Annotated in this window: 110 protein-coding genes and 2 tRNA genes (1 of these 112 running past the window's edge); 58 read left to right on the top strand and 54 right to left on the bottom strand. The window is 68.4% G+C overall.

Annotation, left to right across the window (positions count from 1 at the left end):
• Together GGR04_RS13865 and GGR04_RS13860 are read left to right on the top strand one after the other, a co-directional pair.
• A protein-coding gene (locus GGR04_RS13865) for a zinc-dependent alcohol dehydrogenase (protein WP_183200505.1) crosses the window boundary here: on the top strand, positions 1 to 873 show its 3' portion. The gene continues 306 nt to the left of window position 1, outside the view; only the last 873 of its 1179 coding nucleotides appear in the window; its start codon lies beyond the left edge, outside the window; its stop codon occupies positions 871 to 873.
• Positions 874 to 974: 101 nt separating this feature from the next.
• Positions 975 to 1265, top strand: a complete 291-nt coding sequence (locus GGR04_RS13860; RefSeq protein ID WP_183200504.1) for a hypothetical protein — start codon at positions 975 to 977, stop codon at positions 1263 to 1265.
• 81 nt (positions 1266 to 1346) lie between these two features.
• On the opposite strand, the gene GGR04_RS13855 is transcribed toward GGR04_RS13860, so the two are convergent.
• A tRNA-Met gene (locus tag GGR04_RS13855) sits at positions 1347 to 1423 on the bottom strand.
• Positions 1424 to 1613: 190 nt separating this feature from the next.
• Here GGR04_RS13855 and GGR04_RS13850 point away from each other — a divergent pair.
• The 4 genes from GGR04_RS13850 to GGR04_RS13835 all read left to right on the top strand — a co-directional run bounded on the left by GGR04_RS13850 (position 1614) and on the right by GGR04_RS13835 (position 7581).
• The gene (locus GGR04_RS13850) at positions 1614 to 2246 is read left to right on the top strand and encodes a DNA-3-methyladenine glycosylase (RefSeq protein ID WP_312857458.1); all 633 of its coding nucleotides are present in this window, start codon (positions 1614 to 1616) and stop codon (positions 2244 to 2246) included.
• A 115-nt stretch (positions 2247 to 2361) separates the two neighbouring features.
• Positions 2362 to 3333: a DMT family transporter gene (locus tag GGR04_RS13845; protein ID WP_183200503.1), complete on the top strand. Its 972-nt coding sequence runs from the start codon at positions 2362 to 2364 to the stop codon at positions 3331 to 3333.
• 99 nt (positions 3334 to 3432) lie between these two features.
• The gene (locus GGR04_RS13840) at positions 3433 to 3888 is read left to right on the top strand and encodes an Lrp/AsnC family transcriptional regulator (protein WP_183200502.1); all 456 of its coding nucleotides are present in this window, start codon (positions 3433 to 3435) and stop codon (positions 3886 to 3888) included.
• A 210-nt stretch (positions 3889 to 4098) separates the two neighbouring features.
• Entirely contained in the window at positions 4099 to 7581 is a 3483-nt protein-coding gene (locus GGR04_RS13835; RefSeq protein ID WP_183200501.1) for an indolepyruvate ferredoxin oxidoreductase family protein, read from the top strand.
• A gap of 138 nt (positions 7582 to 7719) precedes the next feature.
• Here the strand turns inward: GGR04_RS13835 and GGR04_RS23975 are convergent, their stop codons facing one another.
• The 4 genes from GGR04_RS23975 to GGR04_RS13805 form a co-directional block, all read right to left on the bottom strand.
• Complete coding sequence (locus GGR04_RS23975) at positions 7720 to 8961, bottom strand: outer membrane protein (RefSeq protein WP_312857457.1); 1242 nt, start codon at positions 8959 to 8961, stop codon at positions 7720 to 7722.
• A gap of 193 nt (positions 8962 to 9154) precedes the next feature.
• Positions 9155 to 10024 (bottom strand): hypothetical protein, encoded by an 870-nt coding sequence (locus tag GGR04_RS13815; RefSeq protein WP_183200495.1) that lies wholly within the window; start codon positions 10022 to 10024, stop codon positions 9155 to 9157.
• Positions 10025 to 10148: 124 nt separating this feature from the next.
• Entirely contained in the window at positions 10149 to 11216 is a 1068-nt protein-coding gene (locus tag GGR04_RS13810) for a CsgG/HfaB family protein (protein WP_210291792.1), read from the bottom strand.
• Between the two features lie 8 nt (positions 11217 to 11224).
• Positions 11225 to 11662, bottom strand: a complete 438-nt coding sequence (locus GGR04_RS13805) for a hypothetical protein (RefSeq protein ID WP_210291791.1) — start codon at positions 11660 to 11662, stop codon at positions 11225 to 11227.
• A gap of 339 nt (positions 11663 to 12001) precedes the next feature.
• Here GGR04_RS13805 and GGR04_RS13800 point away from each other — a divergent pair, with 339 nt between their 5' ends.
• The 5 genes from GGR04_RS13800 to GGR04_RS13780 all read left to right on the top strand — a co-directional run bounded on the left by GGR04_RS13800 (position 12002) and on the right by GGR04_RS13780 (position 17902).
• The gene (locus tag GGR04_RS13800) at positions 12002 to 12850 is read left to right on the top strand and encodes a DUF2793 domain-containing protein (RefSeq protein ID WP_183200491.1); all 849 of its coding nucleotides are present in this window, start codon (positions 12002 to 12004) and stop codon (positions 12848 to 12850) included.
• Between the two features lie 95 nt (positions 12851 to 12945).
• On the top strand, positions 12946 to 14079 hold the full coding sequence (locus GGR04_RS13795) for an anhydro-N-acetylmuramic acid kinase (protein ID WP_183200489.1): 1134 nt from the start codon (positions 12946 to 12948) through the stop codon (positions 14077 to 14079).
• A 99-nt stretch (positions 14080 to 14178) separates the two neighbouring features.
• Entirely contained in the window at positions 14179 to 14682 is a 504-nt protein-coding gene (locus GGR04_RS13790; RefSeq protein ID WP_183200486.1) for a 2Fe-2S iron-sulfur cluster-binding protein, read from the top strand.
• Positions 14679 to 15662, top strand: a complete 984-nt coding sequence (locus GGR04_RS13785; protein WP_183200485.1) for an FAD binding domain-containing protein — start codon at positions 14679 to 14681, stop codon at positions 15660 to 15662. The genes GGR04_RS13790 and GGR04_RS13785 overlap by 4 nt, the downstream gene beginning before the upstream one ends.
• On the top strand, positions 15662 to 17902 hold the full coding sequence (locus tag GGR04_RS13780) for a xanthine dehydrogenase family protein molybdopterin-binding subunit (protein ID WP_312857456.1): 2241 nt from the start codon (positions 15662 to 15664) through the stop codon (positions 17900 to 17902). Before GGR04_RS13785 ends, GGR04_RS13780 begins: the two co-directional genes overlap by 1 nt.
• Positions 17903 to 18041: 139 nt before the next feature.
• Here the strand turns inward: GGR04_RS13780 and fdhA are convergent, their stop codons facing one another.
• From fdhA to GGR04_RS13765, 3 genes are all read right to left on the bottom strand, one after another.
• Positions 18042 to 19232: a formaldehyde dehydrogenase, glutathione-independent gene (gene fdhA / locus GGR04_RS13775; RefSeq protein WP_183200481.1), complete on the bottom strand. Its 1191-nt coding sequence runs from the start codon at positions 19230 to 19232 to the stop codon at positions 18042 to 18044.
• Positions 19233 to 19366: 134 nt separating this feature from the next.
• Positions 19367 to 20332, bottom strand: coding sequence for a sugar kinase (locus tag GGR04_RS13770; RefSeq protein ID WP_183200479.1), 966 nt, complete (start codon positions 20330 to 20332; stop codon positions 19367 to 19369).
• Entirely contained in the window at positions 20329 to 21252 is a 924-nt protein-coding gene (locus tag GGR04_RS13765) for a PfkB family carbohydrate kinase (RefSeq protein ID WP_183200478.1), read from the bottom strand. The genes GGR04_RS13770 and GGR04_RS13765 overlap by 4 nt, the downstream gene beginning before the upstream one ends.
• Positions 21253 to 21437: 185 nt before the next feature.
• On the opposite strand from GGR04_RS13765, the gene GGR04_RS13760 reads away from it, so the two are divergent.
• The 3 genes from GGR04_RS13760 to GGR04_RS13750 all read left to right on the top strand — a co-directional run bounded on the left by GGR04_RS13760 (position 21438) and on the right by GGR04_RS13750 (position 23849).
• Positions 21438 to 22505 (top strand): NAD(P)-dependent alcohol dehydrogenase, encoded by a 1068-nt coding sequence (locus tag GGR04_RS13760; protein ID WP_183200476.1) that lies wholly within the window; start codon positions 21438 to 21440, stop codon positions 22503 to 22505.
• A 98-nt stretch (positions 22506 to 22603) separates the two neighbouring features.
• A complete protein-coding gene (locus GGR04_RS13755) occupies positions 22604 to 23296 on the top strand; it encodes a RibD family protein (RefSeq protein ID WP_183200474.1) in 693 nt (230 codons plus the stop codon).
• A gap of 112 nt (positions 23297 to 23408) precedes the next feature.
• Entirely contained in the window at positions 23409 to 23849 is a 441-nt protein-coding gene (locus tag GGR04_RS13750; RefSeq protein ID WP_312857455.1) for a winged helix-turn-helix domain-containing protein, read from the top strand.
• Positions 23850 to 23856: 7 nt separating this feature from the next.
• Here GGR04_RS13750 and GGR04_RS13745 read toward each other — a convergent pair whose 3' ends face one another.
• Complete coding sequence (locus GGR04_RS13745) at positions 23857 to 26061, bottom strand: lytic transglycosylase domain-containing protein (protein ID WP_183200473.1); 2205 nt, start codon at positions 26059 to 26061, stop codon at positions 23857 to 23859.
• Between the two features lie 296 nt (positions 26062 to 26357).
• Here GGR04_RS13745 and dapA point away from each other — a divergent pair, with 296 nt between their 5' ends.
• The 3 genes from dapA to GGR04_RS13730 all read left to right on the top strand — a co-directional run bounded on the left by dapA (position 26358) and on the right by GGR04_RS13730 (position 28638).
• A complete protein-coding gene (dapA, locus tag GGR04_RS13740; RefSeq protein ID WP_183200471.1) occupies positions 26358 to 27242 on the top strand; it encodes a 4-hydroxy-tetrahydrodipicolinate synthase in 885 nt (294 codons plus the stop codon).
• 101 nt (positions 27243 to 27343) lie between these two features.
• On the top strand, positions 27344 to 27823 hold the full coding sequence (smpB, locus tag GGR04_RS13735) for an SsrA-binding protein SmpB (RefSeq protein WP_183200470.1): 480 nt from the start codon (positions 27344 to 27346) through the stop codon (positions 27821 to 27823).
• A 233-nt stretch (positions 27824 to 28056) separates the two neighbouring features.
• Positions 28057 to 28638: a peroxiredoxin gene (locus GGR04_RS13730; protein WP_183200466.1), complete on the top strand. Its 582-nt coding sequence runs from the start codon at positions 28057 to 28059 to the stop codon at positions 28636 to 28638.
• A gap of 58 nt (positions 28639 to 28696) precedes the next feature.
• On the opposite strand, the gene GGR04_RS13725 is transcribed toward GGR04_RS13730, so the two are convergent.
• The 3 genes from GGR04_RS13725 to GGR04_RS13715 all read right to left on the bottom strand — a co-directional run bounded on the left by GGR04_RS13725 (position 28697) and on the right by GGR04_RS13715 (position 30530).
• On the bottom strand, positions 28697 to 29032 hold the full coding sequence (locus GGR04_RS13725; protein ID WP_183200465.1) for a hypothetical protein: 336 nt from the start codon (positions 29030 to 29032) through the stop codon (positions 28697 to 28699).
• 201 nt (positions 29033 to 29233) lie between these two features.
• Entirely contained in the window at positions 29234 to 29923 is a 690-nt protein-coding gene (locus tag GGR04_RS13720; protein ID WP_183200464.1) for a uracil-DNA glycosylase, read from the bottom strand.
• Positions 29924 to 29936: 13 nt separating this feature from the next.
• Positions 29937 to 30530: a LabA-like NYN domain-containing protein gene (locus GGR04_RS13715; protein WP_183200463.1), complete on the bottom strand. Its 594-nt coding sequence runs from the start codon at positions 30528 to 30530 to the stop codon at positions 29937 to 29939.
• A 237-nt stretch (positions 30531 to 30767) separates the two neighbouring features.
• Here GGR04_RS13715 and rpoZ point away from each other — a divergent pair, with 237 nt between their 5' ends.
• From rpoZ to recO, 9 genes are all read left to right on the top strand, one after another.
• A complete protein-coding gene (gene rpoZ, locus GGR04_RS13710; RefSeq protein ID WP_183200462.1) occupies positions 30768 to 31172 on the top strand; it encodes a DNA-directed RNA polymerase subunit omega in 405 nt (134 codons plus the stop codon).
• A gap of 123 nt (positions 31173 to 31295) precedes the next feature.
• Complete coding sequence (locus tag GGR04_RS13705) at positions 31296 to 33497, top strand: RelA/SpoT family protein (protein WP_183200461.1); 2202 nt, start codon at positions 31296 to 31298, stop codon at positions 33495 to 33497.
• A 41-nt stretch (positions 33498 to 33538) separates the two neighbouring features.
• Positions 33539 to 34117, top strand: coding sequence for an orotate phosphoribosyltransferase (pyrE, locus tag GGR04_RS13700; protein WP_183200459.1), 579 nt, complete (start codon positions 33539 to 33541; stop codon positions 34115 to 34117).
• A 30-nt stretch (positions 34118 to 34147) separates the two neighbouring features.
• Positions 34148 to 34735 (top strand): DUF2062 domain-containing protein, encoded by a 588-nt coding sequence (locus GGR04_RS13695; protein WP_183200458.1) that lies wholly within the window; start codon positions 34148 to 34150, stop codon positions 34733 to 34735.
• Positions 34732 to 35151, top strand: a complete 420-nt coding sequence (gene acpS, locus GGR04_RS13690) for a holo-ACP synthase (protein ID WP_183200456.1) — start codon at positions 34732 to 34734, stop codon at positions 35149 to 35151. Before GGR04_RS13695 ends, acpS begins: the two co-directional genes overlap by 4 nt.
• Positions 35152 to 35253: 102 nt before the next feature.
• On the top strand, positions 35254 to 35988 hold the full coding sequence (lepB, locus tag GGR04_RS13685) for a signal peptidase I (protein ID WP_183200454.1): 735 nt from the start codon (positions 35254 to 35256) through the stop codon (positions 35986 to 35988).
• 4 nt (positions 35989 to 35992) lie between these two features.
• Positions 35993 to 36709 carry a ribonuclease III gene (gene rnc / locus GGR04_RS13680; protein WP_183200452.1) on the top strand — a complete coding sequence of 239 codons (717 nt, stop codon included), beginning with the start codon at positions 35993 to 35995 and terminating at the stop codon, positions 36707 to 36709.
• Between the two features lie 157 nt (positions 36710 to 36866).
• Positions 36867 to 37793 carry a GTPase Era gene (era, locus tag GGR04_RS13675; RefSeq protein WP_183200637.1) on the top strand — a complete coding sequence of 309 codons (927 nt, stop codon included), beginning with the start codon at positions 36867 to 36869 and terminating at the stop codon, positions 37791 to 37793.
• A 110-nt stretch (positions 37794 to 37903) separates the two neighbouring features.
• Positions 37904 to 38632, top strand: coding sequence for a DNA repair protein RecO (recO, locus tag GGR04_RS13670; protein ID WP_183200450.1), 729 nt, complete (start codon positions 37904 to 37906; stop codon positions 38630 to 38632).
• A 4-nt stretch (positions 38633 to 38636) separates the two neighbouring features.
• Here the strand turns inward: recO and GGR04_RS13665 are convergent, their stop codons facing one another.
• The 3 genes from GGR04_RS13665 to ygfZ are packed head-to-tail and all read right to left on the bottom strand — an operon-like array spanning position 38637 to position 40650.
• Positions 38637 to 39152, bottom strand: coding sequence for a tyrosine phosphatase family protein (locus GGR04_RS13665; RefSeq protein WP_183200449.1), 516 nt, complete (start codon positions 39150 to 39152; stop codon positions 38637 to 38639).
• The gene (locus GGR04_RS13660; RefSeq protein ID WP_183200636.1) at positions 39149 to 39742 is read right to left on the bottom strand and encodes a YfbR-like 5'-deoxynucleotidase; all 594 of its coding nucleotides are present in this window, start codon (positions 39740 to 39742) and stop codon (positions 39149 to 39151) included. Before GGR04_RS13660 ends, GGR04_RS13665 begins: the two co-directional genes overlap by 4 nt.
• 59 nt (positions 39743 to 39801) lie before the next feature.
• Positions 39802 to 40650: a CAF17-like 4Fe-4S cluster assembly/insertion protein YgfZ gene (ygfZ, locus tag GGR04_RS13655; RefSeq protein ID WP_183200448.1), complete on the bottom strand. Its 849-nt coding sequence runs from the start codon at positions 40648 to 40650 to the stop codon at positions 39802 to 39804.
• A gap of 145 nt (positions 40651 to 40795) precedes the next feature.
• On the opposite strand from ygfZ, the gene GGR04_RS13650 reads away from it, so the two are divergent.
• Positions 40796 to 42133, top strand: coding sequence for a dihydroorotase (locus GGR04_RS13650; RefSeq protein ID WP_183200447.1), 1338 nt, complete (start codon positions 40796 to 40798; stop codon positions 42131 to 42133).
• Between the two features lie 169 nt (positions 42134 to 42302).
• Here the strand turns inward: GGR04_RS13650 and GGR04_RS13645 are convergent, their stop codons facing one another.
• The 4 genes from GGR04_RS13645 to GGR04_RS13630 all read right to left on the bottom strand — a co-directional run bounded on the left by GGR04_RS13645 (position 42303) and on the right by GGR04_RS13630 (position 44556).
• A complete protein-coding gene (locus GGR04_RS13645) occupies positions 42303 to 43166 on the bottom strand; it encodes a hypothetical protein (protein ID WP_183200446.1) in 864 nt (287 codons plus the stop codon).
• A 37-nt stretch (positions 43167 to 43203) separates the two neighbouring features.
• Positions 43204 to 43464: a hypothetical protein gene (locus GGR04_RS13640; protein WP_183200445.1), complete on the bottom strand. Its 261-nt coding sequence runs from the start codon at positions 43462 to 43464 to the stop codon at positions 43204 to 43206.
• A 98-nt stretch (positions 43465 to 43562) separates the two neighbouring features.
• A complete protein-coding gene (locus GGR04_RS13635) occupies positions 43563 to 44012 on the bottom strand; it encodes a TIGR02301 family protein (protein WP_183200444.1) in 450 nt (149 codons plus the stop codon).
• 109 nt (positions 44013 to 44121) lie between these two features.
• Positions 44122 to 44556 (bottom strand): NUDIX hydrolase, encoded by a 435-nt coding sequence (locus tag GGR04_RS13630; protein ID WP_183200443.1) that lies wholly within the window; start codon positions 44554 to 44556, stop codon positions 44122 to 44124.
• A gap of 95 nt (positions 44557 to 44651) precedes the next feature.
• Here GGR04_RS13630 and GGR04_RS13625 point away from each other — a divergent pair, with 95 nt between their 5' ends.
• Positions 44652 to 45395 carry an SOS response-associated peptidase gene (locus GGR04_RS13625; protein WP_183200442.1) on the top strand — a complete coding sequence of 248 codons (744 nt, stop codon included), beginning with the start codon at positions 44652 to 44654 and terminating at the stop codon, positions 45393 to 45395.
• 21 nt (positions 45396 to 45416) lie between these two features.
• Positions 45417 to 46457 (top strand): M42 family metallopeptidase, encoded by a 1041-nt coding sequence (locus GGR04_RS13620; protein ID WP_183200441.1) that lies wholly within the window; start codon positions 45417 to 45419, stop codon positions 46455 to 46457.
• Positions 46458 to 46687: 230 nt separating this feature from the next.
• Here GGR04_RS13620 and GGR04_RS13615 read toward each other — a convergent pair whose 3' ends face one another.
• The gene (locus GGR04_RS13615) at positions 46688 to 46885 is read right to left on the bottom strand and encodes a hypothetical protein (protein WP_183200440.1); all 198 of its coding nucleotides are present in this window, start codon (positions 46883 to 46885) and stop codon (positions 46688 to 46690) included.
• Between the two features lie 307 nt (positions 46886 to 47192).
• On the opposite strand from GGR04_RS13615, the gene cysS reads away from it, so the two are divergent.
• From cysS to rarD, 5 genes are all read left to right on the top strand, one after another.
• A complete protein-coding gene (gene cysS, locus GGR04_RS13610) occupies positions 47193 to 48626 on the top strand; it encodes a cysteine--tRNA ligase (protein WP_183200439.1) in 1434 nt (477 codons plus the stop codon).
• Complete coding sequence (gene pip / locus GGR04_RS13605; protein ID WP_183200438.1) at positions 48623 to 49576, top strand: prolyl aminopeptidase; 954 nt, start codon at positions 48623 to 48625, stop codon at positions 49574 to 49576. The genes cysS and pip (GGR04_RS13605) overlap by 4 nt, the downstream gene beginning before the upstream one ends.
• A gap of 33 nt (positions 49577 to 49609) precedes the next feature.
• On the top strand, positions 49610 to 50095 hold the full coding sequence (locus GGR04_RS13600; protein WP_183200437.1) for a GFA family protein: 486 nt from the start codon (positions 49610 to 49612) through the stop codon (positions 50093 to 50095).
• Between the two features lie 2 nt (positions 50096 to 50097).
• On the top strand, positions 50098 to 51042 hold the full coding sequence (gene pip, locus GGR04_RS13595; RefSeq protein WP_183200635.1) for a prolyl aminopeptidase: 945 nt from the start codon (positions 50098 to 50100) through the stop codon (positions 51040 to 51042).
• Positions 51043 to 51185: 143 nt separating this feature from the next.
• Positions 51186 to 52082 carry an EamA family transporter RarD gene (rarD, locus tag GGR04_RS13590; protein ID WP_183200436.1) on the top strand — a complete coding sequence of 299 codons (897 nt, stop codon included), beginning with the start codon at positions 51186 to 51188 and terminating at the stop codon, positions 52080 to 52082.
• Position 52083: 1 nt separating this feature from the next.
• On the opposite strand, the gene GGR04_RS13585 is transcribed toward rarD, so the two are convergent.
• The 5 genes from GGR04_RS13585 to GGR04_RS13565 form a co-directional block, all read right to left on the bottom strand.
• Entirely contained in the window at positions 52084 to 52689 is a 606-nt protein-coding gene (locus GGR04_RS13585; protein WP_183200435.1) for an LOG family protein, read from the bottom strand.
• Between the two features lie 66 nt (positions 52690 to 52755).
• On the bottom strand, positions 52756 to 53346 hold the full coding sequence (locus GGR04_RS13580) for an energy-coupling factor transporter transmembrane component T family protein (protein WP_183200434.1): 591 nt from the start codon (positions 53344 to 53346) through the stop codon (positions 52756 to 52758).
• Positions 53343 to 54017, bottom strand: a complete 675-nt coding sequence (locus GGR04_RS13575; RefSeq protein ID WP_183200433.1) for an energy-coupling factor ABC transporter ATP-binding protein — start codon at positions 54015 to 54017, stop codon at positions 53343 to 53345. Before GGR04_RS13575 ends, GGR04_RS13580 begins: the two co-directional genes overlap by 4 nt.
• Before the next feature lie 16 nt (positions 54018 to 54033).
• Positions 54034 to 54603, bottom strand: coding sequence for a biotin transporter BioY (locus tag GGR04_RS13570; RefSeq protein ID WP_183200432.1), 570 nt, complete (start codon positions 54601 to 54603; stop codon positions 54034 to 54036).
• 89 nt (positions 54604 to 54692) lie between these two features.
• Positions 54693 to 55550, bottom strand: a complete 858-nt coding sequence (locus tag GGR04_RS13565; protein ID WP_183200431.1) for a D-amino-acid transaminase — start codon at positions 55548 to 55550, stop codon at positions 54693 to 54695.
• Positions 55551 to 55758: 208 nt separating this feature from the next.
• Between GGR04_RS13565 and xylB the strand changes: the two genes are divergently transcribed.
• Positions 55759 to 57219 (top strand): xylulokinase, encoded by a 1461-nt coding sequence (gene xylB / locus GGR04_RS13560; RefSeq protein ID WP_183200430.1) that lies wholly within the window; start codon positions 55759 to 55761, stop codon positions 57217 to 57219.
• A gap of 116 nt (positions 57220 to 57335) precedes the next feature.
• On the opposite strand, the gene GGR04_RS13555 is transcribed toward xylB, so the two are convergent.
• The 6 genes from GGR04_RS13555 to GGR04_RS13530 form a co-directional block, all read right to left on the bottom strand.
• Positions 57336 to 58442: a branched-chain amino acid ABC transporter substrate-binding protein gene (locus GGR04_RS13555; protein WP_183200429.1), complete on the bottom strand. Its 1107-nt coding sequence runs from the start codon at positions 58440 to 58442 to the stop codon at positions 57336 to 57338.
• 159 nt (positions 58443 to 58601) lie between these two features.
• On the bottom strand, positions 58602 to 58964 hold the full coding sequence (locus GGR04_RS13550; RefSeq protein ID WP_183200428.1) for a DUF6867 family protein: 363 nt from the start codon (positions 58962 to 58964) through the stop codon (positions 58602 to 58604).
• Positions 58964 to 59737, bottom strand: a complete 774-nt coding sequence (locus tag GGR04_RS13545) for an ABC transporter ATP-binding protein (protein WP_183200427.1) — start codon at positions 59735 to 59737, stop codon at positions 58964 to 58966. Before GGR04_RS13545 ends, GGR04_RS13550 begins: the two co-directional genes overlap by 1 nt.
• On the bottom strand, positions 59734 to 60753 hold the full coding sequence (locus tag GGR04_RS13540; RefSeq protein ID WP_183200634.1) for an ABC transporter ATP-binding protein: 1020 nt from the start codon (positions 60751 to 60753) through the stop codon (positions 59734 to 59736). Before GGR04_RS13540 ends, GGR04_RS13545 begins: the two co-directional genes overlap by 4 nt.
• A gap of 11 nt (positions 60754 to 60764) precedes the next feature.
• The gene (gene livM, locus GGR04_RS13535) at positions 60765 to 62222 is read right to left on the bottom strand and encodes a high-affinity branched-chain amino acid ABC transporter permease LivM (RefSeq protein ID WP_183200426.1); all 1458 of its coding nucleotides are present in this window, start codon (positions 62220 to 62222) and stop codon (positions 60765 to 60767) included.
• Positions 62223 to 62227: 5 nt separating this feature from the next.
• A complete protein-coding gene (locus tag GGR04_RS13530; RefSeq protein WP_183200425.1) occupies positions 62228 to 63130 on the bottom strand; it encodes an ABC transporter permease subunit in 903 nt (300 codons plus the stop codon).
• Between the two features lie 285 nt (positions 63131 to 63415).
• Between GGR04_RS13530 and rirA the strand changes: the two genes are divergently transcribed.
• Positions 63416 to 63883, top strand: coding sequence for an iron-responsive transcriptional regulator RirA (rirA, locus tag GGR04_RS13525; protein ID WP_183200424.1), 468 nt, complete (start codon positions 63416 to 63418; stop codon positions 63881 to 63883).
• A gap of 28 nt (positions 63884 to 63911) precedes the next feature.
• Here the strand turns inward: rirA and GGR04_RS13520 are convergent, their stop codons facing one another.
• From GGR04_RS13520 to GGR04_RS13500, 5 genes are all read right to left on the bottom strand, one after another.
• Positions 63912 to 65132 (bottom strand): glycosyltransferase family 4 protein, encoded by a 1221-nt coding sequence (locus GGR04_RS13520; RefSeq protein ID WP_183200423.1) that lies wholly within the window; start codon positions 65130 to 65132, stop codon positions 63912 to 63914.
• Between the two features lie 115 nt (positions 65133 to 65247).
• Positions 65248 to 66642 carry an HlyD family type I secretion periplasmic adaptor subunit gene (locus tag GGR04_RS13515; RefSeq protein ID WP_183200422.1) on the bottom strand — a complete coding sequence of 465 codons (1395 nt, stop codon included), beginning with the start codon at positions 66640 to 66642 and terminating at the stop codon, positions 65248 to 65250.
• A 25-nt stretch (positions 66643 to 66667) separates the two neighbouring features.
• A complete protein-coding gene (locus tag GGR04_RS13510) occupies positions 66668 to 68425 on the bottom strand; it encodes a type I secretion system permease/ATPase (protein ID WP_246393155.1) in 1758 nt (585 codons plus the stop codon).
• Between the two features lie 195 nt (positions 68426 to 68620).
• Positions 68621 to 68923 carry a hypothetical protein gene (locus tag GGR04_RS13505; RefSeq protein ID WP_183200421.1) on the bottom strand — a complete coding sequence of 101 codons (303 nt, stop codon included), beginning with the start codon at positions 68921 to 68923 and terminating at the stop codon, positions 68621 to 68623.
• A gap of 246 nt (positions 68924 to 69169) precedes the next feature.
• Entirely contained in the window at positions 69170 to 71392 is a 2223-nt protein-coding gene (locus tag GGR04_RS13500; RefSeq protein WP_183200420.1) for a beta strand repeat-containing protein, read from the bottom strand.
• Between the two features lie 256 nt (positions 71393 to 71648).
• Between GGR04_RS13500 and GGR04_RS13495 the strand changes: the two genes are divergently transcribed.
• From GGR04_RS13495 to GGR04_RS13440, 12 genes are all read left to right on the top strand, one after another.
• A complete protein-coding gene (locus tag GGR04_RS13495; RefSeq protein WP_183200419.1) occupies positions 71649 to 72329 on the top strand; it encodes a class I SAM-dependent methyltransferase in 681 nt (226 codons plus the stop codon).
• Between the two features lie 241 nt (positions 72330 to 72570).
• The gene (locus GGR04_RS13490; RefSeq protein WP_183200418.1) at positions 72571 to 75219 is read left to right on the top strand and encodes a sulfotransferase family protein; all 2649 of its coding nucleotides are present in this window, start codon (positions 72571 to 72573) and stop codon (positions 75217 to 75219) included.
• A complete protein-coding gene (locus tag GGR04_RS13485) occupies positions 75209 to 76378 on the top strand; it encodes a glycosyltransferase (RefSeq protein ID WP_183200417.1) in 1170 nt (389 codons plus the stop codon). The genes GGR04_RS13490 and GGR04_RS13485 overlap by 11 nt, the downstream gene beginning before the upstream one ends.
• Before the next feature lie 132 nt (positions 76379 to 76510).
• A complete protein-coding gene (locus tag GGR04_RS13480; protein ID WP_183200416.1) occupies positions 76511 to 77449 on the top strand; it encodes a ring-cleaving dioxygenase in 939 nt (312 codons plus the stop codon).
• 189 nt (positions 77450 to 77638) lie between these two features.
• The gene (locus GGR04_RS13475) at positions 77639 to 78757 is read left to right on the top strand and encodes a transporter substrate-binding protein (protein ID WP_210291790.1); all 1119 of its coding nucleotides are present in this window, start codon (positions 77639 to 77641) and stop codon (positions 78755 to 78757) included.
• Positions 78754 to 79359: an ANTAR domain-containing response regulator gene (locus GGR04_RS13470; protein ID WP_183200415.1), complete on the top strand. Its 606-nt coding sequence runs from the start codon at positions 78754 to 78756 to the stop codon at positions 79357 to 79359. Before GGR04_RS13475 ends, GGR04_RS13470 begins: the two co-directional genes overlap by 4 nt.
• Positions 79360 to 79366: 7 nt before the next feature.
• The gene (locus tag GGR04_RS13465; protein WP_183200631.1) at positions 79367 to 80245 is read left to right on the top strand and encodes an ABC transporter permease; all 879 of its coding nucleotides are present in this window, start codon (positions 79367 to 79369) and stop codon (positions 80243 to 80245) included.
• A complete protein-coding gene (locus GGR04_RS13460) occupies positions 80245 to 81165 on the top strand; it encodes an ABC transporter permease (protein ID WP_183200414.1) in 921 nt (306 codons plus the stop codon). Before GGR04_RS13465 ends, GGR04_RS13460 begins: the two co-directional genes overlap by 1 nt.
• 44 nt (positions 81166 to 81209) lie before the next feature.
• Positions 81210 to 82835, top strand: a complete 1626-nt coding sequence (locus GGR04_RS13455; RefSeq protein ID WP_183200413.1) for an ABC transporter substrate-binding protein — start codon at positions 81210 to 81212, stop codon at positions 82833 to 82835.
• The gene (locus tag GGR04_RS13450) at positions 82825 to 83769 is read left to right on the top strand and encodes an acetamidase/formamidase family protein (protein ID WP_183200412.1); all 945 of its coding nucleotides are present in this window, start codon (positions 82825 to 82827) and stop codon (positions 83767 to 83769) included. Before GGR04_RS13455 ends, GGR04_RS13450 begins: the two co-directional genes overlap by 11 nt.
• Positions 83766 to 85559: an ABC transporter ATP-binding protein gene (locus GGR04_RS13445; RefSeq protein ID WP_183200411.1), complete on the top strand. Its 1794-nt coding sequence runs from the start codon at positions 83766 to 83768 to the stop codon at positions 85557 to 85559. The genes GGR04_RS13450 and GGR04_RS13445 overlap by 4 nt, the downstream gene beginning before the upstream one ends.
• Before the next feature lie 58 nt (positions 85560 to 85617).
• Positions 85618 to 86442, top strand: a complete 825-nt coding sequence (locus tag GGR04_RS13440) for a FadR/GntR family transcriptional regulator (protein ID WP_312857454.1) — start codon at positions 85618 to 85620, stop codon at positions 86440 to 86442.
• A gap of 28 nt (positions 86443 to 86470) precedes the next feature.
• On the opposite strand, the gene corA is transcribed toward GGR04_RS13440, so the two are convergent.
• Positions 86471 to 87439, bottom strand: coding sequence for a magnesium/cobalt transporter CorA (gene corA, locus GGR04_RS13435; protein ID WP_183200409.1), 969 nt, complete (start codon positions 87437 to 87439; stop codon positions 86471 to 86473).
• A 266-nt stretch (positions 87440 to 87705) separates the two neighbouring features.
• Between corA and GGR04_RS13430 the strand changes: the two genes are divergently transcribed.
• Together GGR04_RS13430 and GGR04_RS13425 are read left to right on the top strand one after the other, a co-directional pair.
• Positions 87706 to 87795: transfer RNA gene (locus GGR04_RS13430), tRNA-Ser, on the top strand.
• A gap of 134 nt (positions 87796 to 87929) precedes the next feature.
• On the top strand, positions 87930 to 89222 hold the full coding sequence (locus tag GGR04_RS13425; RefSeq protein WP_312857453.1) for a DUF6538 domain-containing protein: 1293 nt from the start codon (positions 87930 to 87932) through the stop codon (positions 89220 to 89222).
• Here the strand turns inward: GGR04_RS13425 and GGR04_RS23710 are convergent.
• From GGR04_RS23710 to GGR04_RS13395, 7 genes are all read right to left on the bottom strand, one after another.
• Complete coding sequence (locus GGR04_RS23710; protein WP_210291789.1) at positions 89204 to 89440, bottom strand: hypothetical protein; 237 nt, start codon at positions 89438 to 89440, stop codon at positions 89204 to 89206. The genes GGR04_RS13425 and GGR04_RS23710 overlap by 19 nt on opposite strands.
• 57 nt (positions 89441 to 89497) lie before the next feature.
• On the bottom strand, positions 89498 to 89830 hold the full coding sequence (locus GGR04_RS13420) for a DUF2190 family protein (protein ID WP_183200408.1): 333 nt from the start codon (positions 89828 to 89830) through the stop codon (positions 89498 to 89500).
• 3 nt (positions 89831 to 89833) lie between these two features.
• Entirely contained in the window at positions 89834 to 90007 is a 174-nt protein-coding gene (locus tag GGR04_RS13415; protein ID WP_183200407.1) for a hypothetical protein, read from the bottom strand.
• Between the two features lies 1 nt (position 90008).
• On the bottom strand, positions 90009 to 90224 hold the full coding sequence (locus tag GGR04_RS13410) for a phage head-tail joining protein (protein WP_183200406.1): 216 nt from the start codon (positions 90222 to 90224) through the stop codon (positions 90009 to 90011).
• A gap of 2 nt (positions 90225 to 90226) precedes the next feature.
• The gene (locus GGR04_RS13405; RefSeq protein WP_183200405.1) at positions 90227 to 92041 is read right to left on the bottom strand and encodes a prohead protease/major capsid protein fusion protein; all 1815 of its coding nucleotides are present in this window, start codon (positions 92039 to 92041) and stop codon (positions 90227 to 90229) included.
• Between the two features lie 71 nt (positions 92042 to 92112).
• Positions 92113 to 93528, bottom strand: coding sequence for a phage portal protein (locus tag GGR04_RS13400; RefSeq protein ID WP_183200404.1), 1416 nt, complete (start codon positions 93526 to 93528; stop codon positions 92113 to 92115).
• A 4-nt stretch (positions 93529 to 93532) separates the two neighbouring features.
• On the bottom strand, positions 93533 to 94126 hold the full coding sequence (locus tag GGR04_RS13395) for a hypothetical protein (RefSeq protein ID WP_183200403.1): 594 nt from the start codon (positions 94124 to 94126) through the stop codon (positions 93533 to 93535).
• Between the two features lie 224 nt (positions 94127 to 94350).
• Between GGR04_RS13395 and GGR04_RS13390 the strand changes: the two genes are divergently transcribed.
• Both GGR04_RS13390 and GGR04_RS13385 read left to right on the top strand, forming a co-directional pair.
• A complete protein-coding gene (locus tag GGR04_RS13390) occupies positions 94351 to 94581 on the top strand; it encodes a hypothetical protein (RefSeq protein WP_183200402.1) in 231 nt (76 codons plus the stop codon).
• A gap of 116 nt (positions 94582 to 94697) precedes the next feature.
• The gene (locus GGR04_RS13385; protein WP_183200401.1) at positions 94698 to 94904 is read left to right on the top strand and encodes a hypothetical protein; all 207 of its coding nucleotides are present in this window, start codon (positions 94698 to 94700) and stop codon (positions 94902 to 94904) included.
• Positions 94905 to 94952: 48 nt separating this feature from the next.
• Here GGR04_RS13385 and GGR04_RS13380 read toward each other — a convergent pair whose 3' ends face one another.
• From GGR04_RS13380 to GGR04_RS13370, 3 genes are all read right to left on the bottom strand, one after another.
• Complete coding sequence (locus GGR04_RS13380) at positions 94953 to 96728, bottom strand: phage terminase large subunit family protein (RefSeq protein WP_183200400.1); 1776 nt, start codon at positions 96726 to 96728, stop codon at positions 94953 to 94955.
• Positions 96721 to 97071, bottom strand: a complete 351-nt coding sequence (locus GGR04_RS13375) for a hypothetical protein (RefSeq protein ID WP_183200399.1) — start codon at positions 97069 to 97071, stop codon at positions 96721 to 96723. Before GGR04_RS13375 ends, GGR04_RS13380 begins: the two co-directional genes overlap by 8 nt.
• A gap of 228 nt (positions 97072 to 97299) precedes the next feature.
• Positions 97300 to 99735, bottom strand: coding sequence for a phage/plasmid primase, P4 family (locus GGR04_RS13370; RefSeq protein WP_183200398.1), 2436 nt, complete (start codon positions 99733 to 99735; stop codon positions 97300 to 97302).
• A gap of 504 nt (positions 99736 to 100239) precedes the next feature.
• Here GGR04_RS13370 and GGR04_RS13365 point away from each other — a divergent pair.
• The gene (locus GGR04_RS13365) at positions 100240 to 101757 is read left to right on the top strand and encodes an EAL domain-containing protein (RefSeq protein ID WP_183200397.1); all 1518 of its coding nucleotides are present in this window, start codon (positions 100240 to 100242) and stop codon (positions 101755 to 101757) included.
• 91 nt (positions 101758 to 101848) lie between these two features.
• Positions 101849 to 102631, top strand: coding sequence for a GGDEF domain-containing protein (locus GGR04_RS13360; protein ID WP_183200396.1), 783 nt, complete (start codon positions 101849 to 101851; stop codon positions 102629 to 102631).
• 619 nt (positions 102632 to 103250) lie between these two features.
• Here GGR04_RS13360 and GGR04_RS13355 read toward each other — a convergent pair.
• Positions 103251 to 103523, bottom strand: a complete 273-nt coding sequence (locus GGR04_RS13355; RefSeq protein ID WP_183200395.1) for a hypothetical protein — start codon at positions 103521 to 103523, stop codon at positions 103251 to 103253.
• 276 nt (positions 103524 to 103799) lie between these two features.
• On the opposite strand from GGR04_RS13355, the gene GGR04_RS13350 reads away from it, so the two are divergent.
• Positions 103800 to 104018: a hypothetical protein gene (locus GGR04_RS13350; protein ID WP_183200394.1), complete on the top strand. Its 219-nt coding sequence runs from the start codon at positions 103800 to 103802 to the stop codon at positions 104016 to 104018.
• 3 nt (positions 104019 to 104021) lie between these two features.
• On the opposite strand, the gene GGR04_RS13345 is transcribed toward GGR04_RS13350, so the two are convergent.
• The 5 genes from GGR04_RS13345 to GGR04_RS13325 all read right to left on the bottom strand — a co-directional run bounded on the left by GGR04_RS13345 (position 104022) and on the right by GGR04_RS13325 (position 106467).
• A complete protein-coding gene (locus GGR04_RS13345) occupies positions 104022 to 104231 on the bottom strand; it encodes a hypothetical protein (protein ID WP_183200393.1) in 210 nt (69 codons plus the stop codon).
• Between the two features lie 387 nt (positions 104232 to 104618).
• Complete coding sequence (locus GGR04_RS13340; protein WP_183200392.1) at positions 104619 to 105122, bottom strand: hypothetical protein; 504 nt, start codon at positions 105120 to 105122, stop codon at positions 104619 to 104621.
• Positions 105123 to 105125: 3 nt separating this feature from the next.
• Positions 105126 to 105596 carry a hypothetical protein gene (locus GGR04_RS13335; RefSeq protein WP_246393153.1) on the bottom strand — a complete coding sequence of 157 codons (471 nt, stop codon included), beginning with the start codon at positions 105594 to 105596 and terminating at the stop codon, positions 105126 to 105128.
• Complete coding sequence (locus GGR04_RS13330; RefSeq protein WP_210291788.1) at positions 105593 to 105997, bottom strand: hypothetical protein; 405 nt, start codon at positions 105995 to 105997, stop codon at positions 105593 to 105595. The genes GGR04_RS13335 and GGR04_RS13330 overlap by 4 nt, the downstream gene beginning before the upstream one ends.
• Positions 105988 to 106467, bottom strand: coding sequence for a hypothetical protein (locus tag GGR04_RS13325; protein ID WP_246393152.1), 480 nt, complete (start codon positions 106465 to 106467; stop codon positions 105988 to 105990). Before GGR04_RS13325 ends, GGR04_RS13330 begins: the two co-directional genes overlap by 10 nt.
• Positions 106468 to 106874: 407 nt before the next feature.
• Here GGR04_RS13325 and GGR04_RS13320 point away from each other — a divergent pair, with 407 nt between their 5' ends.
• A complete protein-coding gene (locus GGR04_RS13320) occupies positions 106875 to 108953 on the top strand; it encodes a HAMP domain-containing methyl-accepting chemotaxis protein (RefSeq protein WP_183200391.1) in 2079 nt (692 codons plus the stop codon).
• Between the two features lie 198 nt (positions 108954 to 109151).
• Here GGR04_RS13320 and GGR04_RS13315 read toward each other — a convergent pair whose 3' ends face one another.
• Positions 109152 to 109340, bottom strand: a complete 189-nt coding sequence (locus GGR04_RS13315) for a hypothetical protein (protein ID WP_183200390.1) — start codon at positions 109338 to 109340, stop codon at positions 109152 to 109154.
• Between the two features lie 259 nt (positions 109341 to 109599).
• Between GGR04_RS13315 and ppk2 the strand changes: the two genes are divergently transcribed.
• Positions 109600 to 110511, top strand: coding sequence for a polyphosphate kinase 2 (gene ppk2, locus GGR04_RS13310; RefSeq protein ID WP_183200626.1), 912 nt, complete (start codon positions 109600 to 109602; stop codon positions 110509 to 110511).
• A 107-nt stretch (positions 110512 to 110618) separates the two neighbouring features.
• Positions 110619 to 111626, top strand: a complete 1008-nt coding sequence (locus tag GGR04_RS13305; protein ID WP_183200389.1) for a CorA family divalent cation transporter — start codon at positions 110619 to 110621, stop codon at positions 111624 to 111626.
• Positions 111627 to 111860 lie beyond the last annotated feature (234 nt).

The following is a 111860-nucleotide window of genomic DNA, read 5'->3' as shown; positions in this document are numbered from 1 at the left end:
TGCTGCGAGCGCACGAACCCGAACGGCAAGATGCAGGCCGAGCAGTTCGGCTATCCGCTTGCCGGCCTTTTCGGCTTCTCGCACATCACAGGTGGCTATGCCGGCGGGCAGGCCGAGTATCTGCGCGTGCCCTACGCCGATGTGGGTCCGCTCGTCGTGCCGCAGGGGATCGACGACGAGAAGGTGCTCTTCCTCTCCGACATCTTCCCGACGGCCTACATGGCGGCCGAGAACTGCGGCCTGAAGGGCGGCGAGACCGTCGCGATCTGGGGCTGCGGCCCGGTCGGCGTCCTCGCGATCAAGTCCGCCTTCATGCTCGGCGCCGAGCGCGTGATCGCGATCGACACCGTTCCCGAGCGCCTGGCGCTGGCCCGGCAGGCGGGCGCCGAGACGATCGACTTCGGCGACGAGACCGTCCAGGACCGGCTGATGGAGATGACGGGCGGGCAGGGCCCCGACGCGGTGATCGAGGCCGTCGGCATGGAGGCGCACGGCGCCGACACGGTGGCGCAGAAGGTGTCGTCGGCGATCATGGCGGCGACCGTCTCGATGGAGCGCCCCTTCGCTCTCAACCAAGCGATCCTCGCCTGCCGCCCCGGCGGCACCGTCTCGATGCCGGGCGTCTATGCCGGACCCGCCGGGCCGGTGATGCTCGGCGTCCTCATGAACAAGGGCCTGACGCTGAAGACCGGACAGACCCACATGCTGCGCTACATGAAGCCGTTGCTCGAGCGCATCGAGAAGGGCGAGATCGATCCGTCCTTCATCATCAGCCACCGCTCGACCAATCTGGAAGACGGGCCGGAGCTCTACAAGACCTTCCGCGACAAGAAGGACGCCTGCACCAAGGTGGTGTTCAAGCCGCACGGCTAAGCATGCCGCGGGCATGAATTGAAACGAGGGTCGAGCCGGAATGGAACGGAGTGCGTCCCATCCGGCTTGGCCCTTCAGGAAACCGACACGGGGAGTCCATCATGGCCAAGACCACCACCATCGGCGAGGATCCGAACCAGGCAATGCCGCAGGGCCAGCCTCTGGCCGCGGACCGGATCGTCTCGGAAGACGACGCAGGCTCCGCCGCGATGGCCGACGAGGCCGCCGCCGAACGCGGCGAGGGATCGCTCGTGGCGGCCAACCCATCGCCCGAAGCGGCACCGGCCGGCGCCCATCCATCCGCCGGCGACGCCGCCGAGGCGGACACGACGCCCGACGAGGACCCGTCCGCCCAGCGCCAGGGCCATGTCGAGGCCGGCATGCGCTCCTGAGATGACGGGCCGGCACGCGATCACGATCGTGCCGGCCGCACTCGCCAAGTCCAGTTCGATATTGATCGTCAGGGAGAAGAATGGTGGCGGTGGGTGGACTTGAACCACCGACCTTCGGGTTATGAATCCGACGCTCTAACCAGCTGAGCTACACTGCCATGCCAACCATGGGGCCTTGGGCCCCCGAGCCGTTCGAAGCCTTGCGGCGGGCGAACGGCCATCCATCCCGCCGGCCTCTGGACAGCGGAACTGGCGCGGATATACGGATCGGCGCACGGGCCTGTCAAGCCGTTTCCGGCCGGGCGCAACCCACTGGTCGGACAGACCGCGTTGCGGGGAAGGGGTGTCGTGACCGCTGAGACTGCCGCTGCCGGGGACGGCGATCGCCTGCCGAACACCGTCTTCGCGCTCGACGCGGTGACGCTGGCGCGCCGGCTGATCGGCTCGACGCTCACCGTCGATGGCGTCGGCGGACGAATCGTCGAGACCGAGGCCTACCGGCGCGACGACGCGGCCTCGCATTCGTTTCGCGGCGAGACGCTCCGCAACCGCGCGATGTTCGGGCCGGTCGGCCATGCCTATGTCTACCGGTCCTATGGCATCCATTGGTGCCTCAATTTCGTGTGCGATGGCGCCGAGCCCGGCAGCGCCGTGCTGATCCGGGCGCTGGAGCCGCTCTTCGGGCTGGATCGCATGGTGGAGCGACGAGGCTTGGCCGACCCCCGCCGGCTCTGCGCCGGGCCGGGCCGACTCGCGCAGGCGCTCGGCCTCGATCGCTCGCATGACGGGCTCGACCTGTCGCAGCCGCCCTTTCGTCTGACGGAGGGCGACGAAGTACCGGTGCCGATCCTCGTCGGTGCGCGAATCGGCATCAGCAAGGCGGCGGAGCAACCCTGGCGGTTCGGCCTCGCGGGGTCGCGCCATCTCAGCCGCCCCTTCGCCAAAGGGGAGATCGCATCGTCAGGGACGGAAACCGTTTGAAGCGGGCAGGCGGGGCGTTGTAACGCCTTACGGGCGACGGGCTGGTGCCAGTCTCCGTCGCCGGCGGCCGATGCGGGCGTCCGGCTCGAACTCCCAACCCTTGCGATCCCCCATCATGTCGTCCGCGTCCCGCACTTCTCCCGTTCGTTCCGGCAACGCGCTCGTCGGTGTCGGCTTCATGCTCGTCGGCGTGTTCCTGTTCTCGGTCAACGACGCGATGGGCAAGTGGCTGGTGGATCGCTACGCCGTGGGGCAGGTGCTGCTGGTGCGCTCGATCGCGGCGCTTCTCGTGCTCGCGCCCTTCGTCTGGCGAGATGGCTGGGCGCGGATCGCCCGGCCGCGCAACCGGCGCCTGCATGCGCTCCGGGCGTTCGGATCGACGCTGGAGGTCGCGCTCTTCTATTGGGCGCTCAGCCATCTCTCGCTCGCTAGCGTGATGACCTTCTATCTGGCCGGACCGATCTACGTCACTGCGCTTTCGGCGCTCGTCCTGAAGGAGCAGGTCGGCTGGATCCGGTGGACGGCGGTGCTCGTCGGCTTCGGCGGCGTGCTCGTGGCGCTCGGGCCCGACCTCATGAGCGCGGGATGGCCGGTGCTCATCGCGGTCGCGGGATCGATGGCCTATGCCGTGATGATGATCACCACGCGTTTTCTCGCGGCCGACGGCGAGACGACGCTGATCGTCTGGCAGACGGGCGCGGCGCTCCTCGCCGGCCTCGTGCTCAGCCCGCTGCAATGGGTAACGCCGCCGGCCTTCGACCTCGCCTTCCTGCTGCTCCTCGGCATCCTGTCGATGGGCGGCCATGTCTGCGTCAACCGCTCGCTCTTGATCGCGCCGGCCTCCGTCGTGGTGCCCTATCAGTACACGCTCATCGTCTGGGCCATCGTCTTCGGCGTCTTCCTCTTCGGCGAGACGCCGAGCGTACCGCTGCTCGTGGGCGCGGCGATCATCACGGGGTCGGGCGTCTTCATCTTCCTGCGCGAGCAGCGGTTGAAGGTGCAGACGACGGCACGCGGCGCCGCCGCGACGGGGGCAGCCCCCGACGGCGTGCAGACGATCGATCGCGGGAGCGCGCCCGGGGCTTGAGCCGGCCGCTCTGCGGCTGGCGAGGGGCGGCGGGGAATGCGACAGTCGCGGCCGGGGAACCGGTCCGGCCTGCGGATCGGGCGTTGGGAGGCGCGGGACATGCTGGATGCCACGGACCTTCGGATCCTCAGGGCCCTGCAGGATCTGCCCGAGGCCTCGATCGAGGAGGTCGGCCGGGCGGCGGGCATCAGCCACACGCCGTGCTGGCGGCGCATCCGGCGCATGCAGGAGGAGGGCGTGATCCGCGGTCGCGCCTACCAGTTCGACCCCAAGGCGATCGGTCTCGGCATTACCGTCATCACCATGACCAAGCTCGACCGCCACGACGAGGCGGCGCTCGGGGCCTTCGAGCGCGAGGCCGGCAAGCTCGCCGAGATCGTCGAATGCTATCTCGTGACCGGCGCCTACGACTACGCGCTGAAGATCGTGACGCGCGACATGGAGGCCTTCGAGACCTTCCTCAAGACGCGCCTGTCGAACCTGCCCCATGTCGGCGACATGCACTCCACCGTGGTGATGCGCCGGGTGAAGGACGACGGCCGCCTGCCGATCTGAGCGCAGCGCAAGATGGAGCGCTCGTCTCTTCGGCGACGCCGCAAACGAAACGAGCCTCCGCATATTCTGCTGTTTCGAGGATGCCCATCCTCCTATCGGCGTCGTCTCGGCCACCTTGAGGGAGGCTGCTCCCCATCGCCGGGTCTAGCTTGAAAGGGTTGCAAGAGCGGAGCCCACCCGCCGCAGCGGAGATCCACGGGAGGAACGGCGATGGCCTATCACGGCGAGCTCGAGCGCAAGTACCGCGCCGAGACCGGGCGCGTGTTCATGAGCGGCATCCAGGCGCTCGTGCGCCTGCCGATCGTCCAGATGCGCCGCGACCGGGCCGCGGGGCTGAACACCGGCGCCTTCATCTCCGGTTATCGCGGCTCGCCGCTCGGCGGTTACGACCAGCAGCTGATGAAGGAGAAGGCGATTCTCGACGCCGAGGGCGTGGTCTTCCAGCCCGGCGTCAACGAGGATCTCGCGGCCACCGCCGTCTGGGGCTCGCAGCAGCTCCACCTCTCGCCGGGCGCCCGAAAAGACGGCGTCGTCGGCCTCTGGTACGGCAAGGGGCCGGGCGTCGATCGCTCCGGCGATGTGTTCAAGCACGGCAATGCGGCGGGCTCGGCGGCGCTGGGCGGCGTCCTCTGCATCGCCGGCGACGACCATGGCGCCAAGTCCTCCACCGTGCCACACCAGTCCGACCACGCCTTCGGCGCGGCGCTCATGCCGGTGCTCTACCCCTCGTCGGTCCACGAGTTCGTGGAGATGGGGCTGCTTGGCATCGCCATGTCGCGCTATTCCGGCTGCTGGGTCGGCATGAAGGTGATCGCCGACACGGTGGAGACCACCGCTTCGGTGGATCTGGCGGGCGAGCGGCGCGAGATCCTGCTGCCCGGCGACTTCGACATGCCCGAGGGCGGGCTGAACCTGCGCTGGCCCGACGACCGCTGGTCGCAGGACGCGCGCATGCAGAGCCTCAAGCCCTATGCCGCCATCGCGTTCGCCCGCGCCAACGGCATCGACCGCGTGACGCTCGACAGCCCCGAAGCCCGCCTCGGCATCATCGCCTCCGGTAAGGCCTACGAGGACGTGCGCCAGGCGTTCCGGGAGCTCGGCATCGACGAGGACGGGGCGCATGCGATCGGCCTCCGGCTCTACAAGGTGGGCATGCCCTGGCCGCTGGAGCCCGAGGGCGTGCGGCGCTTCTCGGTGGGACTGGACGAGATCCTCGTGGTGGAGGAGCGCCGCGAGATCATCGAGAACCAGATCAAGCAGCAGCTGTTCAACTGGCGGGCGGACGTGCGGCCGCGCATCGTCGGCAAGTTCGACCACGAGGATCATCCCGTCCTGTCGCTGCACGAGGAACTGAGCGTCGGCGTCGCCGCGAAGGTCATCGGGGAGCGCATCCTGCGTCTGCCTCGTCTGGACGACGGGCTCCGCCGACACATCGAGGAGCGCCTCGCGTTCTTCGCGCGGCGGCGCGAGGAGAGCCGGGTTCTGGTGCCGCCGGTGAACCGCACGCCCTTCTTCTGCTCGGGCTGCCCGCACAATTCTTCCACCGTGGTGCCCGAGGGCAGCCGCGGCATGGCCGGCATCGGCTGCCACTACATGGTGACGTGGATGGACCGCTCGACGCGGCTCTTCAGCCATATGGGCGGCGAGGGCGTCGCCTGGGTCGGCACCGCGCCCTTCACCGACGAGGCGCATGTCTTCGTCAATCTCGGCGACGGCACCTACTTCCATTCCGGCCAGCTCGCGATTCGCCAGTCGGTCGCGGCCGGCGTCAACGCCACCTACAAGATCCTTTACAACGACGCCGTGGCGATGACCGGCGGCCAGCACGTGGACGGGCAGCAGGACCCCGCCAAGATCAGTCACCAGCTTCATCGCGAGGGCGTCTCGCCCATCGTCCTCCTGTCGGAGGAGCCTGAGCGCTACCACGCCGCCGATCTCGCGCCCGGCGTCACGATCCATCACCGCGACGCGGTGGACGAGGTGATGACGGACCTGAAGACCAGGCCCGGCGTCTCCGCGATGATCTACGACCAGACCTGCGCCGCCGAGAAGCGGCGTCGGCGCAAGCGCGGGCTGATGGAGGACCCCGACCGGCGCGTCGTCATCAACCCCGCGGTCTGCGAGGGCTGCGGTGACTGCTCGGTGCAGTCCAACTGCATCTCGGTGGAGCCGCTGGAGACGGAATGGGGCCGCAAGCGGCAGATCAACCAGTCCTCCTGCAACAAGGACTTCTCCTGCGTGAAGGGCTTCTGCCCCTCCTTCGTGACCGTGGAGGGCGGCCGCCCCCGCAAGCGCGCGGCGCTGGCGCGGCCCGATCTCGCCCATCTGCCGGAGCCCGCGATCCCCGCCGAGATCGAGCGGCCCTACAACATCGCGATCGCCGGCGTCGGCGGAACCGGCGTGCTGACGATCGGCGCGCTGATCGGCATGGCCGCCCATCTCGACGGGCGCGGCGCGCTGATCCTCGACATGGCGGGCCTTGCGCAGAAGGGCGGCGCGGTGCTCAGCCACGTGCGCCTCGGCGCGCGACCGGAGGACGTGACCTCGGCGCGGATCGCCGCGGGCGGCGCCGATCTCCTGATCGCCGCCGACGACGTGGTGGCGGCCTCGAAGGACGCCGCCGCGCTCGTCTCGAACGAGCGCACGCGCGCCGTCGTCAACACGCATCTGACGCCGGTGGCCGAGTTCGTGCGCAATCCCGACTTCGACTTCCGCCGCACGCTGGTCGGCTCGGCGCTGCGCCGCAGCGTCCGCGACGAAAGCGACTTCGTCAACATGACCGCCATCGCCGAGGCGCTGACGGGCGACGCCATCGCCACCAACGTGATGCTGCTGGGCTTTGCCTGGCAGCGCAGCCTCGTGCCGCTGCGGCTCGCCTCGATCCGCGAGGCCATCGCGCTGAACGGCGTCGCGGTGGCGGAGAACGAGACCGCTTTCGACTGGGGGCGCCTCGCCGCCGAGGACCCGGACGCGGTGGCGCGGGCGGTCCATGACGACGCCCCGGCGCGCAGGACTCTCGCCGACATGGGGCTGGACGAGTTGATCGAGCACCGCGCCGCGTTCCTCGCAGCCTATGGCGACGCCCGCCTGCGGAACCGCTATCTCGCGCTGGTGGCGCGCGTGCGCATGGCCACCGGCGATCTCGCGCTGACGCGCGCGGCCGCCGAGAGCTACGCCAGGCTGCTGGCGATCAAGGACGAGTACGAGGTGGCGCGGCTCTACACGGACGGGCGCTTCGCGGCGATGCTGGAGGCCGAGTTCGAGGGGGTGAAGGGCCTGCGCTTCCATCTGGCGCCGCCGCTCCTTGCCGGCGGCCTGGATGGCAAGGGCCGGCCGAAGAAACGCGTCTTCGGTGGCTGGATGCTGCGGGTCTTCGGATGGCTGAAGCACGGCAAGGTGCTACGCGGAACGCCCTTCGACCCGTTCGGCCACACGGTTGAGCGGCGCGCGGAACGGGCCGACGTCGCGGCGTTCGAGGGCGACGTGGAGCGGGTGCTGGCCGGCTGGAGGCGGGGCGACCGCGAGGCCGCGATCGAGCTGCTGCGGCTGCCCCTCTCGGTGCGCGGCTTCGGGCCGGTGAAGGCGGAGAACCGCGAGAAGGCAAGGGGCGCGACCGCCGATCTCTGGCGCCGCTTCGAGGCGGGCGACGTGCCTGCCAAGAGGGTCGCGCCGCTCCCGGCGGCGGCGGAATAGGGCTGCGAAGGCGGACCGGGAAGGCCGGTCCGCCTTCGCGATCGAACCCCGGCTGCAGGACAGGATGCCGGGGCCCGAACGGGTCGATCCCCATTGGGGATCGGGCGCCGCGACCCGGGCAAGGCCGCGGCGCTCGCATCAGTTGAAGCGGTAGGAGGCCTTGGCCCAGACCGTGTGGAAGTCGAAATCCTCGTCCGGCCGTGTCGTCAGCGTCGCGCCGTTGGTGAGCGGGATGACCTGCTCGGCGTCCGACGATCCGAGGTTCGTGTAGAGATACTCGACGCCGAGGAGGACATTGTCGGTGAGGGCGTAGTCGGTGCCCGCGCCCACGGCGTAGCCGACGCGCGTCTCCTCGTCCTGCAGACTTGAGCCTAAGACGGAATTGACGAAGCTCGTCTCGATCTTTCCGAAGGCGACGCCGCCCGTGCCGTAGACGAGGAACCGGTCGAGCCCGACGCCGGCCTTGAGACGAACGGTGGCGAGAGTGTCGAGCTCCTGCGTCACGCCGATCGTCCGGATGCCGTCTGTGATGCCCGCGCCCCGCGTGATGTCGACATAGGAGAGATCGCCGACGACGCCGAGCACGAACGTGTTTCCGGCGAGCGGCGTGAAGGCGTAGTTGTAGCCGACATGCGCGCCGCCGGCGAAGCTGTCGTCGTCCTGCGAGTAGGCGCGGGTGCCCGCGCCGAAATCATAGGCGTAGGTGGCGTCCGGCGTGCCCGGCGTTCCCGGCACCGCGGGCGTGCCGGGCGTTCCCGGCGTCGCGGGGATCTCCGGCGTGCCGGGCGTGGCAGGAACGGCAGGGGTGCCGGGTGTCGCGGGTACGGCCGGCGTGCCCGGCGTCGCCGCGGCGACGAGCACCTGGAACTCGCCGGCGACGCCGACCGCCCCGGCATTGCCGGCGCTCGCATAGGCGGCGGACAACTGCTCCAGCGTCAGGAGGCCGGTGCTGCCGTCGGGATACTGAACCGCGCAGGCACCGGCGCCCGCCGCGCCCGCGCCGGCGGCGGCGCAGGAATATTCGAGCGTGCCGAACACGGCGGGCGTGCCGGGGGTGCCCGGCGATCCCGGCGTGCCGGGAACCGCAGGCGATCCGGGATTGCCGGGAGTGGCGGGAACGGCAGGCGTGCCCGGCGTGCCGGGAACGGCAGGCCGGCCGGGCGTCGCGGCGATGCCGGGAATGAAGACGAAGGACGAGGGGATGTTGCTCGATCCGTCGTTGAACGATCCGCCCGCCTGCGCGCCGACATAGGCGCCGGTCCAGGAGAAGACGGGCACGAGGGCGACGGGCGGCTCGGGCGGGGGATCGTCGACGATGTCGGCGGCGAGCGCGGAGCCGGCGATGGTGGAGGCGGCGAGGGCGAGGAAGAGTTTGGTCACGACATCAGCTCCGAGCGGTCTCGTTCGTGTCCGACAGCGTGGAGACGCGCCGGCTGTTGTGGGTGGGGTCCCGCCGCGCCAAGCCAATGCCGCGACCGGGACGACCGGCGGCGATGGGGCGAGTAGAGGGCGGAGAGGGGGCAGGCGGGGACGGAGCGGAGCGAGCCGCCCCATCCCTCGCGGTCCTTGTGCCTTACTGGCCGGTGACCTGGTTGGTGACGGCGTTCGTGGCGGCCTGCGCGGCGTTGAAGGCAGCGCCGCTGTAGCCCATCGAGATCGTGCCGGTGTTGACGGCGCCGAGGACCGTGGTCGAGATGCCCGCGAGATCCATGTTGTTGGCGATGCCGGTGACAGCGCCGTTGATGGCGCCGACGTTGAAGGCGCGGTTGTTGGCGTACACGTCCTGCAGCGGGCCGTTGTAGAGGGTCTCCACCGAGTTGGTGACGGTGGCGGTCGGGCCGGTCACCGCGGCGACGAGTTCCTGCGAGGCCGCGGCCGAGGAGGCAGTGTTCGACGTTCTCGCCGCCGCTTCCGAGGCCGCCGTCACGCTGGTGAAGGTGCTGCCGGTGGCGATGGTGGTCTGGTTCGTCGCGCGCACGGCGGTGGCGGAGCCGACGGACGCGATGTCGCCGGTGTTGACCGCGCCGAGAACCGTGGTCGAGATCTCGTCCGAGCTGGCGATCCCGCCGATCGTGCGGACCGTCTGGTCGATCTGGCCGAGGTTCACTGCCAGATCGACTTCGCCGGCGCCGGCGATGGCGGCCGTCGGCGGGATGACCGTCAGACCGGCGCCGAGCGCCGCCTGAACGTTGAGGTCCACCGTCGGCAGGTCGATGTTGGTGATCGACTCGGCGCCGGCCTGGCCCAGCGTCACCGCGCCGTTGATGGCGCCGATGTTGACGGCCTCGTTGACCCAGTTGCCGTTGCCGAACTGCGACTGCAGCGTGAGCAGGTTGGCGCCGAGCGTGTCCTGCAGGGCGGGAAGCGCCTGCGCCTGCGCGCCGCCGACCGAGGCGAGACCCATGACCAGCGCCGACGCGCCGATTGCGAAGAGAGTTTTCATTCGTTAGCTCCAGCTTTGTTTCCCGAGACGTGCCGGCTCCCTGTCGGCGATCTCGATGGTTGGACAGGTCGTTCGAGAGAGCCCTGTCGGTCGGCGGAGCGGTTCCAGCGCTCCGCCGAATTCGTCATTGGGTCAGGATGGCCTGAGCCTTCGCCTGCTCCGTGGTCTCGGTTTCCGCCTTGCCGCCGCCGCTTCCCGGGAAGCTGCCGCTGGCGCCGGAATAGGGTTTCTCCGCTCGCGCCGCGGCGGGCGCCGCACTCGGCATCGAGGCGGGGCCGGCGGGCGTGCGCGATCCCGGCGGGATCGGCGCGGCGACGCCGGGCGGCGGGGCGCCGACGGCCTTGGCCGCGGCCTTCGCCTTGGCGAGCGCTGCCACCGCCTCGGCGGTACGGGTGTGGTCGACATAGCCATGGCCGCGATCGACGAAGGTGCGGCAGTCTGCGAAATTGTTGGCGGCCATGACCTGCGTCAGCAGTTCGAAGGTCGCGAGATTGAGCATCTGGCGCAGCGCGAAATGGATCGCCTCGCGCTCCCGCCCGCCAAAATCGATGTTGGTCAGCTGGTCGCCGATGAAGCGTCCGACGCCGATCCCCGCTTCCGAGGCGAAGATCTGCTTCTGCAACGGCACGTTGGCGACGATCAGCCCAGAATTGGCGTCGGTCATCGCGAGATCGAGCCCGACGAGAATGCGGTTCTGCCGGTATTTCGCCCCGACGCCGGCCACCTCCACCTCGGCGCCGCTGCCGGGGATGAAGTCGAGCGAGTTGATCGAGCCGGTAATGTAGAAGTTCGAGGGGATCTGACGCGTCGTGTCGCGGATCCGCCATTCGGCCTCGGTGGTCATCACGCGCGGGTCGCGCCGGTTGACCACGGTCGCCCCGGCCTTGAACAGCGCCGACTGGATCATGTCGCCGGCGCCCTGCGTCACGAACTTGCCGACGCCGCCGTCGGTGAAGCTCTCCTTGCCGGTCTGGTCGAGCACCGCGCCCACCGAGAAGACGAGCTTGCGCACGATGCGCCCGTTGAGGCAGGTGAGCGCCTTGTCGAACGGGGTCACGATGTCGCTGATCGGCGGCCCCTGGACCAGCTTGGCGTTGCTCGTCGATCCCGCGACGCCGGGCGCCCCGGCGCAGGCCGAGAGGCCGGCGAGCGCGGCGAAGAGGGAGACGAGACGGGGCGCAAGGGATCGCATTGCACGCCTCAGTTGCAGGTCGGCAGCGCGGCGGAGGCCGGGGAGGAGTCGATGGACACATGCCCGTCCTGGCAGCCGCGCGACGTCGCCTCGTTGCTCGTCGCCACGTTGATGTTGCCACGGCCGGAAATGTCGATGTTGTTCGTGGAGTTGTTCACCGCGCCGATGGCAGTGGTCTGCTGCTCGATGTCGTTGACGGTCTTGTTCGTCTGCGTGCCGATCTCGTCGCCGTAGTGGATGATGTTGTTGGAGGTGATCTGCGTCTTGCCCAGCGACTCGTAGTAGCCCTCCTCGTTCTTGCGCAGCACGTCGGTCTGCAGCAGTCGGAGGTTCTTGTCGGCGGTCGAAGAAAACCCGTAGTTTCCGTTCCAGTCGGAGGCTGGGCTGACGGTGTTCTGCGCCAGGGACGGCACCGACGCGCCGAGCATCGATGCGATCGACAGCAAAACCGTCCCCGTCCGTCGCACTCTGCCCATGTCGGCTCTCCCGGTTCCCTCGACGTCACGCCAGTTCGCGTCGCGAAACCTTCGCGGCGAGACGGCATGCTTCTAGGATGGATGATCTGCCGCTGCGGCAGGTTGCTGGAGGTGACAGGGCCATATTTCTCATCGCTCCTGCAACTAAAAATTGCATCTTTTGCGGGAACCAAATGCAACTGTGGCGAGCAGGTTACAGCGCTCCAGACGTCGGCCTCCTTGCGAGGCGAGGGCCGGTCTTCGCACCGATCTATCCCCGCATCTCCAGGCGCATCCTAGACTGCGGCCTCGTCCAACCGGAGTTCCCGCATGAATGCGTCCTCGCGTCTCGCTCTTCCCTATCTCCTGCCACAGCAGGCCCTGAAGCATCTGACCCACAACGAGGCGTTGCGCCGTCTCGACGTGCTCGTGCAGACCCGCGTGGTCTCGGCGACGACGGTGCAGGAACCGGTCTCCGCCGCGGAGGGCGATCTCTACATTCTGCCGGCCGGGCGCGCGGGGCCGCGCTGGAGCGCGATGGAGGAGGGAGCGCTCGCGCTCTTCGAGAACGGTGCCTTCGTCGAGGTCGAGCCGGTGGAGGGCCAGATCGTCCATGTCGGCGACCGCGGCGGCCTTGTCGTGCGCCACGAGGGGCACTGGTCGGCCGCGCCGCTGACGCGAGGGCTCGGCCGGCTCGGCATCAATGCCGACGCCAGCGACGGCAACCGCCTGACGGTCGCCGCCGACGCCGAGCTTCTGACGTACGATGCGCGCACGCCCGGCAGCGGCGACGCCCGCAAGGTCATCAACAAGGCGGCAACGTCGCGCACCGCCTCGGTGGTCTTCCAGACCGGCTTTTCGGGCCGCGCCGAGTTCGGGCTGGTGGGCAGCGACGACCTGGCGCTGCGCGTCTCGGCTGACGGCGCGGCCTTTCGCGACGCGCTGCGGGTGGAGGCCGCCACGGGGCATGTGGCGCTCGGCGGCGGCGGCACGCCGGTCTGCGCGCTGGACGTGGCGGGAACGCTGCGGCTGCGCGCCTTCGCCAAGGCCGACCTGCCGCCGGCAGGCACCGGTGCGGGGCAGATCGCCTTCGTGTCGGACGATGCGGGCGGCGCGGTGGTCGCCTTCTCGGACGGGGTGCTTTGGCGCCGGCTGACCGACCGCGCGCCTGTTGTCTGAAGCTTGTCCGGCCGAGTCACGTCGTCGTCAGCCTGGCTCCCGTTTTGTCGTGCGACAGGTTAGGAGCAGGCGAGCGGCAGAATCAGGAGCGCGCGATGTCGATCTGGGCGATCGGTCTGATGACCGGAACGGTGCTCGACGGAAACGTCGACATCGCGATGGTGCGAACGGATGGCGAGAGCATCGAGGAGATGGGGCCGGCGATGCTGGCGCCCTATCCGCGCGACCTGCGCCCGCTCCTGAAAGAGACGCTCGCGGCGGCGGCCAGCTGGGCCTTCGAGGGGCCCGAGCCGGCAATCTTCGCCGAGGCCGAGCGGGCCTTGACGATCGCCCAGTCCGACGCGGTCGCCTCGTTTCTCGAGGACGAGGGACTTCCGGCCGAAGACATCGGCGTCATCGGCTTTCACGGGCAGACCGTGCTGCACCGGGCCCGCACGCCCGAGCGGCCGGGCGCGACGCGCCAGCTCGGCGACGGCGCCCTGATGAGCGAGCGGCTCGGCATTCCCGTCGCCTTCGACTTCCGCTCGCGCGACGTGGCGGCGGGCGGGCAGGGCGCCCCGCTCGCCCCGCTCTATCACCGCGCGCTGCTGCGAAGGCTGGGCGCGGGCGAGAACACCGCCTTCCTCAATCTCGGCGGCGTCGCCAACGTCACCTGGGTCACCGCCGACGGCACGATGCAGGCCTTCGACACCGGCCCCGCCAACGCCCCGCTCAACGACTGGATGGGCCAGAAGGCCAAGGCCGAGATGGACCGCGACGGCGTGGCGGCCGCCAAGGGCCATGTCGACGAGGCGCGGCTGGCGACGCTGCTCGAGCATCCCTATTGCGGTCGTCCCTATCCGAAATCGCTCGACCGCAACGACTTCACCGCCCGCATGGCGGACGGCCTTTCGACCGAGGACGGCGCGGCGCTCCTCACGGCCTTCACCGCCGGCTCGGTGGGGCGGGCGCTCGATCTCCTGCCCAAGCGACCGACACGGCTGATCGTTTCGGGCGGCGGGCGGCGCAATCCCGTGCTGATGCGCGAGATCGCGGCGCGCGCCGGCGTCGAGGTGGTGGATGCCGACGCCTGCGGCCTGCATGGCGACGCGGTGGAGGCGGAATGCTTCGCCTTCCTCGCCGTTCGCGTGCTGGAGGGCCTGCCGATCAGCTATCCCACCACGACCGGCGTTCCCGCGCCGATGACGGGCGGGCGCGTGGCGCTGCCGCCAGCCCCTCGCGCGAGATGAAGTCGCGGACGATGACAATTCCCGCCCGCGGCGTTTGATTGCAGCCATGTCGCCCTAGCTGCGTTTCCAACTTGGAAACGTTTTAAGGAGCGGCACGAGATGCAACTCACGATCAATGGGATGTCGCACACGCTGGAGGTCGATCCGCGCACGACGCTTCTCGACGTGCTGCGCGACCATCTGGCGCTCACGGGATCGAAGAAGGGCTGCGACCACGGCCAGTGCGGCGCCTGCACGATCCTGGTCAACGGCCGGCGCATCAATTCCTGCCTGACGCTCGCCGTGATGCACGAGGGCGACGAGATCGTCACGATCGAGGGCCTCGGCGTGCCCGAGAACCTGCACCCGATGCAGGAGAGCTTCCTCCACCATGACGGCTACCAGTGCGGCTACTGCACGCCCGGCCAGATCATGTCGGCCGTCGGCATGCTCGGCGAGGCTCGCGACAACTGGCCGAGCAACGTGACGGCCGACCTCGAAGGCCGCACCGACCTGACCGACGCCGAGATCTCCGAGCGCATGAGCGGCAATCTCTGCCGCTGCTCGGCCTATCCCAACATCGTCGATGCGATCCGCACCGTGAAGGACAAGGCCGCGGCATGAAACAGTTCGAATATTCCCGCGCCACCAGCGCCGGTGAGGCGGCGGCCATCGCCGCCGGCGCCGCCACCAAGTTCATCGCCGGGGGCACCAACCTCCTCGACCTGATGAAGCTGCAGATCGAGACCCCGTCGAAGCTCGTCGACATCACCCGGCTGCCGCTGAACACGATCGAGGCCGAGGGTGAGGGCCTGCGCATCGGCGCGCTCGTGACCAACAGCGATCTGGCCGCCGACGAGCGCATCCGACGCGACTACGCGGTGCTGTCGCGCGCATTGCTGGCGGGCGCCTCGGGGCAGCTGCGCAACAAGGCGACCACCGGCGGCAATCTCCTGCAGCGCACGCGCTGCGGCTATTTCTACGAGACCAACGCCCGCTGCAACAAGCGCGAGCCCGGCACCGGCTGCGACGCGATGGACGGCTTCAACCGCATCCTCGCCATCCTCGGCACGTCCGACCAGTGCATCGCGACGCACCCCTCCGACATGGCGGTGGCGATGCGCGTGCTCGACGCCGAAGTGGAAACGGTGAAAGCGGACGGCTCGACCCGTCGCATCCCGGTCGCCGAGCTTCATCGCATGCCCGGCGCGACGCCCGAGCGCGAGACCAACCTCGAGGCCGGCGAACTCATCACCGCCATCGTGCTGCCCAAGCCCTTGGGTGGCACGCATCTCTACCGCAAGGTGCGCGATCGCGCGTCCTACGCCTTCGCGCTCGTCTCGGTGGCGGCCGTCGCTCGGATGGAAGGCGGCATCATCGCCGATATCCGCCTGGGCTTCGGCGGCATCGGCACCGTACCCTGGCGCGACGGGGCGGTGGAAGCCGCCCTGAAATGGCGGGCGCCCGGCGAGGCCCTGTTTGCCAAGGCCGCCGACATTCTGCTCACTGAGGCCAAGGGGCACGGTGACAACGACTTCAAGATCGAGCTGATGCGCCGGGTTCTGCCGGCCGTCCTCGACGAAGCGACACGCGGAGACGCATGATGGATACGCACAGCATCAAGATGGACGAGCCGATCGGCGAGACGCGTCTCGACCGCGGCGTGCAGAACGTCATCGGCAAGGGCATCGACCGGCTGGAAGGCCCGCTGAAGGTCTCGGGCAAGGCGCCCTACGCCTACGAGCACCAGCATGCCAGCAAGGTCGCATACGGCTATCTCGTCACGTCGAGCGTCGGGTCGGCCGACATCGTGTCAATCGACACCGACGCGGCGATGGCGATGCCGGGCGTCCTGCATGTCGTGATCGACAAGCACGGGGTTCGCGCCTCCGCCGATCCGAGCGACGCCAAGCCCGCGGCGATCGGGGGCAAGGTGACGCATTTCGGCCAGCCAATCTGCCTCGTCGTCGCCGAGAGCTTCGAGATCGCGCGCGACGCCTCGCGGCTCGTCCACGTCGAGTACAAGGAGACGGCGGGCAAGTACGATCTCCACGCCGAGAAGGGCAACGCGTTCGACCCCGGCGAGCAGACCATGCCCTCGATGACCGAGAAGGGCGACTTCGACACCGCCTTCGGCGCGGCCGAGGTGACGTTCGACGCGACCTACACGACGCCGAGCCACAGCCATTCGGCGATGGAGCCGCACACGTCCGTGGCGGTCTGGGACGGCGACGACCTGACGCTCTACGGCTCCTACCAGCTCGTCTGCACCAATGTCGGCCAGCTCGCGGCCGCGCTCGGCATCAACAAGAAGCACGTGCGCATCGTCAGCCCCTATGTGGGCGGCGGCTTCGGCGGCAAGCTCGGCATCTCGCCGGAGGCCGTGTTCGCGGCACTGGCGGCCAAGGAGATCGACCGGCCGGTGAAGCTCGCTCTGACCCGCCAGCAGGTCTATCAGGTCACGAGCCGCCGGCCCGACACGATCCAGCGGGTGCGCATCGGCACCACGAAGGAAGGCGTGATCACCGCGATCGGCCACGACACCACCACCGGCAACACGCCGGGCGACGACGGGTTCGAGCCCGCCGGCATCTCCACCGTCTTCCTCTATGGCGGCGACAATCGGCAGGTCCGGCACTGGAAGGCGGACGTCAACATTCTGCTCGGCGCCTCGATGCGCGCGCCCGGCGAAGCCGTCGGCATGCTCGCCACCGAGAACGCGATGGACGAGATGGCCGAGAAGCTCGGCCTCGATCCCATTCAGTTCCGCAAGCTGAACGAGCCGGCCGTCGATCCGCAGGAGGGTCTGCCTTGGTCCTCGCGCATGCTGGTCGAATGCATGGACGAGGGGGCCAAGCGCTTCGGTTGGGAGAAGCGTGCGTTGCGGCCGGGCACGCGCCGCGAAGGCGAATGGCTGATCGGTACCGGCATGGCCGCGGCCTCGCGCAAGAACATGCTGCAGCAATCCTCGGCGCGCGTGACGCTGGCCACCGACGGGTCGGCGCTCATCGAGACCGACATGACCGACATCGGCACGGGCACCTACACGATCCTGCGCCAGATCGCGGCGGAGATGCTGGGTCTCGATCCCGACAAGGTGGCGGTGAAGCTCGGCGACAGCGAGCTGCCGCAGTCGCCGGGATCGGGCGGCTCGTGGGGCGCCAACTCGGCGGGCTCGTCGGTCTACGCGGCCTGCGAAGGGATCATCGAGGCGCTGGCGAAGAAGCTGGACGTCGCGCCCTACGACCTGACGCTGAAGGACGGCACGGCGATTGCCGGCAACCGGCAGACGTCCTTCGCGCAGGTTCTGGCCGGCGAGGACCTCGTCGTCACCGGCCAGTTCGCGCCCGGAAAGCAGTACAAGGCGACCCATCAGGCGAGCTACGGCGCGCATTTCTGCGAAGTGGCCGTCAACGCCTTCACCGGCGAGACGCGGGTTCGCCGCCTGCTGACGGTGGCCGCCGCCGGCCGCATCCTCAACGAGAAGACCGCGACCTCGCAGTGCTACGGCGGGCAGATCTTCGGCATCGGCTCGGCGCTGCACGAGGAACTGGTGATCGACACGCGCACCGGCCTTCTGGTGAACCATGATCTCGCGGAATACCACGTGCCGGTGAATGCCGACGTGCCGCAGCTCGAAGTGGTGCTCCTGCCCGAGCGCGACCACGCGGCGAGCCCGCTGGCGGCCAAGGGCATCGGCGAGCTCGCGCTGTCGGGCGTCGGCGCGGCGGTGACGAACGCGATCTACAACGCCTGCGGCGTGCGGGTGCGCGACTATCCGATGACGCTCGACAAGGTGATCGCCGGCATGCCGCGCCCGAGCTTCCGCGAGGCGGCGGAGTAGGCACTACCGACGAAACGGATGCGGCGGCTTCCCTTCTTCCCGCCGGGGGAGAAGGTCGCAGCTTCGATGGCGGCGGATCGCCGGTTTGGTTGATGGACGCGGCGCGGGAGGCCTCTCCCGCGCCGCTTTCGTTTGCCCGTCAGGCGGCCTTGCCGAGGTCGCCGTGGGGGTCGAGCACGTATTTCGTCGCCGCACCCTTGTCGAAGCTCTCGTAGCCCTTCGCGGCGTCTTCCAGCGAGATGATCTCGGCGTTGACGATGTCGGCGATGGGCAGGCGGTCGTGCAGGATCGCGGTCATCAGCTGGCGATTGTAGCGAAGCACCGGGGTCTGGCCGGTGTGGAAGGACTGCGCCTTGGCCCAGCCGAGGCCGAAGCGCAGCGACAGGTTGCCCTGCTTGGCGGCGGTCTCCGAGGCGCCGGGATCCTCCGTCACGTAGAGGCCGGGAATGCCGATCGAGCCGGCGGCGCGGGTGATCTCCATCATCTGGTTGAGCACAACCGCCGGCTGCTCCTTGCCGCTATGGCCGACCGCCTCGAAGCCGACGGCGTCGATCGCCGCGTCCACCTCGGGCACGCCGACGATCTCGGCCACCATCTCGCCGAGCCGGTCGCTCTGCGAAAGGTCCACCGGCTCGAAGCCGACCTTTTTGGCGTGGGCCAGCCTCTCCTTGTTGAAGTCGCCGATCATCACCACCGCCGCGCCAAGAATGCGGGCGGAGGCGGCGGCGGCCAAGCCGACCGGTCCGGCCCCCGCGACATAGACGGTGGAGCCGACGCCGACGCCGGCCTTCACCGCGCCGTGGAAGCCGGTCGGCAGGATGTCGGAGAGCATGGTAAGATCGCGGATCTTCGCCATCGCCCGATCCTTGTCGGGGAAGCGCAGAAGGTTGAAGTCGGCATAGGGCACCATGACGTATTTGGCCTGCCCGCCGATCCAGCCGCCCATGTCGACATAGCCGAAGGCACCGCCGGCGCGTGCGGGATTGACCGTGAGGCAGACGCCGGTGTCGAGCGTGCGGCAGGTGCGGCAGCGCCCGCAGGCGACGTTGAACGGCACCGAGACGAGGTCGCCGACATTGAGCATCTCGACGTCGGCGCCCTTCTCGATGACCTCGCCGGTGATCTCGTGGCCGAGCACGAGGCCCTGCGGCGCCGTGGTGCGGCCGCGCACCATGTGCTGGTCGGAGCCGCAGATGTTGGTGGAGACGACGCGCAGGATCACCGCGTGCTCGATCTTGCGCCCGTCCGGCGCCGAAAATTTCGGATCGTCGATGGACTGGACCTCGACCTTGCCGGGTCCGAGATAGACGACGCCTCTGTTGCCGCTCATGCGCTGGCCTCCCATCCTGCTTGGGCGAAGCGGCGATGAGGCCGGTTCGCAACCAAGAAGGGTAGACACCAGACAGGGAAGCGGAAGACCCTCCGCCCGTCTTTCGATGCTGCAGCGCGAAGCGTGCGCTGCAGCTAGAGGCCGGTGCGAGGCCCTTCCGGCCAGACCGTCGCGCCGCGCGGGACGATCGCGCCATATTCGCCGATGACGAGGCTGGCCATGCGGTGCCCGGCGCGTGCCGCCTCGTCCAGCGTGCCGCCGGTGAGGAGCACCGCGAGCGCCGCGCCGTTGAAGCTGTCGCCGGCCGAGGTCGTATCGACGATGCGCGGGGCGGGGACGCCGGCGATCTCGCGCAGACCCGCGGCGTCGCTGACCATTGCCGGATCGCCCCCGGACTTCACGATCGCCGCGCTCGCGCCCATCGCCAGCAGGCGCGTCGTCGCGGAACGCGCGTCGACGTCGGCAAACAGCGCCTGCTCGTCGTCGAGACCGGGCAGCGACAGGCTGGCGCTCGCATGGGCTTCGGCGATCGCCGCCTTGGCCTCCTCCTTCGAGACCCAGAGGCGCGGGCGGTAGTTCCCGTCGAAGGCGACGATGCGGCCCGCCGCCTTCATCCGCCGGGCGAGGTCGAGCAGGCGGGTGCGGCCGATGGGCGACAGGATCGCCAGCGTGATGCCGGAGAAGCAGAGCGCGTCGAAGCCTTCGAGCGTCCGCTCGAGATCGGCGTCGAGCCCTTCGGCGAAGAGGCGGCGCGCGGCGGCTGCCGAGCGCCAGTATGCGAAGGAGCGCTCGCCGCTCGCGTCGCGGCTGATGGCGTAGAGGCCCGTGGTCTCGCCAGGCGCGACCGTCACGAGATCGGTCTCGACGCCCTCGGCTGCGATGAAGGCGGGGATCTCGGCGCCGAACGGGTCGTCGCCGATCCGCGTGACGTAATGCACGGCGACGCCCGCCGTTTCGCCCAGCGCCCGGCGGCAGTAGACGGCGGCGTTCAGCGTGTCGCCGCCCACCGTGCGGCGCAGCGTGCCCGCCTCGTCGCCGGGGCGATGGAAGAGCTCGATCATGCATTCGCCGACGAAGGCGATGCGCTGGCCCGCGCTCATGCGGCACCGCCGGGGAGGAACGCGTCGATCTCGGCGGCGCGCGGCATGGCGCGGGCGCCGAAGCCGAGGCAGGCGAGCGAGGCGGCGGCAACGGCGCGGCGAACGGCATCCGGGCGCGACAGCCCGGCATCGAGCCCGGCGGCGAGGACGCCGCAGAGCGTGTCGCCGGCCCCCGTCGTGTCCACCGGCCGGATGGGGGGCGCGGCGAAGCGCTGGATGCCGCCGTCCGCCTCCACCAGGATCGCCCCCTCGGCGCCGAGCGTCGCGAGCACACCGAGCTTCGTCTCGGCGGCCACCGCTAGGGCGAGGGCCGCCGGTTCGCCGGCAGCGAGGCCGAGGATCGTGGCGGTCTCGGCGAGTTCGTGCTCGTTGACGACGAGAAGGTCGGTGGCCGCGAGGAGCGCCCGCAGCGACCCCGAATCGACGCCGACCGGCACCGGCGCCAGGTTGAGGAGCACCGGCACCCCGTGGTCGCGCGCGGCGCGAGCGGCGGAGACCGTCTCCTCGAAGGGCAGTTCCATCTGCAGCACGAGCGCAGTCGGCTGGTGCGCCCAGACCGCGGACAGGCCGGAGGCGTCCGCCAGCCGGTTGGCCCCGCTCGCCACCGTGATGGCGTTCTCGCCGTCGCTCGCGACCGTGATGAAGGCGCAGCCGGTGGGCTCGTTCAGCCGTGCCAGCGCGGCGACGTCGATGCCCTCGGCTTCGAGCGTTCCGGCCTCGTCCTCGCCGAAGGCGTCGCGCCCCACGGCGCCGGCGAAATGCGTCTTCGCCCCCGCGCGCGCCGCGGCGACGGCCTGGTTGGCACCCTTGCCACCGGACAAGCGCTCGTAGCCGGGCGCGAGCACGGTCTCGCCGGGTTTCGGGATGGCCGCGACCCGGCACACGAGGTCGACATTCACCGATCCGAACACCACGATCACCGGCTTCTCCTCCCACGGTCCAAGCCTCGTTCCCTAGCGAAGAAGCGGGAGGCTCACAAGCGAAGCCGCGCCGCCGCGCGACCGATGCGGCGTCGCACAAAGAGAGGCGTGGCCTTCTCGCAGGGCCGCATTATCTGCTGCAACACCGGACCGCCTAGTCCGCGCCCATTTTCGAAGGACATACCATGACCCCGAGCTTCGGCTTTGCCTGCACCGACGCCAGCGCCCCGATGAAGCCCTGGAGCTTCGAGCGCCGGGATCTTCGCGACGACGACGTGCGCATCGAGATCACCCATTGCGGCGTCTGCCATTCCGACATCCATCAGGCCCGCAACGACTGGGGCTGGGCGACCTATCCGCTGGTGCCCGGCCACGAGATCGTCGGCCGCGTCGCCGAGGTCGGCTCCAAGGTTTCCAGCTTCAAGGTCGGCGACAAGGTCGGCGTCGGCTGCATGGTCGACAGCTGCCAGGACTGCCCGTCCTGCGCGGAAGGTCTGGAGCAGTATTGCGAGAAGGGCATGACGCAGACCTATGCCGACAAGGACAAGCGCGACGGCCTGCCGACCTATGGCGGCTACAGCGACCAGATCGTCGTGACCGAGAAGTTCGTGCTGCGCATGCCCGACAAGCTCGACCTCGCGGCGGCGGCGCCACTCCTTTGCGCAGGCATAACCACCTATTCGCCGCTGAAGCACGTCGGGCTCGCCAAGGGCCACAAGCTGGCGGTGGTCGGCCTCGGCGGTCTCGGCCACATGGCGATCAAGTTCGGCGTGGCGATGGGCGCGGAGGTGACGCTGTTTACGCGCTCCAAGTCCAAGGAGGCCGAGGCACGCGCGCTCGGCTGCACCGACGTGATCTACTCCACCGACGAGGCCGCAATGCAGGCCGCCGCCGGGCGCTTCGACTTCATCCTCGACACGGTACCCGTGCCGCACGACCTCAACCCCTACGTCGCCACCCTCAAGCGCGACGGCACGCACATCATCGTCGGCGTGATCGGCCCGCTCGACCCGCCGCTGAGCGGCGCCAACCTCATCATCGGCCGCAAGTCGGTGATCGGCTCGCTGATCGGCGGCATCGCCGAGACGCAGGAGATGCTCGACTTCTGCGCCGAGCACGGCATCACCTGCGACATCGAGATGATCAAGATGGCCGACATCAACGAGGCCTTCGATCGCACCGTGAAGGGTGACGTCCATTATCGCTTCGTGATCGACATGGCCTCCCTGGCGGAGACGAAGCAGGCCGCCTGACGCCACGCGCCTTTGCAGCGAACGACGGGAACGCCGGCTGAAGGGCCGGCGTTTTCATGTCCATGACCCAGCCGAACCCCACGACGGAACCGACCCGCATGACCAAGCCGCATGTCCTCTGCCTGATGATGACCTCGATCGACGGCCGAGTGCTGACGCAGGACTGGGCGATCGAAGCGCCATCGAAGATCTTCGAGGACGCGCACGACGCGCTGGACGGCGACGCCTGGCTCGTCGGCCGGGTGACGCTGGAGGAGGATTTCGACGCAGCCGGCGATTGGGAGCGGGGTCTCGCGACGGGCCCGATCGAGCGCACGGATTGGTTCGCCCAGCGCGATGCCAAGGGCTACGCCGTGGCGATCGACCGCTCGGGCAAGCTGAACTGGAAGAGCGACGCCATCGACGGCGAGCACTATGTCACCGTGATCTCGCGCGGTGTCTCCGACGACTATCTCGCCTTCCTGCAGAAGGTCGGCGTCTCCTACGTCTTCGGCGGCGACGAGGAGATCGACTTTCCCCACGTGCTCGACGTCCTCGGCCGCGAGCTCGGCATCAAGCGCCTGTTGCTGGAGGGCGGAGGCGGGGTCAACGGCTCGGTGCTCAACGCCGGACTCGTCGACGAGCTCCTGGTCTTCGTGCTGCCCTTGACGGACGGACGGCCGGACGCGCCCTCGCTCTTCGACATCCAGGGCGAGTGGCGGGGGTCGCGCCGGCTCGAACTCCTTTCGAACGAGACGGTGAAGGACGGCATCGTGAAACTGCACTACCGCGTCTCGAACGATCGGGCGTAGACAGGAAGGGTCATCCCTCCTCGCGCCCGGACCCGACGCCGATGTTTCGATGCTCCGTCTTGCCGCTTCGCGATCCGTCGCTCGACACCGCGTGGCGCTCCGGCGGTGACGCGTGACGGGAACGGGCGACGACGCCGCGGGCCCCGATCGGGACGATACGGTCGCGAGCCCGCCGGCTGCGCCCTCGCTCGTGCCGCGCCTGCGGCTCCTGTTCGACGACAGGCGGATCGTCGGGCCGGGGCGTGCCGATCTTCTTGAAGGCATTCGCGACACCGGCTCGATCGCGGCGGCCGGGCGCGCCATGGGCATGAGCTACAAGCGCGCCTGGACGCTGGTCGAGGATCTCAACGCCACGTTCGACGGGCCGCTGGTCGAGATGCACCGAGGCGGACGCGGCCATGGCGGCGCCTCGCTCACCGAACTCGGCCACGAGGTGCTGGAGCGCTACCGCCGCATGCAGGCCCTGAGCGACGCCGCCATCGCGGGCGACCTCGCCGCGCTGGCGGCGCGCCTCGGCCCCGCCCCGAAGGCGGCGGGGGAGGGCGAGCGGTGAGGCCTCGTCAGCCGCGGCGGCCGAGCGACAGGTCGCGCTCGATGTCGAAGCCGGCGCCGAGCCGCATCTTGTAGACCTGATAGTTCTCCATCACGCGCTGCACGTAATTGCGCGTCTCGGTGAAGGGGATCATCTCGATCCAGTCCACCACCTCGTCCACCGACTTGCCGCGCGGATCGCCGAAGCGGCCGATCCACTCGCGGGCGCGGCGCGGGCCGGCATTGTAGGCCGCGAAGGTGAGGACGTAGGAGCCGTTGAAGTTGGAGATCTGCTCGCCGAGATATTGCGACCCGAGAAGCGCGTTGTAGGACACGTCGTTCAGGAGCCGCGTCTCGGAATAGGCGAGGCCTGCGCTCTTGGCGAGGCCTTTGGCCGTGGCCGGCATCACCTGCAGCAGCCCGAGCGCGCCGACCGGCGACTTGGCCCGCGGGTTGAAGGCGCTCTCCTGCCGCGCGATGGCGTAGGCCAGCGCTTTGCCCGAGGCCGAGATGTTGGCGCTGGCGGGAATGACACCCACGGGGAAGGCCAGAGCCGGCGCGTCGACGCCGCGCGAATAGGCGGTCTTGCCCACCGTCAGCGCCAGGCTGTGGTCGCCGCGCTGCTCGGCCATCGAGGAGAGGATCGCGAGCTCGCCGGGGCTGTCGAGATCGTCGGCGAGCGCCTTGTAGAGAAGGTCGGCGCGGAAGTCCGAGCCGATCTCCTGCAGCCGGTGGATGGCACGCACCGCCTCGCGGTTGGAGAAGCGCTGGCGCTCGGCCGCCGAGGGCTTCGGGTAGGCGATTTCGGCCGGCGCGCGCCCGAGCTTGGCGGAGGCGAGCTGGCCGTAGAAGGTGGCGGCATGGCGGGCGGCGCGGGCGTAATAGTCCCGCGCGTTTCCGGGCCCGCCGGCCTCGGCGGCGCGGCCGAGCCAGTAATAGGCGCGCGACTGCGACAGCGGCCGGTTCGAGATCTCGGCGATGCGGGCGAAGTGCTTGGCCGCGGTCGCGGGATCGCGCAAGGCGCGCAGCGCATACCAGCCGGCGTGGAACTCGGCCTCGGCGGCCTCCGTCGTGCCCTCGGCCGAATGCTGGGCGACGAGCCGGTAGGCGCCCTTCTTGTCGCCCTGCTCGAGCAGCATGCGCGAGACGATGCGGCGCTCGTTCCACCAGGCGTCGGGATCGACGAGCGAGGCGCGGTCGCGCGGCACGCGCTCGATCAGCGCGGCGGCCTCGCGGAACCGGTCCTTCTTGCGCAGGTTCTCGGCCGCCGTGAAGACGTAGCTGGGGTCGGACTGGAAGGCGGCGGGAACCTGATTGAGGATCTTGTCGGCGTTGGCGTTGCCCTGGATCGAGGCGGCGCGCGCCTTAAAGAGCGATTCGGCGCCGGCGAGCTTGGCGACGCGCGAGGCGTCGTTCACCTTGTCGGCATAGAGCAGCATGTCCATGCGCGCCTTGTGGTCGGCGCGCGTCAGCAGGGTGCCGAAGGCGTCCATCATCTGCGCTTCGGTCGCCTTGTCGAACTTGTCGCTCCGCCAGGACTGGACGATCAGCGCCTTGGCCTTGCCGGCCTGGCCGAGTTCGAGAAGCGCACGGGCGAGCGCCATCTTGCCCTCCGGCGTCTTCGGCGCGTCCGCCGCGAAGGCGGCGACGACGTCGGGCGCGCGCATCCGCTCGCGGTTGAGCGCGCGCTCCAAGTTGGCCCGCACGTTGGTCATGCCCGGCCAGTCGCGCAGCTCGATCGCGGTGTGGGCGATCTCGGCGGCCGGCACGTCGCCGGTGCCGCGTAGCGCGATCGCCCAGGAGAGGATATGGCGGTCGAGCGAGCCCGGCGTCATGCCCTCGCGGATGGCGAGCGCGCGCGGCACGTCGCGATAGGTGGCGTCGAGCCCGGCCTTGAGGTCGCCGCGCATCGGCGCGACGCCGGAGACGCGCGCACCCATCGCCGCGATGGACGAGGTGAAGGCGGCGGCATCGGTCGCGGAGCGCTGCGGCTGGGCGGGCTGGCGCAGCAGCAGGTTGGCGGCGGGGGCCGCGCCGCCGAAGCGCGAGGTGTCTGGCGCGGCAGCAGGGGCCGGGACCGGCTCCGGCTTCGACGAGCCGAAGCCGATGCGCGGCATCTTGAAGCTCGGCATGGGAATGCGGTCGAGCAGCGATTCGGCGCCCGCCGTGCCGGCCAGGAAGACGGACAGGAGCGCCGGCAGGAGAAGGGCCTTGGCGCGGATCGACTGTCTCATGAAACCTCCTGGCACGTCGTCGTCGAGGGCGCCGCCGGAGCGCCGCCTCGCACCGAAAATCTCACGATCACGATGAAGAACCGGTAAAGCCTGGCCACGAGAGCGCCGCAACCCGGTTGCTTGTTTCGACACGTTCGCTTGACTATGGTGCGCCGTCCACGGAAGCGCCGTGCGGCCCGATGCCGCCGCGCCCCGTCGGACGACGAGGGAGATGTCACGTCAAGGCGCGTTTTTGATGACGCGCCGGGCGCTTCGGCTCATCTTCCCGAACCCATCCAGTCGCCGGGAGTGACGACATGCAGTTCAAGGGCTCGCTCACGGCTCTGATTACACCCTTCGCGGCCGATGGCAGCCTGGACGAGACGGCGTTCCGCGACTTCGTCGACTGGCAGATCCGCGAGGGCACGCAGGGGCTCGTGCCCGTCGGCACCACCGGCGAGAGCCCGACGCTGACCCACGCCGAGCACAAGCGCGCGGTGGAGATCTGCGTCGAGGTGGCGGCGGGCCGGGCGCCGGTGATGGCGGGCGCGGGCTCCAACAACACCGCCGAGGCGGTGGACCTCGCGCGCTTCGCAGAAAGCGCGGGCGCCGACGGCGCGCTCGTGGTGACGCCCTACTACAACAAGCCGACGCAGCGCGGCCTCTACGAGCACTACGCCGCCGTGGCGCGCGCCGTTTCGATCCCGATCTTCATCTACAACATCCCGCCGCGCTCGGTGATCGACATGAGCGTCGAGACCATGGCGCGCCTCCATGCCGACTTTCCCAACATCGTCGGCGTGAAGGACGCGACCGCCAAGCTCGACCGCGTTTCCGACCAGCGCCACTCCTGCGGACACGATTTCGTGCAGCTGTCGGGCGAGGACGCGACGGCGCTCGGCTTCAACGCGCAGGGTGGCCATGGCTGCATCTCGGTGACCGCGAACGTCGCGCCGCGCCTTTGCGCCGAGTTCCAGGCCGCCAGTCTCGCCCACGACATGCCGAAGGCGCTCGAACTGCAGGACCGGCTCTTTCCGCTGCACAAGGCGATCTTTCTCGAGCCGGGCCTCTGCGGCGTGAAATACGCCCTCCAGCGGCTCGGGCGCGGCAACAACCGCATGCGCTCGCCCCTCGTGCCGATCGAGGCCGCGACCGAGGGAGCGATCGACGCGGCGCTGCGCCACGCCGGTCTCCTGAATTGACGCTGGCCCCGGCTGGCTTCCGGGGGACGCGATCCCACATTGAGAGATGAGTTTCGCGAGGGGGCGCCGGGCGGCGTCCCTTCGCATGAAAGGCGACCCGCATGGCCAAGGCCCCCACCACCAAATCGAACGTCGTCGCCGACAATCGCAAGGCGCGGTTCCACTACGAGATCATCGACACGCTGGAAGCCGGAATGGTGCTGACGGGCACCGAGGTGAAGGCGCTGCGGCTCGGTCGCGCCACGATCGCCGAATCCTACGCCACCGAGGAGGACGGCGAGATCTGGCTGATCAATTCCTACGTGCCGGAATATCTCCAGGCCAACCGCTTCAACCACGAGCCCAAGCGCCGCCGCAAGTTGCTGGTGCACGCCGCCCAGCGCAACCGGCTGGCCGGCGCCGTGCAGCGCGACGGCATGACCCTCGTGCCGCTGAAGATCTATTTCAACGAGCAGGGCCGCGCGAAGCTCGAACTCGCCGTCGCCAAGGGCAAGAACGCGCCCGACAAGCGCGAAACGCTGAAGGAGCGCGACTGGAACCGCCAGAAGCAGCGCGTGATGAAGGAGGGCGGGCGGGACTGAGCCGGCAGGGCCGGGTCGTCACGAACCCGGTCGCGTGCATCGCTCGTTCGGAGTTCGCCGCTGCGGCGCTCGGTCGGCCCGATCCCTCCCGGATCGCGTCCGCCTCCCACGGATCGTGCGAACGCTGAAGCCGCCTGCGGACGACTTCCGCACCGCGGCATGACCGTCGGCGATCCACCCTTGCGCTTTGCCGGGGGCGGGCGGACGATGCCTCCAAAACCGGGAGGACAGCGATGACGGACCTGACCCAGTTGCCCGAGGGGCTGGAGCCCCCGATCGACGACGGCGCGAGCGCGCATCTCGTCGGACGCGACCTGCCGATGATCGCGCTGCCCTCGACCGCCGGCCCGCCGGTGGATCTCGGCCGGCTGAAGGGTACGGCGATCCTCTATTTCTATCCGATGACCGGTCGGCCCGGTGCGCCGTTGCCCGGCGGCTGGAACGAGATCCCGGGTGCGCGCGGCTGCACGCCGCAGGCCTGCGGCTTTCGCGATCATTTCGCGGAACTACGGGGCTTGGGCGTCTCCCACGTCTTCGGCATCTCGTCGCAGACCACTGCCTACCAGCGCGAGGCAGCGACGCGCCTGAACCTGCCCTTCGCGCTGCTCTCGGATGCCGGGCTGGAATTGCAGGAGATGTTGGACCTGCCGACCTTCGAGGTCGACGGCGAGCGTCTGTTCAAGCGTCTGACGATGGTGATGCAGGGCGGCGCGATCGCCGCCGTCTTCTATCCCGTCTTTCCGCCGGATCGGAGCGCTGCCGATCTCGCAGACTGGCTTCGTGCGCGTGCACCGGAGACCCGGCCTCGGCATTGACGAAGCCGTAGTCGCCAAAAGAGAGGAGCCTTCGTCCCGTTTGTGATGGGCTTCGGTATCAATAGTCGTCGTCGTCGTACCGACGATCGTCGCGGCGATTGTCGTATCGACGGCGGTCGTCGCGTCGATCATAGGAGCGGCGATCGTCGCGCCGGCTCTCGTAACCACGGCGATCGTCGCGTCGATCCACGTCGCGCCGGCGGTTGTCGCGGCGCGGCTGGTTCGAGACCTGCCCCCCATTGCGCTCGATCTGCTGGCAGGTGTTGTTGCGCGGATTTTGCAGGCAGAACTGCAGGATTTCGGCCGGGCTCTGCGCTCGTGCCGGGGCGGGGGCGAGGGCGGCGCCCGTGCCGAGGACGGCGAGTGCCATGACGAACTGCGAGATGCGACGCATGAGACGGGATCTTTCCTGGTGGATCGGCACGCGAGTCGAGCGAAGGAATGGGCGAGGGGCCGACACGTTCCCTCGACGAAATGCTGCGATGCGGATGGATGGAAGCTCGCCGCTCGCCGCCCTGAGACCTCCGCGGGCTTGTGAACGCCAATCTGCGCCAGGCACGCTGAACCAGGCATGAATGGCGCGTCGTCCTGGCGTTCAGCCGGGAGAAACGCCGAGAAAGCCGGCGACGCTGCGAAACACGTCGGCGAACATCGCTTCCGTCAGGCGGCCCGTGTTCGTGTTGTAGCGCGAGCAATGGTAGCTCGAGGCGATGCGAAGGCCGGCGACGTCGTGTTCGCCGCCATGCGAGAACGGTGCCGCGCTGAGCTTGGCGCCGAGCGCCCGCACGGTGGAGTCATGCGCGATGCGCCCGAGCGTCACGATCGCGGCGAGGTTCGGCAGTTCCGCGATGGTCGGCACGAGGAACTGGCGGCAGGCGTTGATCTCGGCGCCCACCGGCTTGTTCTCCGGCGGCACGCAGCGCACCGCGTTGGTGATGGCGGCGCCGACGAGTTCTAGACTGTCGTCCGGGCGCGCCTCGAACTCGCCCCGCGCAAAGCCGAAGCGCTTCAGCGTGGCGTAGAGGAGGTCGCCGGCATAGTCGCCCGTGAAGGGACGGCCGGTGCGGTTGGCGCCGCGAATGCCGGGCGCGAGGCCCACCACGAGGAGGCGCACCTCGCCGACGCCCAAGCGGGGCAGGAACGTGTCCACCGGCGCGTTGTGCCAGCTCGGCTCCTTCTCGCGCCAGAGATGGCGGAAGGCTGCGAGGCGCGGGCAGATCGGGCAGTCGCGCGGCGGTGCGGCGGGGTCGGGCGTGCGGGAAGGCAAGAGGGCGGGGGAGGCCATCGCGGCGGACCCTCTAGTCCTGCCCGTCCGCCTCGCTGGCTTCCATCTCGGCGCGGCGGGCGAGCCGCGCCTCGCGCTCGGCCGGGCTGCGACCGACTTCCGTCTGCAGCGTGCGCAGGTCGATGAAGTGGTCGGCCTGGCGGCGCAGGTCGTCGGCGATCATCGGCGGCTGGGTGGAGAGGGTGGAGACCACCGAGACCTTGCGGCCCTTGCGCTGCAGCGCCTCCACCAGCGAGCGGAAGTCGCCGTCGCCCGAGAAGAGCACAAAATGGTCCACCGTTTCGGCGAGCTCCATCGCGTCGATGGCGAGCTCGATGTCCATGTTGCCCTTGATCCGGCGCCGGCCGGCGGCGTCGGTGAACTCCTTGGCCGGCTTCGTCACCACGCTATAGCCGTTGTAGTCCAGCCAGTCGATCAACGGCCGGATGGAGGAGTATTCCTGATCCTCGACCATCGCGGTGTAGTAGTAGGCGCGCAGCAGATAGCCGCGCGCCTGGAAGGCGACCAGCAGCTTCTTGTAGTCGATGTCGAAGCCGAGCGCGCGCGAGGTCGCGTAGAGATTGGCGCCGTCGATGAAGAGGGCGATTTTTTCACGGGCGTCGAACATCGGGAGGCTTTCGGCTGCGTCGGTCGGGAAAGGGTCGAGCAATGGAGATCGGACGGGACCGGCCGGCCGGTCGTCGAAGGGCGCATCCTAGTAGTCGCCCCGCGTCCTGCCAACCGCGCAGGGCATGTGGATGCGGCTTCGATCCACACGAAAGCCGCCGCTGCCCCTTGTGCGGAAATTGTCAAGGGGCTATGCGGAGGGTTCAGCCTCAATGAACCATTTCCCGAGGAGACAGGCATGGCCCGCGTCACCGTAGAAGATTGCGTCGATAAGGTCGAGAACCGCTTCGAGCTGGTCTTGCTGGCCAGCCATCGCGCCCGGCAGATCGCGCAGGGCCAGCAGATCACCATCGACCGCGACAACGACAAGAACCCGGTGGTGGCGCTGCGCGAGATCGCCGACGAGACGCTCTCGCCCGACGACCTCAAGGAAGACCTGATCCACTCGCTGCAGAAGCATGTCGAGGTCGACGAGCCCGAGCCGCAGGCGCCCACCGCCGGATCGGTGGCCGACCCACAGACCGCCGGCGCGCTGACGGTTCCCGGCGACGACGACAACATCGCCTTCGACCGCATGAGCGAGGACGAGCTCCTCGCCGGCATCGACGGGCTGGTGGCGCCGGAAAAGAACGACGATTTCTGACGGCGAGGGGTTTTAGACCCTTTCTCGTCTGCCGCATCGCAACCTATATTGAAGGGCGTCCCGCCGGTCGGGGCGCCCTTTTTCTCCGGCCAGTTTCGGCATTCCGGGAGCGCGTAAACGGCGATGATGCGGCAGTACGAACTCGTCGAGCGCGTGGCGGCCTACAAGCCGAACCTCGACGAGGGGCTGCTCAACCGCGCCTATGTCTACGCCATGCAGAAGCATGGCGCGCAGATGCGCGTGAACGGCGACCCCTATTTCTCGCATCCGCTCGAAGTCGCGGCCATCCTCACCAACCTGCATCTCGACGAGGCGACCATCGCCGTCGCCCTGCTGCACGACACGATCGAGGACACGGACGCCACCCGCAAGGAGATCGACCAGATCTTCGGCCACAAGATCGGCACGCTGGTGGAGGGGCTGACCAAGCTCAAGCGCCTCGACCTCGTGTCGAAGAAGGCCGAGCAGGCCGAGAACCTGCGCAAGCTGCTGCTCGCGATCGCCGACGACATCCGCGTGCTGCTCGTCAAGCTCGCCGATCGCCTCCACAACATGCGCACGCTTCATCACATGAAGCCCGAGAAGCGCGCCCGCATCGCGCAGGAGACGATGGACATCTACGCCCCCTTGGCGGGGCGCATCGGCATGCAGGACATGCGCGAGGAACTCGAGAACCTCGCCTTCAAGCACATCAATCCGGAGATGCACGAGACGGTAACGACACGTCTCGCCGAGCTTCGCGCCAAGCATGCCGAGACGATCGCCAAGATCGAGGAGACGCTGGCCGAGCGGCTGAAGGAAAAGGGCATCGAGGCCGTGGTCTCGGGTCGGCAGAAGAAGCCGTATTCGGTCTTCTCCAAGATGCAGCGCAAGGCGCTGTCGCTGGAGCAGCTCTCCGACATCTTCGGCTTCCGCGTGCTCGTCGCCGACGAGGAGGACTGCTACCGAACGCTCGGCATCGTCCACCGAACCTGGCCGCTCGTGCCCGGCCGGTTCAAGGACTACATCTCGATCCCCAAGCAGAACGACTACCGCTCGATCCACACCACGATCGTCGGCCCTTCGCGCCAGCGCGTCGAACTGCAGATCCGCACCCATGCGATGCACCACATCGCCGAATACGGCATCGCCGCGCACGAGCTCTACAAGGACGGCGAGCACGCGCTCTCCACCGAAAGCTCGGCCTATGCCTGGCTGCGCCGCACCATCGAGATGTTGGCCGAGGGCGATCAGCCCGAGGAGTTCCTCGAGAACACCAAGCTCGAACTCTTCCAGGACCAGGTCTTCTGCTTCACGCCGAAGGGCCGCCTCATCGCGCTGCCGCGCGGCGCGACGCCCATCGACTTCGCTTATGCCGTCCACACCGACGTCGGCGACACCTGCGTCGGCTGCAAGATCGACGGACGCATCATGCCGGTCGTCACCGAACTCACCAACGGCGACGAGGTGGAGATCATCCGCTCCAAGGCCGCGGTGCCGCCGCCCGCCTGGGAGAGCGTCGCCGTCACCGGCAAGGCGCGCTCGGCGATCCGTCGCGCCGCGCGCCTCGCCATCCGCAAGCAATATTGCGGCCTCGGCCAGCAGATCTTGGAGCGCGCCTTCGCGCGCGCCGGCAAGACCTTCACCCGCGAGGGGCTGAAACCTTATCTCGGCAAGGTCGGCCACCGCGACGTCGAGGACGCGCTCGCCTCGGTCGGGCGGGGCGAACTGCCGTCGGCCGACGTCTTCAAGGCCGTGCACCCCGACTTCCAGGACACGCGCGCCTCCAAACCGAACGCCAAGCCGGAGGAGGAGGGCTGGTTCAACCTGCGCACCGCCACCGGCCTGATCTTCAAGATGCCCGGCCTCGGCAAGCTGCGCGGCAGCGAGCCGGCAGTGGCGATTCCGATCCGCGGCGCGGGCGACGACATGGCCGTGCAGTTCGGTCCGGACGGCGCGGTGCCGGGAGACCGGATCGTCGGCATCTTGGAGCCGGGCAAGGGCATCACCATCTACCCCATCCAATCGCCGGCCCTCACCGCCTTCGACGACGAGCCGGACCGCTGGATCGACGTGCGCTGGGATCTCGACGCCGAGCTGACGACGCGCTTTCCCGCGCGCATCCGCATCTCCGCGCTGAACGAGCCGGGGGCGCTCGCCGAGATCGCCGAGACGATCGCGCTGAACGACGCCAATATCCACAATCTTTCCATGGTCGCCACCGCCCCCGACGTGAGCGTGATGATGGTGGATCTGGAGGTCTGGGATCTCCAGCACCTCACCCGCACGCTCAATCAGTTGCGCGGCAAGGCTTGCGTCACCGACGTGGTTCGTGTGAACGGCTGATCCCGGCGAGGACACCGATCGAAGAAGGCGGCCGCGGACCCATGCAGACCCAAGACGTCATCGACATCTTCCGCGAGGCCGGGGCCTATCTCGAAGGCCACTTCATCCTGACCTCCGGTCGCCGCAGCCCGATCTTCCTGCAGAAGGCGCGCGTCTTCATGCATCCCGGCCACACCGAGACGCTCTGCCGGGCGCTGGCCGAGAAGCTGCGGGCCGCCGTCGACGGGCCGATCGACTACACGGTGGGCCCGGCCGTGGGCGGGCTCATTCCCGCCTACGAGACCTCGCGCCATCTCGGCGTGCCCTCGATCTACGTGGAGCGCGAGAACGGCGAGTTTCGCCTGCGCCGCTTCGAGATCGCGCCGGGCGCGCGCGTGGTGATCGTCGAGGACATCGTCACCACCGGCCTGTCGATCCGCGAGACGATCGCCTGCCTCACCGCGCTCGGGGCCGAGGTGCTGGCCGCCGGCTGCATCGTCGATCGCTCGGCCGGCAAGGTCGACGTCGGCGTGCCATTGGTCGCGCTCGCCGAGTACGAAGTGCCGAGCTACGCGCCCGAGGACCTGCCGCCCGAGCTTGCCGCAATTTCGCCGGTGAAGCCCGGTAGCCGGTCGCTCTAACCCGATTTCGCCAGAGGATACAGGACGTTCATGCTGTTCCGGCGCCGCCAGCCCGAGACCCGTCTCCAGCGTCTGCGCGCCGCCCTGTGGCCGCGCCGCTCCTGGCGTCGGTCGCTGCGCTACATGCAGAAGCGCGTGTTGCGCCTGCGCGCCACGCCCCATGCGATCGCCGCCGGCGTCGCGGCCGGCGTCTTCGCCACGTTCACGCCGTTTCTCGGCTTCCACTTCCTCCTGGCCTTCGCCATCGCCTGGATGCTGGCGGGCAATCTTCCGGCGGCCGCGCTCGGCTGCCTCCTCGGCAACCCCGCGACCTACCCGCTCATCTGGGCCTCCACCTACGAGACCGGGCGCTATCTGCTGGCTTCCGAGGTGCCGGACGGGCACGCGCCCGAGGGCCTCGGCGCCGCGCTGTCGCACATGGATCTCGCGGCGGTCTGGCAGCCCTATCTGAAGCCCATGCTGATCGGCTCGCTGCCGCTCGGCCTCGGCTTCGCCGGCCTCTCCTATGTCGCGGTTTTTCTCGCCGCGCGTTCGTTCCAGGCCGCCAAGCACCGGCGCACCGAGACGGGCCGGCGCCTGCGCAGCGAGCGTCTGGCGCTCGGGGACGGCACGCCGTGATCGTCGGCATCGGCAGCGACCTCATCGACATCCGGCGCATCGAGAAGACGTTGGCGTGCCACGGCACGCGCTTCACCGCCCGGGTCTTCACCGAGATCGAGCAGGCGAAGTCGGACCGGCGGGCGCAGCGCGCGGCCTCCTACGCCAAGCGCTTCGCCGCCAAGGAGGCCTGCGCCAAGGCGCTCGGCACCGGCCTGTCGCAGGGCGTGTTCTGGCGCGACATGGGCGTCGTCAATCTTCCCGGCGGCAAGCCCACCATGGCGCTGACCAACGGCGCGGCGGCGCGGTTGCATTCGCTCGTGCCCGCCGGCCATCGCCCGGTGGTGCATCTCACCATCACCGACGACTTCCCGCTGGCCCAAGCCTTCGTCATCATTGAGGCCTTGCCCGACGACGGGACGGCACCTCACTCTTAACCGCCGCGCCGACGATTGCCGAAGCGCACGCGAGCCATTACACAGCGCGCGACGGCCCTCGTGCGCCGGCAAGGGCCGTGTGCCGAGATGGAAGGACGAACCATGGTCGATCGGGCCGTTGCGAAGAAGAAGGAAGGCTGGGGCGAGACGATCAAGGTCGTGGTCCAGGCGCTGCTGCTCGCGCTCGTCATCCGCACCATTCTGTTCCAGCCCTTCTCGATCCCCTCGGGCTCGATGATGCCGACACTCCTGATCGGCGACTATCTCTTCGTCTCGAAATGGTCCTACGGCTTCTCGAAATACTCGCTGCCCTTCTCGCCCGACCTCTTCGAGGGTCGCGTCCTCGGCTCCGACCCCGAGCGCGGCGACGTCGTGGTGTTCCGCAAGCCCAACGAGACCGACACCGACTACATCAAGCGCCTGATCGGCCTCCCGGGAGACCGGGTGCAGATGCGCGAGGGCACGCTCTTCATCAACGGGCAGGCGGTGCCCAAGGTCGCCGACGGCACCTTCACCACCGAGGGCGGCGCCGAGATCCCGCAGTTCCGCGAGACGCTGCCGAACGGCGTCTCCTACGAGACGCTCGACGCCGATCCGCAATCGATCGGCGACAACACGCGCGAGTTCGTGGTGCCGCCCGGCCATTATTTCATGATGGGCGACAATCGCGACAACTCGCTCGATTCGCGCTTCGACGTCGGCTACGTGCCGTTCGAGAACTTCGTCGGCAAGGCGCAGGTGATCTTCTTCTCGATGGAGAACGACGCCTCGCCGCTCGAGATCTGGCAGTGGCCCTCGAGCCTTCGCCCGAGCCGCATCTTCAACTGGCTGGGGTGACGAATTGGCTCGCCCGAAGGGATCGGACGCCGCGCTCGACCGTCTGGAGGCTCGGATCGGCTTGCGCTTCGCGGACCGTGCCCGCCTGGAGCGGGCCGTCACCCATTCCAGCTTGAAGAAGGCCGGCTCGCGCTCTTCTTATGAGCGGCTCGAATTTCTCGGCGACCGCGTCCTCGGCCTCACGATCGCGCAGAAGCTCTTCGAGCTCTATCCCACCGCCGACGAGGGCGACCTGTCGCTGCGCCTCAACACGCTGGTGAGCGCCGAAGCCTGCGCCGAGATCGCCGACGAGGCGGGCCTCACCGAGTTCATTCGCCACGGCTCCGACCTGCAGCGCGCCGTCGCCGGGCGCAACCGCAACATCCGGGCCGACGTGGTGGAGGCGCTGATCGCCGCGATCTATCTCGAGCACGGGCTGGAGCCGGCGCGCGACTTTATCCTACGCCATTGGGGTGAGCGGCTGCAGGGCGCGGTGAACGCGCGCCGCGATCCGAAGACCGAGCTGCAGGAATGGGCGCACAAGCGCGCCGGTCTGGCACCGGTCTATGAGCTGGTGGAGCGTTCCGGCCCCGATCACGAGCCGGTCTTCACCGTCCGCGCCACGCTGGCGGACATCCTGCCGGCGGAGGGGCGGGGACGTTCCAAGCGCATCGCCGAGCAGAACGCCGCCGAGACGATCCTTCTGCGCGAGGGCGTCTGGGACGCACCCGCTGCCGGCTGACGCCGGACCCCAAGCACCCCCGCCACCCCGCCGCGATGGATTTTTGCGCGGTTTGGGCGCATCATGGCGCCCGATCCCCCATCCGGATGCCTGACGCCGGAGCCAGACGAGAGCCGATTTGACCGACGACACCCAACCCGAAACGCTGCCCGACGCCATGCCCGACAAGGGCGCCGACGAGACCGCCGCCGTCCCGACCCGCTCGGGCTTCGTGGCGATGCTCGGCGCGCCGAACGCCGGCAAGTCGACGCTCGTCAACCAGCTCGTCGGCACCAAGGTCTCGATCGTCACCCACAAGGTGCAGACGACGCGCGCGCTCGTGCGCGGCATCGCCATCAAGGATCGCACGCAGATCGTCTTCGTCGACACGCCCGGCGTCTTCAACCCTAAGCGCCGGCTCGACCGCGCCATGGTGAAGACCGCCTGGGGCGGCGCTAAGGACGCCGACATCGTGCTGCCGATCATCGACGCCGACCGCGGCATCAACGACGAGGTCCTGGCGATCATGGATCGCCTGAAGGACGTGAAGCAGCCCAAGGTCCTCCTTCTCAACAAGGTCGACCAGATGCGCCGCGACCGGCTGCTGGCGATGACGCAGGAGATCTCCACCAAAGGCGAGTTCGAGCGCATCTTCATGATCTCGGCGCTGAACGGCTCGGGCTGCGACGACCTGATGGAATTCCTCGCCGCGCGCCTGCCCGAGGGGCCCTGGTACTACCCGGAAGACCAGATTTCCGACCTGCCGCTTCGCCAGCTCGCCGCCGAGATCACCCGCGAGAAGCTGTTCCTGCGCCTTCACCAGGAAATCCCATACGCCTCGACGGTCGAGACCGAGCGCTGGGAAAACCGGCCGGACGGCTCGGTGCGCATCGAGCAGACGATTTATGTCGAGCGCGACAGCCAAAAGGCGATCGTCCTCGGCCACAAGGGCGAGACGGTGAAGGCCATCGGGCAGGCGGCGCGCCGCGAGATCACCGAGGCGGCCGAGCAGACGGTGCATCTCTTCCTCTTCGTGAAGGTGCGCGAGAACTGGGGCGACGACCCCGAGCGCTACCGCGAGATGGGCCTCGACTACACGGCCTGAGCGGATCGCCGCAGCGCGCTGAATCTGGCACGGTAGAGGCCCATCTCAGCGAAAGGCGATGCTTGCGGCGGATGCTCACCCGGCCGCCGGCCTTCGGAGAGCGAGACGTCATGGAATGGCGGGAGGAGGGAATCGTTCTCGGCGTGCGGCGCCAGGGCGAGACCAGCGCGGTGGTGGAGATCATGACGCGCGAGCGCGGCCGCCATCTCGGCCTCGTGCGCGGCGGGCGATCGCGCCGCCTTCAGCCCGTTCTCCAGCCGGGCAATCAGGTCGAGGCCAACTGGCGCGCGCGGCTCGACGAGCATCTCGGCTTCATGACCGTCGAGCCGCTGGCGCTGCGCGCCGCCAAGCTCATGGAAACGGCGATCGGCCTGCACGGCATCCAGCTGCTCGCCGCCCATGTGCGCTTGCTTCCCGAGCGCGACGCCCATCCCCGCCTCTACGACGCGCTGCAGACCATCGTCGAGCATCTGGAGGATCCGATCGCGGCGGGCGTGATGATCCTGCGCTTCGAGGTGGCGCTCTTGGAGGAACTAGGCTTCGGGCTCGATCTCGAAGCCTGCGCGGCGACGGGCGCGCGCGAGGATCTCGTCTACGTCTCGCCGAAATCGGGCCGTGCCGTCAGCCGCGCGGCGGGCGAGCCGTGGAAGGACCGGCTGCTGCCGCTGCCCGGCTTCCTGGCGCAGGGTGCGACGCGCCCGGATGCGGCGCATCTCGCTGCGGGCTTCCGCATGACCGGCTTCTTCCTCGCCCGCCATGTCTGGGAGCCGCGCGCGGTTGAGCCGCCGCCCTCGCGGGCCGGTGCGCTCAACGAGATCGCGCGGTCGACGCGGGATTGAGCCGTCAGAGCGTGAGCGGCACCACGAAGGGTGTGCCGGAAAAGGCGTCGGCGCCGCGCCCGATCGAGCGGATGGCCGCGACCATGCGGCCCCCGCGGCCGAGCTTCTCGTCGGCGAGCTGCACCAGCAGCGCGTTCGGGGTGGCGGACGGCGCGCGGCGGCGCAGCTCCTCGGCGAGCGCCTGCTCGTCCAGTTCGGGATTGATCGCCAGCGCCAGGATGTAGGCGGCGGCGGTGGAGCGGCTGATGCCGGCCCAGCAATGCACGGCGAGCGGCGCCGTGCGATCCCAGCGATGGCCGAATTCGAGCAGCCGGTCGAGATGGTCGGCGCCGGGATGCGTCAGCCCATCCGTGGGCGTGGTGATGTCGTTCATGCCGAGGAAGAGATGCCGCTTCGGCTCGATCGAGGCCGGGCGCTCCACGGGCGTGTCGGCGTTGATCAGCGTGACGACGCCGGCCGCGCCGTGTTCGAGCACGGTGGCGGGCATGTCGGCCAGCGAGGAGACGACGAGATAGCTCATGTCGACGACTTTCGAGGGGGAGGGGAGGCGGGATGGACGAGGCGGTCGAGCGCCTCGAAGCGGGCGAGATAGGCCGCGCCGACGCTCGCGGCGGGCTGGGGCAGGAAGCGCGCCTCCTCAAGCGCCGCCGCGCCGGGTCGCCCGAACAGGTTGGCCGCTTCCGCGGCGGTGAAGCCGGCGAGAAGCTGGGCCTCGTAATAGGCGGAGACGCGGTCGGCGGACTTGATGAGCCGGGCGACCGCCGACGGCAACTCGGCCGGCAGGCCGAATCGGCCGTGGATCGCAGCCTGGAGGCGCTTCTCGACGCTCTTGTAGTCGCCGCCGAGCACGCTCTTGAACGGCGAGATCATGTCGCCGATCACGTATTCCGGCCCGTCGTGCAGCAGGGCGGCAAGGCGCCAGCGCGGATCGGGCTCGGTCTCGGCCACGATCTCCTCGACGATCAGCGAGTGCTGCGCCACCGAGAAGGCGTGGTCGCCGAGCGTCTGCCCGTTCCAGCGGGCGACGCGCGCCAGCCCGTGGGCGATGTCGGCGATCTCCACGTCGAAGGGCGAGGGGTCGAGAAGATCGAGCCGCCGCCCCGAGAGCATGCGCTGCCAGACGCGCGGCGGCTTGGCGGGCTTCGGCGGCGGCGCGGAGGCGGCCCGGCTCACGGCTCGTCCACCGCCCCGGCAGCGGTCGCCTCCGGCAGCGTATAGCCGGCCCATTCGGGCACCTCGGCCTCCAGCGGCACCCCGTCGGCGGAGAGCGTGGCATCGGCCCGCAGCGCGTCGGCCATCTTGTCGATGCGAATCATCCCCATGCCGAGCGCGCCCGCGGCGGAGAGCACGGTGCCGATCGTGCGGCCTCCGGCCTCGACGTTGGCGCCGGGCGTCAGATGCCCCTCGGCGCGCAACACCATCAGGCGCCTACGCGCGGTGCCGCGATGCTGCATGCGCGACACCACCTCCTGCCCGACATAGCAGCCCTTGCGAAACGACACGCCGCCGTTCTGGTCGAGAAGAACATCGTGCGGAAAGACGTCGGAAGCGGGAAAGTCGCGCTCGGCCTCGGCGACGGCCTCCGCGAGGCGCAGCGTCTCGAAGCCGGCGACGTCGCTGCCCGCCGCCTCGGCGGCCGTGCCGTAGAGGCGGAAGACGGGCGCGGGGAAGCGCGTGTCGCGCAAGGCGTCCGCTGGCATCTCGCCCGTGTCCCAGACCGCGGCCACCGCGTCGCCCACCGGCGTGAGCGTCACCTTGGCGCGCAGCCGGTAGAGCGTCAGGCGCTTGGCGAGGTCGGCCCGCGCGCCCGCCGCGACGTCGAGGCGGAGCCCGTCGGCTGCGCGGCTGATCAGGAAGTCGAAGAGGATCTTGCCCTGCGGCGTCAGGAGCGCGGCCGGGCGCGCTTCGCCGGCGGGCAGCGCGTCGAGATCGGCGGTCACGAGATTCTGCAGGAAGGGTTCGGCCTCGGGACCGCCGACGAGGAGCACGGCGCGGTCGGGCAGGCGGGCGGAGGACATCGGCGATCATCCCATCCGGCCAGCCGCCTCGAAACGGGGTTCGAAAGCGGCGGCCACTCGTCTAAAGCTCGTGCGGACCCGGCAAAGTGTCGGAACGCAGAATCCGTATCTGCGGATTTCATCGGCGAGAAGCAAGGATGGGGCGATGACCGGCGGTTTCGAGACGGTGCTGCGCGGCGGCACGGTGGTGAACCACGAGGGCGAGGGGATCCGAGACATTGGCCTCCGCGACGGGCGCATCGCTGAGATCGGCGCCATCGCGCCGGGCGCAGGTGGGCGGGAGATCGACTGCCGCGGGCTGCATGTCCTGCCGGGCGTCATCGACAGCCAGGTGCACTTTCGCGAGCCCGGCCCGACGCACAAGGAAGACCTCGAATCGGGTTCGCGCGCGGCGGTGCTCGGCGGCGTCACCTGCGTCTTCGAGATGCCGAACACCGACCCGCTCACCACCGACGAGGCGGCGCTTGCCGATAAGATCCGCCGCGGCCACCACCGCATGCATTGCGACTTCGCCTTCTGGGTGGGCGGCACGCGCGAGAACGCCGCCGACGTCGGCGAACTCGAACGCCTGCCGGGCGCGGCGGGCATCAAGGTCTTCATGGGCTCCTCCACCGGCTCGCTGTTGGTGGAGGACGACGATGGCGTGCGCGAGATCCTGAAGCGCGCGCGCCGGCGGGCCGCCTTCCACTCGGAGGACGAGTTCCGGCTACGCGAGCGCCTCCCCCTTCGCGTCGAGGGCGATCCCGCCTCGCACCCGGTCTGGCGCGACGAGGTGGCGGCGCTGCAATGCACCGAGCGGCTGGTGGGGATCGCCGAGGAAACGGGCGCGCGCATCCACGTGCTGCATATCTCCACGGCCGAGGAGATCCTCTTTCTCGGCCGGCATAAGGCCAACGCCACCTGCGAAGCGACGCCGCATCATCTCACCCTTTCGGCCGAGGACTACGCCCGGCTCGGCACCAAGCTGCAGATGAACCCGCCGGTGCGCGACGTCCGGCACCGCGACGGGGTCTGGCTCGGCATCGCGCAGGGGATCGTCGACGTGCTCGGCTCCGACCACGCGCCCCATACGCTGGAGGAGAAGGCCAAGCCCTATCCGGCCTCGCCCTCCGGCATGACGGGCGTGCAGACGCTCGTGCCGGTCATGCTCGACCACGTGGCGAAGGGGCGGCTGTCCTTGCAGCGCTTCGTCGATCTCACCTCGGCCGGGCCGCAGCGCATCTTCGGTCTGTCGGGGAAGGGGCGGATCGCGGTGGGCTACGACGCCGACTTCACGATCGTCGACCTCAAGCGCCGCGAGACCATCACGGACGCCTGGATCGGCTCGAAGTCGCAATGGACGCCGCATGACGGGCGCGCCGTCACCGGCTGGCCGGTAGGCACGATGGTGCGCGGGCGCCGGGCGATGTGGGAGGGCGAGATCGCCGAGGCCGCCACCGGCGAGGCCGCGCGCTTCGTGGAGACGCTGGCACCGCGCGGATAGACGGCGGCACGGGGGAAGGGCTGTCGGCCGATCGGCGTCCGCCCTTCTCTATATGGGGACACGGCCGAGGAAGACCGGCGCGCCGGCATGAAAGACCGCGGTGCAGGAGACCCGCCGATGCGGGTCGAGCGATCGTCCGCATCGAGTTCGGATGCCGATTCGCGCCCGCTCAGTCGCCGGCGACGAAGAACTCGAACCGGCCTTCCGGCGAGATGCCGACGCGGAAGAAGTCGTAGGATCCGTTGGCGACCATGCGCTGGTAGTCGCCGGCGGTGACGAGTTCGAAGAGCTCGACGAGCTGGGGCTTCGTCAGCGTCTCGAGGTTCACCTGCGTGAAATAGGGCCAGACGAAGATCTCGTTGTCGCCGTCCTGCCCGAGCCGGACATGGCCGGCCTCCAGTGTTTCCAGGAGAATCGCCAGCATCTCGACGCCGTTGCCGTCGCCCGAGGCGCCTTTCAGGATCTCGATCGGATCCTCGTCGCCGGGGCTGGCGGAGAGCGCCGTCGGCTCGGCCCCGGTTTCGAGGAGCGGGCGCAGCTTCTCGACGTCGCCGGTCCTGGCGGCCTCGATGAGCTTGCGGCGCAGATCGCGCACGGGGGTGGGCAACTCGTCCTCGCCATAGGCGATGTCGGCGGGCGGCAGATCGGCCGCCGGGGCCTGGCCGACGGTCTCGCCGGTGTCTGGGTCGGCTTCCGGCGCGGCCGTCCCGGGGTTCGTGCCCTGGGGCGGCGCCGTGGTATTGGTCGATGGAGCTTGCGGCTGCGCGGCGGTTGGCGGCGCGGCCGGCGTTCCCGCGGGAGGGGCTGGAGTGGCTCCGCCGGTCGGTGGCGGCGTCGAGGGCGCAGCGCCGGGTCCGGCCGGGGCGGCGGGCTGGCCGGGAACGGGCGGCAGCGGCACCGAGACGATGCCCTCGCGGGTCGTCGTGGTGCCGTCCTCGCCGGTGATCTGCGACAGCGCCAGCGAGGGGCCGGTGGTGCCGAGGAGAAGGGCCGCCAGAAGCGGGAGGAGGCGCAGTGGCCGGGTGGGGGTCATCGGCGTCCCAAGGTGGTGCAGGAAGGGTGGCGGCGGGCTATTGCAGCGCCCGCTCGGCCCGGAATTCGCCGAACTCCACGCGCTGGCGAAGCTGGTCGAGAAGTTCGAGCACGTCGCTTTCGCCGTAGCGACGCACGAGTTCGGTCACGGCCGTGGTGATGGCGGTCTCGGCCAGGATCTCGGCTTCGATCCCGTCGGAGATGCCGTCGGCCCAGGCCTCGTTGTGATACTCGATCGCCACCTGCTTCTTCTCGGCGACGATGAGATCGTCGAGGTCGGAACTGTGCAGGTCGATCATTCCGGAACTCCAATTCACTGTCTTGCGCGCGGGGCGCGCTCCCGGGGCGGAAGGACGGGGGCTGCCGCCGCCTGCCGCACCGCATCCTTAACCAAAGCTTAACTGCCGTACCTTGCGCTGATCTCCCGCGAAAGGGTTGCGCCTTCTTTTCGGTATCTTTCGATCGCGACCGTCGCGGCCGGGGTACACTGGCGATAGGTCGATTCGAACGCCCGGTATCCCTGGTTGAAGTTCGCCACGAGAATGCGGCGGTCGGCCTCGCCCGGCGACTGCGCCTCCAGAAGCTCGCTCATCTTCTGGCGCCAGACGTCGGCGTTGGGGTCGCCGCAGAGCGCCCGCAAAAAGTGGATCGATCCGAGCAGCGTCGCGAGACGGCCGAGCGGCTTCATGTAGGGTGCGTTAGAAGGCACGGGCTGTTCGCTCGCCGCCGGCTCGCCCGCCTTCTCGCCCTTCGGCTGGGCTGCCAGCGGCGACGCCGCCGCCAGTTGCAACGCCAAGACGACGCCGCCGACGCGAAGGGTTTGAGGCAAATTGCCGGGGAAGATCATGGGGCAGGTTTGCAGGTCGAATGCGGAGATTGCAAGACGAGCCGGCCCCGGTGCCGCAAGGCTTGTTCGTTAAGGTTAGCGGCGGAAATGACCGGAGACTAGGGAGCGATCAGCTCAACGGCAGAAGGGCTTGAGCGGCCTCGACCACCCCGGCCAGACCGGCCGTCGTCTGCCCGTCTGCGGCGAGCGCCGCGAACTGTGCGGGGGTGACGAACCGCGCCTCGGCCGCATCGTCGCCCGCCTGCGGATCGCTGGCATCGCCCGCGTCAGCGCGTGCCGCGAAGACCGCGATCACCGCATGGGCGCCGTTCGCCGCATCGATCGCCTCGTGGTTGCGCACGAAGCGGAGGGTGCCCGCGGACAGGCCGGTTTCCTCCCGAAGCTCGCGCCGTGCGGCGGCCTCCAACCCCTCGCCGAACTCGACGCGCCCGCCCGGCAGGCTCCAGAGCCCGGCGAAGGGCGCGCGGGCGCGCAGCACGAGAAGCAGGTCGTGGCCGCGAAACAGCGCGACGGAGACGACGACGACGGGGCGGAGCGCGGACATGGGGCTCGCTCTACGCCTTCGCCGCCCCCGCGCCAAGGCGAGCCGGCAGCCGCGCCGCCCTTGTGCGCGTGCTCGGCCGCGGTCATGGTCCGGCGATGTGTGGACGCTTCTCTCTCACCACGACGCCGGACGCCGTCGCCGAGCATTTCTCGCTGACGGAGCTCGATCCGTTTCCGCCGCGCTACAACATCGCGCCGACGCAGCCGATCCTCGTCATCCGCAAGAGCGAGCCCGACATGCGCCCGCGCAACGCCTCGGGCCGGTTCGGTCAGCTCGCGCGCTGGGGGCTCATTCCCGGCTGGGCCAAGGATCCCGCAACCCTGCCGCTCTTCTTCAACGCCCGCTCGGAAACCGCGCACGAGCGCAACGCCTTCAAGGGCGCGCTGCGCTATCGCCGCTGCCTCGTGCCGGCGAGCGGCTTCTACGAATGGCGGCGGGCGGGTCGCGAGAAGCCGGAACCGTTCTTCCTCAAGCCGCGCGGCGAGGGGCCGGTCGCCTTCGCGGGCCTCGCCGAGACCTTCCTTGCCGCAGACGGCAGCGAGATCGACACTGCCGCGATCCTGACGGTCGGGGCGAACGCGTCGCTCAGCGCGATCCACGAGCGCATGCCGGTGCTGATCGAGCCCGCCGACTTCGAGCGCTGGCTCGACTGCCGCGAGTTCGAGCCCGCCGCGATCGCCGATCTCCTGCGCCCCGCGCGGGACGACGCTTTCGAGATCGTCGCCGTCTCCGATCGCGTCAACGCGGTTGCGAACATGGGGCCGGACGTGCAGAAACCGCTGAACCCCGACGATCCGCCGCCGCCCACGCCGCCGGCCGCGCAGGGGAGCCTCTTCTAGCCAGCGCAGGGACGCCGCCCCATGAACATCGACCTCCTCAAGCGACTCTGCGAGACCCCGGGCGTGCCCGGACACGAGCACCGCGTGCGCGATCTGATCGCCGCCGAGGCCGCAAGCCTCTTCGACCGGGTGGAGACCGACGCGATGGGCTCGCTCGTCTGCACGCGCGACGGCGAGGGGGAGGATCCCGAGCGGATCATGCTGGCCTGCCACATGGACGAGATCGGGTTTCTCGTCAGCCACGTCTCCGACAAGGGCTTTGTCCACGTCTCGCCGGTTGGCGGCTTCGATCCGCGCAACCTGTTCTCGCGGCGCGTCCTCGTCTGCACGAAGGAGGGTGACCACAAGGGCGTGATGATGGCGGAGGGCAAGCCGGTGCACATCGCCTCGCCCGAAGACCGCAAGAAGGTGCCCGAGCCCACCGACTTCTTCATCGATCTTGGCTTCGGCGCGGCGACGAAGGACAAGGTCCGCGTCGGCGATTTCGTGGTCATGGACGAGCCGCTGCTCGAACTCGGCGACCACCGCATCGTTTCGAAGGCCCTCGACAACCGCATCGCTTGCTGGCTGGGCTTGGAGGCCGTGCGCAAGCTGCTCGACGATGGCCGGTCGCACAAGTGCCAGCTGACCGTGGCCTTCACGGTGCAGGAGGAGGTGGGGCTGCGCGGCGCCAAGACGGTGGCCTATGCGGTGAAGCCGCATATCGGCATCGGCGTCGACACGACGCTCGCCTGCGACACGCCGGGCGTGCCGGAGAAGGACCGCACCACCGAACTAGGCGCCGGCGTCGGGCTGCATCTGAAGGACGGCTCGTTCATCGCCGATCGCGATCTCACGGACGAGGTCGAGGGCATCGCGGTGGCGAACGGCATTCCCTACCAGCGCACGATCCTCGGCGGCGGGGGCATGGATAGCGCCTCGCTGCAGCAGGCGGCCACCGGCGCCAAGGCGATCGGCATCGTGGTGGGCACGCGCTACATCCACACCGTGGGCGAGATGATCGACCGGCGCGACCTCCTGGCGGCGCGCGATCTTCTGGCCGTCTTCGTCGCCGCCCACTGACGGCAAAACCGGCCTCCCTTGGCAGGAAGGGCCGGGCGGTCGGGCCCGGCTGAGTCTGGGCGTTTAGCCCGGCGGCGTCGCGACGGCGCGCGCCCTGCCGTCTGGCCGGGGATGCGATGGCGTGGCGTGCGGGGCCTCGCCGACGCGCGCCCGAGCGTCACCACTCCCACGCGACAGGCCGCCCGGTCGATCCCGGCCAGCCCAATTCTTCGTGCTTCGTCGAGCCGTTCTCAGTCCCGCGCGATGCCGGAGGAGACCGCCGCGTATTGCGGGACCTTGGCGCGCACGTCGTTGGCGGCCTTGTCCTTGCGGCAGGCTTGGCTGGCGGCGGCGATCGCGGCGATGCCGATCTCGCGATAGTTGCGCACGAGGTTGCTTTCGCGGTCGCGGTCGCTCTTGGAGCGGAAGGTGAAATGATGCGGGGTCATGATGCAGGCTCTGCTGGAGTTGGGTGTCGGAGAATGCGCGTTCGATTGCGTCGGATTAGCGGCATATGAGCACGAAAGCACGCAATCTATACTTAACAAAACGTTGCAGCCGCCATATGTGACGTGATTGCTACATGCTGCGATGCGGCAAAGATGAACGAAGTCTGAACGGCCGGGATTCTCTACTTCTGGGCGCGAGCGGGGCCGGAGCGCGGCGGGGAGAGGGCGGTTTGTGGAACCGTCGCTTTGCCGGTAGGACAACCCCGGCGGCCGCACCGCCCAAGCGTATTCGACCGGAGATCAGGACGTGGACGACGGCTTCCGGGGGCTGAGCCTCACCAACACCTTGACGCGCCGCAAGGCCGAGTTCCGCCCGCGCGACTGGCGGCTGGGCGAGGTCGCCGAAGCCGATCGGCGGGTTCGCCTGTATGTCTGCGGCCCCACCGTCTACGACTTCGCCCATATCGGCAACGCGCGCCCGGTGATCGTCTTCGACGTGCTGTTTCGCCTGCTGCGCCATCTCTACGGCGCCGAGGTCGTGGTCTATGCCCGCAACATCACCGACGTCGACGACAAGATCAACGCGCGGGCGGTGCGCGACTTTCCCGCGCTGCCGCTGAACGAGGCCATCGCCCGGGTGACGGAAGGCACCGCCGCGCAGTTCCACCGCGACGTCGCCGCGCTCGGGTGCTTGGCCCCTAGTTTCGAGCCCCGCGCCACCGCCTTCGTGACGCCGCGCGCCGACGGGCTGCCCGACATGGTCGGCATGATCGAGACGCTGCTCGCGCGCGGCCACGCCTACCAGGCGGGCGGCGAGGTGCTCTTCGACGTGCGCTCGATGCCCGCCTACGGCGCCCTCTCGCATCGCAAGCTCGACGAGCAGCAGGCCGGCGCCCGCGTCGCGGTGGAGGCGCACAAGCGCGACCCCGCCGACTTCGTGCTCTGGAAGCTCTCCTCGGAGGGCGAGCCGGGCTGGGACAGCCCCTGGGGCCGGGGCCGGCCGGGCTGGCACATCGAATGCTCGGTCATGTCGGCCGCCTATCTCGGCGAGACCTTCGACATCCATGGCGGCGGACTGGATCTCATCTTTCCCCACCACGAGAACGAGATCGCCCAGTCCTGCTGCGCCCATGGCACGCAGGCGATGGCGGAGGTGTGGATGCACAACGGCTTCCTCCAGGTGGAGGGGCGCAAGATGTCGAAGTCGGAGGGCAACTTCATCACCATCGCCGACGTGCTGGAAACCGACACGGTCGGAGGCCGGCGCTGGCCGGGCGAGGCTGTGCGCCTTCTGATGATGAAGACGCATTACCGCGAGCCCATCGACTTCACGCTGGCGAAACTGGAGGAGGCCGTGCGCGAGCTCGACCGCTGGGAGCGCCTGGCCCGCGCTGCGGAGAGTGCCGAGCCCGGCACACCGGACGCCGCCTTCCTCGCCGCGCTGTCGGACGATCTTGGCATTTCCGGCGCGATCGCCCGCGTGCATCAGCTGTTCGACGAAGGTGCGGTGCCGGCGGCGCTCGCCAGCCTCGCGCTGCTCGGGCTGAACCCGCTACGCGAGGCTGCGCTCGACGGAGCGACGCAGGCGCGCATCGCCGAGCGGCTGGAGCGGTTGAAGGCACGCGACTTCGCGGCGGCCGACGCCATTCGCGCCGAGCTCACCGAGCGCGGCATCATGCTGAAGGACGGCAAGGACCCCGCGACGGGCGAGCGCGTCACCACCTGGGAACTGAAGCGTTGAGCGAGACCCGCCGCACCGCCTATCCGCCGATCCAGCCGCACGAGACCGGGCGGCTGGAGGTCGGCGACGGCCATGCGCTCTATTACGAGATCTGCGGCAACCCGGCGGGCAAGCCGGTGATCTTCCTGCATGGCGGGCCGGGCAGCGGCTGCTCGCCGACGCATCGCCGGCTCTTCGACCCCACGCGCTACAAGGTCGTGCTGTTCGACCAGCGCGGTTGCGGGCGCTCCACGCCGCTCGCCAGTCTGGAGGCGAACACGACGCCCGATCTCGTGGAGGACGTCGAGCGGCTGCGCGCGCATCTGGGGCTCGGCCGCGTCATGCTGTTCGGCGGCTCCTGGGGCTCGACGCTGGCGCTGGCCTATGGCGAGCGCTATCCCGAGCATGTCACCGAGATGGTGCTGCGCGGCATCTTCACCGGGCGCCGCGCCGAGCTCGACTGGTACTATCGCGAGGGTGCGAGCCGGCTCTTTCCCGACGAGTGGGAGCGCTTTCTCGCGCCGCTGACCGAGCCCGAGCGCGCCGACCCGGTCGCCAGCTTCCGGGTGCGCCTGCTCGACCCCGACCGCACGGTGCGCGCGGCGGCGGCGCGCGCCTGGACCGACTGGGAGGCACGCACCGTCTCCATGCGCACGCTGCACGACGGCGCCGGGGCCTTCGGCGCCAGCGACGCGGCCATCGCCTTCGCGCGCATCGAGAACCACTATTTCGTCCACGACCTCTGGCTGGAAGAGGGGCAGCTGATCCGCGACGCCGGCCGCCTCGCCGGCATTCCCGGCGTGATCGTGCAGGGGCGCTACGACGTGGTGACGCCGCCGGTCACGGCCTGGGACCTGCACAAGGCCTGGCCCGGCTCGGAACTGCAGATCGTCGAGGATGCCGGCCACGCCTTCTCCGAGCCCGGCACGCTCGACCGGCTTCTGGTGGCGACGGATCGCTTCGCGGGCTAGTCTCCCCCTGATATCCGCAGGGGAGATCCGGCCATGAGTCTCGACAACCGACCCGTCTTCGCCGGCGGCTGCCAGTGCGGCGCCGTCCGCTTTCGCATCGAGGGAGCGCTCGGTCATGCCTCGATCTGCCATTGCCGCATGTGCCAGAAGGCGTTCGGCGCCTTCTACGCGCCGCTCGTCAATGTCGGTTCGGCCGAGCTGGCTTGGACGAGGCGGGAGCCCAACCGTTTCCGTTCTTCGAATGCCGCTCTTCGCGGTTTCTGTGCCGAATGCGGGACACCGCTCACCTACGAGTCGCTCGACGGCGTGTCGTTGGCCATCGGTGCGTTCGACGATCCGTCCACGATTGCACCGACCATTCAGTTCAGCGCCGAGGGCAAGCTTCCCTATGTAGACCGGCTGCACGACTTGCCCGCACGCACGACGGACGAGGAGATGGTCGGCAATCCTGAACTTGCGGATATCCGCTCCCTCCAGCATCCCGATCATGACACCGATGCTGAAGGATCCCGCCCGTGACGCTGCGCACCTACTATCCCGCCATCGAACCCTTCGCCTCCGGCCATCTCGACGTCGGCGACGGGCACGAAGTCTACTGGGAGCGTTGCGGTACGCCGGGCGCCAAGCCCGTGGTGTTCCTGCATGGCGGGCCCGGCGGCGGCTGCACGCCCAACCATCGCCGGCTCTTCGACCCCGCGCGCTACGACATCTGGCTCTTCGACCAGCGCGGCTGCGGGCGGTCCAGGCCCTACGCCTCGCTGGAGGCGAACACGACCTGGCATCTCGTCGCCGACATCGAGCGCCTGCGGCAGATGGCGGGGGTGGAGCGCTGGCAGGTCTTCGGCGGCTCCTGGGGCTCGACGCTGGCGCTGGCGTATGCGCAGGCGCATCCCGAGCGGGTGAGCGAACTCGTGGTGCGCGGCATCTTCCTGCTGCGCCGCTTCGAGATCCAGTGGTACTACCAATATGGTGCCTCGCTGATCTTCGCCGAAAAGTGGAAGCGCTTCCTGCGCCCGATCCCGAAGGCCGAGCGCGGCGACCTCGTCTCGGCCTATCGCCGCCGCCTGACCTCGCCCGATCCCGCGATCGCCATCGAGGCAGCGCGCGCCTGGAGCCAGTGGGAGGGCGAGACGCTGACGCTGCGCCCCGACCCGGCGGTGTTCGAGGCCTTCCACGACGACCAGTTCGCGCTCGCCTTCGCGCGCATCGAGAACCATTATTTCGTGCACGAGGGCTGGCTGGCGGAGGGGCAGCTCTTACGCGACGCCGCGCGCCTCAAGGGCATTCCCGGCGTGATCGTGCAGGGGCGCTACGACATGGCGACGCCCGCGGTCTCCGCCTTCGACCTCGCCGAGGCGTGGCCCGAGGCGGCGTTCCACCTGATCGAGGATGCCGGCCACGCCGTCTCCGAACCCGGCATTCTCGACCGGCTGATCCGCAGCACCGACGCGTTCGCCGATCGCTGACGCCGCGCCCGGCGACGGGCATCCATCAGCGCGGTGAATGTCTGGCATCAGCGAAAGTGCGGGGCGGCGGGAAACCGGGCTGATATGGAGGGTGCGGGCGCCCAAGACCCGCGGCGTCTGTTTTCGAGCCCGAAAGCCTTCCCATGCCGGCCCCTTCCGCCGAACCGCCTCGCGGCTTCGCCTTCGCCATCGCCGCCTTCCTCATCTGGGGGCTGGTGCTGCCGATCTACATGAAGCTGCTCTCAAACGTGCCGCCGCTGGAGATCGTCGCCCATCGCATCGTCTGGGCGCTGCCGTTGGCGGTGGCGATCCTCGCGGCGTCCGGCACGCTCAGCGGCATCGGCCAGTATCTGACGCCGCGCATTCTCGGCCTGATGACCGTCTCCGCCGCGCTGATCTCGGTGAACTGGGGCACCTATGTCGTGGCGATCGTGCGCGGACACGGCGTCGAGGCGGCGCTCGGCTACTACATCAACCCGCTGGTGAACGTCGCGCTCGGTGCGATCTTCCTCGGCGAGCGCCCGAACCGGCCGCAGGCCGCGGCGATCGCGCTGGCAGCGCTCGGCGTCCTCATTCTCACGGTGATGACCGGCGGCATTCCGTGGGTCTCGCTGACGCTCGCCTTCTCGTTCGGCCTCTATGGCCTTCTGCGCAAGACCGTGCCGATCGGCGCCAGCGAGGGCTTCTTTCTGGAGATCGCGATCCTCTTCGTGCCGGCGCTCGGCCTCGCGATCTGGATCGCGGCGAAGGGCGAGAACCACTTCGCGGTCGACGGGCGGGAGACGCTGCTGCTCGTCGGTGCCGGCGTGGTGACGGCGGTGCCGCTCATCCTCTACGCCGCCGGCGCGCGGCTCCTGCGCTACACGACGATGGGGCTCCTGCAGTACATCTCGCCGACGCTGATCGCGCTCACCGCCGTCTTCGTCTTCGGCGAGCCCTTCGGCCTCTGGCAGGGCGTCGCCTTCGCGTTCATCTGGGCCGCGCTCGCCCTCTACACCGGCTCGCTCCTCGCGGGGCGGAAAGCGCCGGCGCCCGTTTGAGCTAGAGCCGCTCGATCACGGCTTCCACGCCCTCGCGCGGCGGGGGCGGGGCGGCGGCCTCGATCGCCGGCAGGAGCTCTTCGATCCGGTCCACCACGATCGGGCGCACCTGATGCGCGGTGTGGATGAAGCCGGCGTCGCGCATGTGGTCGAGCAGCGAGGCGAAGGGATCCCAGAAGCCGCCGATATTGGCGATGGCGATCGGCTTGCGATGCCGGCCGAGTTGGCTCCAGGTCATGATCTCGACCAGCTCTTCCAGCGTGCCGATGCCGCCCGGCAGCGCCACGAAGGCGTCGGAGCGCTCGAACATCATGTGCTTGCGCTGGTGCATGTCGTCGGTGACGACGAGCTCGTCGAGCCGCTTGAGCTCGCTCTCGGTGGCTTCCATGTCGATGAGGAAGCGCGGGATGATGCCGGTGACCTGACCGCCCGCGGCGATTACGGCGTCGGACACCGCGCCCATGATGCCGCGCGTGCCGCCGCCATAGACGAGACGGATGCCGGCTTGGCCCATGGCGGTGCCGAGCGTCTCGGCGGCCTGGATGAAGGCGGGATCGCGGCCCGGGGAGGAGCCGCAGTAGACGCAAAGGGATCGAATCGAGTTCATGCCGCCAAAGTCGGACGCCGCGCGGCCGGGGTCAAGCAGGGGGCGGGCGCTTTGTGCTGCAGCGCGTCAGCTCCGCGCGTCGATCGCGTCGGCGATCTCGTCGGCCATCTTCAGCGTGCGCACGATGAGCGGGGGCCCGAGCGTCAGCCATCCGCGCTCCAGCCCGCGCGCGCGCTGCGCCTCGCGCACCTCCTGCGCCACCGTGCCGAGCGCGGGGATGAAGCGGATCGCCAGCGAGATCGCCAGCCCCACCTTCGCGGGATCGGCGCCGAGCGGTCTGAGCCATCCGAGCGCCCGTTCCAGCGTTTCGACCAGCGCCGCGGTGCGCGTCGTCGCCGTGAGCAGCGAGGCGAGAAGGATGAGCGCGGCGAAGCGCAGCGTGACCGTGAGCGCGGCGACCACTCCGGCGGTCCAGAGCTGAACCAGCCCGAGGATCGCCAGCATCGCCAGCGCCGGGCGCAACTGGCGCCCGGCAAGCGCCAGCGGCAGGTGCGCCAGCGGGTAGAGCGCCAGCACCGCGACCAGAGCGGCGAGGAGCAGAAGGGGCGCGCGCACGAAGAAGAGGCCGGTGCCGGCCAGCGCGAGCACCGCCAGCTTGAGGCCGGGCGGGGCGGCGTGGACGCGGCTGGCGCGGGCGAGATACAGCCCGCCGATCATGCCGCGAGGGCACGGTAGCGCGCGATCGTCTCCGCCGGCGGACCGTCGGCCGCGAGGCGCCCGCCCTCGAAGCATAGCACGCGCTCGAAGCCGGCGAGAAGGTCGAGATCGTGGGTCACGAGCACCACCGTGCGCTCGCTCGCCTCCACCGCCTCGATGATGCGTCGGGTGTTGCGAAGGTCGAGGAGCGTCGTCGGCTCGTCGAGCACCAGGAGGTCGGGCTCGCTGACGAGCACGCCGGCGAGCGCCACCATCTGCCGCTCACCGCCGGACAACTCGTGCACGAGCCGGTCCTCGAAGCCGGCGAGCCCATGGCGCGCGAGGGTCGCCGAGACGCGCGCGGCGATCTCGCCCTTCGCCACATTGCGCGCCTTCAGCCCGAAGGCGACGTCCTCGCCGACGGTGGGATAGACGATCTGGTTGTCGGGGTTCTGAAACACGAAGCCGACGCGCCGCCGCACCGCCTTGCCCTCGACCGCCGTGTCGAGCCCGGCGATCCGCACGCGGCCTTCGGTCGGCACGAGCAGGCCGTTGAGCAGCCGCGCGAAGCTCGACTTGCCCGACCCGTTGGCGCCGATCACGCCGATGCGGCGCTCGGGGAGGGTGAGGTCGAGCCGGTCGAGCACCAGGGCCTCGCCGCGGCGCAGCGAGACGGTCTCAAGCTCGATCATCGCCGGATCAGTGCGCTCAACGGCGCGCGGTGGCGGCGCGCCCTGCGCCGATGAGCGGATAGGCGCGCTTCACCGCTACGATCGCCGCCGCGGCGACGCCGGCCTTGAGGAGGTCGCCGGGCACGAAGGCGAGCGCCGAGGCCGCGAAGGCGGGCCAGAGCGGCGTGCCGGACATCGCGGCATACCAGGGCACGCCGACGGAGTAGATGATGCCGATGCCGCCGAGAACCGCGATGGCGAAGGCCGAGACGAAGCCGAGGCGCGCCCAGAACCGCTCGGTCAGCCAGCCGATCGCGACGGCGGCGGCCACCCAGCCGTAGATGAAGCCCGACCAGGGGCCGACGAAGGGCGCGAGGCCCCCGCGCCCGCCCGACAGCAGCGGCAGGCCGATCGCCACGAGCACGAGGAAGAGCAGCATCGACAGGCCGCCGCGCCGCGCGCCGAGAATGCCGCCCATCAGCAGCGGCCCGAGCGACTGCGCGGTGATGGGCACGCCGATCGCGGGCACCACGAGCGGGGGAAACGCGCCGAGCACCGCCATGAGGGCGGCGAAGAGCGCGATGAGGACGAGGTCGCGGGTGCTCATGGCAGGCTCCGAAGGAGGGACGCGACCGCCCGGCCGGCGGACCCGATCCTTCCGCTCTTAGTGGGTTTGGCCGATGCGGTCGAGGGGCATCAAATCGCCGTGCGCAAGGCCTCTTCGAGATAGTTCGCTCGCATCCGCTTCGTCAGCTCGCCGGGCATGCCCGTTCCGACCGGCACGTCGTCGATCGCCACCACCGGGGTCACGAAGGCCCCGGCCGAGGTGATGAAGGCTTCGCGTGCGCCCTTCGCCTCGTCCACGGTGAAGGCGCGCTCCTCGACGCGCACCCCGTGCTCGGCCGCCGTGCGCAGCACCGCGGCCCGGGTGATGCCGTGGAGGATGGCGTTGGAAAGCGAGCGCGTGACGATCGTGCCCTCTTGCGTCACGATGTAGGCGTTGTTCGAGGTGCCCTCGGTGACGAACCCGTCCTCCACCATCCAGGCGTCGTCGGCGCCGCGCGAGCGCGCCTCCATCTTGGCCATGGAGGGGTAGAGAAGCTGCACGGTCTTGATGTCGCGCCGCGCCCAGCGAAGGTCCGGCACCGTCGCGACCTTCAGGCCGCGCGTCGCCTCCGGCGTCTCGATTGCGGCGCGGGCCTGCGTGAACAGAACGAGCGAGGGCTTCGTGCCCTCGGGCGGAAAGGCGAAGTCGCGGTCGGCCGCGCCGCGCGTCACCATCAGGTAGACATGGCCGAGATCGAGCGCGTTGCGCGCCACCAGTTCGCGGTGGATGGCGAGAATCGCGTCGTCCTCCATCGGGGAAGGAAGAGCAAGCTCACGGAGCGAGCGCCGCAGCCGCGCCATGTGCGCGGCGAAGTCGAGCAGCTTGCCACCGATGACCGCCGTCACCTCGTAGACGCCGTCGGCGAAGAGCAGCCCGCGGTCGAACACGGAGATCGTCGCCTCCGCTTCGGGAACGTAGGCACCATTGACGTAGACGATGCGGCTCATGCGAAATCTCCGGGACCGGGCCGCCCGCTTCTAGCCTCTCGGGCCCGCCATCGAAAGCGAAACTGCACCCGGGTTCGCGCAGCGGATGCACGGGACGCCTCTTCGCGGTTGCCCAAGGGGCGCCTCTGCCGCTACGTCTTGGGCGAGCAAAGACGCGCCGCGCCGGGCCGGGAAGGTCGCGTGGCACAGGAGGAGGACGCGCGTTCGCATGGGTCACTATCTCGGACTCGATCTCGGCACCTCGTCGCTGAAGGCGCTGGTGATCGACGAGAACCAGACGCCGCTGGCGACGGCCACGGTGCCGCTCACGGTGGAACGGCCGCATTTCGGCTGGTCGGAGCAGGATCCGGCCTCCTGGCTGACGGCCTGCGACGCGGTGATCGCGGAGCTGCGCGCGCGCCATCCCGGCGTGGTCGAGGCGGTCGTCGGCATTGGTCTCTCCGGCCATATGCACGGCGCGACGATCCTCGGGGCCGACGACGCGGTGCTGCGCCCCTGCATCCTCTGGAACGACACGCGCTCGCACGAGGAGGCCGCCGAACTCGACGACGACGAGGCGCGCGCCATCACCGGCAACATCGTGTTTCCCGGCTTCACGGCGCCGAAGCTCCTCTGGGTGGCGCGCAACGAGCCGCAGATCTTCGCGCAGGTGCGCCGCGTCCTGCTGCCGAAGGATTACCTGCGCCTCTGGCTCACCGGCGAGGCGGTGTCCGAAATGTCGGACGCGGCGGGCACCTCTTGGCTCGACATCGGCGCGCGCGACTGGTCGCCCGCGATGCTGGAGCGCACCGGGCTGACGCTCGATCACATGCCGCAGCTGGTGGAAGGCACCGAGGTCAGCGGCACGCTGCGGCCGGAGATCGCGGCGCGCTGGGGGCTGCCGTCCGGCGTCGTGGTGGCGGGCGGGGGCGGCGACAACGCGGCCTCGGCCTGCGGCGTCGGCGTGACGCGGCCGGGCACCGGCTTCCTCTCGCTCGGCACCTCGGGCGTCCTCTTCACCGCCAGCGCCGGCTACGATCCGGTGCCGGAGACCGCGCTCCACACGTTCTGTCACGCCATCCCCGGTCTCTGGCACCAGATGGGCGTGACGCTCTCGGCCGCAGGTTCGATCGAATGGCTGTCGCAGCTCCTGAAGGAGAAGCCGGGCGATCTGACGGCGGCGGTGGGCGACGATCTGCAGGCGCCCGGCCGGCTCCTGTTCCTGCCCTACCTCTCGGGCGAGCGCACGCCGCACAATGATTCGGCCGTGCGCGGCGCTTTCGTCGGCCTGCAGGCCGACACGACGCGCGAGGAGATGACGCGGGCCGTGATGGAGGGCGTCGCCTTCTCGATCCGCGATTGCCTGGATGCCGCGCCGGACGCCGCCTGGGTGCGCCAGCTCATCGCGGTGGGGGCGGGCTCGCGCTCGCATCTCTGGCTGAAGATGATGGCGAGCGTCCTCGAAACGCCGGTGGCGCTGCCGGCGGCCGGCGATTTCGGCGCGGCCTTCGGCGCGGCGCGGCTCGGCCTCTGCGCGGCCACCGGCGCAGACCCCGCGAGCGTGATGACGGACCCGCCGGTCTCGGCGCGCTACGAGCCCGAGACCGCGCTGGTGGAAGCCTTCGCCGCCGCCCATCACCGCTATCAGGCGATCTATCCCGCGCTGAAGGAGGCGGCTCGCCGCCACTGAGGTCCCGTGCCGAGGCGACACCGCCTCGCTCCCCGCAAAGATGAAGGCCCGGCGGATCGCTCCGCCGGGCCTTCATCATATCAGGGATGGCGTGGACCCGAAGGCCCGCGATCGCCTTACTTGGCGGCGGTGATGTAGTCGTACTTGCCGTTCTTCCACTCGTACATGACGTAGCCCGGCAGCGTCACGTCGCCCTTGGCGTCGAACTTCAGGTCGCCGATGACCGTGGAGATCGGCTCGGAGTTCAGCACCTTGGTGACGGCCTCGAACTCGGTGGACTTGGCCTTCTTGGCGGCCTCGGCCCAGGTCTGGATCGCGGCGTAGGTGTAGAGCACGTAGCCCTCGGCCGTCTGGCCCTTCTTCTCCAGCTCGGCGACGATCGGCGCCGCCTGCGGGTTCTTGCGCGGATCCGGCGAGAAGGTCATCAGCGTGCCTTCGCCGGCATCGCCCGTGATCGCCCAGTATTCGTCGGTGACGATGGCGTCGCCCGACATGACGACCGCCTGCAGACCCTGCTCCTTCGCCTGACGGGCGATGAGGCCGGCCTCGGTCTGGTAGCCGCCGATGTAGATGAGCTTGACCTCGGCCTGCTTCATCTTGGTGATGAGCGAGGAGAAGTCCTTCTCGCCGACCGTGTAGGATTCGGCGATCGCCGCCGTCTTGCCGGCCGCTTCCATGAACTTCTTGGTCTGGTCGGCGAGGCCCTTGCCGTAGGCCGACTTGTCGTCGAGCACGGCGACGGCGCCGTCCTTGAAGTGCTCGGCGATGTAGTTGCCGGCGACTTCGCCCTGCTGGTCGTCACGTCCGCAGACGCGGTAGATGCCCTCGCCCGGGCGCTTGTCGGTGTAGTCGGGGTTGGTCGAGGCCGGCGAGATCTCGATGATGCCCTCTTCGGCGTAGACCTGGCTCGCGGGGATCGAGGAGCCCGAGCAGAAATGGCCGGCGACGAAGGAGACGCCCTGCGAGGCGAACTGGTTGGCGACCGCCACGGCCTGCTTGGGATCGCAGGCATCGTCGCCCACCGACAGCTTGATCATCTCGCCGTTGACGCCGCCGGCCTTGTTGATGTCGGCCACGGCCTGCTCGGCGCCGATACGCAGCTGCTCGCCGAAGGCCGCGTTCTGGCCGGTCATCGGGCCGGCGACGCCGATGGTGATGTCGGCGAGAGCCGCGCCGGAGATCAGAACGTTGAAGGCCACACCGGCCAGAAGCGCTTTTTTCATGTTGGACTTCCCCATTGGACTGAAGCGACGAAGCGGTCGTGACACGCGGGGGCCCCCCACGTGATTCCCTGCAACCCCGAGACGATTAAAGACCGGCTCGGGGCTGCGTGGAAGTGGCGATCAGGCAAAAGCCGCTGTTTTTGCCTGATATTTTCGACATCAGATGACCTGCCCAGCTTTTGAGCGGAGAAAGCCGTATTGGCGGGCGACTTGGCCCGAGCGCGTGGTCACACGGCCGACCACGGCGAAGCCGAAGAGGATCACGAAGTCGACCAGCGCATAGTGCAGCGCGGTCGCCAGGGTGGCCGGCGGCAAGAAGAACGTGCCGTTGAAGAGCGAGAAATGCAGGAAGCGGATCGCGACGGTGACGAGCAGGGTGTAGAACACCATGATGCCCCAGCCGCTCCAGCCGAGCGCCGTGGCGCGGCCCACCGCGAAGGCGAGCGCCCCGCCGATGACCAGCGTCACCACGAGGAACTCGACCCAGGAGACTTCCCAGAGAAGCGCCATATCGGGTGTCATCAGTGGTGGCCTCCTTCGAGATAGGCGCTGCGCACTTCCTCGCGCGACAGGAGTTCGCGGCCCGTGCCGGTCATGGTGATGCGACCGTTGACCATGACGTAGCCGCGATGGGCGAGGCGCAGCGCGTGGAAGGCGTTCTGCTCCACGAGGAAGACGGTGAGGCCTTCCGTGCGGTTGAGTTCGCGGATGACGTCGAAGATCTGCTTGACGATGATCGGCGCGAGGCCGAGCGAGGGCTCGTCCAAGAGCAGCAACTTCGGGCGGCCCATCAGCGCGCGGGCGATCGCCAGCATCTGCTGCTCGCCGCCCGAGAGCGTGCCGCCGCGCTGCGAGGTGCGCTCCTTCAGGCGCGGGAACAGGTCGAAGACGCGGCGCAGGTCCTCGTCGAAATGCTCCTGCCCGACGAGCGTCGTGCCCATCTGCAGGTTTTCGAGCACCGTCATGCGGCCAAAGATGCGTCGGCCCTCGGGCGACTGCGCGATCTCGCGCGTCATGATCGCGTGGGTCGGCATCTGGGCGATGTCCTCGCCGCGGAAGAGGATCTGCCCGGCGCGGGCGCGGGGGTTGCCACAGATCGTCATCATCAGCGTCGACTTGCCAGCGCCGTTGGCGCCGATCAGCGTGACGATCTCGCCTTCGTGAACGTCCATGTCGACGCCCTTCAGCGCCTGGATCTTGCCGTAGAAGGTCTCGACGCCGCGGATCTGCAGCAGCGGCTGCCCGGCCGCCGCCGGGGCGGGACCGACAACGACGTGGCTGGAAACGGCGCTCATGCGGATGCTCCTCCCTCGACATGGGGCTCGACATGGGCCTGGGCGATGGCGCCCTCGACGTCGCCCTCGTCGAGCTTGGCCTCCACCGCCTCGACCTCCTCGTCGTCGACGCCGAGATAGGCGGCAATGACGCGCGGATCGGACTTCACCTCGGCGGCCGTGCCGTCCGAGATCTTCTTGCCGTAGTCGAGAACGACGATGTGGTCGGAAATCTCCATGACGACGCCCATGTCGTGCTCGATCAGGAGGATCGAGGTGTCGAACTGGTCGCGCACCGAACGCAGCAGCTCGTTGAGCTCGGCCGATTCACGCGGGTTGAGGCCGGCGGCGGGCTCGTCGAGGCAGAGCAGCACGGGGTCGGTGCACATGGCGCGGGCGATCTCCAGCCGGCGCTGGTCGCCGTAGGAGAGGTCTGCGGCGGGATCGTCGGCCCGATCGAGCAGCGCCGTGCGGCGCAACCAGTCCACCGCGCGGTCCTGCGCCGCTTCCTTGGCGCGGCGATAGCCGGGCAGCCCGAGCAGCCCGCCGATGGTGAAGCCCGAGGCGGCCATCAGCTTGTTGTGCTGGGCGACCAGAAGGTTCTCGAACACCGTCATGCCGCCGAAGAGACGGATGTTCTGGAAGGTGCGCGCGACGCCCGCGACCTCGGTGATCTTGAAGTCGGTCATGCGCTCGAGCAGGAAGAGCTCGCCGCCATCGGCCTTGAGGCTTTGCCCGCCCGACTTCGTCAGCGCGTCCAACGTGGCACTGGAGATGCCGCGCCCGCGCCGCAGCGAAATGCGCCCCTCCGTCGGCTTGTAGAAGCCGGTGACGCAGTTGAACACGGTGGTCTTGCCGGCGCCGTTCGGACCGATGAGGGCGGTGATGTCGCCGCGCCCGACCGAGAAGGACAGGTCGTTGATGGCGACGAGGCCGCCGAAGCGCATCGTCAGGTGCTCCACGGTCAGCACCGGATCCTCGCGCCAGCGGCCGGGGAGGGGGGCGGCGATCGGGGTGGGGTGGATGGTCGAGGTCATGGCTGCCATGGTCAGTGTCCCTCGCCCTGCGCGACCATGTCGGAGCCGATGGCCTTGCGTTCCTTGTAGACGGCGGAGGGTTGGCGGGAGGAGACGAGGCCGCGCGGCTTCCACACCATGATCGCCACCATCGCCACGCCGAAGAACACCATGCGGTAGCGGCTCGGATCGAACTCGGCGCCGAAGACGTCCTGGATGAAGGTGAGGTTTCGCATCAGCTCGATGCCGCCGATCATCACCAGCGAGGCAAAGACGACGCCGAGCTGCGAGCCGAGGCCCCCGAGCACCACGATGGCGAGGATGATCGCCGATTCGAGGAAGGTGAAGCTTTCCGGCGAGATGAAGCCCTGGCGCGTGGCGAAGAACGAGCCGGCGAAGCCGCCGAACATCGCGCCGGTGGCGAAGGCCGTGAGCTTGACGTTGGTGGTGTTGATGCCGAGCGCGCGGCAGGCGATCTCGTCCTCGCGCAGCGCTTCCCAGGCGCGGCCGACCGGCATGCGGCGCATGCGGATGGTCACGAAGTTGGTGAGGAGGGCAAGCGCCAGGATGATGTAGTAGAGGAAGATGAAGCGATGGATACCGTCGTAGGGAATGCCGAAATAGGCCGAGAACGAGCCCTCGCCGCGGCCGAAGTCGAGGCCGAAGAGCGTCGGGCGGGGAATGCCGAGAAGACCGTTGGGTCCGCCCGTGAACTCCGACCAGTTGAGCAGCACGACGCGGATGATCTCGCCGAAGGCGAGCGTCACGATGGCGAGATAGTCGCCGCGAAGGCGCAGCACCGGAAAGCCCAGCACGATGCCCCACATCGCCGCGAAGAGCCCGGCCATCGGCAGGCAGACCCAGAAGCCGAGGTCGAAGTTGATCGCCAGCAGCGCGAAGGAATAGGCGCCGACCGCGTAGAAGGCGACGTAGCCGAGGTCGAGAAGGCCGGCGAGGCCGACCACGATGTTGAGACCCCAGCCCAGCATGACGTAGGTGAGGATGAGGATCGAGAGATCGATCAGGTAGCGGTCGCTCGAGGGAAAGAGCGCCCGGATGAGGAAGGGCAGCGTCAGCGCCACCAGCATCAGCGCGATGCCGAGGATGCGGCCCGCCGAGAAGCGACCGGGCGCCTTCACCGACTTCACGGTCTTGGAGCGCGAGGATGAGGCTTGCCTGCGCTGGAACAGCACGAGGCTGAGCACCAGGCGCACCGCGAAGGCGATGGCGATGATGGTGATCCAGAGATCCCAGCGGGCGTAGATGATGAGGCCGCCCGGCGCGATGTCGGAGCGCACCGCCACGAAGAACAGCGTCAGCGCGCCGACGATGAAGGCGGTGATGGCCGCCTCGCGCAAAGCCTTGGCGAAGGAGACCTTCGTCTCCGGCTCGGACGTGAAGGGTGCTTCGCCGCGTGCGGCCTCGCGCAGGCGCTCGGCCGAGATCTCGGCGCTTTCGGGCGAGGCGGGGGAGTTCGTCAGGTTCGACATCGCGATCAGACTTTCTCGACTTCCGGGCGGCCGAGCAGGCCGGAGGGCAGGAAGATCAGCGTGATCGCCAGGATCGAGAAGGCCGCGACGTCCTTGTATTCGACGGAGAAATAGCCGGACCAGAAGGTCTCGATCAGGCCGATGGCCAGACCCCCGAGCATGGCGCCGGGCAGCGAGCCGATGCCGCCGAGAACCGCGGCGGTGAAGGCTTTCACGCCGGCGAGGAAGCCGATGTAGAAGTCGATGACGCCGTAGTAGAGAAGATACATCGTGCCGGCGACGGCGGCGAGCGACGCGCCCATCACGAAGGTCAGCGAGATCGTGCGGTCGACGTTGACGCCGAGGAGCGAGGCCATCTTGGCGTCCTGCTCGCAGGCGCGCTGCTGACGCCCGAGCGGCGTCTTCGAGATCAGCGTCGAGAAGGCGATCATCAGGACGATCGTCGTCGCGATGATGGTGATCTGCATGTAGGAGATCTGAACGCTGTCGGTGATCGCGATCGAGCCCTGGATCTGCGAGGCCATCGGCTTGACGCGGGCGCCCTGCGAGACCTGGACGAAGTTCTGCAGGAAGATCGACATGCCGATGGCGGTGATCAGCGGCGCCAGGCGGAACGAGCCGCGCAGCGGGCGATAGGCGATGCGCTCGATCGACCAACCCCAGAGCGAGGTGAACAGCATGGCCACCACCACCATGAGCAAGAGCACGATGGGCAGGAAGGTGATCCCGACCGCGGCGAGGATGAGGAACACCGTCAGCGCGATGAACGAGCCGATCATGAAGACCTCGCCATGCGCGAAGTTGATCATGCCGATGATGCCGTAGACCATCGTGTAGCCGATCGCGATCAATCCGTAGATCGACCCCAGCGTCACGCCGTTGATCAGCTGTTGCAGAAAATAATCCATGAAACGCCTTTGTTTCGAAAGATCCTGAAAGGGCGCGTCGGGCGCGGCGGTGCCCCGTCCGACGCTCGCCGAACAGGCATGCGGAAATTCTTAGCAATCGCAATTGGTTTCGCCTAGGGCCGTCGGGACCGCAGACGTGGATAAGTCTTGAGCCATGATGAATTCGTGACAGGGTGAAGCACCCAAACCGGAACCTCTCACTCCGCTTTCCTTCGGTCTGGAATTCTTCTAAAGAAGGTCGCGAAGGCGATCGGTTCCGGCCGCGCCGTCCGCAAGGAGAGCGCGATGCGCCTGACCCGCCAGACGAACTATGCCATCCGCATTCTGATGTACTGCGCCGCCAATCCCGACCGCCTGTCGCGCGTCGGCGACATCGCGGCCGCCAACAACGTCTCGGAGCTCTTCCTCTTCAAGATCCTGCAGCCGCTGGTGGAGGCCCGATTCGTTCAGACGGTGCGCGGGCGCAATGGCGGCGTGCGGCTCGGCATGCCCGCGGGCGCCATCACGCTGCGCGCCGTGGTCGAGGTGACCGAAGAGAGCTTCGCGATGGCCGAATGCTTCGAGACCGGCGCGGTGGACTGCCCGCTCATCGACAGCTGCGCCCTCAACGCCGCCCTGCGCCAGGCGCTCGAAGCGTTCCTCTCGACGCTCGGCGCCTACACGATCGAAGGGCTCGTCGGGTCCAGCGGCGCGATCCACGCCAAGCTCGGCTTGGGAACGCCTATGCCGGCGATGTCGGCCGCGGTGAACTGAGCCGACATCTGCCGCGGAGCCCGCGGCGTTAGCCGATCATGCGCTGGATGAGAGCGAGCTGCCGGGGCAGGCAGACGCGCGTCAGGTCGTAGCGGTCGATCACCGTCTGGCGCGCGGCGCGGCGGATGTCGCGGAAATCGTCGGGACGCTTGAGGGCGTCGGTCACCGTCGCGGCGATCTCGGCGGGGTCGAAGAAGTTCACCAACAGCCCGTTCTCGCCGTGGCGCACCACCTCCTCCACCGGGGGCGTGCGCGAGCCGATCAGCAGGCAGCCGCTCGCCATCGCCTCCAGCATCGACCACGAGAGGACGAACGGGTAGGTCAGGTAGACATGCGCGTCGGAGGTCTGCAGCAGCTTCTTGAACACGTCGTATTCAAGCTTGCCGACGAAATGGACGCGGGATTCGTCGTCGATCGGGTTTTCCTTCAGCGCCCGTGCCTTGTAGCTGTCGCCCTCCGGCAGCCGCGCGCCGTAGCTCACTCCGTCGCCGCCGACGATCACGATATGGGCCGCCGGATTGTCGGCGAGGATGCGGTTCACCGCACGCATGAAGATGTGGAAGCCACGATAGGGCTCGAGATTGCGCGCCACGAAGGTCACGAGCGGCACCGATCCGTCGAAATGCAGGCCCTCGCCCAGCGTCACGCTCGGGCTCTCCGCCGGCTTCACCGCGTCGGTGTCGACGCCGTCGTGGATCACCTCGACCTTGGGCTGGAAGATCGCGGGGATGCGGGCGTGCTGCCAGTGCGTCGGCGACAGGCCGACGTCGGTCGCCTCGAGGCACGAGAGGATCATCTGGTTGCGCACCCGCAGCTGGAACTTCAGCTCGGGATTGCTCGGAAACTCCGGGTCGAAGCCGACGTCGGCGCCCGTCGCGCTGTAGTAGAACTCGATGTAGGAGAGCAGCGGCACGTCGGGGAAGACGTCCTTGACGAACTGCGTCTCGCCCCAGCCGCTGTGGCCGATGATGATGTCGGGCCGGATGTTCTCCTTCTGCATCTGCAGTAGCAGCCGGGCGACGCCCTGGCCGTGGAGCACCGCGTCCTCCAGCGTGCGCAGGTAGAGGTGGATGTCCGGGTTGGGCGCGCGGTGCGGCGCGTACTCGACGAGCTTGACGTTCTGCAGCCGGTTGCGCGTCGCCTTGGTGATGAAGAACAGACGGTTGGTGTCGGCGAGCGCGCGGCAGAGATGGAGAAACTGCCCCGGAAAGTTCTGATGCAGGAAGAGGATCGTCTTGTTCTGGATCATGGCGGGGTCGGGCACTCTCGAAGGGCTGGAAACGGGCCCGGCGGGCCGACGCGAACGAGGCGCCGCCAGCCCAAGGGCCAGCCGCGCCTCGTGGAGAATGGGGAGGGAGGGCGCGCTATTCCTCGCGGAAGGCGCGATCCATCGAGCTGGAGATCGGCGACAGGATGTAGTCGAGCGCCGTGCGGCTGCCGGTCGGCAGAATGACCTCGGCGGGCATGCCGGGATAGAGGCGGATGTCGCCCGCCATGTGGGCGAGGGACTTGGGATCGACCTCGACGTCGGTGGTGAAGTAGGCCGTGCCGTTTTCGGTGGTGAGGCGGTCGGGCGAGACGCGCAGCACCTTGCCTTCGGCGGCGGGCGTGGTGTGCTGGTTGTAGGCGGTGAGCTTCACCTGCGCGACCATGCCGGTCTTCACCTTGGCGATGTCCTGCGGCTGGATCATCGCCTGGACGATGAGCTGCGTGTCGTTCGGCACGATGTCGAGAATGCGCTCGCCCGCGCCCACGACGCCGCCGTCGGTGAACTGGGTGAGGCCGATCACGGTGCCGGTGACGGGGGCGTGCACGTCGGTCAGCGCCAGCGTGGCGCGGGCCGAGCCGAGGCGCGGCACGATGTTGGCCATGTCGGACTGGACGCGGCCGATGCCCTCGTTGGCCTCGGTGAGGCGATCCTGGTGCAGGCGGTTGATCTGCATCTGCGCCTCGCCTTGCGTCTCGCGCGCCTCGGCGATCTGCGACTTGAGCGAGCCGGTCTGGCCGCCGAGGTTCACGGAGGCGCGCTCCAGCGCGAGAACCTGCGTCTTCGGGGCGAGGCCCTTCTTGAGCAGCGAATCGACGCCCGCCTTCTCCTCCTCGATCAACTCCTGCTGGCGGTTGATCGAGGTGATCTGCACCTCGTAGCCGCCGATGCGGGTGTTGAGCTGCTGCACGCGCTGCTCGAGAATGTCGACCTGCGTCAGGAGAGACTGGCGGCGCGTGGCGAAGAGGGTGGTCTGGTCGGCGATGAGCTGGGCCACCGCCGGATCGTCGCGGCGCTCGAGCAGCTCGGGCGGGAAGGTGATGGTTTCGGCGTTCTGGCTCTCGGCGACGAAGCGGGCGCGGCTGGCGAGCAGGTTCATCAGCTGGTTGTCGTAGACCTCGTAGGCCGAGCGCGCCTGCACGTCGTCCATGCGGATGAGCACGTCGCCCTGCTGCACCTGCTGGCCGTCGCGCACCAGCACCTGCTTGACGATGCCGCCGTCGCGGTTCTTGACGACCTTGCGGCTGTCTTCGACCTTCACGACGCCGCTCGCCACCACGGCGCCCGAGAGCGGCGCGAAGGCGGCCCAGATGCCGAGGCCGACGATGAAGATCGCGACGATGGCGGTGCCGGCGATGATGGGCTTGCGCAGGCCGAAGTCGAACTCGCCCTCCGCGCCGCCGGCGGGGGCGGCGAGGGCCGGCACGGCGGGCGCGCCGGTCTCGGTCGCTTCGGTGGGCTCGGGCTTCTTCCTGAAGGCGATCACGGACATGGGATGTCTCTTCTTCTTGTCAGGTTCAGGACGAAGCGGGGAGGGCCTGCTGCGGCGGGGCGGCGGTCACCGGGGCCGGCGCCTGCTGCGGGGCGGGGGCGGGGGCCACGACCTTGGCCAGCACCTCGTCGCGCGGGCCGAAGCGCTCCACCATGCCCTCGCGCAGGAGCAGGATCTTGTTGGAGAAGTTCAGCGCCGACATGCGGTGCGAGATCACCACCACGGTGGAGCCCATGCGCCGGAGGTTGACGATGGCGGCGAGCAGCGCCTGCTCGCCTTCCGAATCCAGCGAGGCGTTGGGCTCGTCCAGCACCACGAAGGAGGGGCGGCCGTAGACGGCGCGGGCGAGCGCCACGCGCTGGCGCTGGCCGACCGAGAGCATCGCGCCGCCTTCTCCGAGCTCGGTGTCGTAGCCCTCGGGCAGGCGCAGGATGAGGTCGTGGACGCCGGCCATGCGCGCCGCTTCCAGCACCGCCTCGTCGGAGGGGTTCGGCGAGAAGCGGGCGATGTTCTCGCGCACAGTGCCGGAGAAGAGCTCGACGTCCTGCGGCAGGTAGCCGAGGTGGTGGCCGATATTGGCGCGCGACCAGGAGTGCATCTCCGCGCCGTCGAGCCGCACCGAGCCCGAGGAGGGGCGCGACACCCCGATGAGGAGGCGGGCGAGCGAGGACTTGCCGGCGCCCGAGGGGCCGATGAGGCCGAGGCAGTCGCCCGGCTCCAGCGCGAAGTTGAGGTTCTTCAGCAGCGCCTTGTTGGTGCCGGGGAAGGCGTAGAAGCAGCCCTCCACCAGAAGCTTGCCGGCGGGGCGCGGCAGCTCCATGCCCGATTCGTGCGCCGGGAACTCCTTGAGGAGGCCGTTCAGGCGGTCGAAGGCTTGGCGCGAGGCGGTGATCGCGCCCCAGGAGCCGACGGCGCGCTCCACCGGCGCGAGGGCGCGGGCCATCAGCATCATCGAGGCGAACATGACGCCGGGGCCGGTGAGGCCCTCGATGACGAGCAGCGAGCCGCCGGCGAGGATGGCGACCTGGAGGAACTGGCGGGTGAAGCGGATCGTCGCCTGGATGGTGCCGCCGCGCTCGGAGGCGGTCTCCTGCGCCGCGAGCATCGCCTTGCGGTCGCGGTTCCAGCGCTGCGAGAGGCCGGGCAGCATGCCCATGGCGTAGATCACCTCGGCGTTGCGAAGGCCCGAATCGGTGGCCGAATAGGAGCGCTGGCCGGCGACGTTGGCCTCCTTGAGGGAGGCCTTGGTCATGTATTCGTTGGCGAGCGCCAGACCGAACAGGGCGAAGGCGCCGACGATGGAGAGCGTGCCGAGGCGCCAGTCGATGGCGAAGATGACGACGAGGAAGATCGGCGCCCAGGGCGCGTCGAACACGGCGTTGGTGACGTTGCCGGCAAGGCCCTGGCGGAAGACGTCGAGATCGCGCAGCGCCTGGGAGCGCACGGGCCGCCCGGCGCGAAGGCCGGCGTTCACCACGGCGTCGAGCAGGCGCGGGGCGAGCGCGCGGTCGAGCATGGAGCCGATGCGGATGAGGATGCGGCCGCGCAGCTCCTCGAGCACGCACATGACGATGAAGGCGGCGACGACGGCGAGCGTCAGGAACATCAGCGTCGGCACCGAGCCGGACGTGACGACGCGCGAGTAGACCTGCGTCATGTAGATGGGCAGAGCGAGATAGAGCAGGTTCGAGCCGGCGGAGAAGAGCGCCGCGAAGGCCATCGGCCGGACGCCGGAGCGGAGCGCGTCGCGCATTTCGGGCGCGAGAGATTTCTGGTCTTGCATTCGTCGCCTTCTGGACCCCGCGTGGACACGCCGTCCCGCCGCAGCGCACCCATCAGCGAAACACGGCGACTTGAAGGCCATGCCGCCGGCGGGGAGGCGCACGGAGGGGAGAATGGCCGCAGCCTACAACTTTTCGGGCGGTTTGGGTATGGGCCGGTGGGCATTTGCCAACTGCCGGCCTGCCGGGGCCGGCGGTCAGGGCGCCTTGTCGGCGCGGGCCCAGAGATCGAAGCACTCGCCCTTCGACACCGTCACCTTGGCGAAGCCCGCGGCGGCCAGTTTCTCGCCGAGCGTGCGGTTGGTGTAGCCGGTGCGGTGCGCCATGAAATGATTGCCGCGCGCGATGGACGGGCGGTAGCCGTAGAGAATGTCGAGCGGGGTGATGGGGCCGGCGGGCGCGGTGTAGGCAGCCTCCTCCAGCTTGCCCTCGGCCAGCAGCTGCGCGATCGACTGAAGGTTCGGGCAGGTGACGACGGCGAAGCTGCTCGGCTTACGCACGCGAAAGAATTCATCGAAGGCGACGGACACTTCGTACACGTAGAAGCGCTCGACATTGCGGGATGGGTAGAGCGGGATGGATAGAGCGCATCCATTGAATCAGTCTAGCTGTTAAATATATCCCTCATTTGGCGCTTTTGCGCTCACAATTGGTATGAAGTGAAACTTTCAGTGAAGCCATAAATCTACTCTAAAAAAAAGAGGGCGGCCGTGAGCCGCCCTCTCTATAATTTGTAGCAGGAATACTTACGTAACGATGAACGTATCGGTCGTGGTCTGCTCAGCGAGCGACGTTGCGGTAACGCCTGTCAGCTGAATCACGTTGTCAATGATGTCGTTATTCTGCACGCCATCATTATGGACAACATACGCGCTGCCCTGGTAGTTGAAGACTGCAACCGCGTCAGCAGTAAGCTGAGCTTCAACCAGATCAACAGCTGCACTCAAAGTAGCAGCGTTCCCGATCGAAGTCGCCAATGCCCCAGTTGCAAGGCCGTTGGTGAAGATAGTGTTCACAGTTCCGATGGAAACCGCATCACTCGTCGCGCTGCCGTTCGACGAACTATCCAAGTCGATTACATCGGTCGTCAACGTGTAGCCGATGATCTGATCGATGCCAGCCGCAGGAATGGTAACGCTGGTAGTGCCGCTATCTCCGTTGACACGGAACTGGAAAGTATCCGTTGTACCCGCTGCGGAGTTCAGTGTGTCAACACCAGCACCGCCGATGAAGACGTTGTTACCGGCGCCACCGTTGATGACATCGTTACCCGCACCACCGCTCAGCAGATCATCACCGGCACCACCGTTGATGGACTCGGCCGATGCACCACCAAAGATGCTGTCGTTGCCTGCGTTGCCAGTAAGCGTCGTAACAGTCGTCGATGTGCTCAGGATGATACGAGCTTCATCATCGCCAAGAGCGAAGTTGTTGTTGGCATCAACACCAATCGTTACGACCTGACCGACGCCACCATTGACGTTGATGATCGAATCGTTCGCATCGCCGCCTGCGAAGTCACCATTGATGACTGCCGTAGAACCCGAAACAGTCGCACTACCAAACGTGTAGGCACCCTGGATCAGAACGGTATCAGCAGCAGTTGCAGTGGTTGCAACATCCGCAAGAATCTTAGTCCCCGCGCCGTTTACGACGAACACGTCCTGGCCAGCACCACCAAACAACTGGTCGTTACCAGCGCCGGTAAGGATGCGATCGTTTCCACCGTTGCCGTAGATGATCTCATTGCCGCCACCACCGATGATGGTGTCAGCAAGATCGGCCGCGTCATTCACACCGAGACCGCCATAGACAACCGCGTTGTAGAAGGCGTTGGTGCCACCGGCGAGCGAGATCACGTCAGAGTCTGCGGTGCCACCAAAGATCGTCAGGTTTGCACGCTCGGTAGCGGAGGTGCCGGCGATCGTCGCAGTGATCGAGTCGTTGCCGATGCCACCGTAGATGATGGTGTTCGACGTACCGGTCAGACCAGCGGTGATCGTGTCCGCGCCTGCGTTTGCATACACGGTCGTGTTGCCAGCGCTGGTGATCGCAATGGTATCCGCGCCATCGACGGTGTCGGTCGTGCCACCGGTGCCGCCAAAAATCGTAGCGTTCGTGTTGGCGACCGTGCCAGCGTTGTAAGTGATGTTGTCCGCATCGGACGAACCACCAGCGATCAACACATTGCCAGCGCCAGTTGCGGCGACGGTGATCGTATCGTTGCCGAGACCACCGAAGATCGAGGAGCTGCCGGCGGTCTGCGTAACGTTGATCGTGTCAGTACCGGCGTTGCCGGTAACGAACAGGGTGCCAGCGTTCTGAATGTTGATGATGTCGGCACCGTCAACGGTATCAGTGAAGCCACCGCCACCGTAAACCGAAGACGACTGACCGACCAACGTCTGCTGGGCAATCTGGTCGTTGCCGATGCCGCCGAAGATCAGGTCGCTGCCCGAATTGCCGGCGAGTGCGGTCGTGCCGGCAATCGCGCCAGCAACCGTACCGCCGATGACGTCATCGCCACCGTTGCCGTAGATCGTATCATTGCCGGTTCCAGACGTGATTGCGTCTGAGCCGTCATTCGGATCGGTGATGCCGGTGCCACCGTAGACGAGGTTCGCGCCGTTACCTGCCGCGATGGCATCGCCGCCGCCGAGGCCGAGGAGAATGTCGCCCGCCGTTGCGCTGCCGTTGATCGGGTTGCCGAACTGATCGGCAAGCGTGTCGCTGGTGCCGTCGCCGAAGATGACCGATCCGCCGCCCTGCAGAGCGAAGTTCGCCGTCGCGAGCTGGGCGAGGGTCACGCCGGTGATCGTCAGAGCAGTCGCGCCGGTCTGGATGACGACGTTGGCGCCCTGCTGGGAAACGTTGGTGACCGAAGTGGTCGGGATCGCAAGCGTGTAGATGTCGGTCGCCGCGAAGGCGGTCGTCTGCGACGCGGTGCCGGTGTAGATCAAGCTAGCCATGTGTTCTCCTAGGAGCCGATGAGGTTCAGGATGCGAGCGTGCACACAGCGCACCCTCCCCTGCGACGAGACCATTACCCAATGGCAATGGCTTCTGTTGGTGACGTATGCATGTGGAGGATGTAGGAGGCAAGACGCAAAACGGCCTGCAGAGTGTCCGGCGCAACTTGGTGATGCGCCCGGGCCACAAATTCAGGCGGCTTCGCGAATGCAAGACCCGGACGGGTCAGGTTCACGAAAGTTTAGGGAATCGCGTCATGTCCTTGAATCCGTATCACGACGATCTCGGGGCCCGGATCGCGGCGCCGCAAGGCCACCGCGCGGTGATCGGCGGCCTGTGGGACGAGATGGGCGCACGGCAGCGCGACCATCTTCTCGATCACGGTTTGCGTCCCTCCGACTTCATCCTTGATATCGGCTGCGGCTCGCTGCGGGCGGGGGTGGCGATCGTTCCGGTTGTAGAACCCGGCCATTACTATGGCATCGACCTGCTGGAGCCGCTGCTCGAGGCCGGCTACCGCGAGGAGATCGTCGCCGGCGGGCTGGCGGGGCGGCTGCCGCGCGGCAACCTCGCGCAGAGCGAGGAGTTCGCGATCCCGTTTGCGGGCGTCACCTTCGACATGGCGCTGGCACAGTCGGTGTTCACGCATCTGCCGATCAACCATCTGCGGCTCTGCCTCTACCGGCTGCGGCCGCGCATGCGCCGGGGCGGCACGTTCTTCTGCACCTTCTTCATCGCCCCCGACACGCTGGCGCGCGACGCCTCGATGCGCCATCCGCCCGCCGGCGAGGTGGAGAGCTTCGGCTGGCGCGATCCGTTCCACGTCTGGACCGGCGACATCGCGTTCGCGGCCGAGGGGCTGGACTGGCAGATCGACGGCATCCGCGACTGGAACCATCCGCGCGGGCAGAAGATGGTGCATTTCATCGCCGTCTGACCGGGGTTCGCGGGGGCGCGGGAACGTTAAGGCTGGCGAACCGCGTGCGGTTGACAGGGCCGGCGTTTGAAATCAGTACAAGAAGCATGTGCCGCGCGACCTCCCGTCGCGGGGCTCGGCCGTCCGGTTTCGAGCGGCCGACCTTCTCGCCGGCCGCGCTATCCTCGCGGCGGCGGCGATTTCCGTGCCCCGGCGCGGACCGGTGCCCGCCGGTTCGCCCTTCCATGAAGTGACGATTGCGTTGACCTCAGAGACCGCCGTTCGCCCCGCTTCCCCCGTCGGCCTGCTCGTGCTCGGCATGCACCGCAGCGGCACCTCGGCGCTGACGGGCCTTCTGGAGCGGCTCGGCATTCCCGTGGCGGGCGAGCTGCTGCCGGCCGAGGCCTACAACGAGAAGGGCCTCTACGAGAACCGCGCCGTCAACGCCTTCCACAACCGGCTGCTCGCCCATCTCGGCTCGCGCTGGGACGACCCGATGCCGGTGTCGAACGGCTTCGTGGAGACGCGCGCGGGCGAGGCGTTCGCGGCCGAGCTCGCCGGGATCATCAGCTCCGAGCTTCTGGCCGAGGCGCCGATCTTCGCGGTGAAGGACCCGCGCATGTCGCGCTTCGTGCCGCTGTGGCGCGCGGCGATGGCGCGGCTCGGCGCCGAGCCGATGGCGGTGCTGCCGCTGCGCCATCCGCTCGACGTCGCGGCTTCGCTCGCCCGGCGCGACGGGTTCGTGCGCGCCAAAAGCCTGCTGCTCTGGCTCGACCACACGCTGGCGGGCGAGGCGGCGACGCGCGACCTCAAGCGCACGGTTCTCCTCTACGACGACCTTCTCGCCGACTGGCGCGGCGCGGCGGACCGCATCTCCACCGAGCTCGGCCTCGCCTGGCCGAAGGAGCGCGGGCGGGTGGAGGCAGAGGTGGACGCCTTCCTGACGCCCGACCTTCGCCACCACACCGGGCGCGCCGCCATCGGCGAGGGCACGCGGCTCGACGCGCTGACGGGCCGGGCCTGGGAGGCGCTGACGGCGCTGGCCGCCCACGCGCGCGATTCGGCCGAGGCGGCGGGGGCGCGCGAGACGCTCGACGCGGTGCGCCGCGATCTGGGTGCCGCGACGTCGGTGCTCTCGCCCTACGTGGCCTGGGAGTTCGCGGCGCTGGGGGCGGCGAGCGGCGAGGCCGAGCGGCTGGCGCTGCAGGTGAGCGCGCAGGACGAGGCGTTTCGCCAGTCGGAGGCGACGTTCCGCCGGGCGCTGGACGAGGCCGAGACGCGCAAGCTCGACGAGCGCCGCGCCCTCGAAGAGCGCTGGAGCGACGAGCGCCGCGAGGAGGCCAAGCGCCGGAGCGACGAGCGGCAGGACGAGGCCCGGCGCTGGAACGACGAGCGCGCCGCGCTCGGCCGCGAGATCGCCGAACTCGGCAGCGAAGTGGCGCCGCTGCGCGCGCTGCCCCTGCAGGTTCACGCGCTCGAAACCGAACGCAACGCGCTCCGCCACGAGGTGGCGCAGCGCGCGATGGCGCTGGAGGCGATCCACCGTTCGACCTCGTGGCGCGCGCTTCAGCCCATCCGCTCGCTCGCCGGCGCGCTGCCGCCGGGCGCTCGCAACGGGCTGCGCCGCGCCGCGAAGGGCGCCTGGTGGACGCTGACGCCCTGGCGCATGGGCGAGCGCCGCCGCGTGCGCGAGGCCTTCGCCGCGCTGGCCGCGAGCGCCGCGAGCGCGCCGGTCTCGGTGGCCGCCCCGGGTGCGGCGGGCGCCGCTGCCGCCGTGCGCCGCCTCGGCCAGCCGGCGCTGCGGGTCTTCCAGGCGCCGACCGACGTGCCGCGGCTGTCGATGGTCACTGACAGCATCAACGAAGGCAGCCTGTTCGGTGGCGTGGCGACGGCGCTGATCTTCTCGGTGCTGCTCGCCGAGCGCACCGGGCGCCGGCTGCGGATCGTGACGCGCACGCAGGCCCCGGCCACCGAGAACGTCGCGACCGTCTTGCGCGCCCACGGCATCGAGCATTCCGGCAACATCGAGTTCGCCTTCGCCGACATCGCCGGGGAGGGCACCGAGATCGACGTGGCGCCGGACGAGATCTTCGTGACGACCTCCTGGTGGACCACCCGCGCCACCGCCGACGTGATCGCCGAAGACCGGATCGTCTACATCCTGCAGGAGGACGAGCGGATGTTCTATCCGTTCGGCGACGAGGCGCTGGTCTGCGCCGAGACGATGAGCCATCCCGGCATCGTCAAGGTGGTGAACTCAGGGCTCCTGCACCGCCATCTCGTGGAGGACGGCATCCTCTCGCCGGACACCGCGTTCTTCGAGCCGGCCTTCCCCGACCGCATCTATTTTCCCGAGCCGAGGGCCGAGGGCAAGCGGCGGTTCTTCTTCTATGCGCGGCCGAACAACCCGCGCAACCTCTACGCGCGCGGCGTCGAGACGATCGAGCGCGCGATCGCGGAAGGCGTTCTCGACCCGGCGGTGTGGGACATCCACTTCGTCGGCAAGGATCTCGCGCCGATGGTGCTCGCCGGCTCGGTGAAGCCGATCCTAATGCAGAACATGGCGTGGGAGGACTATGCCGCGTTCACCCGCTCGGTCGATCTCGGCCTGACGCTGATGTACACGCCGCATCCGAGCTATCCGCCGCTCGACATCGCCGCCTGCGGCGGCGTGGCGGTGACCAACCGCTTCGGCGTGAAGCAGGATCTCTCGAACTACAGCGCGTCGATCGTCTGCGCCGAGGGCGAAGTGGAGACGCTGGTCGAGGCGCTGCGGGCCGGGGCGACGCTGGCGCTGGACGCGCCGACGCGCGCGGCGGCCTTCGCCGGCAACCGGATCCTGCGCGACTGGCCGACGGCGTTCGCGCCGGTGCTCGACGACCTCAGCCGGAACGAACGCCTTGTTCGTTGATCTGCCGGCCGACGTCTTCCACCGCGACCCCTGGCACGGCAGCTTCGCCCAGCGCCTGGCGCGCCTGCGGCGGCGCTCGTTCCGGGTCGCCTACTTCTACGAGCGGCCGGACAACAGCACGTTCCGCTACCGCGTCCACAACATGATCGAGACGATCGAGGCGCGCTGGCCCGACGCCTCCGCCTCGTATTTCCATCTGGACGACGCGGCGGAGCTGCGCACGATCGTCGATTCGGCGGACGTTCTCGTGATCTGCCGCGCCAAATACGGTAGCACGGTCTCCGCGCTCGTCGCGCAGGCGCGCCGGCGCGGCATCCCCGTCCTCTTCGACGTCGACGACCTCGTGTTCGATCCGTCCTACGTGCATCTGCTTACAAGCAGCTTGGCGCAGCGCATGTCGAGCGAGGCCGACTGGGACTTCTGGTTCGCCTATGTCTCGCGCATCGGCGCCACGCTGAAGCTGTGCGACGGCGCCATCACCACGAACGCCTATCTGGCGCGGCGCGTAAGCGATTTCGCCGGTGTGCCTTGCGCCGTGGTGCCGAACTTCATGAACGAGGCGCAGCTGGCGCGCTCGCGCGACGTGGTGGGGGCCAAGCGCCGCACGGGCTTCGCGCGCGACGGGACCCTGCACATCGGCTATTTCAGCGGTTCGCCGACACATGCCAAGGATTTCGAGATCGCAGCGAGCGCGCTGGCGGCGATCCTCGATCGCTTCCCCTCGGTGCGCGTGCGCATGGTCGGCTATCTCGAGGCGCCGCCGGTGCTGCAGCGCCATGCGGCGCGGCTCGATCGCGAGGCGTTCCGCGACTACGTCAACCTGCAGGGGCTGATCGGCTCCACCGAGATCAACATCGCGCCGCTGCAGGACAACCGCTTCACCAACTGCAAGTCGGAGCTGAAGTATTTCGAGGCCGCCGCCGTCGGTACGGTGACGATCGCCTCACCGACCTTCACCTTCGCGCAGTCCATCGAGTCCGGCCGCAACGGCTATCTGGCGTCGGCACAGGATTGGGAGAGTGCCCTCGCACGGGTTATCGACGATCTCGACGGCGATCTCGACGCCTATGTCGCGATGGCGGAGCGCGGGGTCGAGGATGCCGAGGCCCGCTATGCCTGGCCGGTACAGATCGATGCGATTCGGGCGGCGGTCACGTAGGACCTCAGCGTTTCGGAGACGGTGCGTCACGCCGCCGAGTCGGCGCGAGCCGTGGAAGGGCCTCGGGCTTCCTGATAGGCCTGACAGCATGCGGCCCGGCGACGGGCCCTCGTCGCGCCTCGGGAGCTGGCCATGGATCTGACGGGCATTCACCATCTGACGGCGGTCACCGCCGATGCGCCGGGCAATCATCGTTTCTACACGCAGGTGCTGGGAATGCGCCTCGTGAAGAAGACGGTGAACCAGGACGACGTCTCCGCCTATCACCTCTTCTACGCCGACGGTGAAGCGCGGCCCGGCACCGATCTCACCTTCTTCGACTGGCCGGTCGCGCGCGAGAGGCGCGGCACGCGTTCGATCGTCGGCACCGGCCTGCGGGTCGACGGCGAGGCGGCGCTCGTCTTCTGGCGGGCGCGGCTGGCCGACGCGAAAGTTCGGGTCGGCGAGATCGTCATGCGCGACGGGCGTGCGACGCTCGACTTCGAGGATCCCGAAGGCCAGCGCCTGTCGCTGATCGACGACGGCGGGGCGGGCACCACCGCGCCCTGGACGCGCAGTCCGGTGGAGGCGCGGTATCAGATTCGCGGGCTCGGGCCGATCACGATCAGCGTTCCCGACCTCGCGCCCACCGATGCGGTGCTGCGGACCGTGATGGGGATGCATCCGGTGCGCAGCTTCGCCGCGGCCGACGGCGCCGCTGTCGAGGTCTACGAGATGGGAAAGGGCGGGGCGGCGGCCGAGCTTCACGTCGCGGTCGAGCCGGGGCAGGCGGAAGCGCGGCCGGGCGCCGGCGGCGTCCATCACGTCGCCTTCCGTATTCCCGATGCGGATTACGAGGCGTGGGCCGATCGTCTGGCGCCGGTGCGGCTGCCGAAGAGCGGGCCCGTCGATCGGTTCTACTTCCGCTCGCTCTACTTCCGCGAGCCTGGCGGCATCCTGTTCGAGATCGCGACGGACGGACCGGGCTTCGCCACCGACGAGCCCATGGCCTCGCTCGGCGAGAGCCTGTCGCTCCCGCCGTTCCTCGAAGCACGTCGGCGCGAGATCGAAGCCGGGCTGAAGCCGCTTTGACCTTCGCCAGGCCCGGTTGATCCGACTTTGCCTCAATATGCGCCATGCCGTATCCCGCGGCATTCCGCTTGACTTGATGGGTGGGGGCGATAAGGTCACCTGACATACCGGCCTCGCCGGACGGCAAACGCGCCTCGCAAGACCCGATCTCCCGTCGGGCTGCGGGGCTTTTTTGTTTGGACCCCCTCGATGGTGAAGCGATCCGTTCCGATCGGTCTCCTGTTCTCGCGCAGCGGCGACTACGCCCGGCTCTCGGCAGAGGCGCGCACAGGCGCGCTCGACGCCGTGCGGGCCGTCAATTCCGACCCTTCGCGCGGCGTCTCCTTCGTCGTCGCCGAGGCCGATCCGGCGGGGCGGACCGAGCGCTACGCGCCGCTCTGCCATGATCTTCTGCGCAGCGGCGAGATCCGGCACGTCGTCGGCTGCATCACCTCCTGGAGCCGCAAGGAGGTGGCGCCGGTGCTGGAGCGGCACGGCGCCATGCTCTGGTATGCGCCGCCCTACGAGGGGTTCGAGGCGCATGATCGCATCGTCTATCTCGGCGCCTGCCCCAACCAGCATCTCGTGCCGCTGCTCGGCTACGTCGTGCCGCGCTTCGGGGCCGACGCGTTTCTCGTCGGGTCCAACTACATCTGGGGCTGGGAGGTGAACCGGCTGGCGCGCGACATCGTGGGCGATGCCGGCGGGCGGGTTCTCGGCGAGCGCTACCTGCCGCTCGGCGACACCGACGTGGCACGGATGATCGAGGAGATCCGCGCTACGAGGCCGTCCTTCGTCCTCAACACGCTGATCGGGCCCTCGTCCTACGCCTTCATCGAGGCCTATGCGGCGCTCGCCCGCGAATACGCGAGCTTTCGCGCCGACTTGCGGCCGATCGTCAGCTGCAATCTGGTGGAGCCCGAGATCGCGGAGCTCGCCGGCGCAGGCGAGGGGCATATCGCGGTGAGCCCGTTCTTCGCAGACATGGCGCGCTCGCCGATGCCGCAAGCGGGCGCGACCTCCGCCTTCATGGCGTCGGCTTATAGTGCTGTCCTCATCCTCGCCGACGCGATCGAGGCGGCGGGCACCGATGCGCCCGACACCGTCACGCGCGCCTTCGCGGGTCGCTCGTTTCTCACCCCGCTCGGCGACATCGCGGTGGATCCACACAACCACCATGTCGACCTACCCGTGCGCATCGGCGCGATCGCAGGTGATCGGTTCGAGGCGCTGTGGCAGAGCCCGTTCCTCGTCGCACCCGACCCCTACCTTTCGCGCTACGACCCGCGCACCGCCTTCGCGCGGCCGGCCCTGAGGGCGATCTCGTGACGCGCCGCGACCGCATCCCGCAGCTTGGCGGCGCCAAGGCCCTCGTGCTGCACAAGCCGCACGCCAGCGCCAGCGCCATCCTGCGCCAGCTCGCCGCCATCGGCCTCGAAGGCGCCGAGTGCTGGCCGGAACTGCCAGGCTCGGCCCTTGCGTCGGACTTTCTGTTCTTCGATGCCGATCTCTGCTTCGACGCGCAGTTTCCCTGGGCTCCGGGCGAAGCGCCGATGCCGCTGATCGCGCTCGTGGGCTCGGAGGCGCCGGGGCGCATCGAGTGGACGCTGTCGCACCGGGCGGATGCGCATCTGGTCAAGCCGGTCGGCGCCGCCGGCATCTATTCGGCCCTTCTCATCGCCCGCCAGGGCTTCGATCTCAGACAGCGCCAGCTGCGCGAGATCGCCGATCTCAAGCGCCAGATCGGCGAGCGGCGCACGATCGTCACCGCGACGCTGATTCTGATGCAAGGCGGCAAGAGCGAGCACGACGCCTTCGCCGCGCTGCGCCAGCTCGCGATGTCCTGGCAGATCACTCTGGAGGAGGCCGCCCGGCGGGTGTGCGACCTGAAGAACGGGGAGGACCGGCGTGACGGATCATATCGCCACTGAGCCGCTCCTGCCGGTCGGCGTGCCGCCGGTCGCGGCGCGAAGCGCGGGCGCGCGCCTGCTGCGCCGGCCGCTCGCCCTGTTCGGGCTGGCGCTCGTCGCGCTCGTGGTGCTGGCGGCGGCGCTCGCGCCCTGGCTCTCGCCCTTCGATCCCAACGAGCAGTTCTTCGACGGGCTGACGATCGAGGGCGCGCCGCTGCCGCCCAACGCCACCTACTGGCTCGGCACCGACCTCCTCGGCCGCGATCTCCTGACGCGCATCCTCTACGGGGCGCGCACCTCGCTCGTGATCGGCGTCGTCGCCAACGGCACGGCGCTCGCCATCGGCACGCTGGTGGGCGTCCTCGCCGGCTACTATCGCGGGGTGCTCGGCGCGGTGCTGATGCGCTTCACCGATCTGATGATGGCGTTTCCGGCGCTGCTCCTCGCCATCTGCCTCGCGGCGATCCTCCATCCCAGCCTCTGGATCGTGGCGATGGTCATCGCCTTCGTGAATTGGGTGCAGATCGCGCGGGTCATCTACACGGAGACCTCGACGCTCGCCGAGCGCGAGTTCGTGCAGGCCGAGCGCTCGCTGGGTGCCGGCGACGCGCGCATTCTGCTGCGCCACATCCTGCCGCATCTCACCTCGACCATCATCGTCTGGGGCACGCTCGGCATCTCGACGACGGTGCTGCTCGAGGCGACGCTCTCCTTCCTCGGCGTCGGCGTGCAGCCGCCCGACGCCTCGTGGGGCAACATCATCTTCGAGAACCAGACCTACTTCCAGGCCGCGCCCTGGCTGGTCTTCTTCCCCGGCGCCGCGATCCTCCTGCTGGCGCTCGCCTTCAACCTCGTCGGCGATGCGCTGCGCGACGTGCTCGACCCGACCGAGCGGGGGCAGGGCTGATGGCCGTCTACACGCTGCGGCGCCTCGTGCAGGCCGCGCTCATCCTTCTCGGCGTCTCGCTCGTCACCTTCGCGCTGCTCTTCATCCTGCCGGCCGACCCCGTGCGCCAGATCGCGGGGCGCACGGCGAGCGCGCAGACGGTGGCCAACATCCGCGCCCAGCTCGGCCTCGACCAGCCCTTCCTCGTGCAGTACGCGCGCTATCTCGCCAACCTCCTGCAGGGCGATCTCGGGCGCTCCTACCTGCAGCGAAGCCAAGTGTCGGAGCTGATCGTCTCGCGCCTGCCGGCGAGCCTCCTCCTGATGGCCGCCGGCATCGCCTGCGAACTCGCGATCGGGCTGACGATGGGGCTGGTGGCGGCGGTGCGCCGCGGCTCGGCCACCGATCAGGCGCTGATGGTCGGCTCGTTCATTGGCGTCTCCGCGCCGCAATTCGTGGTCGGGCTGCTGCTGCTCTACGTCTTCGGCGTCAAGCTCGGCTGGTTCCCGATCGGCGGCTACGGCACCTGGCGCCATCTCGTGCTGCCGGCGCTGACCCTCGGCATCCTCGGCGCCGGCTGGTACGCGCGCATGATGCGCTCCTCGATGATCGACGTGCTGCGGCAGGACTACATGCGCACCGCCCGCGCCAAGGGCCTGCCGCGCGCCACGATCCTGCTGCGCCACGCGCTGCCCAACGCCATCCTGCCGGTGGTCGCGATGATCGGCATCGACATCGGCATCTTCATGGGCGGCATCGTTGTGGTGGAGAGCGTCTTCGGCTGGCCCGGCATCGGCCAGCTCGCGTGGCAGGCGATCCAGCGCGTCGACATTCCCATCATCATGGGCGTCACGCTCGTCTCGGCCCTCGCCATCGTCCTCGGCAACCTCCTGGCCGATCTCGTCGCCCCGTTCATCGACCCGCGCATCCGCTTGAAATGACGCGCGCCCCTCTCAACCCGCCCGCAGCGCAAGGACCGCTTCCCATGATGACGCTTCTGAAATCCGGCGCCGCCGTCGCCGCGCTTCTCGCCGGCCTCGCCGCTACGCCGTCGCTGGCGCAGGAGGCCGCCGGCGGCTCGATCACCGTCACCTACAAGGACGACGTCGCGACGCTCGACCCGGCGATCGGCTACGACTGGCAGAACTTCTCGATGATCAAGGCCATGTTCGACGGGCTGATGGACTACGAGCCGGGCACCGCGACGCTGCGGCCGGGCCTCGCCGAGAGCTACACGATCTCGCCGGACGGCACGGTCTTCACGTTCACCCTGCGCGAGGGCGTGAAATTCCACAACGGCCGCACCATGACGGCCGACGACGTGAAATACTCGCTCGACCGCGTCACCAACCCCAAGACCCAGTCGCCCGGCGCCGGGTTCCTCGGCTCGATCGCAGGCTACGACAAGGTGTCGGCGGGCGAGGCCACCGAACTCTCGGGCGTCAAGGTCGTCGATCCCAGGACGGTCGAGATCACCCTGTCGCGCCCCGACGCGACCTTCCTCCAGGTGATGGCGCTGAACTTCTCCTTCGTCGTGCCGAAGGAGGAGGTCGAGAAGTCCGGCGCCGATTTCGGGCGCAACCCCGTCGGCACCGGCGCCTTCAAGCTGGCGGAATGGACGCTCGGCCAGCGCCTCGTCTTCGAGAAGAACGCCGACTACTACCGCTCCGACGCGCCGAAGCTCGACCAGATCCATTTCGAGATCGGTCAGGAGCCGATCGTCTCGCTGCTGCGCGTGCAGCAGGGCGAGGTGGACGTGCCCGGCGACGGCATCCCGCCGGCCAAGTTCCGCGAGGTGATGGACGACCCGGAGGCCAAGTCGCACGTCGTCGAGGGCGGGCAACTGCACACCGGCTACATCACGATGAACACGACGCTCGCGCCCTTCGACGACGTGAAGGTGCGCCAGGCCGTCAACATGGCCATCAACAAGGACCGCATCGTCCAGATCATCAACGGGCGCGCGGTACCGGCCAACCAGCCGCTGCCGCCGGCGATGCCCGGCTACGTGAAGGACTATGGGGGCTACAAGTACGACGTCGCGGCGGCGAAGGCCCTGCTCGCCGAGGCCGGCCACATGGACGGGTTCGAGACCGAGCTCTTCGTCGCCAACACCGACCCGCAGCCCCGCATCGCGCAGGCGATCCAGCAGGATCTCGCGGCGATCGGCATCAAGGCCTCGCTGCAGAGCCTCGCGCAGGCCAACGTCATCGCCGCCGGCGGCTCGAAGGAAGGCGCTCCGATGGTCTGGTCCGGCGGCATGGGCTGGATCGCCGACTTCCCCGATCCGTCCAACTTCTACGGCCCGATCCTCGGCTGCGCCGGCGCCATCGAGGGCGGCTGGAACTGGTCGTGGTACTGCAACGAGGAGATCGACGCGCGCGCCGCGGCCGCCGACGCGATCGTCGATCCCGCCAAGGCCGAGGAGCGCTTCAAGCTCTGGGGCGGCATCTACGCCGACATCATGAAGGACGCGCCCTGGGTGCCCGTCTTCAACGAGCAGCGCTTCACGCTGCGCTCGCCCCGCATGGCCGGCGACGACGCGCTCTACGTCGATCCCGTCGCCACCCCGATGAACTACCGCTACGTGACGGTGAACGATGTGCAGTAACTGCGACTACACGATCCACGGCCGGCACTTCCACTACGGCTGGGACAAGTCCTTCGAACCGGCGCAGCGCGTGGCGCCGGGTTCGACGGTGTTCTTCGAGTGCCACGATTCCTCCGGCGGCCAATTGACCGCGACGAGCACCGTCGCCGACGTCTCGACACTCGACTTCGGCAGGATCAACCCGGTGACGGGGCCGATCTACGTCGAGGGCGCCGAGCCCGGCGACGCCCTGAAAGTGACGATCGAGGGGTTCGAGCCCTCCGGCTTCGGCTGGACGGCCAACATTCCCGGCTTCGGGCTGCTGGCCGAGGACTTCAAGGATCCCGCGCTGACGCTCTGGCGCTACGACCCCGCGACGCTCGGCGCCGCGGCCTTCGGCGCGCATGGCCGCGTGCCGCTGAAGCCGTTCGCGGGCACGATCGGCGTGGCGCCGGCCGAGCCGGGGCACCATTCCGTGGTGCCGCCGCGCCGGGTCGGCGGCAATCTCGACATTCGCGACCTCTCGGCCGGCACGGTGCTCTACCTGCCGGTGGAGGTGGCGGGCGCGCTCTTCTCGGTGGGCGACACCCATGCCGCGCAGGGCGACGGCGAGGTCTGCGGCACCGCCATCGAGAGCCCGATGAACGTGACGCTGACGCTCGACCTCGTGAAGGACGCGCGGCTGAAGATGCCGCGCTTCACCACGGCCGGCCCGGTGACGCGCCATCTCGACGCCAGGGGATACGAGGTGACGACCGGCGTCGGGCCCGACCTGATGACGGGGGCCAGGCACGCCGTCGCCGACATGGTGGAGCTTCTCGCCGGCCGCTACAACCTGAACCCGGTCGATGCCTACATGCTGGTCTCGACCTGCGGGGATCTGCGCATTTCCGAGATCGTCGACATGCCGAACTGGGTGGTGTCGTTCTACTTCCCGCGGATCGTCTTCGAATGACGGTGCACCCGGCCATCGCCGCGTCCCAGGCGGGCGCGGCGGCCCGTTCGGTCCTGTCGGTTCGCCGGCTGACGGTGAATGTCGGCGCGCGCGAGGGGCGCCGCTCGGTGGTGCGCGACCTCTCCTTCGATCTCGCACGTGGCGAGACGCTCTGCATCGCCGGCGAATCGGGCTCGGGCAAGTCGATGACCTCGCTGGCGATCTTGGGCCTCCTGCCGAAGCCCGCCGCGCGCGTCGCGGCCGGCTCGGTGCGCTTGGGCATGCAGGAACTCGTCGGCCTCGACGAGGCGGCGATGCGCGCGATCCGCGGCGACCGGATCGCGATGATCTTTCAGGAGCCGATGACCTCGCTCAATCCGGTGCTGACGGTGGGTCGCCAGCTCACCGAGGCGATCCGCGCGCATCGGCCGGTGGGCGGAGCCGACGCCGTGCGCCAGGCGGTGGCCGCGCTCGACGCGGTGCGGATCCCGCAGGCCGCGAGCCGCATGGGTCAGTATCCGCACGAGCTCTCGGGCGGGCAGCGCCAGCGGGTGATGATCGCGATGGCGCTGGCGCTGGAGCCGGACGTCCTCATCGCCGACGAGCCGACCACGGCGCTCGACGTCACGGTGCAGGCGCAGGTGCTCGGCCTGTTGAAGGATCTGCAGCGCGACCTCGGCACCGCCATCATCCTCATCACCCACGACATGGGCGTCGTCGCCGAGATGGGCGAGCGCGTCGTGGTGATGCGCGGCGGCGCCAAGGTGGAGGAGGGGACGACCGCCGACCTCTTCGCCCGGCCGCGCACCGACTACACGAAGGCGCTGCTCGCCGCCGTGCCGCGCATCGGTGCCGGCCCGGGGCGGCGCGCGACGCGGATCGTCTCCGCCGCGCCGGTGCCGGCGGTCGAAGTGCGCGGCCTCACGGTGCGCTATCCCGTGCGCGGAGGGCTTCTCGGCCGCACGCGCGCGCTCGTGCATGCCGTCGAGGGCGTCTCCTTCGCCATCGCGCCGGGCGAGACGCTGTCGCTCGTCGGCGAATCGGGCTGCGGCAAGTCCACCACCGCCAAGGCGCTGGCCGGGCTCGCGCCCTATGCCGGAACCATCACGGTCAACGGTCGCGACATGGCGGGCCTCGGCCGCCCCGGGCGAAAGGCGATGCGCCGCGACGTGCAAATGATTTTCCAGGACCCTTACGCCTCGCTCGACCCGCGCATGACCGCCGGCGCGCTGGTGCGCGAGCCGCTGGACATCTATGCCGTCGGCACGAAGGCCGAGCGCCGCGAGCGCGTGGCGGAGCTGTTCGAGCGCGTGGGCCTCTCGCCCGACGGGCTCGACCGGTATCCGCACGAGTTTTCCGGCGGCCAGCGCCAGCGTCTCTCGATCGCCCGCGCGTTGGCGCTGAGACCCAAGGTGATCGTCGCCGACGAGAGCGTCTCGGCGCTCGACGTCTCGGTGCAGGCGCGGGTGCTCGATCTCCTGGCCGAGCTGCAGGCCGAGTTCGGCGTCGCCTATCTCTTCATTTCCCACGACATGGCGGTGGTCGAGAACATCTCCGACCGGGTGGCAGTGATGTATCTCGGGCAGATCGTCGAGGTGGGCACGCGCGACCAGATCTTCGGTGCGCCGCGCCACCCCTACACGCGCCGCCTGATCGACGCCGTGCCGGTGGCCGATCCCGCGCGGCGCCGGCCGGCGTTCGCGCGCATGGAGGGCGAACTGCCGTCGAGCGTCCGACGCATCGGCGACGCGCCGGCGCGCCGGCCGCTCGTCGATGTCGGGGCCGGGCACTGGGTGGCCGAGGACGCGTGAAGGCGGAACACCGTGCCGCTCGTCTCGTGAACTCCGGTCGCTGCCATGCTATGCCGGGGTGGGAGCGCGCCGGCGCGCGGGCCGGCTCTGGCGGGGGGACACGACGCTGACATTCGATTTCGCGGGCGTACGGCGGCCGATCGCCGGCCAGCCGCAGCGCCTTCACGGCTCCATCGCGCAGGACATCGGCACTGCAATCCTCACCGGACGCTACCAGCCCGGCGAGTTTCTCGCCAACGAGGTGCTGTTCAGCGAGAAGCTGAAGGTCTCGCGCACCGCCTATCGCGAGGCCATCCGCATCCTCGCGGCCAAGGGGCTCGTCAGCAGCCGGCCGAAGGCCGGCACCAGCGTCAACGCGCGATCGAGCTGGAACTTCCTCGATCCCGACGTGCTTCGCTGGATCTTCGAGAACGGACCGCCGCCGCCGGCCTTCGTGCGCGAGCTGTTCGAGCTGCGCGAGATCGTGGAGCCGGCGGCGGCCGCGCTCGCCGCCCAGCGGCGCACGCCCGAGCAGCTGGAGGCGCTGAACGGCGCGCTCGCGGCGATGCGCGACCACGGGCTGGCCGTGGAGGAGGGGCGCAACGCGGACCGGCTCTTCCACGAGACGGTGCTGCAGGCCACCGGCAACGAGATCCTGGGAACGCTCGCCAGCGGCATCGCCGCCGCCGTACGCTGGACCACGATGTTCAAGGCGCGGGACGGGCAGATGCCGCGCGATCCCGTGCCCGAGCACGAGGCGGTGCTCCTCGCCATCGAGGCGGGCGACGCGGAGTTGTCGCGCGCCCGGATGACCGATCTCGTGCAACTGGCGCTGCAGGACATCCAGACGATCGACCCGCGCCTGAACGCGCCGACCGAGGCGCCGCTCGCCGTGCGGGCCTGACCGAAGGCGGCGCCCGCATCAGCGGCGATCAGAGCCAGCCCGAGCGCCGGAAGCGCACGAACAGGAAGGCCGAGATGCCCGCGATCGCCGAAAGCACGGCGAAGTAGCCGTAGCGCCAGTGAAGCTCCGGCATGAATTCGAAGTTCATGCCATAGAGGCCGGCGATCGCGGTGGGCACGGCGAGGATCGCCGCCCAGGCCGCGAGCTGGCGCGTGATTGCGCCCTGACGATGCTGTTCGAGAAGGCTGGAGGCTTCGAGGATCGAGGAAATGCTCTCGCGCGCGCCCTCGCTGCGCGCCGAGACGCGGCGCACCTGGTCGTGCACGTCGCGGAAGTACGGGCGGGTCTCGGCGTCGATGCCGGCATGTTCGAGATGTTCGAGCCGCCCGCAGACCTCCTCCATCGGCCCGAGGATGCGCCGAAAGCGGATGAGATCGCGGCGGATGGCGAAGATGCGGTTGATCTCCTCGCGGTCGAGAAAGGCGTCGAGCGCCCGGCGCTCCATTTCCAGAAGATCCTCCTCGATCGATTCGACGATGGGCAGGTAGCTGTCGACCACGAAGTCGAGGATCGCGTAGAGCACGTAGTCGACCCCTTGCCGCCGCAGCAGCGGCGAGGCCTCCACCTGCTCGCGCAGCGCCCGGTGGTCCTGGCGCGAGCCGGTGCGCACGCTCACCACGTGTCGCTCACCGAGGAAGATCGCCGTCTTGCCGTAGGCGATCGCCGTGCTCTCGCGCAGCGCGGTGCGCGTCACCACCACCAGCTCGTCGTCGTAGACCTCGACCTTCGGGCGCACCTGCGCGCGGCGCGCGTCCTCCAGCGCCAGCGGGTGCAGCCGCAGCGCCCGCCCGAGCGCCGCCAGCTCGTCCTCGCTGGGATCGACGATGCCGAGCCAGACGAAGGCGCCGGGTTCCACCTCGAACGAGGCGGGATCGAACAGATCGACCGCGCGGACACGGCGCCCGGCCGCATAGACGAAACCTGCAACGACCGTCATGACTGCACTCGTGGGAGAAAGGCGGAACGCCTCCCTTATCGCGATTGCCGGGCGAGCGGTACCCACGCCCTTCCGCCGCCGGCATCGCGCCGGAGAACGATTGTCGTGACGGCTAATGTCCGGCCCAACCGCGCCAGGAGAGTTGGCGACCCAGAAGCGCGAACGGATGCGGCCGGCCAGCTATCGCTGGGACGACCGAACCGTCCGTCGCATTTCTGCCCTCGCCCCTTGAACTCGCCCGGCGCTTCCGATACTCGACGGTGACCGGAGAGGTGGCCGAGTGGTCGAAGGCGCTCCCCTGCTAAGGGAGTATACCCGAGAGGGTATCGTGGGTTCGAATCCCATCCTCTCCGCCATTTGACAGCATAGTTAATTTGCCATAACCCGCTGTATTCATGGCGTAAAACTGCTGCTCCTCGGCGCGCCTACGCCGCAGATGGGCTGGTTTTGCTGCACATTTCGCGTCACAGAGTGCTGCACAAGCAAGCGCATGTGGATGGTCGCGATGAAGGTAGTGAGGCTTGTACGGCGCGGGGACACTTTCCATCTCCGCCGTCGCGTCCCCGAGCGGTTCGCACGCGTCGAGGAGCGGAAGGTGATCTGGATCAGCCTCCGCACCGACTCCGAATCCCATGCTCGCCAGAAGGCCGAAGCCTCGTGGTCGCAGATGGTGGAGGCGTGGGAAGCTCGACTGGCGGGTGACACGGAAGACGCCGAACGCCGATTCGAGGCAGCGCGGCAACTCGCCGATCGTCGCGGCTTCCGCTACCTCCCGGTCGCCCAGGTCGCCAAGCTGCCCGAAGCCGAGTTCCTGGAGCGCGTGCGCACGGTGATGAAGCCGAACGGCAAGGTCGACTTGCTGGAGGCGCGAGCAGTCCTTGGCGGCGCGACCGTGCCGGGCATCACCGTCAGCCGCGCGCTCGAATTGTTTTGGGACCTCGCCGCCGATCGCACCATCGGCAAGAGCGAGGATCAAATCCGCCGTTGGAGGAATCCCCGGATCAAGGCGACCGACAACTTCGTGAAGGTGGTCGGCGACAGGGAGCTTGCCGCCATCACCGCCGACGACATGATCGATTTTCGCGGATGGTGGAGCAAGCGACTCGCGAAGGAAGGGCTGACGCCCGGCAGCGCCAATAAGGATTTCACCCATCTCGCCGACACATGGAAGACGGTGAACAAGCTCAAGCGCCTCGGGCTCGCCCTGCCGCTGTCCGACCTCATGTTCAAGGAAGGCGAGAAAGCCGAGCGACCGCCTTTCTCCGATAAGTGGATCAAGACGCGGCTTCTCGCCCCCGGCGCGCTCGACGGGCTCAATCTGGAAGCGCGATGCCTCCTCCTGGCGATGGTGAATACAGGATGCCGACCCAGCGAGCTTGCCGGGCTCATGCCCGAGCATATCCGACTCGGCCATGCCGTTCCGCATATCTCGATCGAAGCGGATGGCCGGCAGTTGAAGAACGCTTCGTCGCGTCGCGTCATGCCGCTCGTCGGGGTGAGCCTGGAGGCGATGAGAGAGTGCCCGAAGGGCTTCCCGACCTACCGTTTCAAGGACAAGGTATCCGACACGGTGAACAAGTTCTTGCGGGAAAACGGTCTCATGGAGTCGCCCGCGCATGTGCTCTACAGCCTTCGGCATTCGTTTGAGGATCGCCTCCTCGCGGCCGGCGTTGACGAGCGCATCCGGCGCGACCTTTTCGGCCACACGCTGAACAGGGAGCGGTACGGAAAGGGTGCAACTCTGGAGCACAAGCAGAAAGTGATTCAGGCCATCGCCTTTTGAGCGGCGACCAGCGCGCGGGCTCGGGCGACGGGGTCGGATGCTTCGTGCGCAGCGGCCAAGGCGTCCAGGCGCTCGAAAATCGGGAGATAGGTCGGGTCGCTGGCGATCAGGCCAGCGACCGCAGATCGCATCGTCTGGAGTTCGTGGAACGTGAGAGGCGCACTGGAGGCTGTGTCGAACCGCTGGATGCAAGTGCGTCGGTCCACGACCAAAGACATGGGGTGTCCTCAATGTCGGGACTCCTTTGGTCCGTGCTGCATTGTTACCGGGATGGGCTAGGCGACGAAGCCGTTGAGGCGGACTTCCGCCGCGCCAGACGGGTTGGCGGCCGGCTTCACGGCGACGCCGATGTAGCTATTGCCGCTGGCCGTCGTCGTGACGAGGCCGGCGGCAGTGTCGAAGTAAAGTTTGTCCCCGATCGCGAGGGGCTGCGTGGAGACCTTCGGCAGGGTGAAGACGCCGGTCGTCACGAGGTCGAGGGGCTCGCCCTGCAGCGCGTCGCCAGCCGCAATGCCGAACAGTTTGCCAATCAGCACGGGAGCGCCGGACAGGACGACGGCGGGTGCGGGAACGGTGATGTTCTCGCCCTTCTGGACGTAGTTCTTCATGGCTCAATGCCTTTTCTGGTTGGGGGCGGGCTTGATCCAGCCGGCCCAGAGGTAGTCGTCGGCGTCGTCCTCGGTCAGGGCGGAAGCCGGGAACACGTCGCCCGGCAAGGCATCCACCAGAGTGTCGCCGATCGCCACGACGATGGGGCGGACGGCGACGTAGTGAGTCTGCGTCATGTCAGAGACCTTTCGAGGTTGCGAAGCGAATGGTGGAGGCCGGCCGGCGGGAAGCGTCGGCGATCATGCGGTCGGCGGCCCGGATGGCTGCCGCCATCTCGGCGTCGGTCCCATAGCGGATACGCTCGTTGTTCTGGTCCTGGACCTCCCGAACGCCGGAAAGACGGGCTTCGATAAGCTCGTCCCTCCAGCGCGCAAGATCGGCGAGGGTTGCCACCGTCAGGCCCCCGCGTTGAGTTGCGCGCCGCGCCAATCAAGCCAGGCAGCCCCGAAGTCGAGCCAAGCGCGGAACTTCGCGCCCAACACGTCCCAGGCTTCCGCACGCTGAATCTGGACGCCGGGGGCCGACGCGAGGTAGCCGAACTGGAGGCACGGCAGGCGAGCCGGGTCCGCGAAGACGTACCAGCGGCCATCCTCGATACGGGGCTCCACGAGAAGCTGGAGCTTGCCGGCGAACGGGTTCACTTCGGCGATGGTCGAGGCCGACAGTTCGGCGAGCATTGCTTCGGCTTCCGTCTCCCGCTCCGGCCCGACCAGGAGGTACTTCGGAGTCGCCGAAATGAGAGTCCGCCCGTCCAGGCCCTTGCGGCCCCGCATGGCGCGGCGAGCCTCGTTCAGCGCGGCCACACTGATGGACGGGTTGCCCCCGGAGGCTGTCGACACGATTCCGATGTTCCCGCGCGTGGCGTGAAACACGGTCTTGGCGTCCGACAGCTTCGGGTTGCTCGTCACCGTTTCGAAGAGAATGTCGGCTTCCGTCTGCGCGGCGGCCTCGCCGAAGGCGGCGTTCATGTCGCCCAGCAAGTTGAGGTCGTCGTCAATCAGGAGCTTGCGGCTCACGTTGATGGCGCGGCCGTAGGTCTCCAGGCTCATGGTCTCGCCGTTCTCGGCGCGGGTCGTGTGCCGGAACTCGCCCGACTCCGACAGCGGCTCCAGCCGGCCAAGCTCGCCCAGCCGCACCGCCGTCGAGGTCTTGAAGTTGGAGAGGTTGCGCTGCTTGCACAGGAGGCGCAGTGGGGACTCGGCAGCCTTGTAGGCTTCCTGCGCGACCTTCCCCATTGCGTTGGAGACCAGGATCGGGAAGTCGCTCGTGGTGTGGGTGCCAGCGCGCACGAACACGTCGTCGGCGGCCATGCCGCGCGTCGAGATTCCGGCGGCGGCGAGCGAGTCCGAAGCGTGGTCGAGGAGACGCAGGCCCATGAACGGGCGAGCGGCGTCGCTGGGTGTCGCACCGTTCATGCGGCAGGCCAGAGCCTCCACACGGGCCGCACGGGTCTCGTCTGGGGACGGACCGGCGTTCTGGATGCGGATATGCGTCGAGGCTGACCGCGCCCGCATCCCCTCCAGCGCACGGGTGCGCAGCGCGAGGCGAGCATCGGCGACGCTCGCGCCGGCCGTGATCTGTTCTTCGGCCGCGCTGGGCGGGAGGTCCAGGTTCTCGCCGATGGCACGGATGGCGTTCTGGTCCGCCTCCGGCATCACGTCGAGGGTGTCGAGTTCTTCGTCCATTGCAGCATTCCTTTTGCGGGCGTTGGGGTCGGCCGGGATCGGCACGAGGGAGACTTCCTGGACCGTCCAGCGGGTTGCGGTGCGGACGCGCTCGCCCGTCGCCGACTTCGACTCGCGCCACTCAAGGACGCGATAGCCGATGGAGAAAGCCCGCAAGCTGCCGTCCTTCACGCGCTCTACGAGAGGCGTTACATCGGCGGCGAGCGAGAATCGGAGCGAGGCGGCGATGCCGTCCGGCTCGCGGGCGAAGTCGTAGGCACGGCCGATGGTGGCGCGCGCGGATCGTTGGTTGTGAGCGTCCAGGAACGGCACGTCGAGGTCGTCGGTCAGCACCGCGCCGGCCGGGTCCAGGACCTCCAGGAACATGCCCCGCGCGTCCTGCCGGCGCACCGGATGGTCCGTGGCGACAAGGGCTCGGATGAAGTAGCCCTTCGCGTCGAACTCACCCAAGGCGACCGCCGAGCGCCGCAACATGGGCGCGGCCTCCATCGAGCGGTCGGTGATCGCGCCGTCCTCGATCGTCACGTTGTCCCGCTTGCGGCGGGGCGTGGGAGCGTTTTGCGCGCGTTCGTGCTTTCGTGGGCGTGGGCCTTGGCTCATTCGGCGGGCTCCTCGGGGTTGGTAGGTCCGGCCGGCGCGGCGAAGGTGAGACCGAGTCGGGCTTCACGCGCGCGGTCGGCCGCGATCTCGGCGTCCAGCCGCTCGATGGAGTACCCCAGCGCGGCCACGGCCTGCCGCCGCGACATGAGGCCGGCCGCCATCATTTCGCGGGTGGCCTGCGCATCCTTCACCGGGTCCACCCACGGCTGGGCTGGCGGCAGCCATTCGCAGGCGAAGCCCTCGCGGGGGTCGTCCAGGTCGAGGTCGTCCAACAGCACGGCGGTCGAAACGAACCGTTCCCACACGGGACGGCATAGCTGGGGGATGATCGTGTGGAACTGGACGGCCTCCAGGCGTTGCCGAAAGCTGACGAGCGCCGCGCGAAGGGACGAATAGTTCGCCTGCCGGAGGTCGCCCGACAGAAGGTGCGCCGGCACGCCCAGCCCGGCAGCGATGGCCTCCAGGGTCAGCCGGGCCGTCTCGACGGCTTGGTTGGCAGCCTGTGGCGTGCTCCAGCGCACGTCATAGCCAGAGGGGAGGAATTGCAGGGTGCCCGGTTGTAGGCCGGTCTCCAGCACGTTGCCCGCTTGGTCGCCGTCGAACATGCTCCCGCCGGCGGTCCCATTCACGTCGGTCACCAGACCAACAAACATGGCCTGGACTTGCGCGTTCATCACCAGTGCGTCGGCGAGCTTGTCGAACTCGGAGGCAGTGAGCAACACGGGGGCAAGCCATGAGAGGCCGCGCACCTGTCCCGCGCCGAGCGGGCGAAACAGATGGATCACGTCTTCGGCCGCGACGCGCTGGGCGGGGGCCGCGTTGCCGGCGAAGGCGTCGGTCGGTCGGTGCGGCAGCAGCCAATAGGCGATGCGCCGGCCCTCCGCATCGAACTCGACGCCGTTGACGATGTAGCCGTGCGCAGTGGTGCGGGTCAGGGACTCGTCGCAGAGTTCGGCCGGCAGCAATTGCAGCTTGAGACGGTCGTCGTCCCCGTGACGCATGAGCACGAAGGCCTCGCCATCCACGACCATGGCTTGCATGGCCGCCGCCTGGAGGCCGTAGCCGTCCGTGCGCTCATCATGGTCGGCGTCTGCGTTCCAGGCGTCAAACAGCGTAGCGAGACGGTCGCGTGTGTCGGCGTCGGCGTGCTGCGAAGTCGGTGTGATCCCTGTTCCCACGAGGCCAGTCACAAGAGCCGCGACGCCGTTTGCGATATAGGGATGGTTCGCGGCGGCATGGCGCGCTCGGGAGCGGACCGTTGCCGTTGCCGCCGCCACTTCCGTCGAGGTCCGCCCGAAGTGCGGTGTGCCGCCCCAACGCCGTCCACCGCCCGCCGCCTCGAAGCGACGAACAGCACCACGACGATCGGCGCGGTTGAGGAAGCCCAGGAAAGACGGGAGGCGGACGGGCATCGGATCAAGCCTCCTGGGAAGCCCGAATCTCGTAGGCGAGACCTAAGAGCATCGTGTTGAGGGGCATTCGAGTGATGGCCTCAAGCGTGCGACCTTCACTCGCCAGACGAGCCGTCAGGACCCGAACGGCCACGGCGGCCTCCCCCTCATCGGGCTCAATTCGGGCTTCAACCATCGGCCGACCGCACTCATCGCGCATCAGCACGAGGCGCAACACCCACGGCTCGTCACACAAGACGCCATCGTAGGCGGTTTCGAGGGCCGACCCCCCATGGAAGACAAACACGCCGTTTTGCTTGAGGCGATCGGGGCGAAGCGTCGTGAAAGTCCAATCGAACGGATGGTAGCAGGCGTTCTCGATAGCGCGCAGCGCGTCACCGTCGAAGCCCGCGTCACAGGCTGCGGAAAGCACGACGCACAGGGGCAGTTCGGACTCATCCAAAAGTGCCGCATCACGCGGGCCCCGCTCGGGTAGGGCCTCGATACGCCCGCGAGCCTCGAAGTTCTTCAAGCGCCGGGCAAGCCCCAGGATATCGTCGGCCGGCCGTTGGTAGAGGCGGGCGATGATCGCGGCGGCTTCGGTTAGGGTAAAAGGCATAGCGTCCTCGATCCAGAGTAGAGGCCCCCTATGCCACGTCCTAAACCGTGAGTCTAGACACGCGAGTCCATACGTGGCATATGCCGTGCGTCCGGCTCTTTCTTCCAGAGTTCGTGCCGGGCATCCGGGGATTGACGAACGCCCCCGAACAGCCTCGGCGGCGGTTTGACTCGTCCTCGGCCGCCGCCGGGGCTTCTCTTCCAAAACAAGCACCAGGAGTCGTCATGTCGCCCAGCGAGAACCTCGCCGCGCTTGCGCAGATGAAGTACGATGGACAGCAGATGCTTCATGAAGGCGTCGCGCTTGGCTGGCCCATTTCCCTGACGCTCAAGCTCGTGCGAGCCGAGATGCGCAGTCGCAACCTCATGGTGCCGGCGGATATGACCGCGTGGCTGTGGGACGGCCGAACGTCGGATCGCACGATCACGAATCCGTTCAGCCCGGTCGGCGGTTAACCAATAACCACAGACGCGAGAGTTTTAGCGCCGGGACACTTGCTCCGGCGTTTAGCGTTTTGCACTCTGAATCCGGGTTTGCGGATAGGCCGTGAAAACAATTGGGACTAAGTAAATTGAGCGACCTCCTTCGCGAAGCAGAAGAAAACGGACGGGCGGCAGGTATCGCTATCATCGACGATTTAGTAAGAACGCGCGATATGGATAATTGCATTTCGCAGGTTCGACTAGCAGCGAGTGATAACAGTAAATTCAACTGGCATCTTCTCGAAACGATTCTTGCTCTGGCTTCTTTAGAGATGGAGCGCGGCAAGTCCGACTAGACGGACTGCGTAGGAGCCCCGCCAGAGCGCGACCGTTGCTGGAGGGTATCATCGCCCCTCCAGCCATGCCGAACGCACCACGGACGGCCTGCGGGATGGCAGGATGGGTGTCGCTATCTCCTCTTCCCGCCGCTCCAAGTCGAGCGATACGAGCCGTCGCGCGGCAAAGGCGTAGACGAGGCAATCCAGGGCCTCCACCCGCCGGCCCGGAATACGCTCGAAAGCTCGGACCGGATGACCGCGCACATGACGCACGATCCGACGCTCGCCGGCCAACTGTTCGAACCAAGTTTCAGTGAGGTCGCCGGCGAAGCGGATGGTGCGGCCGGCCGCAAGGCGGTTCACCAGTTCATTCTTGATTGCGTCCACGCCCACCAGCATCAACCGAATGTCACGCGCCTTGCTCGGCTCGACGGCCTTGCGGCTGAATCCTGCGACGCCCTTGCCCGCGAATACGCGCCGGCCTGTGCGGGGCTTGCAGAACCCATAGACCGCATCGGTGTGCCCGCCAGAGCCCGAGTCCACGATCGCCGCGTCTACCCGAAGCAGGCCGCCGCCAGGATGCCGCCAGGAGCGGCGTAGGAGGTCGTCCACTTCCGCCCAGGTGTCGTCTCGCAGCGGTGAACCCCACACAACCTCATGGGCGAGCACGAGCGCGTCGCCGTCCTTCGTCCAGCCCGCCGTCGTGATCTCCACCCGGTCGTCTTGCACGTCGAGCCCAGCGGTCACGACCAGGACCTCGGCGGGAATGGCGTCGAGCCCGAACGGCTCGGCACGGCTCGCCAACGCCCCACTGTCGATCTCGTCGCCCTCGTCACGCCAGGGCTCGCCCAGGAGCGTGTTGACGAACGTCTTGAGGGTTTCCGGGCTGCGCTTTGCGACCACGAACTCGGCGGCGAGCTTCCCCCAAGCCGCGTTCGGCAGGAGCGAGACGAGCGCATTCAAGCGGTAGCCGTGGTGCCCGACGACCTCGGGACGGGTCGCGCGCCAGTGACCGCCCGCCACCATGCGCGGCTTCTCGGTCTCGGGCACGAGGTCGTCGCAATGCGGGCATCGGAAAGCGGCGGTCGCAGGCTTGTCGGCCTCCCATTCGATCATGCGCCACGTCAGTTCCGTGAACGTGCCGCACGACGGGCACGGGACCTCATAGACCCGGCCGTCGCTCGCGGCGTAGGCGCGGCAGATGCGGGACGTAGCCTCGTCTACGGGCGTCGAGCCCATGACAATCTTGCGGTCGCCGTAGGACAGGGTACGGCGTTCGGCGAGCATCACCGGGTCGCCCTCGCCCTTCACGTCAACCTCGAAAGCATCCACTTCGTCGAGGAACAGCACGCGCGCCGTCCGGCCTCGAAGGTTGCGGGGCGAGCGTGCGGACACAAGCGCGAGGGAGCCACCGGGGAAGCGGCGCTCCAGCATAATGTCGCGGCCCTTCGGATCGGTCGAGATGACGGACCGGAGCGCGGGGGATTCGGCGAAGACGGGCTCGATATTCGAGGTCATCATCGTTCGCGAGTCCGCATCGGCCGGCAACACGACCAGGACGGAAGCCGGATCATTCGCGGCATAGTGGCCGATGGCGGCCGTCAGCAATTGTGAGTAGCCGACGCGGACGGATTTAAGCACGGACACGCGCTCCACCGTCGGGTCGCCGATCGAGTCGGCGATGGCGCGCTGATGGGGCCAGAGGCGCATCCGGCCCGGTTGGCTGGAAAGGCTGGCGGGCAACACGACGTTCGCTTCGCACCAGTCCGAAAGGGCAAGCTTGCGGGGCGGCCGGAGCGCCTGGAGAGCTTCGCGCCGGAGCGCAGCAAGCATGTCAGCCATCGGACAACGCCTCCAGCGCGGCGCGGACTTCTGCGTCCACCAAACGGACCGTCGCGGCATCTACGCCTTGGCCGGTCAGCCGGCCGGGGATCGCGAGCATCCCGGCACGGATCGCGTGGGCCGTATCAGTCCAGGCAGCACGTACCGCCGCGACCTCCAGAAGCTCGCCCGCCAGTTTGGCGGTTTGCATCTCGGCTTTGGCAGCCGTTGCGTTCGCAGCGCGAGCGCGAGCGTCGTTCAGTTCGTCCGTCTTCCGCAAGGTAAGCTTGGGTCCCTTTTTAGGGGGCGGCAGCGGCGTCCCACCAAGCAGGGCTTCAATGTCAGGCGCAAACGTCGGCGTCATCGGGTTACTCGATTCTGATTTTCTGCATGGGGGGACGTCACGCGGCTCCGCGCTCCCCCCGTAGGCACCCCACCCGGAGGGACCCGAAGGCCCGGGAGCAAGGTCAGACCGGGAGTTGAGACAAGTGGGACAAGTGCTCCCGCTCGGGTCTTACACACACACCCGCGCGCGATAGGGGGTAACGGGAACAGTCTTCCCACTTGTCTCACATTGAGCGAAAACAACACGTTATCCGATCTGGTCATCCTCGTCGAACGCCTCCTCAAGCAACCGAACCCCCCGCCGTCCAGCCCCCCGGATACCGGCCGTGTTCCTCAAAGCCTCAAATCCGCGCTGCGAAAGGTGCTCGGGAAAAGTCCGCTTCTTGCTTCCGGGGTCTTCGCCGAACCGCATGGCGTACCCTTGCCAAGACTGCCAAAGGTCGTCCGCCTTCGCGACGAACGACGGACCGACCTCGCAGCACTCCTCCAGCCATTGCCCGAACACGTCCTGTTCCGAGAAGTACGCCTCGGTCGCGGCGTTAACGACGGAAGGCCGGATCAACTCGTTGGCCTTCCAGTCGAGGCAACCAGCGATCAGCCACGACAGGATAGCCGGCCACTCGGCTTTCAGCTTCTCTGGAAGGTCGAGGTCGCGTTCGGCCGGCGGGTTGTTGAACGGCATGATGATGAAGCGACGACGGATCGCCGCGTCCACATCCTTAAGGCTCGGTGCGTTGTTACCGAAGATCGTAAGCTTGAACTGCGGTTTGAACTCGAAGAAGTCCTTCAGCATGAACCGCGCGGTGATGGTGTCCTGCCCCGTCAGCACCTTGATCCGGTTCTCGGCCCATGCGCGCCCCTTCTCGGTCTCGGACGCACGGGCCATGCGGGCACCGCGAAGGCGGGCGAGCTCGGTCGGATGCGCGTCGTGCTTCGACACAGTGAGGGTTTCCATCGGCACGTTCACGGCATAGTCGCCCATGATATCACCAATGGTGTTGATGGCCGTCCCCTTGCCAGCACCGCCAGGACCGTAAGCGAAGACGAGCTTCTGTTCCTTCGTGTCACCCGTCAGGCTATAGCCGCCCCATTGCTGCAAGAGCCGGATAGTGGCCGCGTCCCCCGCCAGGGCGTGGTCGAGAAAGCGGAGCCACATGGGGCAATCCCGCTCGGGCACGAAGTTGGCCAGCGGGATCGGCGCGACTGCCGTGACCTTGCTGATATGGTCGGCGGGATCAGCCGGGCGCAGTTCGCCAGTGCGAAGATCGACGGTCCCGCCGGGCGTACCCAGGAGCATGAGGTCGCAATCCCACGTGTCCGCCGTCACCGCAAAATTGCGATCCGTCCGCGCACCACGTTCGATAGCCTCCCAGGTTGGGACCGACTTGAGCGCCTTCACCGCGCCGTCCTTCGGATTGGCGCGCGCCATCTCGGTCGAGGTCTTCCGAGCGAAGTGATGCGCGAGCTTGGTCTTTTCGGCCTGCCAATGCGAACCGTCGAACCGGAACCACGAGCCGGCGTCGTGATCGAATTTTAGCTTGCCACGATACCGCTTCGTGAAGGCTCGGATGACGCCATCGTGGTCGAGGGCGAAACCGGCGACGGTCTTCTCGCCCTCGGGCTCGGAATCAAACGCGGTGTCCACGTCGATCGGTTCCGGCAAGTCCTTTGCCGACTCCTTTCCGTAGACGTGCGCGAGAACGCCTTGGATATCCCCACGGCGGGTCGACCATCGACCATCCCGCTGGGCTTTCGGAACCTCATCAAAAGCCTTCTGGAGCTTCGCGAATGCGTCCACAAATCCAACGCCCTTGGTCGCCCAATAGCCTGCCAGGGTGATGGTGGAACCGTGATAGTCCTCGCCGGCCGTGATCGCGTCGAGCAATGCGCGTTCGTCGACCTTTCCCGACGTGCTCTTGCCGGTTGAAGTCGGACGAACCTTCTCCAAAGCTCGCGCGTCGAGGTCGTCGGCGAGGTCGAGGAACCGGCCATCTGCGAAAGCGACGTCGGGGCGGCGGCCTTGGATGCCGCCGTAGTAAAACGCCTGCGACAGCGTGAAGCTCGCCCCTTGGTCGATCTTGCCAGCGAACAAGCCGTTGAGGCGGCGGACCAAACGCTCGCGCTCGGACCCCGGCAACTCCTGCGAAAGGGGGCAAAGCACTCGCCACTTGTGCTTCTCTGGCCGGCTTGTAGCCGTCTCATACGCGAGGGCGGAAACGCGAGCGGCCTCCAGCATACGGCAAGCGTCTTCAATCGATAGTTCGCCACCGTCATAGTCAATCTCGACGCCCGAGATGGCCTCTACGTTCATATTGGACCTGAGCGCACCTTTGTCCGTCTTCCGATTTCCGAACCGCGCCAGCTTCAACCAGGGAAGCTCGGTCTTCGCTTGTTCGTCCGTGTCGCCCGAGGCGTTGGTCTCCATGATGATCGACGCGAGGTCACGAAGCGAAAGCAGCCGCTCGCGCTTCTGTTGCGCAGACTGTTTCGGGAAGAACGTCACATTGAGGGGGCGATCTAAAGGCGAGGGACCGCCGCCCAGAAGGGCTTCGATATCCGGGTCGTAGATTACCGCGACGCTCGCCATGAGCGTATCAAGACCCCCCGTAGCGAACGCCGATAGATACAGTGCAAGCGGGTCAATTGCCGCGTGAACCGTTTTGAGGTTAATGTGTTGTGTCATTGGGTGTCCGCCCACTGCTTGATCCAGAAATTGCGCCGTCCCGATTCGCACTCGGGACGGCGTTTTGATTCCAAACTAGCCTATGGCGGGACTCGCTGCTTGCTATACAATTCGCTACACAAATTGCGACGCAATATGAATCTAAGTGACTGATTTAATTGGCTTTCAGTATTGGTCTGGTGCTCATCCTCTCCGCCATTTTAGCCTCTCCGCCATTTTAGCGATCCGACCTTTGATTCTGGCGCTACGATGTTTGTCGTGCTCACAACCGTCTCCACATCCCTCCGCGGCTGTCACCTGCGACGACTTGACGAACCCGTTCGCGAGTTGATGGGAACTCTTGGTTGATGGCTTGTCAGACGGCAACGTCCTCAAGCATCGACGACCTGTCGCCGTCGTCGTTCGCCGCCCTTCGCTCGCAATCGTTTGGGCTCGACAACAAATGCCGCACGATGATCTGACGCCGAATTAACGTCTCGTCCCCTAAAGTCGAATGGGGGACTTATGAACGCGATCCTGACTTGCCTTCAATCATCGCATGATCCGGCGCTCTTGGCGCTGGCGGCGCTGGCGGCGCTGGTCTGCGCCCTTGGGGTCTATGGATCGTCGTCCGTCGCCCGCCATGCGGGCCGGGTCGACGGGACCGCCCGCAGGCGGTGGGCGGCGGTCGGCATCGTCGCCGCCGGATGCACGGCCTGGGCGACCCACATGGTCGCCCTTCTGGCGTTCCAACCGGGAATGCAGTCCGGGTTCGACCCGTGGATGACGGCGCTGTCGCTTCTGCTCGCCGTAGCCGGCATCGGCGCCGGCCTGCTCGTGGTCGTCGGGCGCCGCGACGCCTCGCGCCGCTTTGCGGGCGGCGTCGTCATCGGCACCGGCGTGGCGCTGCTGCACTATGTCGGCCAGGCCGCCTACGTGGTGCGTGGCGTCGCGCAGTGGAATCATGAACTCGTCGCAATGTCCCTTCTCGTCGGACTTCCGCTGTTCGGCCTGTCGCTCGCCGTGTCGGGCGTGCGGAACCGTTCGATGCGCGCTGCCGGCGCACCGCTCCTCCTCCTGTCGATCGCGGTGCTGCACCTCGGCGGCATGGCGGCGCTTCAGCTCGAGTTCGACCCGCGCATCGAGCTTCCGTCGTCCGCCGTCTCTCCCGACGTCCTCGCGCCCGCGGTCGCCATCATCTGCTTCGGCCTGCTCTGCGTCGCCGTCATCGGCTTGCGCCTGACCCTTCATGCCAAGGCCGTGCTTCGCCGCGAACGTCTGCGTCTCGGCGAACTCGCCAATCTCGCGCTCGAAGGGCTGGCGATCTGCGACGGGGATCGGATCCTCACCGTCAACGACAGTCTGGCCACCCTCTGTGGCATGGCGCCCGCAGAGTTCGTCGGCCGCTCGCTTCGATCGCTCGTGCCCGGACGGGACCTGCTGGCGTTGCCGGAGCGGGAGGAGGCCGATGCGGACGTGGTGACGCCGGCGGGCAAGCTGCTCCCCGTCCGCGTGCTGCGCAGCGAGGTGCGGCTCGGCGGTCGCCCGCAGGCCATCATCGCCTTTCGCGACCAGCGCGAGCGTCTGCGCAGCGAGGAGCGCATCGCCGGGCTGCCCGCGCATGCGCTGGAGCTGGAGGTGACCGAGAACGTCGTGCTGCAGAGCGAGCGCACCACGGCGAGCCACCTGAAGCGACTTCGAGCGATGGGGGTCGGCATCGCCTTCGACGATTTCGGCACGGGCTACGCCTCGCTGACCATGCTCAAGCAGTTGGACGTCACACGGCTGAAGATCGATCGTTCCTTCGTGCGCGAGATCGAGACCAACCGGAAGGATCAGGCCATCGTCGATGCCGTCATCCGGATGGCGGAGGGCTGCGATCTGGCGGTGATCGCCGAAGGCATCGAGACGAAAGCCCAGGCCGACTACCTTCGCGGCCGCCTGCCGGAAGGGCAGGGGTATCTCTTCGGCAAGCCGATGACGGCCGGATCGTTCTCGCTCTTCTTCGTGGAGCCGGCCGAGCCGATCCGCCGGACGGGGTGACGCTCGCGGCCCGCCGACTCAGCCGATCCCGATTGGACGCCTCGTCGCCGGTCGAGCGGACACGCCTTCAACGATGTCACGAAAGTCCGCCATGCCGCACCTCCTGAGCTCCTTGAGCGTGATCCGCACGCGCCGCGAGATGTGGACGAAGGTCGTGGCCGCTACACTTGGCATCGTCCTGGTGACGGACGGCATCGACGCGGTGGTCAACCTCTACACCCAGCCGGATCGGCTCTGCCCGTCCTTCATCCAGACCACCCTCATCGCGGCCTTCATGTCGCTGCTCTTTCTCGGGTTTCTCGCCCGCGCGAACCTCCGGCTGTTTCAGCTCAAGGAGCGGTTCGAGGCCCTCGCCCATACCGATCTGCAGACGGGGCTGATGAACCGTGGCGGGTTCTTTGCCGCTCTCGACAAGGCGAAGGCGGGCGGCAGCGATCTGACGCTCGGCGTGCTCGACATCGACCATTTCAAGCGCATCAACGACGCTCACGGGCATCTCGTCGGCGACTACGTGATCGCCGAAGTGGGACGCGTGCTGCAACAGGGGCTGGGCGCCACGCATCTGGTCGGCCGCGTCGGGGGAGAGGAGTTCGCGGTCGCGCTGAACGGGCTGGACCCGCAGTCCGCCCTCGGAACGGCGGATCGTCTACGCCGCGATCTCGCCCGCATGGGAGGCGAGCCGCTGCCGCCCGGCCTGAAGGTGACCGCCAGCATCGGACTGGCGCATATCGGCAGAGGCGATGTGCTGGACGCCTACCGGCGAGCGGACCGGGCGCTCTACGAGGCCAAGCACCAGGGGCGAAACAGGAGCGTCAACGCGGATCGCGAAGCCGGCGGCAACGTCTTCCCCTTGCCGATTCCCTCTGGATCTTGAAACGTCGGCCCGACCCACCCAATTACGTCGAGTGCGATGCATCTCGATCATGGATCGATGCACGCAGAGGTCTTCTGCCTCGGCCGACCACGGATGTACTGGCGCGCCGAGACGAAGAGGCCGTAGGTCTCGCAAGAGACGCGAAGCCGCCGGGAGCGATCCCAGGCGGCTTTTTCGTTTTGGGCGCCGTGTCCTCTACGCTATCCCCTTAAGGGTGCCATGCGCGTCGCCGATAGCGGACAAGGGCAGATTTCAACGAGCCTCGCTCGATCCGTCCAGATGGTGCCGGTATCGCAACGCGGCCGCCGAGATGAACTGTCCCTCCCCGCGCGAAGTCGCCGATCTCGGCATGTCTCGCTCCGAGATTCCGACCCTCGCCCCCCAATCGGTGCGCCGACGAATTCCAGAACTTCGCGGCGGCCGGTCCTCTCGGCGACCGCGGTGAGCGGGCGGCACGATTTTTCCCGCCATCGCTGGCCCTTCCGAGACGTGCTTGCCGGTTCTCCCCCGGCAAGGACGTCCTTCTTTCATGACGTGGCGTCCGCAGGAGGTGGGGCGGCTCACTCTTCGGGGCCGAGGCGCTTGTTCCCGATGTCTCGATCGGTCAATCGGCCGCCGCTTACCGGATCGTCGTCGTTCCCCTTGAAGTGCCCGGCAAGGACGGATCGCCGTGTTCGCCCGCTGGGGACTCGTCGATGACGGCGATCCCGTCTTCATCGACGGGGTCGGTGTAATCGGGAGACACGCCCCGGTTGGGGAGCCTGCTCTCCTCGCGCCGAACCTTCTCGGTTTCCGTCTCACCCGAGGGGCTTCCCTCCGTCGCGACCTTCGATCCGTCGTCGCGAACCAGAGGCTTCTCCGTTGCGGGTGTCGTCTCGTTGCGGTCTGCCATCATCGCTCTCCTTGCTGGTCTCGCGAGCAAGGGAGACGAGGGCGGGATGGTTCCGCTTCCGGGGCGAGCGCGTCGACGCAGAGCTTCGCATCACGGGCGACCCCGCTTCGACCGGTCCCGATGCGACGAGCTCCGTGGGCGGCCTCCGCGGGATCGAGCGGCCCGGGTTCGGCGGCCGGGCCGTCGTCCACACCCGGTCTTGCCTGCCCAATTGCATGTGGTCGCCGCATCGCCGCGCGGTATCTCTCCTGATCCACGCAGCAGAAAGCGATGCTCATGCCCGATTTCGACGTCAAGTATCTCCTCACCGGCAACACCGGCGAAAAGGACGTGATCGAGACAGGCCGCGTCACGGCCGACAGTCCGGAGGATGCCCGCGTGCAGGCCAAGGCGGCGGGAAGCGCCAGAGGCATCGACCACGACGAGATCAGCGTCTCACGGGTCGATGCGAACGACGATGCGACGGTGGTCGACGTCACGCATGTCGAACATTAGGTTTCAGGCACGATTCAGCCTCGGCAGGGGCACCACCGTCCCGCTCGGGGGCGGTGCCAGTCGGGAGGCGCTTTCCAGCGCGTGGGCGGCTTCGAGAAGCAGAGCCGGCGTCAGCCGCGTCTGCTCCGCCGCGAGAGCCGGGATGCCGAGGCGTGCCGCAAGCCGGAGCTCGAGCGCCAGGGTCAGCAGGTCGATGCGGTCGAGTTTGGTCATGTCGGGTCCACTCCGGCGGAAACGCAGAGGGGCAATGTGACGGGCAAGGCTTCGATCCACGAGGGAGCCGATCATTTTGTAGGCTGGACGACGTTAACCCCTGCAACCCTACCAGTTCTTGGGAGGCTGCCGCCGCTGCGCATCGCCTCGATACCGCTGGCGCAACCCGGGTGCACGACCGGGCAGGTCGATGCCGCGGGTCACCTGCCGGCACCGGCGGTCCTGCGAGGGCGTTGTCGTTGAAGCCCCGGCGAACGTCATGTCACCGCGTTCGTCGTCGTGGAGACCGGTGCGGCCGGCGCGGCGTCTCGAAGCAGAATGCGGCCGCCGGCCGGCTTTCATCGTCCGGCGACGGTCTTCGGTTCGCGTCGAACGCATCGATCCGCGCTACTCGCAGCGAACGGTCTGCTCCGCCCGATACGTGCCGGCGGCAAACGTGCCGCTGGTCTTGGTCGCGGTGAGGTGCAGGTCGAGCGACTGGTTGCCATTGAGAATGATGGCCGACAGGACGTCGAGCAGCGACGATCCGCCCTGCGGCCGCCAGATGCCGGTGAAGGCGACGGCGTCGTTTCCGGTCGTGGGATAGACCGAGAAATGGCTGGGTTGCACCACCGACACGCGGAAGCAGTTCAGCTGGACGACCAGGCTGCATGTCGCGTGCGGAAACGAGCCGTTGATCAGCGTCGATATCTGGACGCGGCCCGGGCTTCCTCCGGGATTGACGGTCGACAGCGTCTTGAGGTCCGCCGACGCCGTGAGGACGCCCGGCGCGGAGACGATGATCGTGCAGGTGCCGATGCGCACGTCCACGAGCGCCGAGGCCGGTCCGGTCAGCAGCCACCACCAGCCCAGCGCGGCGGCGCACGCCCGGCGAAGCGGAAAGGCGGTCACCGCCTAGTTCCTCTTCGTCTTGGCATCCGACCAGCCCGTGTTCGCCCAGGCTGCGTCCGGTGCTGGCTCGCCGTTGCCGGGCGAGGCGACGGCGACCGCCGAAGGGCCGTTGGAAACGCCCATCTGCAGGAGCTTGAGCTCCGCCCGCAGCCGCGCGATCTCGAGATCGTAGAGTTCGGTGCAGTTCATGCGCTTGCTGCCGCCACCGAGCGGAATGACGACGCGCCCGTAGGTGGCGACGTCGCCATTGCGGTTGTTGGATCCGTTGATCGCGCCGACGTCGAGATAGGCCCCGGAGCCGCCGACGGCGGAGCGGCAAGTCGTGCCATCGGCCGCGCGAACCTCGTCCTGTCCCTGCGGAAGCGAGACGCCCGGCAGATTGAAACCGCTCTGGCTCTGGTTCAGGTAGTAGATGTCTTCGCCGTGAGCGGATGCGATCGGGGCGAGCGCGAGGCCGAGGCCGAGACCGATCAAAAGGCGCGTTTTCCCAGGAACTTGCCACATATCTGCGCTCTGACTTGTGCTTGAGTGTTGGGGAAGGGGATGCTTTCGGCGCAGATGCGGACCTTGCGTTCCCGACGGCCGGCGAAGGGAATGGCGACGATCACCGGACGCGAGGCGTTCGCGGACAGCATCAACGTGGCAACGGAGATCCGCGCATCCTCGATCGCCACGAAGTCCTGATCGTAGACGTGGATCTCGACGCGGATGGGCTTGCCGTAGGGGTTTGCCGGGAAGACGCGGACCGCGAAGGAGTCGCTGAGGCTCCGCACCTCGCCGCGCATCGGCGTCATCGACTGGGCTTCGGCAGCGCCGGCGAAGGCGCAGACGAGGGCGGGCGCGGCGAGCCCGAGGACGAGGCCGGCTATTCGCATCGCACGGTGACCGTCGCCGCATAGGTGCCTCCCATGAACGTGTCCGCGCCCGCCTTGGTGCCGGTCAGGTGTACGTTCATGCTGCGGGTGCCCGATCCCGTCATCAGCGTGGCCGTGCCGGTTTCCGCGACGCTCTGAGCGCCGAGCATCGAATAGGTCGGCGTCCACACGGTGCTGCTGAGGTCGGCGGAAGGGACGGTCGCCGAGGACACTGCGTCCAGGCTGACCCGCACCCCGCCCGTCGTGGTGATCTCTACCGTTGCCGGGACGCCGCCCGGGTTCTTCGAGCTCATGTTGCTCAGCGCGCCGTTCGGAGCCAGCGTTCCCGTCCCGTTGACGATGGCGATCGCGCAGGTGGTGGTGACCGTTCCCGTGAACGTCACGCTGTTGGTCGCGGCTCCCGCCGGAGAGGGCAGCCAGCCGCCCGCCAGGACCGTCGTGAGGAGAAAGGTGGACTTGATCTTCGACATCGACTTGGGGCCCAAAAAATAAACCGATGAGTATTATTTGCGCTCCAAACGTGTGCAAGCCTGTCTGAATGGCATGGAATGCGAACTGTCATTCTTAGCTATCAATCGATCGTTGGCGAGAGAAACGGCGCCAGATCCCGCGAGGATGGAGCGTCTATGCGAGGACGAGCGGCACGATGCCCGCGTAAGGCGCTTGCCGCTGCGTCTCATCTTTCCCCACCTCTACCGATCGCTCAGGGGCGCCGGAACCCGCGAGGGGAGCCACCCTACCTCGAAGCGACGGCGATCGGGCCCGGCGGGAATTGGTTCCGCCTCGGGTAAAATTTTTTGGGATCGTGAGACACCTGCTCATCCGACATCAACACATTCATGTGAGCTTAGCGCCTTAACACTTCCGGGGGCCGTCGATGCGCATTTCCATCAAGACCAAACTGGCGACCTCGTTCGCGTCCGTGCTCGTGCTCCTGGCGACGGCCGGTTATTACGGCGTCTCCAGTCTCGAGCATGCCAACAAAACGATGACGGCCTTCACGGTGCAGCCCTTCGCGCAGTCGAAGCGGCTGGGCGAGGTCTGGGCGTCGACCGAGGCGGTCGGGCGATCGCTCAACGCGATGACCTACATTCACGACGACGGCAAGAAGGCCGAGTTGCGGCAGTCCATCGAAACGCAGATCAAGGCGACGATCGATCTCCTTGGAACCTATCGGAGCGGGATCCCGCCCGAGGACACGGCCTCGGTCGCCGAGGCGGGCACCGTCATCGACGCGTGGAAGGCCTACGTGCCGGCGGTGGACGGCGTGATGGACCTTCTGCAGAAGAACGGGAACGTGCGGGCGAGCGAGCTGAACCGCTCGCAGTTCATACCGCTTCTGCATCAGGTCCAGGCCGAGCTCACGGCGCTGCGCGACGGCCTGTCGAAGGAGGGTGCCACCGGCCCCTTGCGCGACGCCGTCAGCGATCTGCGCGGAAACCTGCCGACCTTCGCCCTGCAGATCTCCAACGGCATTGCCGAGGACGACCAGAGTCAGCTGGAGGCGCTGAAGGGCCCCTATTCCGAAATGCTGGGCAAGCTGGCGAAGAGCTTCGACATCCTCGGCACCAATGCGGCTTCGACGCCCTACGCGGCCGTCGCCGGGCAGATGACGTCGGAATGGACGCGCCTCAAATCGGCCGCCGACGAGATCTTCGCGCTCGCCCAGGCCAACACCGACGCCAAGGCCGTGGAGCGAATCATCTCGGACGTTCGTCCGCAGATTCTTGCAATCATCGCGCAGACCCGCGCTTTGATCGCGAGCGAGACCGGCGTCGCCGATCGGATGATCGTCGAGACGCAGGAGAGCTACCTGACGACCCGCAACATCCTGCTGGCCCTCGTTCTGGGCGGGCTGGTGCTCGGCGCCGGCGCCGCGGCGTGGATGTCGCTTTCGATCTCGCGCGGGCTGCGCAAGGCGGTGAAGCTGGCCGACGACATCGGCGCGGGCGACGTCTCGCAGCATGTCGACGTGACGACGCAGGACGAGATCGGCGATCTCCTGCGCTCGATGAACGCCATGAGCACCAAGCTGTCGGACGTCGCGTCGGAGGTGGCGCGGTCGGCCTCGCAGGTGGCGTCCGGCTCCACGCAGTCGGCCACCACCGCCGAGCGCCTGTCGTCGGGCTCGACGGAACAGGCCGCGGCCTCCGAGGAGGCGTCCGCCGCGATCGAGCAGATGTCGGCGAACGTGCGCCAGAACGCCGACAATGCCTCCACCACCGAGAAGATCGCGGCGCAGGCCTCGACCAACGCGCAGAAGACGGGCGCCGCGGTCACGGCGTCCGTGCTGGCGATGCGCACCATCGCCGAGAGGATCTCGGTGATCCAGGAGATCGCCCGCCAGACAGACCTCCTGGCGCTGAACGCGGCGATCGAGGCGGCGCGCGCCGGGAGCCATGGCAAGGGCTTCGCGGTCGTCGCCTCCGAGGTTCGCAAGCTCGCCGAGCGTTCGCAGGATGCCGCGCGCGACATCGGGACACTCGCCTCGCAGACGCTTCTCACCTCCGAGGAAGCCGGTCAGATGCTCGATGCGCTCGTGCCCGACATCCAGCGCACGGCCGAGCTCGTGTCCGAGATTTCCGCGGCGTGCCGCGAGCAGTCGGTGGGCATCGACCAGATCAACCAGGCGATCCAGCAGCTCGACCAGGTGACGCAGTCGAACTCGGGCGCCGCCAACGAAATGTCGGCGACCGCCGCGCAGCTTTCGGCCGAGGCGGGCCGGCTGGAGGAGAGCGCCTCCTTCTTCAAGCTGGCGCAGCAGCCCGTGAGGGATGCAGCGTCCGGCGGCCGGCAGGCCTCGATCCGCGCTCTTCAGGCCAAGGTCGAAGCCTTCCGCGAGACGCATGTCGCCCCGAGCCGTCCGGCGACGGCAGCGATCGTGCGCGACCAGGGCGCCGGCACGGGCTTCGATCTGTCGCTCGGCGACGACGGCTTCCAGAAGATGAGCGCCTGAACGGGCGGGGTCGGCTCGTCGGCGAGAGCCGGGCAACCGCCGCGGTGGCCGATTGACGTCGAGGGCGCGTCGTCGAAGCGCCGCGTCCTCCCGTCATGCCCTATCCGATGAGCGTCGCTCGCCGAACCGGCGAGCTTCCATGACGATCCAAGCGTCGCCAGACGGCCCGTCGGACCCGCAAGGCCCGGAGGCCGGGCGTCATGCCTTCGTCGGCGGCTTGTCCGACCGCATGTTCTCGTCCTTGCGCTCGATCTCGAGATCGAGAAGCACTTGCCACGCGGCGGCCGCCGTCAGGTGCCGCTGCCGGGCGTGGACGAGCGTCTCGCGCTCGGCCGCCGCGAGCGCGTCCGCCAGGCGGGTGCGATAGACCTCTTCGCCGTCCATCATGTCGTGTCGTCCTTCCTGTCGCCGCGAATGAGACCCTGTAGCACGCCGTTCGCGCGGAACACGGAAAACGCGCGAGGTCCGGCGCCTGCCTTCCGCGTTCCAGCACGTCGCCGGCCGTGCCAGCCGTGGCCGTTGCCTGTTGCGGACGGGGCGACGGGCGCTTCTTTTCGCCGTTCCCGCAAACCGTCACACCATCGATAAAAAACCTTGTCACGGTCGTGTGAAACCCTTGCGGAGAGACCCGATGAACGAAGACAGCATGGCGCGCCTCGCCGTCGACTACGACCGCATCCGCAGCGATCTCGCCGACAGTTTCGACGAGGAGTTCGAGGTCGCGATGGACGAGGAGCGGCTGGACCGCATGCTCTTCGGCGCGAACCAGCCGCCGACGGGTGCCGACATCGAGAGGGGCGTCTATTTCCGCGAGCTGTTCCGCCTGCAACGCGAACTCGTGCGGCTGCAGGACTGGGTGCAGGCGCAGAAGCTGAAGGTCGTCGTGCTCTTCGAGGGCCGCGATTCCGCGGGCAAGGGCGGCGCCATCAAGCGCATCACGCAGCGCCTCAATCCGCGCGTCTGCCGCGTCGTCGCGCTGCCCGCGCCCTCCGAGCGCGAGCGCAGCCAATGGTATTTCCAGCGCTACGTGCCGCATCTGCCGGCGGGCGGCGAAATGGTGCTGTTCGACCGCTCCTGGTACAACCGAGCCGGTGTCGAGCGGGTGATGGGCTTCTGCAGCGAGACCGAGGTCGAGGAGTTCTTCCGCTCCGTTCCCGAGTTCGAGCGGATGCTCGTGCGCTCCGGCGTGGTGCTGATCAAGTACTGGTTCTCGATCACCGACGAGGAGCAGGAGTTCCGCTTCAACATGCGCATCCACGATCCCCTGAAGCAGTGGAAGCTGTCGCCGATGGACGTCGAGAGCCGGCGGCGCTGGGAGGACTACACCCGCGCCAAGGAGGCCATGCTCGAGCGTACCCACATTCCCGAGGCGCCCTGGTGGGTGGTGGAGGCCGTGGACAAGAAGAAGGCACGGCTCAACTGCATCCGCCATCTCCTCGACCAGATCCCCTATGGCGAGGTCGAGAAGCCGCTCGTGACGCTGCCGGGCCGGGTGCGGCACGCCGACTACGAGCGCCATCCCGTTCCCGCCGAGATGATCGTGCCCAACCGCTACTGACGGGGGGGAGCGCCGCGCGAATGCGGCGACCCGCCGGTCCGCGTGGCGTGTTTCCCGTCGCGTGTCTTCCCGCGGCCTTGCCGCCTGCCTTGCATCGATCCGCCGCCATGACCGCTTCGCCGACCCCCTTCGCTTCGCTGCGTGCCGACCTCGTCTGGGGGTTCGATTTCGAGGGGCACGACGCGCGGGCCGTCGCCGAGGCGGTGCTGGACCCGAGCCATCGCACCGGCGCGCCGCCGCTGCGATGGCTGCATCTCAACCTCGCCAACCAGGGGAGCCGGCGCTGGATCGAGGCGCAGGCCGCGATCCCGGAAGGGGTTCGCGAGCTGCTGCTCTCCTCCGACCGCCACCAGCAGGCCTTGATCGAGGAGGGCACGCTCGCCTGCGTCCTCCACGACTACGAGGTGGATTTCGGCACGGACGAGACCTCCCGCATCGGTCCGCTGTCGATCGTCGTCGGGGCCGGGTTCGTGATCACCGCGCGCCACCATCCGCTGCGATCGGCCGAGACCATTCGTCGGCGGATCGGGTCGGGGGCCCGGCCCGCCGACGAGGCCGAGGCGCTGGACCTCGTCGTCTCGGCGGTGCTGGAAGTCGCCGAGCGCCGCGCCCTGGCGCTGACGGCGGCCGTCCACACCGCCGAGGACAGTCTCCTCTCCAACGACTGGGAGCGCGAGCAGCAAGGGTTGACGGCCTCGCGCCGCGAGGTGGTGCAGCTCAACCGGCAGGTCTCCGGGCTGCGGTCCGTGCTCGGCCGGCTGGAGAAGGACCCCGATCTCGGCGAGATGCTGCTCGCCGTGGTGGAGAAGCTCAGCCAGCGCGCGATCTCGCTGCAGGGCGACGTCTCGGCCGTTCAGGCCGATCTGCGGCTGCTGCGTGAGGAGATCGACCTCGAGATGACCCGGCGCACCAACCGCAATCTCTACGTCCTGTCGATCCTCTCGGCGCTTCTCCTGCCCGCGACTCTCGTCACCGGCTTCTTCGGCATGAACACCGGCGGCATGCCCTGGAACGCCTCGCCGCACGGCACGCTGCTGGCAGGCTTCGCGGCGCTCGGGTCGGCCGCCTCGATCTATGTCTGGCTGCGCCGGCGAGGGTTTCTGTCGAACCGGTGAGACACGGCGCCCTCATCGTTCCCTCTATCGGACTAGAAAAAGCCCGCTCGGGGGAGGACCGAGCGGGCGAGTCTCAAGCATCAATCTGGGAGGAAACGATGCAGAAGACGTCTGCCACGTCCTGGCAAAGCTGAACAGCGGGGCTGTTGAAGAAGTGGGCGTCACCTGATTCACTGCCTCTGTCGATGGTTTGCCGGAGGCCATGATGCTGGGTCGGAAAGAGCGCGATCAGCT

It is taken from the genome of Aureimonas pseudogalii (genome assembly GCF_014196835.1).
GTDB lineage: Bacteria > Pseudomonadota > Alphaproteobacteria > Rhizobiales > Rhizobiaceae > Aureimonas > Aureimonas pseudogalii.
Note: the sequence above shows the minus strand (reverse complement) of the source record. Positions and strands in the feature narration are given on the sequence as shown.

Coding starts and splice junctions, on each gene's coding strand:
- GGR04_RS13860 (WP_183200504.1), top strand. CDS start 975: ATGGCCAAGACCACCACCATCGGCGAGGATCCGAACCAGGCAATGCCG.
- GGR04_RS13845 (WP_183200503.1), top strand. CDS start 2,362: ATGTCGTCCGCGTCCCGCACTTCTCCCGTTCGTTCCGGCAACGCGCTC.
- GGR04_RS13840 (WP_183200502.1), top strand. CDS start 3,433: ATGCTGGATGCCACGGACCTTCGGATCCTCAGGGCCCTGCAGGATCTG.
- GGR04_RS13835 (WP_183200501.1), top strand. CDS start 4,099: ATGGCCTATCACGGCGAGCTCGAGCGCAAGTACCGCGCCGAGACCGGG.
- GGR04_RS13815 (WP_183200495.1), bottom strand. CDS start 10,024: ATGAAAACTCTCTTCGCAATCGGCGCGTCGGCGCTGGTCATGGGTCTC.
- GGR04_RS13810 (WP_210291792.1), bottom strand. CDS start 11,216: ATGCGATCCCTTGCGCCCCGTCTCGTCTCCCTCTTCGCCGCGCTCGCC.
- GGR04_RS13800 (WP_183200491.1), top strand. CDS start 12,002: ATGAATGCGTCCTCGCGTCTCGCTCTTCCCTATCTCCTGCCACAGCAG.
- GGR04_RS13795 (WP_183200489.1), top strand. CDS start 12,946: ATGTCGATCTGGGCGATCGGTCTGATGACCGGAACGGTGCTCGACGGA.
- GGR04_RS13790 (WP_183200486.1), top strand. CDS start 14,179: ATGCAACTCACGATCAATGGGATGTCGCACACGCTGGAGGTCGATCCG.
- GGR04_RS13785 (WP_183200485.1), top strand. CDS start 14,679: ATGAAACAGTTCGAATATTCCCGCGCCACCAGCGCCGGTGAGGCGGCG.
- GGR04_RS13780 (WP_312857456.1), top strand. CDS start 15,662: ATGGATACGCACAGCATCAAGATGGACGAGCCGATCGGCGAGACGCGT.
- fdhA (WP_183200481.1), bottom strand. CDS start 19,232: ATGAGCGGCAACAGAGGCGTCGTCTATCTCGGACCCGGCAAGGTCGAG.
- GGR04_RS13770 (WP_183200479.1), bottom strand. CDS start 20,332: ATGAGCGCGGGCCAGCGCATCGCCTTCGTCGGCGAATGCATGATCGAG.
- GGR04_RS13760 (WP_183200476.1), top strand. CDS start 21,438: ATGACCCCGAGCTTCGGCTTTGCCTGCACCGACGCCAGCGCCCCGATG.
- GGR04_RS13755 (WP_183200474.1), top strand. CDS start 22,604: ATGACCAAGCCGCATGTCCTCTGCCTGATGATGACCTCGATCGACGGC.
- GGR04_RS13745 (WP_183200473.1), bottom strand. CDS start 26,061: ATGAGACAGTCGATCCGCGCCAAGGCCCTTCTCCTGCCGGCGCTCCTG.
- dapA (WP_183200471.1), top strand. CDS start 26,358: ATGCAGTTCAAGGGCTCGCTCACGGCTCTGATTACACCCTTCGCGGCC.
- smpB (WP_183200470.1), top strand. CDS start 27,344: ATGGCCAAGGCCCCCACCACCAAATCGAACGTCGTCGCCGACAATCGC.
- GGR04_RS13730 (WP_183200466.1), top strand. CDS start 28,057: ATGACGGACCTGACCCAGTTGCCCGAGGGGCTGGAGCCCCCGATCGAC.
- GGR04_RS13725 (WP_183200465.1), bottom strand. CDS start 29,032: ATGCGTCGCATCTCGCAGTTCGTCATGGCACTCGCCGTCCTCGGCACG.
- GGR04_RS13720 (WP_183200464.1), bottom strand. CDS start 29,923: ATGGCCTCCCCCGCCCTCTTGCCTTCCCGCACGCCCGACCCCGCCGCA.
- GGR04_RS13715 (WP_183200463.1), bottom strand. CDS start 30,530: ATGTTCGACGCCCGTGAAAAAATCGCCCTCTTCATCGACGGCGCCAAT.
- rpoZ (WP_183200462.1), top strand. CDS start 30,768: ATGGCCCGCGTCACCGTAGAAGATTGCGTCGATAAGGTCGAGAACCGC.
- GGR04_RS13705 (WP_183200461.1), top strand. CDS start 31,296: ATGATGCGGCAGTACGAACTCGTCGAGCGCGTGGCGGCCTACAAGCCG.
- pyrE (WP_183200459.1), top strand. CDS start 33,539: ATGCAGACCCAAGACGTCATCGACATCTTCCGCGAGGCCGGGGCCTAT.
- GGR04_RS13695 (WP_183200458.1), top strand. CDS start 34,148: ATGCTGTTCCGGCGCCGCCAGCCCGAGACCCGTCTCCAGCGTCTGCGC.
- lepB (WP_183200454.1), top strand. CDS start 35,254: ATGGTCGATCGGGCCGTTGCGAAGAAGAAGGAAGGCTGGGGCGAGACG.
- era (WP_183200637.1), top strand. CDS start 36,867: ATGCCCGACAAGGGCGCCGACGAGACCGCCGCCGTCCCGACCCGCTCG.
- recO (WP_183200450.1), top strand. CDS start 37,904: ATGGAATGGCGGGAGGAGGGAATCGTTCTCGGCGTGCGGCGCCAGGGC.
- GGR04_RS13665 (WP_183200449.1), bottom strand. CDS start 39,152: ATGAGCTATCTCGTCGTCTCCTCGCTGGCCGACATGCCCGCCACCGTG.
- GGR04_RS13660 (WP_183200636.1), bottom strand. CDS start 39,742: ATGCTCTCGGGGCGGCGGCTCGATCTTCTCGACCCCTCGCCCTTCGAC.
- ygfZ (WP_183200448.1), bottom strand. CDS start 40,650: ATGTCCTCCGCCCGCCTGCCCGACCGCGCCGTGCTCCTCGTCGGCGGT.
- GGR04_RS13650 (WP_183200447.1), top strand. CDS start 40,796: ATGACCGGCGGTTTCGAGACGGTGCTGCGCGGCGGCACGGTGGTGAAC.
- GGR04_RS13645 (WP_183200446.1), bottom strand. CDS start 43,166: ATGACCCCCACCCGGCCACTGCGCCTCCTCCCGCTTCTGGCGGCCCTT.
- GGR04_RS13640 (WP_183200445.1), bottom strand. CDS start 43,464: ATGATCGACCTGCACAGTTCCGACCTCGACGATCTCATCGTCGCCGAG.
- GGR04_RS13635 (WP_183200444.1), bottom strand. CDS start 44,012: ATGATCTTCCCCGGCAATTTGCCTCAAACCCTTCGCGTCGGCGGCGTC.
- GGR04_RS13630 (WP_183200443.1), bottom strand. CDS start 44,556: ATGTCCGCGCTCCGCCCCGTCGTCGTCGTCTCCGTCGCGCTGTTTCGC.
- GGR04_RS13625 (WP_183200442.1), top strand. CDS start 44,652: ATGTGTGGACGCTTCTCTCTCACCACGACGCCGGACGCCGTCGCCGAG.
- GGR04_RS13620 (WP_183200441.1), top strand. CDS start 45,417: ATGAACATCGACCTCCTCAAGCGACTCTGCGAGACCCCGGGCGTGCCC.
- GGR04_RS13615 (WP_183200440.1), bottom strand. CDS start 46,885: ATGACCCCGCATCATTTCACCTTCCGCTCCAAGAGCGACCGCGACCGC.
- GGR04_RS13600 (WP_183200437.1), top strand. CDS start 49,610: ATGAGTCTCGACAACCGACCCGTCTTCGCCGGCGGCTGCCAGTGCGGC.
- rarD (WP_183200436.1), top strand. CDS start 51,186: ATGCCGGCCCCTTCCGCCGAACCGCCTCGCGGCTTCGCCTTCGCCATC.
- GGR04_RS13585 (WP_183200435.1), bottom strand. CDS start 52,689: ATGAACTCGATTCGATCCCTTTGCGTCTACTGCGGCTCCTCCCCGGGC.
- GGR04_RS13580 (WP_183200434.1), bottom strand. CDS start 53,346: ATGATCGGCGGGCTGTATCTCGCCCGCGCCAGCCGCGTCCACGCCGCC.
- GGR04_RS13575 (WP_183200433.1), bottom strand. CDS start 54,017: ATGATCGAGCTTGAGACCGTCTCGCTGCGCCGCGGCGAGGCCCTGGTG.
- GGR04_RS13570 (WP_183200432.1), bottom strand. CDS start 54,603: ATGAGCACCCGCGACCTCGTCCTCATCGCGCTCTTCGCCGCCCTCATG.
- GGR04_RS13565 (WP_183200431.1), bottom strand. CDS start 55,550: ATGAGCCGCATCGTCTACGTCAATGGTGCCTACGTTCCCGAAGCGGAG.
- xylB (WP_183200430.1), top strand. CDS start 55,759: ATGGGTCACTATCTCGGACTCGATCTCGGCACCTCGTCGCTGAAGGCG.
- GGR04_RS13555 (WP_183200429.1), bottom strand. CDS start 58,442: ATGAAAAAAGCGCTTCTGGCCGGTGTGGCCTTCAACGTTCTGATCTCC.
- GGR04_RS13550 (WP_183200428.1), bottom strand. CDS start 58,964: ATGACACCCGATATGGCGCTTCTCTGGGAAGTCTCCTGGGTCGAGTTC.
- GGR04_RS13545 (WP_183200427.1), bottom strand. CDS start 59,737: ATGAGCGCCGTTTCCAGCCACGTCGTTGTCGGTCCCGCCCCGGCGGCG.
- GGR04_RS13540 (WP_183200634.1), bottom strand. CDS start 60,753: ATGACCTCGACCATCCACCCCACCCCGATCGCCGCCCCCCTCCCCGGC.
- livM (WP_183200426.1), bottom strand. CDS start 62,222: ATGTCGAACCTGACGAACTCCCCCGCCTCGCCCGAAAGCGCCGAGATC.
- GGR04_RS13530 (WP_183200425.1), bottom strand. CDS start 63,130: ATGGATTATTTTCTGCAACAGCTGATCAACGGCGTGACGCTGGGGTCG.
- rirA (WP_183200424.1), top strand. CDS start 63,416: ATGCGCCTGACCCGCCAGACGAACTATGCCATCCGCATTCTGATGTAC.
- GGR04_RS13520 (WP_183200423.1), bottom strand. CDS start 65,132: ATGATCCAGAACAAGACGATCCTCTTCCTGCATCAGAACTTTCCGGGG.
- GGR04_RS13515 (WP_183200422.1), bottom strand. CDS start 66,642: ATGTCCGTGATCGCCTTCAGGAAGAAGCCCGAGCCCACCGAAGCGACC.
- GGR04_RS13510 (WP_246393155.1), bottom strand. CDS start 68,425: ATGCAAGACCAGAAATCTCTCGCGCCCGAAATGCGCGACGCGCTCCGC.
- GGR04_RS13500 (WP_183200420.1), bottom strand. CDS start 71,392: ATGGCTAGCTTGATCTACACCGGCACCGCGTCGCAGACGACCGCCTTC.
- GGR04_RS13495 (WP_183200419.1), top strand. CDS start 71,649: ATGTCCTTGAATCCGTATCACGACGATCTCGGGGCCCGGATCGCGGCG.
- GGR04_RS13480 (WP_183200416.1), top strand. CDS start 76,511: ATGGATCTGACGGGCATTCACCATCTGACGGCGGTCACCGCCGATGCG.
- GGR04_RS13475 (WP_210291790.1), top strand. CDS start 77,639: ATGGTGAAGCGATCCGTTCCGATCGGTCTCCTGTTCTCGCGCAGCGGC.
- GGR04_RS13460 (WP_183200414.1), top strand. CDS start 80,245: ATGGCCGTCTACACGCTGCGGCGCCTCGTGCAGGCCGCGCTCATCCTT.
- GGR04_RS13455 (WP_183200413.1), top strand. CDS start 81,210: ATGATGACGCTTCTGAAATCCGGCGCCGCCGTCGCCGCGCTTCTCGCC.
- GGR04_RS13450 (WP_183200412.1), top strand. CDS start 82,825: ATGTGCAGTAACTGCGACTACACGATCCACGGCCGGCACTTCCACTAC.
- GGR04_RS13445 (WP_183200411.1), top strand. CDS start 83,766: ATGACGGTGCACCCGGCCATCGCCGCGTCCCAGGCGGGCGCGGCGGCC.
- corA (WP_183200409.1), bottom strand. CDS start 87,439: ATGACGGTCGTTGCAGGTTTCGTCTATGCGGCCGGGCGCCGTGTCCGC.
- GGR04_RS13425 (WP_312857453.1), top strand. CDS start 87,930: ATGTGGATGGTCGCGATGAAGGTAGTGAGGCTTGTACGGCGCGGGGAC.
- GGR04_RS23710 (WP_210291789.1), bottom strand. CDS start 89,440: ATGTCTTTGGTCGTGGACCGACGCACTTGCATCCAGCGGTTCGACACA.
- GGR04_RS13420 (WP_183200408.1), bottom strand. CDS start 89,830: ATGAAGAACTACGTCCAGAAGGGCGAGAACATCACCGTTCCCGCACCC.
- GGR04_RS13415 (WP_183200407.1), bottom strand. CDS start 90,007: ATGACGCAGACTCACTACGTCGCCGTCCGCCCCATCGTCGTGGCGATC.
- GGR04_RS13400 (WP_183200404.1), bottom strand. CDS start 93,528: ATGCCCGTCCGCCTCCCGTCTTTCCTGGGCTTCCTCAACCGCGCCGAT.
- GGR04_RS13395 (WP_183200403.1), bottom strand. CDS start 94,126: ATGCCTTTTACCCTAACCGAAGCCGCCGCGATCATCGCCCGCCTCTAC.
- GGR04_RS13390 (WP_183200402.1), top strand. CDS start 94,351: ATGTCGCCCAGCGAGAACCTCGCCGCGCTTGCGCAGATGAAGTACGAT.
- GGR04_RS13380 (WP_183200400.1), bottom strand. CDS start 96,728: ATGGCTGACATGCTTGCTGCGCTCCGGCGCGAAGCTCTCCAGGCGCTC.
- GGR04_RS13375 (WP_183200399.1), bottom strand. CDS start 97,071: ATGACGCCGACGTTTGCGCCTGACATTGAAGCCCTGCTTGGTGGGACG.
- GGR04_RS13370 (WP_183200398.1), bottom strand. CDS start 99,735: ATGACACAACACATTAACCTCAAAACGGTTCACGCGGCAATTGACCCG.
- GGR04_RS13365 (WP_183200397.1), top strand. CDS start 100,240: ATGAACGCGATCCTGACTTGCCTTCAATCATCGCATGATCCGGCGCTC.
- GGR04_RS13360 (WP_183200396.1), top strand. CDS start 101,849: ATGCCGCACCTCCTGAGCTCCTTGAGCGTGATCCGCACGCGCCGCGAG.
- GGR04_RS13355 (WP_183200395.1), bottom strand. CDS start 103,523: ATGGCAGACCGCAACGAGACGACACCCGCAACGGAGAAGCCTCTGGTT.
- GGR04_RS13350 (WP_183200394.1), top strand. CDS start 103,800: ATGCCCGATTTCGACGTCAAGTATCTCCTCACCGGCAACACCGGCGAA.
- GGR04_RS13345 (WP_183200393.1), bottom strand. CDS start 104,231: ATGACCAAACTCGACCGCATCGACCTGCTGACCCTGGCGCTCGAGCTC.
- GGR04_RS13330 (WP_210291788.1), bottom strand. CDS start 105,997: ATGCGAATAGCCGGCCTCGTCCTCGGGCTCGCCGCGCCCGCCCTCGTC.
- GGR04_RS13325 (WP_246393152.1), bottom strand. CDS start 106,467: ATGTCGAAGATCAAGTCCACCTTTCTCCTCACGACGGTCCTGGCGGGC.
- GGR04_RS13320 (WP_183200391.1), top strand. CDS start 106,875: ATGCGCATTTCCATCAAGACCAAACTGGCGACCTCGTTCGCGTCCGTG.
- GGR04_RS13315 (WP_183200390.1), bottom strand. CDS start 109,340: ATGATGGACGGCGAAGAGGTCTATCGCACCCGCCTGGCGGACGCGCTC.
- ppk2 (WP_183200626.1), top strand. CDS start 109,600: ATGGCGCGCCTCGCCGTCGACTACGACCGCATCCGCAGCGATCTCGCC.
- GGR04_RS13305 (WP_183200389.1), top strand. CDS start 110,619: ATGACCGCTTCGCCGACCCCCTTCGCTTCGCTGCGTGCCGACCTCGTC.